At 52.4% G+C, this 115,343-nt stretch carries 114 protein-coding genes, 1 tRNA gene and 2 pseudogenes (2 of these 117 running past the window's edge); 81 read left to right on the top strand and 36 right to left on the bottom strand.

Going from position 1 to position 115,343, the window contains the following annotated elements; all coding sequences use genetic code 11:
- On the bottom strand, positions 1 to 380 hold the beginning of the coding sequence (locus M467_RS26755; protein ID WP_021067266.1) for a DUF7916 family protein. It extends 544 nt beyond the left edge of the window; only the first 380 of its 924 coding nucleotides appear in the window; its start codon is at positions 378 to 380; the stop codon falls past the left edge of the window.
- 90 nt (positions 381 to 470) lie between these two features.
- Between M467_RS26755 and M467_RS26760 the strand changes: the two genes are divergently transcribed.
- Together M467_RS26760 and M467_RS26765 are read left to right on the top strand one after the other, a co-directional pair.
- Complete coding sequence (locus M467_RS26760; RefSeq protein WP_021067267.1) at positions 471 to 1,025, top strand: maltose acetyltransferase domain-containing protein; 555 nt, start codon at positions 471 to 473, stop codon at positions 1,023 to 1,025.
- 182 nt (positions 1,026 to 1,207) lie between these two features.
- On the top strand, positions 1,208 to 2,848 hold the full coding sequence (locus tag M467_RS26765) for an IS1182 family transposase (protein ID WP_021067268.1): 1,641 nt from the start codon (positions 1,208 to 1,210) through the stop codon (positions 2,846 to 2,848).
- 33 nt (positions 2,849 to 2,881) lie between these two features.
- On the opposite strand, the gene M467_RS26770 is transcribed toward M467_RS26765, so the two are convergent.
- From M467_RS26770 to M467_RS26810, 9 genes and pseudogenes are all read right to left on the bottom strand, one after another.
- Complete coding sequence (locus tag M467_RS26770; protein WP_021067269.1) at positions 2,882 to 3,886, bottom strand: pyridoxal phosphate-dependent aminotransferase; 1,005 nt, start codon at positions 3,884 to 3,886, stop codon at positions 2,882 to 2,884.
- Complete coding sequence (locus M467_RS26775; RefSeq protein WP_021067270.1) at positions 3,883 to 4,641, bottom strand: transporter substrate-binding domain-containing protein; 759 nt, start codon at positions 4,639 to 4,641, stop codon at positions 3,883 to 3,885. The genes M467_RS26770 and M467_RS26775 overlap by 4 nt, the downstream gene beginning before the upstream one ends.
- Before the next feature lie 124 nt (positions 4,642 to 4,765).
- Positions 4,766 to 5,293: a P-loop nucleotide/nucleoside kinase family protein gene (locus M467_RS26780; protein WP_021067271.1), complete on the bottom strand. Its 528-nt coding sequence runs from the start codon at positions 5,291 to 5,293 to the stop codon at positions 4,766 to 4,768.
- 9 nt (positions 5,294 to 5,302) lie between these two features.
- Positions 5,303 to 6,013: pseudogene (locus tag M467_RS26785) on the bottom strand (nucleotidyltransferase domain-containing protein).
- A gap of 24 nt (positions 6,014 to 6,037) precedes the next feature.
- Positions 6,038 to 6,778 carry a phosphotransferase family protein gene (locus M467_RS26790; protein ID WP_021067274.1) on the bottom strand — a complete coding sequence of 247 codons (741 nt, stop codon included), beginning with the start codon at positions 6,776 to 6,778 and terminating at the stop codon, positions 6,038 to 6,040.
- A gap of 303 nt (positions 6,779 to 7,081) precedes the next feature.
- Complete coding sequence (locus tag M467_RS26795; protein WP_021067275.1) at positions 7,082 to 7,432, bottom strand: VOC family protein; 351 nt, start codon at positions 7,430 to 7,432, stop codon at positions 7,082 to 7,084.
- A pseudogene (locus M467_RS26800) lies at positions 7,429 to 7,937 on the bottom strand (DNA topology modulation protein). Before M467_RS26800 ends, M467_RS26795 begins: the two are co-directional and overlap by 4 nt.
- Before the next feature lie 13 nt (positions 7,938 to 7,950).
- Entirely contained in the window at positions 7,951 to 8,397 is a 447-nt protein-coding gene (locus M467_RS26805) for a GNAT family N-acetyltransferase (protein WP_021067277.1), read from the bottom strand.
- A 16-nt stretch (positions 8,398 to 8,413) separates the two neighbouring features.
- Positions 8,414 to 8,914 (bottom strand): hypothetical protein, encoded by a 501-nt coding sequence (locus tag M467_RS26810; protein ID WP_021067278.1) that lies wholly within the window; start codon positions 8,912 to 8,914, stop codon positions 8,414 to 8,416.
- A 140-nt stretch (positions 8,915 to 9,054) separates the two neighbouring features.
- Here M467_RS26810 and M467_RS26815 point away from each other — a divergent pair, with 140 nt between their 5' ends.
- From M467_RS26815 to nhaC, 14 genes are all read left to right on the top strand, one after another.
- Positions 9,055 to 10,518, top strand: a complete 1,464-nt coding sequence (locus M467_RS26815; RefSeq protein ID WP_021067279.1) for a phytoene desaturase family protein — start codon at positions 9,055 to 9,057, stop codon at positions 10,516 to 10,518.
- Between the two features lie 15 nt (positions 10,519 to 10,533).
- A complete protein-coding gene (locus tag M467_RS26820; RefSeq protein ID WP_021067280.1) occupies positions 10,534 to 10,962 on the top strand; it encodes a GNAT family N-acetyltransferase in 429 nt (142 codons plus the stop codon).
- Positions 10,963 to 11,063: 101 nt separating this feature from the next.
- Positions 11,064 to 11,495: a YlbF/YmcA family competence regulator gene (locus M467_RS26825; protein WP_021067281.1), complete on the top strand. Its 432-nt coding sequence runs from the start codon at positions 11,064 to 11,066 to the stop codon at positions 11,493 to 11,495.
- A 54-nt stretch (positions 11,496 to 11,549) separates the two neighbouring features.
- Positions 11,550 to 14,075 carry a DNA mismatch repair protein MutS gene (gene mutS / locus M467_RS26830; RefSeq protein ID WP_021067282.1) on the top strand — a complete coding sequence of 842 codons (2,526 nt, stop codon included), beginning with the start codon at positions 11,550 to 11,552 and terminating at the stop codon, positions 14,073 to 14,075.
- A 4-nt stretch (positions 14,076 to 14,079) separates the two neighbouring features.
- A complete protein-coding gene (gene mutL, locus M467_RS26835) occupies positions 14,080 to 15,882 on the top strand; it encodes a DNA mismatch repair endonuclease MutL (protein WP_021067283.1) in 1,803 nt (600 codons plus the stop codon).
- Positions 15,883 to 16,045: 163 nt separating this feature from the next.
- The gene (locus M467_RS26840) at positions 16,046 to 16,714 is read left to right on the top strand and encodes a 50S ribosomal protein L25/general stress protein Ctc (protein WP_021067284.1); all 669 of its coding nucleotides are present in this window, start codon (positions 16,046 to 16,048) and stop codon (positions 16,712 to 16,714) included.
- A 208-nt stretch (positions 16,715 to 16,922) separates the two neighbouring features.
- Entirely contained in the window at positions 16,923 to 17,765 is an 843-nt protein-coding gene (locus M467_RS26845; RefSeq protein WP_029595608.1) for a formate/nitrite transporter family protein, read from the top strand.
- Positions 17,766 to 17,954: 189 nt separating this feature from the next.
- Positions 17,955 to 19,799, top strand: a complete 1,845-nt coding sequence (locus tag M467_RS26850; RefSeq protein ID WP_031200216.1) for an anaerobic ribonucleoside triphosphate reductase — start codon at positions 17,955 to 17,957, stop codon at positions 19,797 to 19,799.
- Positions 19,777 to 20,232, top strand: a complete 456-nt coding sequence (nrdG, locus tag M467_RS26855) for an anaerobic ribonucleoside-triphosphate reductase activating protein (protein ID WP_021067287.1) — start codon at positions 19,777 to 19,779, stop codon at positions 20,230 to 20,232. Before M467_RS26850 ends, nrdG begins: the two co-directional genes overlap by 23 nt.
- 54 nt (positions 20,233 to 20,286) lie before the next feature.
- The gene (locus M467_RS26860) at positions 20,287 to 21,105 is read left to right on the top strand and encodes a fumarylacetoacetate hydrolase family protein (RefSeq protein WP_021067288.1); all 819 of its coding nucleotides are present in this window, start codon (positions 20,287 to 20,289) and stop codon (positions 21,103 to 21,105) included.
- A 122-nt stretch (positions 21,106 to 21,227) separates the two neighbouring features.
- Complete coding sequence (locus M467_RS26865) at positions 21,228 to 22,490, top strand: S1C family serine protease (RefSeq protein ID WP_021067289.1); 1,263 nt, start codon at positions 21,228 to 21,230, stop codon at positions 22,488 to 22,490.
- 56 nt (positions 22,491 to 22,546) lie between these two features.
- Positions 22,547 to 22,891, top strand: coding sequence for a DoxX family protein (locus M467_RS26870; protein ID WP_021067290.1), 345 nt, complete (start codon positions 22,547 to 22,549; stop codon positions 22,889 to 22,891).
- Between the two features lie 20 nt (positions 22,892 to 22,911).
- On the top strand, positions 22,912 to 24,006 hold the full coding sequence (locus tag M467_RS26875; RefSeq protein ID WP_021067291.1) for an amidohydrolase: 1,095 nt from the start codon (positions 22,912 to 22,914) through the stop codon (positions 24,004 to 24,006).
- Between the two features lie 161 nt (positions 24,007 to 24,167).
- Positions 24,168 to 25,568 carry a Na+/H+ antiporter NhaC gene (gene nhaC, locus M467_RS26880; RefSeq protein ID WP_031200219.1) on the top strand — a complete coding sequence of 467 codons (1,401 nt, stop codon included), beginning with the start codon at positions 24,168 to 24,170 and terminating at the stop codon, positions 25,566 to 25,568.
- 14 nt (positions 25,569 to 25,582) lie between these two features.
- On the opposite strand, the gene M467_RS31490 is transcribed toward nhaC, so the two are convergent.
- Positions 25,583 to 26,776: an HTH domain-containing protein gene (locus tag M467_RS31490; RefSeq protein ID WP_021067293.1), complete on the bottom strand. Its 1,194-nt coding sequence runs from the start codon at positions 26,774 to 26,776 to the stop codon at positions 25,583 to 25,585.
- Positions 26,777 to 26,854: 78 nt separating this feature from the next.
- On the opposite strand from M467_RS31490, the gene M467_RS26890 reads away from it, so the two are divergent.
- The gene (locus M467_RS26890; protein ID WP_021067294.1) at positions 26,855 to 27,985 is read left to right on the top strand and encodes a mandelate racemase/muconate lactonizing enzyme family protein; all 1,131 of its coding nucleotides are present in this window, start codon (positions 26,855 to 26,857) and stop codon (positions 27,983 to 27,985) included.
- Positions 27,972 to 28,643 (top strand): hypothetical protein, encoded by a 672-nt coding sequence (locus M467_RS26895; RefSeq protein ID WP_021067295.1) that lies wholly within the window; start codon positions 27,972 to 27,974, stop codon positions 28,641 to 28,643. The genes M467_RS26890 and M467_RS26895 overlap by 14 nt, the downstream gene beginning before the upstream one ends.
- A gap of 35 nt (positions 28,644 to 28,678) precedes the next feature.
- On the opposite strand, the gene M467_RS26900 is transcribed toward M467_RS26895, so the two are convergent.
- Positions 28,679 to 29,428: a GDSL-type esterase/lipase family protein gene (locus M467_RS26900; protein ID WP_021067296.1), complete on the bottom strand. Its 750-nt coding sequence runs from the start codon at positions 29,426 to 29,428 to the stop codon at positions 28,679 to 28,681.
- Positions 29,429 to 29,545: 117 nt separating this feature from the next.
- Between M467_RS26900 and M467_RS26905 the strand changes: the two genes are divergently transcribed.
- The 7 genes from M467_RS26905 to hfq all read left to right on the top strand — a co-directional run bounded on the left by M467_RS26905 (position 29,546) and on the right by hfq (position 36,296).
- Positions 29,546 to 30,466, top strand: a complete 921-nt coding sequence (locus tag M467_RS26905) for an ABC transporter ATP-binding protein (RefSeq protein WP_031200222.1) — start codon at positions 29,546 to 29,548, stop codon at positions 30,464 to 30,466.
- Positions 30,459 to 31,457: an ABC transporter permease gene (locus M467_RS26910; RefSeq protein WP_021067298.1), complete on the top strand. Its 999-nt coding sequence runs from the start codon at positions 30,459 to 30,461 to the stop codon at positions 31,455 to 31,457. Before M467_RS26905 ends, M467_RS26910 begins: the two co-directional genes overlap by 8 nt.
- A 179-nt stretch (positions 31,458 to 31,636) precedes the next feature.
- Positions 31,637 to 33,166: a M4 family metallopeptidase gene (locus M467_RS26915; RefSeq protein WP_021067299.1), complete on the top strand. Its 1,530-nt coding sequence runs from the start codon at positions 31,637 to 31,639 to the stop codon at positions 33,164 to 33,166.
- A 112-nt stretch (positions 33,167 to 33,278) separates the two neighbouring features.
- Positions 33,279 to 34,139, top strand: coding sequence for a PPK2 family polyphosphate kinase (locus tag M467_RS26920; protein WP_021067300.1), 861 nt, complete (start codon positions 33,279 to 33,281; stop codon positions 34,137 to 34,139).
- Positions 34,140 to 34,252: 113 nt separating this feature from the next.
- Positions 34,253 to 34,846, top strand: coding sequence for an AmiS/UreI family transporter (locus tag M467_RS26925; RefSeq protein WP_031200223.1), 594 nt, complete (start codon positions 34,253 to 34,255; stop codon positions 34,844 to 34,846).
- 238 nt (positions 34,847 to 35,084) lie between these two features.
- Entirely contained in the window at positions 35,085 to 36,035 is a 951-nt protein-coding gene (gene miaA / locus M467_RS26930; protein ID WP_021067303.1) for a tRNA (adenosine(37)-N6)-dimethylallyltransferase MiaA, read from the top strand.
- A 12-nt stretch (positions 36,036 to 36,047) separates the two neighbouring features.
- Positions 36,048 to 36,296, top strand: coding sequence for an RNA chaperone Hfq (gene hfq / locus M467_RS26935; protein ID WP_021067304.1), 249 nt, complete (start codon positions 36,048 to 36,050; stop codon positions 36,294 to 36,296).
- A 42-nt stretch (positions 36,297 to 36,338) separates the two neighbouring features.
- On the opposite strand, the gene M467_RS26940 is transcribed toward hfq, so the two are convergent.
- Positions 36,339 to 36,851, bottom strand: a complete 513-nt coding sequence (locus M467_RS26940) for a hypothetical protein (protein WP_021067305.1) — start codon at positions 36,849 to 36,851, stop codon at positions 36,339 to 36,341.
- A 156-nt stretch (positions 36,852 to 37,007) separates the two neighbouring features.
- Here M467_RS26940 and M467_RS26945 point away from each other — a divergent pair, with 156 nt between their 5' ends.
- The 6 genes from M467_RS26945 to M467_RS26970 all read left to right on the top strand — a co-directional run bounded on the left by M467_RS26945 (position 37,008) and on the right by M467_RS26970 (position 43,447).
- Entirely contained in the window at positions 37,008 to 38,186 is a 1,179-nt protein-coding gene (locus tag M467_RS26945; protein WP_021067306.1) for a hypothetical protein, read from the top strand.
- Positions 38,187 to 38,201: 15 nt separating this feature from the next.
- Positions 38,202 to 39,131, top strand: a complete 930-nt coding sequence (locus M467_RS26950; RefSeq protein WP_021067307.1) for a CobW family GTP-binding protein — start codon at positions 38,202 to 38,204, stop codon at positions 39,129 to 39,131.
- Positions 39,128 to 39,913 carry a 5'-3' exonuclease gene (locus M467_RS26955; RefSeq protein ID WP_035385674.1) on the top strand — a complete coding sequence of 262 codons (786 nt, stop codon included), beginning with the start codon at positions 39,128 to 39,130 and terminating at the stop codon, positions 39,911 to 39,913. The genes M467_RS26950 and M467_RS26955 overlap by 4 nt, the downstream gene beginning before the upstream one ends.
- Entirely contained in the window at positions 39,894 to 40,283 is a 390-nt protein-coding gene (locus M467_RS26960; protein WP_021067309.1) for a reverse transcriptase-like protein, read from the top strand. The genes M467_RS26955 and M467_RS26960 overlap by 20 nt, the downstream gene beginning before the upstream one ends.
- Positions 40,284 to 40,389: 106 nt before the next feature.
- Complete coding sequence (gene fumC / locus M467_RS26965; RefSeq protein WP_021067310.1) at positions 40,390 to 41,790, top strand: class II fumarate hydratase; 1,401 nt, start codon at positions 40,390 to 40,392, stop codon at positions 41,788 to 41,790.
- Positions 41,791 to 41,959: 169 nt separating this feature from the next.
- Positions 41,960 to 43,447, top strand: coding sequence for a GGDEF domain-containing protein (locus M467_RS26970; RefSeq protein ID WP_021067311.1), 1,488 nt, complete (start codon positions 41,960 to 41,962; stop codon positions 43,445 to 43,447).
- 14 nt (positions 43,448 to 43,461) lie between these two features.
- Here the strand turns inward: M467_RS26970 and M467_RS26975 are convergent, their stop codons facing one another.
- Positions 43,462 to 43,941 (bottom strand): dihydrofolate reductase, encoded by a 480-nt coding sequence (locus M467_RS26975; RefSeq protein ID WP_021067312.1) that lies wholly within the window; start codon positions 43,939 to 43,941, stop codon positions 43,462 to 43,464.
- The gene (locus M467_RS26980) at positions 43,938 to 44,732 is read right to left on the bottom strand and encodes a thymidylate synthase (protein ID WP_021067313.1); all 795 of its coding nucleotides are present in this window, start codon (positions 44,730 to 44,732) and stop codon (positions 43,938 to 43,940) included. The genes M467_RS26975 and M467_RS26980 overlap by 4 nt, the downstream gene beginning before the upstream one ends.
- Positions 44,733 to 44,954: 222 nt before the next feature.
- Here M467_RS26980 and M467_RS26985 point away from each other — a divergent pair, with 222 nt between their 5' ends.
- From M467_RS26985 to M467_RS27000, 4 genes are all read left to right on the top strand, one after another.
- The gene (locus tag M467_RS26985; RefSeq protein WP_021067314.1) at positions 44,955 to 45,875 is read left to right on the top strand and encodes an NAD(P)-dependent alcohol dehydrogenase; all 921 of its coding nucleotides are present in this window, start codon (positions 44,955 to 44,957) and stop codon (positions 45,873 to 45,875) included.
- A 99-nt stretch (positions 45,876 to 45,974) separates the two neighbouring features.
- Positions 45,975 to 46,499 (top strand): type 1 glutamine amidotransferase domain-containing protein, encoded by a 525-nt coding sequence (locus M467_RS26990; RefSeq protein ID WP_021067315.1) that lies wholly within the window; start codon positions 45,975 to 45,977, stop codon positions 46,497 to 46,499.
- A gap of 26 nt (positions 46,500 to 46,525) precedes the next feature.
- A complete protein-coding gene (locus M467_RS26995) occupies positions 46,526 to 47,260 on the top strand; it encodes a Bax inhibitor-1/YccA family protein (RefSeq protein WP_031200225.1) in 735 nt (244 codons plus the stop codon).
- Between the two features lie 75 nt (positions 47,261 to 47,335).
- A complete protein-coding gene (locus M467_RS27000; RefSeq protein ID WP_021067317.1) occupies positions 47,336 to 48,454 on the top strand; it encodes an NAD(P)/FAD-dependent oxidoreductase in 1,119 nt (372 codons plus the stop codon).
- 66 nt (positions 48,455 to 48,520) lie between these two features.
- Here the strand turns inward: M467_RS27000 and M467_RS27005 are convergent, their stop codons facing one another.
- A complete protein-coding gene (locus tag M467_RS27005; protein WP_021067318.1) occupies positions 48,521 to 49,084 on the bottom strand; it encodes a TetR/AcrR family transcriptional regulator in 564 nt (187 codons plus the stop codon).
- Between the two features lie 122 nt (positions 49,085 to 49,206).
- On the opposite strand from M467_RS27005, the gene M467_RS27010 reads away from it, so the two are divergent.
- The 6 genes from M467_RS27010 to M467_RS27035 all read left to right on the top strand — a co-directional run bounded on the left by M467_RS27010 (position 49,207) and on the right by M467_RS27035 (position 58,889).
- Positions 49,207 to 50,079, top strand: coding sequence for an ABC transporter ATP-binding protein (locus tag M467_RS27010; RefSeq protein WP_021067319.1), 873 nt, complete (start codon positions 49,207 to 49,209; stop codon positions 50,077 to 50,079).
- Positions 50,080 to 50,877 (top strand): ABC transporter permease subunit, encoded by a 798-nt coding sequence (locus tag M467_RS27015; protein ID WP_021067320.1) that lies wholly within the window; start codon positions 50,080 to 50,082, stop codon positions 50,875 to 50,877. It abuts the gene before it with no gap.
- A 66-nt stretch (positions 50,878 to 50,943) separates the two neighbouring features.
- Positions 50,944 to 51,756: an aldo/keto reductase gene (locus M467_RS27020; protein WP_021067321.1), complete on the top strand. Its 813-nt coding sequence runs from the start codon at positions 50,944 to 50,946 to the stop codon at positions 51,754 to 51,756.
- 216 nt (positions 51,757 to 51,972) lie between these two features.
- The gene (locus tag M467_RS27025) at positions 51,973 to 52,722 is read left to right on the top strand and encodes a TspO/MBR family protein (protein ID WP_021067322.1); all 750 of its coding nucleotides are present in this window, start codon (positions 51,973 to 51,975) and stop codon (positions 52,720 to 52,722) included.
- 279 nt (positions 52,723 to 53,001) lie between these two features.
- Positions 53,002 to 57,441: a glutamate synthase large subunit gene (gene gltB / locus M467_RS27030; protein ID WP_021067323.1), complete on the top strand. Its 4,440-nt coding sequence runs from the start codon at positions 53,002 to 53,004 to the stop codon at positions 57,439 to 57,441.
- On the top strand, positions 57,438 to 58,889 hold the full coding sequence (locus M467_RS27035) for a glutamate synthase subunit beta (RefSeq protein ID WP_021067324.1): 1,452 nt from the start codon (positions 57,438 to 57,440) through the stop codon (positions 58,887 to 58,889). Before gltB ends, M467_RS27035 begins: the two co-directional genes overlap by 4 nt.
- Positions 58,890 to 59,038: 149 nt before the next feature.
- On the opposite strand, the gene M467_RS27040 is transcribed toward M467_RS27035, so the two are convergent.
- The 3 genes from M467_RS27040 to M467_RS27050 all read right to left on the bottom strand — a co-directional run bounded on the left by M467_RS27040 (position 59,039) and on the right by M467_RS27050 (position 61,743).
- Positions 59,039 to 60,358 (bottom strand): Na+/H+ antiporter family protein, encoded by a 1,320-nt coding sequence (locus M467_RS27040; protein ID WP_021067326.1) that lies wholly within the window; start codon positions 60,356 to 60,358, stop codon positions 59,039 to 59,041.
- A gap of 145 nt (positions 60,359 to 60,503) precedes the next feature.
- Positions 60,504 to 61,217 (bottom strand): YebC/PmpR family DNA-binding transcriptional regulator, encoded by a 714-nt coding sequence (locus M467_RS27045; protein WP_021067327.1) that lies wholly within the window; start codon positions 61,215 to 61,217, stop codon positions 60,504 to 60,506.
- A 79-nt stretch (positions 61,218 to 61,296) separates the two neighbouring features.
- Positions 61,297 to 61,743, bottom strand: a complete 447-nt coding sequence (locus M467_RS27050) for a MarR family winged helix-turn-helix transcriptional regulator (RefSeq protein WP_021067328.1) — start codon at positions 61,741 to 61,743, stop codon at positions 61,297 to 61,299.
- A 386-nt stretch (positions 61,744 to 62,129) separates the two neighbouring features.
- On the opposite strand from M467_RS27050, the gene adhE reads away from it, so the two are divergent.
- From adhE to M467_RS27085, 7 genes are all read left to right on the top strand, one after another.
- Positions 62,130 to 64,721: a bifunctional acetaldehyde-CoA/alcohol dehydrogenase gene (gene adhE / locus M467_RS27055; RefSeq protein ID WP_021067329.1), complete on the top strand. Its 2,592-nt coding sequence runs from the start codon at positions 62,130 to 62,132 to the stop codon at positions 64,719 to 64,721.
- 142 nt (positions 64,722 to 64,863) lie between these two features.
- Positions 64,864 to 66,054, top strand: a complete 1,191-nt coding sequence (locus M467_RS27060; RefSeq protein ID WP_021067330.1) for a zinc-binding metallopeptidase family protein — start codon at positions 64,864 to 64,866, stop codon at positions 66,052 to 66,054.
- Positions 66,055 to 66,157: 103 nt separating this feature from the next.
- Complete coding sequence (locus M467_RS27065; protein ID WP_021067331.1) at positions 66,158 to 67,069, top strand: alpha/beta hydrolase; 912 nt, start codon at positions 66,158 to 66,160, stop codon at positions 67,067 to 67,069.
- Between the two features lie 139 nt (positions 67,070 to 67,208).
- The gene (locus M467_RS27070) at positions 67,209 to 67,955 is read left to right on the top strand and encodes a DeoR/GlpR family DNA-binding transcription regulator (protein ID WP_021067332.1); all 747 of its coding nucleotides are present in this window, start codon (positions 67,209 to 67,211) and stop codon (positions 67,953 to 67,955) included.
- Entirely contained in the window at positions 67,952 to 68,881 is a 930-nt protein-coding gene (gene pfkB / locus M467_RS27075) for a 1-phosphofructokinase (protein ID WP_021067333.1), read from the top strand. The genes M467_RS27070 and pfkB overlap by 4 nt, the downstream gene beginning before the upstream one ends.
- Entirely contained in the window at positions 68,878 to 70,785 is a 1,908-nt protein-coding gene (locus M467_RS27080) for a PTS fructose transporter subunit IIABC (RefSeq protein WP_021067334.1), read from the top strand. The genes pfkB and M467_RS27080 overlap by 4 nt, the downstream gene beginning before the upstream one ends.
- Positions 70,786 to 70,926: 141 nt before the next feature.
- On the top strand, positions 70,927 to 71,448 hold the full coding sequence (locus M467_RS27085) for a GNAT family N-acetyltransferase (RefSeq protein WP_021067335.1): 522 nt from the start codon (positions 70,927 to 70,929) through the stop codon (positions 71,446 to 71,448).
- Positions 71,449 to 71,524: 76 nt separating this feature from the next.
- Here M467_RS27085 and M467_RS27090 read toward each other — a convergent pair whose 3' ends face one another.
- On the bottom strand, positions 71,525 to 72,160 hold the full coding sequence (locus M467_RS27090) for a peroxiredoxin-like family protein (protein WP_021067336.1): 636 nt from the start codon (positions 72,158 to 72,160) through the stop codon (positions 71,525 to 71,527).
- A gap of 249 nt (positions 72,161 to 72,409) precedes the next feature.
- Between M467_RS27090 and M467_RS27095 the strand changes: the two genes are divergently transcribed.
- The 4 genes from M467_RS27095 (at position 72,410) to M467_RS27110 (ending at position 77,585) form a co-directional block, all read left to right on the top strand.
- Entirely contained in the window at positions 72,410 to 73,270 is an 861-nt protein-coding gene (locus M467_RS27095; protein ID WP_021067337.1) for an SDR family NAD(P)-dependent oxidoreductase, read from the top strand.
- 61 nt (positions 73,271 to 73,331) lie between these two features.
- The gene (locus M467_RS27100) at positions 73,332 to 74,810 is read left to right on the top strand and encodes an AMP-binding protein (protein WP_235045187.1); all 1,479 of its coding nucleotides are present in this window, start codon (positions 73,332 to 73,334) and stop codon (positions 74,808 to 74,810) included.
- Positions 74,811 to 74,965: 155 nt separating this feature from the next.
- Positions 74,966 to 75,433, top strand: a complete 468-nt coding sequence (locus tag M467_RS27105) for an SRPBCC domain-containing protein (protein ID WP_021067339.1) — start codon at positions 74,966 to 74,968, stop codon at positions 75,431 to 75,433.
- Positions 75,434 to 75,605: 172 nt separating this feature from the next.
- Complete coding sequence (locus tag M467_RS27110; protein ID WP_021067340.1) at positions 75,606 to 77,585, top strand: methyl-accepting chemotaxis protein; 1,980 nt, start codon at positions 75,606 to 75,608, stop codon at positions 77,583 to 77,585.
- A 191-nt stretch (positions 77,586 to 77,776) separates the two neighbouring features.
- Here M467_RS27110 and M467_RS27115 read toward each other — a convergent pair whose 3' ends face one another.
- Positions 77,777 to 78,682 (bottom strand): sensor domain-containing diguanylate cyclase, encoded by a 906-nt coding sequence (locus M467_RS27115; RefSeq protein ID WP_081637945.1) that lies wholly within the window; start codon positions 78,680 to 78,682, stop codon positions 77,777 to 77,779.
- 231 nt (positions 78,683 to 78,913) lie between these two features.
- Entirely contained in the window at positions 78,914 to 80,371 is a 1,458-nt protein-coding gene (gene cls / locus M467_RS27120; RefSeq protein WP_021067342.1) for a cardiolipin synthase, read from the bottom strand.
- Between the two features lie 95 nt (positions 80,372 to 80,466).
- Between cls and M467_RS27125 the strand changes: the two genes are divergently transcribed.
- The 4 genes from M467_RS27125 (at position 80,467) to M467_RS27140 (ending at position 83,796) form a co-directional block, all read left to right on the top strand.
- Positions 80,467 to 80,892 carry an OsmC family protein gene (locus M467_RS27125; protein WP_021067343.1) on the top strand — a complete coding sequence of 142 codons (426 nt, stop codon included), beginning with the start codon at positions 80,467 to 80,469 and terminating at the stop codon, positions 80,890 to 80,892.
- A gap of 80 nt (positions 80,893 to 80,972) precedes the next feature.
- Positions 80,973 to 81,461: a GNAT family N-acetyltransferase gene (locus tag M467_RS27130; protein WP_021067344.1), complete on the top strand. Its 489-nt coding sequence runs from the start codon at positions 80,973 to 80,975 to the stop codon at positions 81,459 to 81,461.
- A gap of 59 nt (positions 81,462 to 81,520) precedes the next feature.
- Positions 81,521 to 82,519, top strand: a complete 999-nt coding sequence (locus M467_RS27135; RefSeq protein ID WP_021067345.1) for a Gfo/Idh/MocA family oxidoreductase — start codon at positions 81,521 to 81,523, stop codon at positions 82,517 to 82,519.
- Positions 82,520 to 82,749: 230 nt separating this feature from the next.
- Complete coding sequence (locus M467_RS27140) at positions 82,750 to 83,796, top strand: lipid II:glycine glycyltransferase FemX (RefSeq protein WP_021067346.1); 1,047 nt, start codon at positions 82,750 to 82,752, stop codon at positions 83,794 to 83,796.
- A gap of 41 nt (positions 83,797 to 83,837) precedes the next feature.
- On the opposite strand, the gene M467_RS27145 is transcribed toward M467_RS27140, so the two are convergent.
- Positions 83,838 to 84,872 (bottom strand): PTS sugar transporter subunit IIC, encoded by a 1,035-nt coding sequence (locus tag M467_RS27145; protein ID WP_021067347.1) that lies wholly within the window; start codon positions 84,870 to 84,872, stop codon positions 83,838 to 83,840.
- 252 nt (positions 84,873 to 85,124) lie between these two features.
- Here M467_RS27145 and M467_RS27150 point away from each other — a divergent pair, with 252 nt between their 5' ends.
- Together M467_RS27150 and M467_RS31855 are read left to right on the top strand one after the other, a co-directional pair.
- Entirely contained in the window at positions 85,125 to 87,788 is a 2,664-nt protein-coding gene (locus tag M467_RS27150; protein WP_021067348.1) for a cation-transporting P-type ATPase, read from the top strand.
- Between the two features lie 56 nt (positions 87,789 to 87,844).
- A complete protein-coding gene (locus tag M467_RS31855; protein ID WP_021067349.1) occupies positions 87,845 to 87,979 on the top strand; it encodes a hypothetical protein in 135 nt (44 codons plus the stop codon).
- 72 nt (positions 87,980 to 88,051) lie between these two features.
- Here the strand turns inward: M467_RS31855 and M467_RS27160 are convergent, their stop codons facing one another.
- The 3 genes from M467_RS27160 to M467_RS27170 form a co-directional block, all read right to left on the bottom strand.
- Positions 88,052 to 88,324, bottom strand: a complete 273-nt coding sequence (locus M467_RS27160) for a hypothetical protein (protein ID WP_021067350.1) — start codon at positions 88,322 to 88,324, stop codon at positions 88,052 to 88,054.
- Between the two features lie 123 nt (positions 88,325 to 88,447).
- Entirely contained in the window at positions 88,448 to 89,080 is a 633-nt protein-coding gene (locus M467_RS27165; protein WP_021067351.1) for a hypothetical protein, read from the bottom strand.
- Positions 89,081 to 89,167: 87 nt separating this feature from the next.
- On the bottom strand, positions 89,168 to 89,524 hold the full coding sequence (locus tag M467_RS27170) for a PilZ domain-containing protein (RefSeq protein ID WP_021067352.1): 357 nt from the start codon (positions 89,522 to 89,524) through the stop codon (positions 89,168 to 89,170).
- Positions 89,525 to 89,669: 145 nt separating this feature from the next.
- Here M467_RS27170 and M467_RS27175 point away from each other — a divergent pair, with 145 nt between their 5' ends.
- On the top strand, positions 89,670 to 89,918 hold the full coding sequence (locus tag M467_RS27175; RefSeq protein ID WP_021067353.1) for a hypothetical protein: 249 nt from the start codon (positions 89,670 to 89,672) through the stop codon (positions 89,916 to 89,918).
- A 31-nt stretch (positions 89,919 to 89,949) separates the two neighbouring features.
- On the opposite strand, the gene M467_RS27180 is transcribed toward M467_RS27175, so the two are convergent.
- From M467_RS27180 to M467_RS27200, 5 genes are all read right to left on the bottom strand, one after another.
- A complete protein-coding gene (locus M467_RS27180; protein ID WP_021067354.1) occupies positions 89,950 to 90,645 on the bottom strand; it encodes a queuosine precursor transporter in 696 nt (231 codons plus the stop codon).
- A gap of 136 nt (positions 90,646 to 90,781) precedes the next feature.
- Positions 90,782 to 90,852 (bottom strand) — tRNA-Thr (locus tag M467_RS27185).
- 110 nt (positions 90,853 to 90,962) lie between these two features.
- Positions 90,963 to 93,335, bottom strand: coding sequence for an immune inhibitor A domain-containing protein (locus M467_RS27190; RefSeq protein ID WP_021067355.1), 2,373 nt, complete (start codon positions 93,333 to 93,335; stop codon positions 90,963 to 90,965).
- Between the two features lie 144 nt (positions 93,336 to 93,479).
- Positions 93,480 to 94,265, bottom strand: coding sequence for a class I SAM-dependent methyltransferase (locus M467_RS27195; RefSeq protein ID WP_021067356.1), 786 nt, complete (start codon positions 94,263 to 94,265; stop codon positions 93,480 to 93,482).
- A gap of 38 nt (positions 94,266 to 94,303) precedes the next feature.
- On the bottom strand, positions 94,304 to 94,615 hold the full coding sequence (locus M467_RS27200; protein WP_021067357.1) for a hypothetical protein: 312 nt from the start codon (positions 94,613 to 94,615) through the stop codon (positions 94,304 to 94,306).
- A 180-nt stretch (positions 94,616 to 94,795) separates the two neighbouring features.
- On the opposite strand from M467_RS27200, the gene M467_RS27205 reads away from it, so the two are divergent.
- The 9 genes from M467_RS27205 (at position 94,796) to M467_RS27245 (ending at position 102,565) form a co-directional block, all read left to right on the top strand.
- Positions 94,796 to 95,659: a cation diffusion facilitator family transporter gene (locus M467_RS27205; RefSeq protein WP_021067358.1), complete on the top strand. Its 864-nt coding sequence runs from the start codon at positions 94,796 to 94,798 to the stop codon at positions 95,657 to 95,659.
- Between the two features lie 86 nt (positions 95,660 to 95,745).
- The gene (locus M467_RS27210) at positions 95,746 to 96,222 is read left to right on the top strand and encodes a GNAT family N-acetyltransferase (RefSeq protein WP_021067359.1); all 477 of its coding nucleotides are present in this window, start codon (positions 95,746 to 95,748) and stop codon (positions 96,220 to 96,222) included.
- A 47-nt stretch (positions 96,223 to 96,269) separates the two neighbouring features.
- On the top strand, positions 96,270 to 97,256 hold the full coding sequence (locus tag M467_RS27215) for a LacI family DNA-binding transcriptional regulator (protein ID WP_021067360.1): 987 nt from the start codon (positions 96,270 to 96,272) through the stop codon (positions 97,254 to 97,256).
- Between the two features lie 109 nt (positions 97,257 to 97,365).
- A complete protein-coding gene (locus M467_RS27220; protein ID WP_021067361.1) occupies positions 97,366 to 98,310 on the top strand; it encodes a carbohydrate kinase family protein in 945 nt (314 codons plus the stop codon).
- Entirely contained in the window at positions 98,307 to 99,737 is a 1,431-nt protein-coding gene (locus M467_RS27225) for a sucrose-specific PTS transporter subunit IIBC (protein WP_021067362.1), read from the top strand. The genes M467_RS27220 and M467_RS27225 overlap by 4 nt, the downstream gene beginning before the upstream one ends.
- Before the next feature lie 18 nt (positions 99,738 to 99,755).
- Complete coding sequence (locus tag M467_RS27230; protein ID WP_021067363.1) at positions 99,756 to 101,174, top strand: glycoside hydrolase family 32 protein; 1,419 nt, start codon at positions 99,756 to 99,758, stop codon at positions 101,172 to 101,174.
- 109 nt (positions 101,175 to 101,283) lie between these two features.
- Positions 101,284 to 101,571, top strand: a complete 288-nt coding sequence (locus M467_RS27235) for a hypothetical protein (protein ID WP_021067364.1) — start codon at positions 101,284 to 101,286, stop codon at positions 101,569 to 101,571.
- 81 nt (positions 101,572 to 101,652) lie between these two features.
- On the top strand, positions 101,653 to 102,069 hold the full coding sequence (locus tag M467_RS27240; protein WP_144060665.1) for a YhfM domain-containing protein: 417 nt from the start codon (positions 101,653 to 101,655) through the stop codon (positions 102,067 to 102,069).
- Between the two features lie 76 nt (positions 102,070 to 102,145).
- Positions 102,146 to 102,565, top strand: a complete 420-nt coding sequence (locus M467_RS27245; RefSeq protein ID WP_021067367.1) for a YhfM domain-containing protein — start codon at positions 102,146 to 102,148, stop codon at positions 102,563 to 102,565.
- A 22-nt stretch (positions 102,566 to 102,587) separates the two neighbouring features.
- Here the strand turns inward: M467_RS27245 and M467_RS27250 are convergent, their stop codons facing one another.
- A complete protein-coding gene (locus M467_RS27250; RefSeq protein WP_021067368.1) occupies positions 102,588 to 103,433 on the bottom strand; it encodes an alpha/beta fold hydrolase in 846 nt (281 codons plus the stop codon).
- 115 nt (positions 103,434 to 103,548) lie between these two features.
- Here M467_RS27250 and M467_RS27255 point away from each other — a divergent pair, with 115 nt between their 5' ends.
- From M467_RS27255 to M467_RS27265, 3 genes are all read left to right on the top strand, one after another.
- Positions 103,549 to 104,544, top strand: coding sequence for a helix-turn-helix transcriptional regulator (locus tag M467_RS27255; protein ID WP_021067369.1), 996 nt, complete (start codon positions 103,549 to 103,551; stop codon positions 104,542 to 104,544).
- Between the two features lie 221 nt (positions 104,545 to 104,765).
- Complete coding sequence (locus M467_RS27260; RefSeq protein ID WP_021067371.1) at positions 104,766 to 105,626, top strand: metal-dependent hydrolase; 861 nt, start codon at positions 104,766 to 104,768, stop codon at positions 105,624 to 105,626.
- Positions 105,627 to 105,634: 8 nt separating this feature from the next.
- Positions 105,635 to 106,393, top strand: a complete 759-nt coding sequence (locus M467_RS27265; protein ID WP_021067372.1) for a DUF817 domain-containing protein — start codon at positions 105,635 to 105,637, stop codon at positions 106,391 to 106,393.
- A gap of 41 nt (positions 106,394 to 106,434) precedes the next feature.
- Here M467_RS27265 and M467_RS27270 read toward each other — a convergent pair whose 3' ends face one another.
- A complete protein-coding gene (locus tag M467_RS27270; protein WP_021067373.1) occupies positions 106,435 to 106,842 on the bottom strand; it encodes a hypothetical protein in 408 nt (135 codons plus the stop codon).
- Between the two features lie 75 nt (positions 106,843 to 106,917).
- Between M467_RS27270 and M467_RS27275 the strand changes: the two genes are divergently transcribed.
- From M467_RS27275 to M467_RS27295, 5 genes are all read left to right on the top strand, one after another.
- Positions 106,918 to 107,334 (top strand): hypothetical protein, encoded by a 417-nt coding sequence (locus M467_RS27275; RefSeq protein WP_144060666.1) that lies wholly within the window; start codon positions 106,918 to 106,920, stop codon positions 107,332 to 107,334.
- Positions 107,335 to 107,716: 382 nt separating this feature from the next.
- The gene (locus tag M467_RS27280; protein ID WP_021067375.1) at positions 107,717 to 108,577 is read left to right on the top strand and encodes an ABC transporter permease subunit; all 861 of its coding nucleotides are present in this window, start codon (positions 107,717 to 107,719) and stop codon (positions 108,575 to 108,577) included.
- Positions 108,577 to 109,623 carry an ABC transporter permease gene (locus M467_RS27285; protein WP_021067376.1) on the top strand — a complete coding sequence of 349 codons (1,047 nt, stop codon included), beginning with the start codon at positions 108,577 to 108,579 and terminating at the stop codon, positions 109,621 to 109,623. Before M467_RS27280 ends, M467_RS27285 begins: the two co-directional genes overlap by 1 nt.
- Before the next feature lie 279 nt (positions 109,624 to 109,902).
- Entirely contained in the window at positions 109,903 to 110,319 is a 417-nt protein-coding gene (locus M467_RS27290; protein WP_021067377.1) for an SRPBCC family protein, read from the top strand.
- 156 nt (positions 110,320 to 110,475) lie between these two features.
- Complete coding sequence (locus tag M467_RS27295) at positions 110,476 to 110,721, top strand: hypothetical protein (protein WP_021067378.1); 246 nt, start codon at positions 110,476 to 110,478, stop codon at positions 110,719 to 110,721.
- 23 nt (positions 110,722 to 110,744) lie between these two features.
- Here M467_RS27295 and M467_RS27300 read toward each other — a convergent pair whose 3' ends face one another.
- The 3 genes from M467_RS27300 to M467_RS27310 form a co-directional block, all read right to left on the bottom strand.
- Positions 110,745 to 111,161 carry a YxeA family protein gene (locus tag M467_RS27300; RefSeq protein ID WP_021067379.1) on the bottom strand — a complete coding sequence of 139 codons (417 nt, stop codon included), beginning with the start codon at positions 111,159 to 111,161 and terminating at the stop codon, positions 110,745 to 110,747.
- Between the two features lie 17 nt (positions 111,162 to 111,178).
- On the bottom strand, positions 111,179 to 111,595 hold the full coding sequence (gene arr / locus M467_RS27305) for an NAD(+)--rifampin ADP-ribosyltransferase (RefSeq protein ID WP_021067380.1): 417 nt from the start codon (positions 111,593 to 111,595) through the stop codon (positions 111,179 to 111,181).
- Between the two features lie 131 nt (positions 111,596 to 111,726).
- Positions 111,727 to 112,095 (bottom strand): GNAT family N-acetyltransferase, encoded by a 369-nt coding sequence (locus M467_RS27310; RefSeq protein WP_021067381.1) that lies wholly within the window; start codon positions 112,093 to 112,095, stop codon positions 111,727 to 111,729.
- 178 nt (positions 112,096 to 112,273) lie between these two features.
- On the opposite strand from M467_RS27310, the gene M467_RS27315 reads away from it, so the two are divergent.
- The 5 genes in view from M467_RS27315 to M467_RS27335 are tightly spaced (at most 47 nt apart) and all read left to right on the top strand, a layout consistent with a single transcriptional unit that may run on beyond the window.
- Complete coding sequence (locus M467_RS27315) at positions 112,274 to 112,789, top strand: SDR family NAD(P)-dependent oxidoreductase (protein WP_031200230.1); 516 nt, start codon at positions 112,274 to 112,276, stop codon at positions 112,787 to 112,789.
- 47 nt (positions 112,790 to 112,836) lie between these two features.
- A complete protein-coding gene (locus M467_RS27320; protein ID WP_031200231.1) occupies positions 112,837 to 113,844 on the top strand; it encodes a phosphotransferase enzyme family protein in 1,008 nt (335 codons plus the stop codon).
- Between the two features lie 34 nt (positions 113,845 to 113,878).
- Positions 113,879 to 114,538 carry a hypothetical protein gene (locus tag M467_RS27325; protein ID WP_021067384.1) on the top strand — a complete coding sequence of 220 codons (660 nt, stop codon included), beginning with the start codon at positions 113,879 to 113,881 and terminating at the stop codon, positions 114,536 to 114,538.
- Positions 114,529 to 115,224, top strand: coding sequence for an HAD family hydrolase (locus M467_RS27330; RefSeq protein WP_021067385.1), 696 nt, complete (start codon positions 114,529 to 114,531; stop codon positions 115,222 to 115,224). The genes M467_RS27325 and M467_RS27330 overlap by 10 nt, the downstream gene beginning before the upstream one ends.
- 28 nt (positions 115,225 to 115,252) lie before the next feature.
- Positions 115,253 to 115,343, top strand: partial view of a serine hydrolase domain-containing protein gene (locus M467_RS27335; RefSeq protein ID WP_021067386.1) — the start only. 932 nt of this gene lie beyond the right edge of the window; the window shows 91 of its 1,023 coding nt (coding positions 1-91); its start codon is at positions 115,253 to 115,255; its stop codon lies beyond the right edge, outside the window.

The raw sequence follows: 115,343 nt of genomic DNA on the forward strand, positions 1-115,343 counted from the left end.
TGTTTTACGTCATACATGTCCTCCGATTTCTCGGAAAAGTCGACCGGCTCGAGGTTGACCCCAATCGGCAAACCGACGAGCCGCTTCAATTCCATAATCGGATTGTCAGACATCGTCTCGCCCGGTACGTTACCAAACAAGGCGTGGCTTTCGAGACCCTTTATGTACGGGTGGAACACGTCGAGCATATTCAATAGAATCATATCGGCTCCGAACGCTCGAGCGAGTTCGGCGTTCGTCACTTCTGGATAGAGCGGCTGCACGGTCGGGATGACCTCGGCGAGTACGGTCCGCCCCTCGGCTTTCCGAATCGATCCAATCAAATCCGAGCGGTTGAACGTCAAGAAATCACTGGCTCTGCAATCAAGAATTCGTTTCATCTGTCTATTCCTCCTCTAGTTCGTCATGTTCCTATTCCCCGTTTGGTCAGAAATTCCTCTATACTAAAAAAAGAAAAGGGGGAGAAGCAGATGACAGAAAAAGAAAAGATGATTCGGGGCGACCTTTACATGGCAGGGGATGAGGAGCTCGTCGCCGACCGGCGTCAGGCCCGGCGTTTGACGGAACGATTCAATCGTTCCGGCATCGACGAAATCGACGACCGAAAAGCTGTGTTAGCGGAGCTATTCGGCTCGACCGGGAGTTCGTTTTATCTGGAGCCGACGTTCAAATGCGACTACGGCTATAACATTCATCTCGGAGAACGGTTCTTCGCTAACTTTGACTGTGTGTTCCTCGACATCTGTCCGATCACATTCGGTGACGATTGCATGCTCGGTCCGGGTGTGCACGTCTATACGGCGACGCATCCGCTCGACCCGACTGAACGGATTTCAGGTCTTGAATACGGGAAGCCGGTCACGGTCGGACATCGGGTATGGATTGGCGGCGGTGCCATCTTGAATCCAGGGGTGACGGTCGGTGACGATGCTGTCATCGCCTCTGGCGCCATTGTGACGAAAGATGTGCCAGCTCGTGCCGTCGTCGGGGGTAATCCGGCAAAAGTCATCAAACTCATCCCATGACAAAAACGAGGCTGGGACATAACTCAGTAGATTTATAAGAAAGAGGCCACCTGGCGCGACTCGTTCGCGCCAGGTGGCCTCTTCTCCTTTTTATGGGTTCGTACGCACATTTCGATATAAACAGATAGGGGCGACCTCTGATAAAGTTAAAGTGACCAAACCATAACTTTGGAGGTGCCCCTATGTACAAAGAGTATACCATGAACCAGTTGGTTTTGCCCCTAGATTTAGAAGTGCGGCTCCCGGAGAACGACATCGCCTTCGCCGTCCACGACCTCGTCGAACAGATCCCGGACGAGGCGTTCGAGACGTTCTGGCGAACGACGGGCTGCCCGGCCTATCACCCGCGGATGATGAGGAAGATCGTCCTCTGCGCGTGCACGCAGTCCGTGTTCTCGGGCCGGAAGATCGAGGGCCTTCTCAAGGACAGCCTGCGCATGATGTGGCTCGCCCAGGGACACGAGCCGAGCTATCGGACGATCAATCGGTTCCGGGTCCATCCGGCCGTCGCCCCGATCCTGAAATCCGCCTTCGTCACGTTCCGTTGCCACCTCGTCGAGGCGGGTGAGATCGACCAGGAGGCGATCTTCATCGATGGCACGAAGCTCGAGGCGAACGCGAACCGATACACCTTCGTCTGGAGGAAGGCCGTCGAGAAATACAGCGCCGCACTCGTCGAGAAGTCGAACCGGCTGTACGAGGAGCTGATGGCCGAGCAGGTCATCCCAGAGATCGAGCGCGAGAGCCCGGAGGCGCTCTCGGTCGAAGAACTCGAGGAGGTCGCGGCGCGACTCGGGGAAAAGGTCGACGCGATCGATGAGGAAATCGCGTCGACAACCGACGTCGAGGAACGCAAACGACTGCGCGCGAGACGCAAGGAACCCCGCCGCCTCCGCAAGCAGGCCTCCGACTTCGCTGCCCGGAAACGCCGATACGAGGAACACATGGCCGCCTTCGGCACGCGGAACAGTTACTCGAAGATCGACAGGGATGCGACGTTCATGCGGATGAAGGATGATCACATGAAGAACGGACAATTGAAGCCCGGCTACAATGTCCAGATCGCGACCTCGGGCCAGTACACGCTGGCGTATGACGTCTTTCCGAACCCGACCGACATGAGGACGTTGGCCCCGTTCCTCGACGAGGTCGAAACGTTCCTCGAGTTACCCGCCTACATCGTCGCCGATGCGGGATATGGGAGCCAGCCGAACTACACGGACATCCTCGAGCGCCGGGGGCGCATTCCCTTGATCCCGTACACGATGTACCGGAAGGAACAGAAGAAGAAGTGGCGCGAGAACCCGTTCAACATCTCGAATTGGGCGTACGACAGGGAATCCGATACGTTCACCTGCCCGGACGGGAGACGGCTCCCGTTCAGCCACGAATCCCGTAAGACCGACAGGGACGGGTTCGTCCGCGAGTCCCGCATGTATCTGAGCGAGGACTGCGGCGGGTGTCCGTTCCGCGACCTGTGCACAAAGGCCGAGGAAGGGAGCCACCGCCAGGTCGGTGTGAACGTGGCCTGGGAAGAACAAAAGCATATGACGAGAACGCTGCTTTCGGATGAGAAAACGGGTGCCCTCTACGCCAGACGCAAGACGGACGTGGAACCAGTTTTTGGATATCTGAAGGCCAATTTGGGTTTCACCCGCTTCTCCGTCAGGGGAAAACAGCGCGTGAGACGCGAGCTCGGCTTCGCGCTCATGGCGGTGAACCTGCGGAAGTTCATCGCCACCGTTGTCGCCCGAAGTACAAAGAAAGGGTCCGGTCACCGAAAATCGGTGACCGGACCCCTCTTTTTGATTGAAATACTTTAGAACTGGCTAGTTATGTCCCAGCCTCGTTGTTGATTAATTCGTCGTTTGGGTTGCGTAAATGCTGAGCGCCTCGTGTGCCAGGGCAAGGGCTTGTTGATTGCCGAGCGTGATGCGAATCCCGTTCGGTTGTTTCGATGTGTGAACACCATGCGCGGCGAGGTGGGCCCAAACGGCCTCCGGCTCATCGAGCGTGACGTAAATGAAGTTTGCCTCGGCGGGATGGACGTGGCCGATGGTGGCGAACAAGTCGGTCCACTGTCCGCGCATGTCGGCGTGCCAAGAGATGGCCTCGTCGAGATACGTAGCATCTTGTAAAAACACATTGGCGATTTTCGCGCTGACCCCGCTAATGTTGAACGGTGGGACGAACTGACGGAAATAAGCGGTGAGTTCAGGCGTCGTGACCATGAAACCGAGGCGGACGTTGGCTAAGCCAAACGCCTTCGATAACGTCCGCAGTACAATCACGTTCGTGAATGAATCAAGGTGGGCCACCATGCTCGAGTTCGGTGAAAAGTCGATATACGCCTCGTCGACGATTAAATATGGGACGAGTCCTGCGAGTTCGGCCAATTCGGCGACGCTCCACAATTTACCGGTCGGATTGTTTGGATTCGACAACAGCAACAGCTTCGGTTCGTGTTGCGTAATCGCCTGGACGAGTGCGTCATAAGAAAGGTCATCGGCTTGCACGTGCCGGCCATGGGCGATTGTCGTGAAAATTGGATAGAGTGCGAAATCCGGACTCGGTGACAAGACGACGTCTTCCGGTGCCAACAGCGCCTGGGTGACGACATGAATCATCTCGTCACTCCCGCAACCGACGAGCAACTGATTCGGGTCAACACCGGCGTAGGCCGCATAACGGGTGAACAACTCGTCAATCTGTTGGACCGGATACTCATGCAAGTCTTGGAACGAGATTGTCGCAAGTTGGTCATACAACCGGGACGGCACCGGGAACTGGCTCTCGTTTTGATTCAAACGGTACCCTTCTGGATAGGTGATTGGATAAATCGGTAGCGAGACTGGTCTCATTCCGTCGGCTCCATCGAGAACCATTTCTTGGCGAGTTTGTCGATTTCACCTGAGTCGATCATCTTGTTCAACTCCTCGTTGAACTGATCGCGAAGGTCATCCTCCAATTTAAAGGCGGCTGCAGAACCTTTCTCGCCATCTTCTTTCAAGGCGAACGTGTACAGTCCGGCATCTTGATCCAAGTATTTTTGGGCGACCGTGTCCTCGATGACCATCGCGTCAATCCGACCCGTATTCAACTCTTGAACGATTTCTGGAATCTTGTTCAATGAGACGAGCTCTGCATCCGGAGCTTGGTCTTTGGCGATGTTCTCTTGAATCGATGCCGTTTGGACGCCGATTTTCTTGCCGGCGAGCGCTTCAATCGACTCGAGTGACTCATCTTTCGTCATGACTAAGTTCGTCGCCGACAAATAGATGTCCGAGAAGGCGGCATTTTCTTTCCGCTCTTCGGTCGGCGTCATACCGGCCATGACGAAGTCGACACGTCCGGCGTTCAACGCGCCGAGCAGGCTGCCGAAGTCCATGTCTTCAATTTTGAGCTCGTAGCCGAGGCGTTCCGTGACCGTCTCTGCGATTTCGATGTCGAATCCGACGATTTCATCACCATTTGCCGTATCGACAAACTCATACGGGAAGTAATCGGCGCTCGTCCCCATGACGAGTGTCTTTTTTTCTTCGCCCGTCGTCTCTTGGCTACATCCTGCTAATAATGCACTTGCCACTAATCCCCCTGTAATGACCCACTTTTTCATGTATGAATTCCTCCTTCAAGATATGAGACTAAGTGTATATGTATGATTATTAATTGTAAAGCATAAAAATACAAAAATGATTAAAAAAATGCATCCGGCAAAAGTTGCGGGATGCATCGAATCGTCAATCAATCGCCTGGAGATAGGCGATTGCGTCCGGTAAATACGTCTCGAGCGGGCGATTTGTATCGATTGTAAGCGTATGCATGTTCGGTGGTTTTTTACTGCTGGCGACGGTCCGGTTGAAATTTTCTGGTGAGACGCTTCCGATTTGACTGAGCTTCCGGTCGCGCTCACACAGCCGCCGATTGATTTCATCGACGTCGTCGACAAGACACTCGACGTAACGATAGATTGCCCCGCTGTTTCTCGTAATCGACAGGCCGCGGTCAATCATCACGTCATACAGACAGGGGCTATCTAAAATCACGTTCCGTCCTAAAGACAGTTGGAACTCGACAATCGCCCAATCGAGATCATAGGCGACTTTTCCGACCAGCGCCGGGTCGAGCGGGTGTTGTGCAGTCGATTCGAGCAATGCCGTCTTCGTGACATCGTGATCGACGATGACCGCATCCAATCGTCGGGCGATTTCCCGAGACAGCGTCGACTTACCTGATCCGGGGGAACCAGACATTTGCAAAAAGAACATGGAGATCCCTCACGTTTCATTTGATTTCCCGCGGCTGAATCCGGCGAACAACCGGCCGCCGAAGGGGGAGAGCGTCTCATCGACGTAACGGATGAGCGCATCAGTTTCGTCCGATTGATAATACGCCTCAAGGGCCACGACGAGTTTTCAGGCCGCTATCGCATCGTAGCGGTCGAGAGCGCGGTACGTCCATTTGGAAGATCCTGTCCATTGTCGATTCGTACGCAGGATGAACTCGCAGACTAACGTGACAAGGGTACTCGCGATGAATAATCCTTCAGCGCGAGTAGTGCATCCGATCAAGTCATCGAGCGTATCGGTCAGAAAGTAACGTTTCATCTCAATCGTCTCGTTTGACCATGCCTCCGGCCCGCTGTCGAGCAAGGCTCTCGCTTCACGTTTAATGTCTTCGACGATATTCGTGTCCTTCAAGACGATGCCTTCGGTGACCATTCTCGGCAACGATGGAATGGCGCGCCGGCAATCTTGTTCGAAGAACGCGCGATATGACGTTAAGTTATGGGCGAACAGCTCGATGTGCCATCCGTCTTCGATGAACGATTCCCGATAAGACGAGACGAGCGTGTCGTCGAAGAGAATGATGTCTAAATCCGACGTCGCGGTCGCTTGACCACGGACGACGCTCCCGGCGAGCAACGCGGCCTGACAGCGGGGGAATTGTGTGGAGATGAAGCGTTGTGCCGCTTCGAGCGGTTCAATTTTAGATGGCATCAGGGACTCCTTTCAAATAGATGTACTTAAGGCGTAGAGGCAATCGGAATAATTTGGACCGACGGATTCACTCAGCCTCGCAGCCGCTAGGATGGGTAGCCATTTCAAGACCTCATCTCGGGATGTTTCGCTTTTCTCACAATAGCGCGATATATAGCTTTCCGCTAACTCGGGATACTTCTCTAGATAAAGCAGATACGTCCGGCAGATATCGGCCTGTGCGTCACCGAGGCTGGCATCCATCCAATCGATGATTGAGATGCCTGTCTCGGTTTGAATCAAATTATGTAGATGAAAATCACCATGACATAGTCTCGATACAAACTGAAACGACTCCATTCGCGTTACGAGTCGGTTTTTCTCATACTCGTTCAATCGGGGAGCCCTTTTGATTTGACTATGCAATCGCTCAACCATCGATTCGATTTCGATGTGTACAATCTGATGGATGGCGAGTTGCAGTTGAATCGAACGGTCAATATATTCGGCCAGACGGCCCGGTTCCCTGAGTGCGAGTTGACCGATCGAGAGGCCGGGCACATATTCCATGACGAGCACAGCATATCCCTCAGCATCGAATACCTCATAGACGTCTGGGACAGGTAGGCCTGCCGCGTGAGCCAGCTGTTGCTTCTTCGCTTCATGTCGTGCCGTGTCTAAAGAAATCGGCGGCTTAAATCGTTTGTATATTTTATTGTCGTCAAGATAGACATGGGCACTGTTTCCTTCAGCGATCCAATCTATATGTTGCATCGGCGACCCTCCAGTGGCAGGCGAGTCTGAACTCGGACTCTCGTCACGTGAATAATCCATATTAAGTCTCGCCAGCAGATTATAGTAGATGACAATCAGGGTGTGTCATCAAGTTTGCGATTTCGACACGATGGATACCGTTCGGTTTCGTACAGAATTGGAGTTACAGGGTCCCGACGACGGTTTCCGCTCATGTGGCAATTAACAAATGAACGTCGGGCGACAAGTCGCTCAATTGAGTGATTGCGCGATCCATGTGATTGACGCGTTGAATTTGAATGCTTGCACCTTCTATAGGCCCCGTCAGCATTGGCACATCATCAGGATGTTTCCGTCTGGGTCTTTGAAATTGAACCAATGGTCGTGTTCAATCGGGGTTACAATGTCAATTTGTCGTTGCACCATATGCGCATATGCTTGGTGGATATCAGGCGTGTTCAAATGGAAAAGCGGGGTCTGAATGACGTTCGCTTCAGAGAAAATCTTACTGTCTAGTACCAGATTTGGTCCGTTTAACGGGACGACATAGAGATGATCGAACAGTATGTCTCCATCTGCTGAGATATCAAATAGCTGACAATACCAATCCCGGGACGTTTCAACGTCTCGGACGGGGATAAAGACGGTCCCAATTTCTGCGAGAATTGGATTCATGTATTCGCCTCCAGTTGATTCACTACGAAACGACGGACCTCGGCCCGTGAACGCAGGAGAATAATGTCTTTTTCGGATTCAAGTTTGTGTAAACGTTGTAAAATGGCTGGTCGCTGCGACTTCGGACCCACTTCAAGAACTTCGGGTCGAATCGTTCCTCACAACCAGGGCCCATGTCAGGGCGTGTTTTGCCGCGGTACTTGAGCATGCGCTTCAAAACGCGATACGTGCAGACGGTACGCGGTAAGTCGAGAAATACAATCGTGTCGGCAGCATCTACTCGCAAATCGAGCGTCCCCCCGTAATTCCCATCGATGATCCACGAATCGCGTTCAATCAACGCTGACTGCGTGGCAATTTGTTCTTGTCGCGTGGCGGGTGTCCAATTCGGCTTCCATAGTAACGCGTCGAGGTGATGAACATCGATTCCGAGTCGGGCGCCCAACTCGCGGGCGAGTGTCGACTTGCCCGAACCGCCTGAACCGATTAATAATATTTTTTGCATGACGTCTCGCCTCTCATATGTCAATTTTCATGAACTTGCTGACGTCGGAGAAGCCAAGTTGTTCATATAGATGCATCGCTGTTTGATTATGCGCATACACGTTCAAGCGCACGTCGGTATAGCCCATTTGTTTGAACGTGGCGAGCGCCTCTTGCATCAATAATTTGGCATAACCGTGCCCGCGAAAAACGGGTTTGATATATAGGTCGTTCACCCAACCGACCTCCGCACCCGTCAAATAATCGAACGCTTTGTCGATTTGCGTCCAGCCGATGAGTGTCTCGTCATCGACGAGACAGAGAAAATAAGCACCGAACTTTGCAGAATGTTCGTACGCTTCAATCATCTTTTCTCGGCTATCAGTCGACACGTGGTTGGTCGCTTCCTCACGATTGACGCCTGCAAGTGCATAAATTTCGGCTTGTTGTGATTCGGTTGCCCGTTGAAATGTGAGATTCATATTAGTTCCGCCTTCATTAAGATTCTGTGGATTCTAGGATACGCCATTTTTCAATGACACCGTCCTCTTCGTATAGGACGCGTACTTCCATCTGGTTCAGTACGAGCCGCTGCTCGCTAGCGAAGAGCACAATCGGATAACCGATCGACAGCGGTTCGTCCGCTTCAAAGACGGGGCTGTGCGCCTGCATGGCATAATAGCCGTCCGAGCGTGTGTTGGCCGCCCCAGCATCGACTTGAATCACCGTATCGAACCCCTGAAGTCGCAACACGTAACTATAAGTCGTGCGCGCCCCGCGTTCGAGCCGCCACTCCTCGATAATCGCCTCGCGGCCATCGTTCGCTTCCTCGAGTAACACTTTTTGTGCCGTGTACTCGCGTTCATACGGAATCATCTCTTGAATGTTGACAGCCGTCATGGTGGCGACTTTTTGTGATTCTTCTGATGGAGGTGTAATCAAAATACCGATAAAAATCAAGATTGGAATGAGCAGATAAATGATGACCCGACTTCGCATATGGTTTCACCTGTCCTTTATCGATTTTTTCGCCATCTACCGGCAGAACCCTGCCTGACCGGTGAAATATGTCTACGGAACACGTTGAAATGTCTCGGATTTCGGGAAGCCATGTATGATGAAGGCAGGAGGGGATTAACATGCGAATCGGGATTATCGGTGGAGGAGTTGCCGGATTGACGACGGGTGCGTTAGCGAGCCGAATCGGCCATGACGTGACCGTATACGAGTCGTCACGAGAATGGGGTGGTTGTGCCGGGAAATTCGAACGGGGGGACTATCGGTTCCCGGCCGGGGCGACGCTCGGGATGGGATTTGAACCGGGCGGCCTGCATGAGCGAGTCTTGTCCTACTTAGGTGAAACGATTGACGTTCGCCCGTTAACCGAGGTGATGCAGATTCATCTCGACGGACAGACTGTCCATTATCTTCAAGACCGGGATCTGTTTTTAGCAGAACTTGAGTCGATATTTCCAGAGCTCGCTCCGCGAATTCGTGCTTTTTTGAATGAAGTGTGGACCGATTTCGAGACGATCCGTCCTTTGTTTGAGACGCTACCGGCGTTGCCGTTTCGAACGATTCGTGACGCATCGGTTGCGATACGAGCGTTTCGACCGGCACAGCTCCGGTCGTTCCGGAAGCTGTATCGACCGCTCGGTACAACGTTAAAACGGCATCGATTGAACGGGACTGCGTTCGAGCGGGTTATCGACGGGATTTTGCTCGATAGCTTGCAGACTGGTGCCCGCGAGGCGAGCCATTTGCTCGCGGCCGTCGCTTTATCCATTTACCATGAGGGAGCATATTACGTCGATGGGGGATTGTACACACTCGCCCACGCGTTGGAGCGGTCGATTCGAAGAGACGATGGAAAAACGATTCTCGGACGACAAATTGTTAAAATCGAGCGGATTGCTGACGGTTGGTTGTTGACCGATCGCCGGGGCCGGCTCGACCTCGTCGATGTCGTCGTGTCGGCCATCCCGCTCGAGGCGACCGCTCAGTTGGTCACGGGACAAGCGGCTCGACAGTTCCATAGACAGTACGGCCGTCAACTAGAACGGTCGCAATGGGGGACGTTCAGTCTTTACGTCACGTTACCGGAAGCGGCGTGCACGGGACGTCCGCTCTTCCAACAAGTATATAGTGATGATTTGCCGTCAGGTCACGCCTTCATTTCGATGTCAGATGCGGACGATACGCGCCGAACCGAACGGCCGGAACGAACGTTGACCGTCTCGACCCATATCGATTTGTCGGAGTGGCAGGCTTGGAAAGACAAGGAGACGTATGAGAAACTAGAGACAGAATGGACCGAGCGCCTCGTCAAGGCAGTGCGACGGGCGTTCCCGAGTTGGACCGGCACATCGTCGGTGTTTCTTCCGGGCGGACCTGGGGCATGGGTGAAATATACGAAACGTCCGCACGGTGCGGTCGGTGGATATGCCCAAACACCGCAACAAGCGTTATTCCATGCGGCGAGCTATCGGACGAACCTTCCGAATTTTTACGTTTGCGGCGACACGGTGTTTCCAGGTGCCGGGACGATTGGGGCGATGACGAGCGGGCTCCACGTCGCCCGAGCGCTCGGTTCGAAGTTATGAGGGGGACAAGTTGAGATGCAGAAAAAACGGTTTGATGAATTGACGACGAGAGAGCTCTATGAGTTATTGGCGCTCCGTACCGAAATCTTTGTCGTGGAACAAGATTGCCCGTACCAAGAAGTCGATGGGAAAGATGTGACGGCGGTCCATTACTGGATTGAGGCAGACGGTCGCCCGATTGCGGCGTTACGTGTCCTCGAGGATGAATCGCCAATTGCCATCGGTCGTGTCGTCACAAAATCGACGCATCGGGGACAAGGCCATTCGCGGCGCTTGATGCAAGAAGCCGTGGCAGACTTTGGGGATCGCGATTTGTATTTGCAAGCGCAAACGTACGTGGAGCCGTTCTATGCAAGCTTTGGGTTCACACGAACGAGCGAGGAGTACTTAGAGGATGGGATTCCTCACGTCGATATGGTTCGGACGGCGACCATCTCGAAGTGAATCGATGCGGTACCGTTTGCCATAAGTTCGTGGTAGAATGATGAGGAATACTTGCGTGCGTCAAGACGTGCGTTCAATCATAGAGAGCAAAGGGGTTTACGATGGTGACTGATCAAACTGTGATTCAAAAAGCGAGAGAATTAGCCGACTTATTGGCGAGCACGCCGGAAGTGGCCCGCTTCAAAGAAGCGGAAACGAAAGTGAACGAAAGTGAGCGCGTTCAAACGTTGATTAAGCGTATCAAATACTTACAAAAAGAAGCCGTCAACTGCAAGCACTACGGGAAGACGGAAGCACTCGCCAAAGTCGAGCTAAAAATCGACAAGGCGATGGACGAACTCGATTCGATTCCGGTCGTCCAGGCGTTCCAAGAGACGCAAGTCGAAGTGAACGATTTGCTTCAATACGTGACGGTCACACTCGCCAACTCGGTGACAGATCGCATTATCGAGTCGACGGACGGTGACGTTCTCGCCGGTAAAACAGGAAGCGGCATGGCAGCGGAGAAATCACGCGGCGGCTGCGGATACTAACAAACAGACAGCTGGCCTTTGGTCAGCTGTTCTAATTTCTAGAGGTGAACACGAATGGAAACGATACATCAAACCCCGATGATGAAACAATACTTTTCAATCAAGGCCGATTATCCAGACGCCTTTCTCTTCTACCGGCTCGGTGACTTTTACGAGCTGTTTTTTGAAGATGCTCAAATCGTCGCCAAAGAACTCGAATTGACATTGACTGCGAAAAACGGAAAAAACGCCGAGCACCCGATTCCGATGTGCGGGGTCCCGCATCATTCCGCTGCGATTTATATCGAGCAACTCATTGAAAAAGGTTTCAACGTGGCGATTTGTGAGCAGATGGAAGATCCAAAAGCGACGAAAGGACTCGTCAAACGTGAAGTCATTCAAGTCATCACGCCGGGTACATATATGGCCGCGCTCGGTGAGAAAGAGAACCGGTATTTACTTTCGGTCGTGAACGTCGCAGGCCGGTTTGGGATTGCACGCGGCGATGTGACGACAGGTGAATCTTGGTTGACGACCTTACCGTCGCGCGAGGCCGTCCTACGCGAAGTCGAAGGGTTGGTCCCGAGTGAAATCATCGTTGATGACGCCGAGTTGGCAGACCATCTCTCATCACTCGGCATTCCGCTGTCGGTGCAGACAGAGCGATTGGCGAGCTCGTTGTCGAGCGGTGCCCGCGACGAGGCGCAAGTAAGTGCGTTCGAACTCCTTTTCGCCTACTTGACGCGCACGCAAAAACGCGCCCTCGATCACCTGCAGCCCGCTGTCGCCTATGAGGTTGAGGCCCATATGCAACTCGATGCGAATACGGCCCGCAACTTGGAGCTGTTCCGTTCGGCCCGGTCCGGGGAACGGAAAGGATCACTTCTCGCCCTGCTCGATGAGACGACGACAGCGATGGGGGGACGACTATTGAAACGTTGGCTCGAACAGCCGCTCTATACGGAACAGGCGATTCGTGAACGCCAAGATGCCGTCGAAAATTTAGTCGATGATTTCATGCTCCGCGATCAATTACGGGAGCAATTACGTCACGTCTACGATATCGAACGGCTCGTCGCGAAAGTCGGTTACGGGACGGCCAACGCACGTGACCTTGTCCAGTTGCGGAACACGCTTGAACGCATTCCAGCGGTACGAGAGTTGCTCGCGAATGTCACGGCAACGCGATTGCATCACATCGATGCGACGCTCGACACCTTCGACGCGCTATCGGAACGACTTCAGGCAGCGCTCGTCGAGACACCACCCATCTCAATTAAAGAAGGTGGCATGATTCGTTCAGGCTATTCGACAGAACTTGATGAACTGCTCGAGGCGAAAGCGAACGGGAAGACGTGGATTGCCAATCTCGAGCAACAAGAGCGGCTCGCGACCGGCATCAAGTCGCTGAAAATCGGCTATAACCGTGTCTTTGGCTATTATTTGGAAGTGACGAAAGCGAATGCGCGCTTGCTCGAAGAGGGGCGGTATGAACGGAAACAGACGCTTACGAACGCCGAACGCTATGTCACGCCTGAGTTAAAAGAAAAAGAAGCGCTCATCCTCGGTGCCGAGGAGAAGAGCTGTACGCTTGAATATGACTTGTTCGTCACGTTACGTGAAGAAGTCAAACAAGAGACGAAACCACTTCAACAACTGGCCCGCTCGTTAAGTGAACTCGACGTCCTGCTCGCGCTCGCCATTGTCGCCGAAAAACGGGACTATGTCCGGCCGACGACGTCAAATAATGTTCAAATCGATTGTGGGCGCCATCCGGTCATCGAAACGGTATTACCTCGTGGTGAATATGTGGCCAACGACTTGACGCTCGATGACACGCGGCGCATGCTCTTGATCACCGGACCGAACATGTCCGGTAAATCGACGTATATGCGTCAGTTCGCACTGATTGCCATCCTGCATCAAATCGGTTCATTCGTGCCGGCCGAAGCGGCCGAACTTCCTTTGTTCGATCGCATCTTTACCCGCATCGGGGCAGCCGACGATTTGGTGAGCGGACAGTCGACGTTCATGGTCGAAATGACGGAGACACGTCAGGCGGTGACGGAAGCAACAGCACATAGTCTCATCCTCCTCGATGAGATTGGACGAGGAACCTCGACGTATGACGGTATGGCGCTCGCACAGGCCATCGTCGAATATATCGCGGCCACCATCGGCGCGAAAACATTGTTCTCGACCCATTATCACGAATTGACCGTGCTCGAAGACACAATTCCAGCCCTTGAGAACGTGCACGTCCGTGCCATTGAACGGGACGGACGCGTCGTCTTCCTGCATGAAGTTCATCCGGGACGGGCCGACAAATCGTACGGGATTCATGTCGCTGAACTCGCTGATTTGCCGCCTGATTTGATTGAACGGGCGCGAACGATTTTGTCTGAGCTTGAGACAGAACCGAAACCGACACGGGCAGCTGTAGAACAGCCGGCTCCGGCTGAACCTGTGGCCCAACTGTCACTTTTTGAGACGGAAGATGACATCAAACGACAACTGCTCGACCTCGATTTGCTGGCGATGAACCCGATCGAGGCGATGCAGGCGCTCTATGCGCTCCAACAATCCGCGAAGAAGGAGTGAGTCGATGGGAATCATTCAAGAGTTACCGGAACAACTGGCCAACCGAATCGCTGCCGGGGAAGTCGTCGAACGCCCAGCCTCGGTCGTGAAAGAGCTCGTCGAGAATGCGATTGACGCCGGTGCCACGAAAATCGAAGTCGATTTGGAGGAAGCCGGGATACGTCTCATTAAAGTCCGGGATAACGGGCATGGGTTTTATGAAGAGGATGCTCCGCGAGCTTTTTTACGTCATGCGACGAGCAAAATCCGGGACGAGCACGATTTGTTCCGGATTCGCACACTCGGCTTCCGTGGGGAGGCCTTAGCGTCTATCGCCTCAGTGAGTCATGTGACATTGAAGTCACGCCGAACTGAGGAGGACGGATTTGAGATGACGCTCCAAGGGGGTGTCGTTACGGCGCAAACACCGGCCGCCGCAAACGTCGGAACAGAGATAGCGGTCAGTCAATTGTTCTACAATACACCGGCCCGCCTCAAATACTTGAAGACGTCGGCGACCGAACTCGCGAGCATCACCGATACGTTGAACCGGATCGCCTTGTCCCACCCGGAAGTTCGCCTCACGGCGTTCCATGAAGACAAGGAACTCCTGCGGACGAGTGGGAATGGCGACATCAAGCAAGTCATGCTCGCCATTTATGGGCGTCAAGTTGCAGCGCAAATCGTCACCGCGTCGAGCAAGACGAACGACTATAGTTTGAGCGCCCATCTCGTCCGGCCTGAAGTGACGCGTTCGAACAAGCAGTACGTGACGCTCATCTTGAACGGTCGGAGCATCAAGAACTTTGCGTTGACCCAAAGTGTACTCGAGGGCTACCATACGTTACTCCCGATTGGTCGTTATCCGATTGCCGTCCTCGAAGTGAACATGGACCCGATGTTGATTGACGTCAACGTCCATCCGACAAAACGGGAGGTCCGACTCTCGAAAGAGAAAGAGCTGTGCCAGTTGATTCGCGAGACGGTCCAACTGACACTCCGGGAACAGCGTTTAATCCCGTCGGTCAAACCGAAAGAGCGACCGGTCAATCGGACCGAACAAGAGCGACTTGATTTCACGGTCGAACGGACACCTGTCACGGATGAACCGCCGACGTGGAACTATCCGATTCCACGTGAGCCTGTCACGTCACCGAGTCGATGGTCACCGACCCCGCTCGTCAATGAAGCGCCTGCACCGACCGACCCGATTGTCGAATCAGACGCAATTGAGACGAAAGGAATGCGGTTGCCGCCGCTCGACGTCATCGGCCAATTGCATGCGAGCTATATCGTCTGCGGCGCCGAGGACGGCATGTATGTCATCGACCAACACGCGGCTCAGGAACGGATCAAATACGAATTGTTTTATGAGCAACTCGGGAATCCAGACAAAGAGTATCAATTGTTGCTGCTCCCGCTCACACTCGAGTTCACGCAAGAAGAGACGCTCGCGATTGAAGAAGTCGCTCCGCTCTTGAAAGAAGCGGGGCTCGATTTGGAGCCGTTCGGTGGCAACACGTTCCTCATCCGAGAGATTCCGACGTGGTACCCGCAGCATGATTTGGAAGGGACGGTCCGCGATTTGATTGAGATGGCGATTCGGGACCGCTCTGTCAATCTCGCCAAATATCGGGAAGACGCGTCAATCTTGATGGCGTGCAAGCGGTCGATTAAAGCGAACCATCCATTGAACCACGAAATGATGCGGCAATTGCTGCATGACCTCAATCAGACGACGTCCCCGTATACGTGTCCGCACGGGCGACCGATCTTGGTGAAATGGAGTACGTACGAACTTGAGAAGTTGTTCAAACGGGTTATGTGACACGCTTGTAATCTTTTTTTAACCGGCTGTAACGTTTATGTCCGGGTGCCTATGGGAACAATATACACATGTCACTCAACGCATCGAGGTTGAGAGGTGGCTTTTTCACTGCCTCACCCTCAAGATGTAGACATGATCGATAAACCAGTAGGGGGAAAAGATTATGGCAGACACGCTTAAAGTAACGAAACGAGAATTACGACCACGTTCGGTCCGCGCAAACTTGCGTAAAGAAGGTAAAGTACTAGGTGTCGTCTACGGCTATAAAGTCGAGAGCACACCAGTAGCATTCGAGGAGATGGCACTTCGCAAAATTCTCCGCGATCACGGTGACAACGCGCTAATCGAGTTGAACATCGACGGCAAGAAAGTAAACACGCTCGTTCACGGGACTGAAGTTGACCCGTTCACGAACGAATACAAGCACGTCGAGTTCATGGCCGTGAAGATGGACGAAGCGACGGAAGTCGAAGCGGACGTCACACTCGTCGGTGACGCGAAAGGTGTCAAAGAAGGCGGCTTCTTGGCGCAAACGCTCTATAAAGTTACAGTATCGGCGACACCGGCTAACATTCCGGAACGCATTGAACTCGATGTTTCTGAACTCGGTATCGGTGACTCGGTCACGGTAGCTGACATTCCAGAGAACAAAGACTATGACATCGTCTCGGATGGCGAGCTTCAAATCGCATCTGTGAACGAGCCGGTCTCTCTTGAAGAGCTCGAGGCAGACACAGACACAACGACAGAAAGTGAAGCCGAAGCAACTGAAGAAGAGTCGGCTGAGGCATCATCTGAAGAGTCTGAAGAGAAGTCTGCAGACAAAGAATAAGCTGTATCGAACGACCCTTTGCGAAGGGTCGTTTTTTTCGTCACAAATCCGACAAATGTAAACGATTACGATGTGAAAAATATGTCAACACGGTCCAAGGTCGATTGCAATTTATTGGATTCGGGCTTATATTGTTAATGATTTCACATGTTCGTTCTTATTATATGGGTTCATTCAAACAGAAAGAAGGGTTTGTGACATGGCATCAATGGAAATCCATGCACTCGAATCATTACGAAAAAAAGCTCAGGCATCTTCGCAAATGATTCATTATCGGCCAATGGAATACTTTTTACGGGCAATGCTCGCGGGGATCTTTATCGGATTCGCTTCAATCTTCACACTTAAAGTTGTCAACGGGATGTACTTGATCGATTCGCCGTTCACGACACTCATCGGTGGGTTCTCATTCGGGATCGCGCTTGTCATGATCATCTACGGCGGAGCCGAACTGTTCACGGGGAACACAATGTATTTCACGACCTCGACGTTACGCGGCTATACGACGCTCAGTGACACAATGCTCGTCTGGTTACTTTGTTTCGTCGGGAACGCGCTCGGTGGCGTCTTGTTCGCCTTGTTGCTCGCCCCGACCGGCGTCATCCAAGAACTCGGGATGGACAACTGGCTGTTCGCGGTCGTCGAGAGCAAGATGCATCATACGACGGTCGAGATTTTCTTCCGTGCCATCTTCTGTAACTGGATGGTCTGTCTCGCGATTTTCTTACCAAAACAGATGAAAAATGAGTTCGCCCAAATCTTCTCGATGATTTTCCTCGTCGCCGTCTTCTTCGCGTCAGGATTTGATCACGTCATCGCCAACTTCGTCTTGTTTGCGCTCACGCTCGTCGTCCCACACCCTGAGGCGATTAGCTTTGCCGGCGCCATCCACAACTTGATTCCGGCCACGTTCGGTAACATCATCGGCGGCGCCTTGTTCATGGGTGCGATCTATACGTGGTTGAACGCGAAAGGCTTGCGCGAAGCCCAAGAATCAGAGGAAAAAGAAGAAGTTGAATTAAAAATCGTGAAACCGGCTAAAGAATTATAAGTTGGATCACTTGAAAGAACGGTCGAGTCCATATGCGGGCTCGGCTGTTTTTGCGTTTATATCACAACCAACGCTCACAATTTAGACTCCACATCTCCATACTCAAACATGACATAATCTATATATGGAATTGAATCGAGTTACGAACTCGATTCATATCAATATATAGTGAGGTGATGCGGAGTGAACATGCTCCAGCTTTATGAAGATGTCTGTGTTCTCCCAGATCAAGATCTCGTACAAGAGAACGCCAACGTCGACGGGAAATCACCACTTGGCAAACTGGCACGATTATCCTCGGAAGTGTCGAAACAGCTGTCGACAACGTATTTGTTGTCAGAGCGGACACGTCAGGCCGTCGCAGACAACTTTTTGTACATCCATGACGCCGACTATTACGTGACGGGATCGACGACGTGTTGTCAAATCCCGCTCGGCGAGTTGCTGACGAACGGATTCCATACCGGACACGGGACGATTCGACCGCCCCAGGATATCCGTTCGGCGATGTCACTCGCTTCGATTATTCTTCAAGCGAATCAGAATATGCAACACGGGGGTCAAGCGTTCCCGATGTTCGATGTCGATTTAGCGCCATACGTCGAAAAGACGTATGAACGTCAACTGGAGCGTCTCAAGAAGCTTCCGGTCGAATGGTCGACCGAGCAACTTCTCGAAGTCGCTGAGACCGAGACAATCACAGCGACGTATCAAGCGTGTGAAGCGTTCATCCATAACGCCAATTCGATGCATTCGCGAGGAGGCGGCCAAGTGCCATTCGTCTCCATCAACTATGGGACTGACACGAGCCGTTGGGGCCGGATTTTCATCCGCGAGTTGTTGCGTGCGACCGAGCGAGGGCTCGGCAACGGGGAGACGCCGATTTTCCCGATTCAAATCTTTAAAGTAAAAGAGGGTGTCAATTTTCATGAAACCGACCCGAACATTGACTTGTTCCGACTCGCCTGTCGCGTGACGGGCAAGCGTCTATTCCCGAACTTCTCCTTCGTCGATGCCCCGTTCAACTTGCAATATTATGATGGGAGCCATGACTCAGAAGTCGCTTATATGGGGTGTCGGACACGAGTGATGGGGAATCGTCATGGCGCCGAGACGTCGATCGGACGAGGCAATTTATCGTTCTCGACCTTGAACTTGGTCAAGATGGCGCTCGTCGCTTCGGACATCCATACATTTTATGAGACGCTCGACGCCTACGTCGACGTCGCCATCGATCAATTGCTCGAACGGTACGACTATCAAGCGAAGCGTCATGCCGACGAATTCCGCTTCCTTTACGCTCAACACGTCTGGAGGGGCAGCGAGAGACTTCAGGCGGAAGAAGAGCTACGGGATGTACTGAAGCAAGGGACGTTGTCCGTCGGTTTCATCGGTCTCGCCGAAGCGCTACGCGTGCTCACAGGCGGCACGCATGCCGATTCACGGGAAGCGGAACGTCTCGGACTCGATATCGTCACTCATTTACGTGATCGGATGAGACAGGCGGCAGAGCAGCACGATTTAAACTTTTCGCTCTTGGCCACGCCGGCCGAAGGATTGTCTGGGAAGTTCGTATTGAAGGATCAGCAGGCGTTCGGGATGATTGAGGGTGTTACCGACCGCGCCTTTTATACGAACTCGTTTCATGTGCCGGTGTACCAGTCAGTGTCGATTCGTGACAAGATTCGGTTGGAGGCACCGTACCATGCGCTCTGTGACGCGGGTCATATCACTTATGTCGAAGTCGACGGGTCGCTCGCCCATAACCCGGAAGCGGTCGAAGCGATCGTCCGGCTCATGCGAACCGAAAACGTCGGCTACGGATCGATTAATCATCCCGTCGACCGGTGCGGTAACTGCGGCCTCGAGGGAACGATCGATGCCGCGTGCCCGACGTGTGGCGAGGAAGAGCAGATTGAACGGATTCGTCGCATCACCGGCTATCTGGTCGGCACGATGGACCGATGGAATTCGGCGAAACGAGAAGAAGAAAGAGCGAGGGTGAAGCATCATGCGCGTCCTATCCGTACTTGACGAATCGGTTGTCGACGGTCCAGGCATTCGCACGGTCATCTTTACGGCGGGATGCCCTCATCGCTGTCTTGGATGTCACAATCCGGAATCATGGAACCCGCGAGGTGGGGAAGACGTACCAGTCGAGGACCTGCTCACCCGAATCGAACAATCCGGGTGGGACGGTGTCACCGTTTCGGGCGGAGAGCCGTTCCTGCAACCGGAAGCACTGGCCCGGCTCGTCGACGGGTGCAAGGCGCTTCAGAAAAACGTGTGGGTGTATACAGGCTATACGTTCGAACAGTTACAAGGTATGGACGATGAGTACGTCACAAGTGTGCTCGATCGTGCCGATGTCCTTGTCGACGGTCGTTTCGAACAGCCGCTCATGGACCGGTCGCTCCGATTTCGGGGGTCGAGCAATCAGCGAATTATTTTCTTGAACAAAGCGTAATCGGGACCGTCGCGTCCCGATTTTTTGTATACTAGCAAAAAAGGGGGAATTTTGATGAAATGGTGTAGTTTTCAAGTTGAAGGAGAACAAAGGGTCGGTGTCGTGGCAGGGGAGTTTGTCTATGACGTCAGTGACCAATTACATACGACTTCATTGTTAGAGGTCATCGCGCGAGAGTTTGAACCGGATATCGATTTGGACGTCGCACCTCGGATCCCATTGACCGACGTCACGCTCGTCGCGCCATACCGACCACTCAAAAACGTGATCTGTATCGGCAAGAACTATGAAGAGCATGTGAAAGAGATGGATACGGCGGGAGCCGGCAAACTCGTCATCTTCACGAAAGCTCCGACTTCGGTCGTTGGACCAGGGGCTGTCGTCGAACGTCATCCTGAACTGACCGACCAACTCGATTACGAAGGCGAGCTCGCCGTCATTATTGGGAAATCAGGCCGGGACATCGACGACGTCGACGCCCATATTTTCGGCTATACGATTTTGAACGATATCACGGCCCGGGACGTTCAAAAACAGCACGTCCAATTTTTCCGCGGTAAATCGTTCGACACGTTTTGTCCGCTCGGACCTTATATCGTCACACCGGATGAGCTCTCGTTTCCACTTGCGATTCAAACGGTCGTGAACGGTGAGACACGCCAAAACGGGTCGACAGCGGACATGATTCGTCCAATTGAAGAGTTGATTCGGACGTTGTCGAAAGGGATGACGCTAGAAGCTGGTGATATCATCGCCACCGGTACGCCGGCTGGGGTCGGCCATGGGATGAAACCGCCCGTCTATCTCCAATCTGGGGACACAATCGAAGTGAGCATCACGGGACTCGGGACGTTAAAAAACGTTATCGTCTGACCCAATTGACGCAAATTGTGAAGAATCTTGTAATCGATGTCTCATTTCCGCACAACGATGACTATGCCTCTTATACTAAGGGTAGAACAAAAGAGGAAACATCATATAGGAGATGATTACACATGGAACGCAACGATCGTCCAACAGAATCAAATGAACCAAATCGCCGCGAGGATTGGCTCGACACCGAGCTTGGCTCGTCCGAACAACGACAAGAGCCGTCGCGCGCAACACAACCGGCCCGACCTTCATTCGTCGGTCGGATGTTCCCTGGGTTTGTCGGTGGGGTAATCGGTGCTGTCTTGACTGGGGCCATCGCCTTCCCGTTCATCGATCAAGTCCCAACGAACGTGTCTGATACGAACGTGACGTCGGAAGGGTCACCGGTCCAGACGACATCGACGACGGCGGACAGCTCGGTCACCGATGCGGTCGCGACCGCACAACCTGCCGTCGTGACGGTAAACAATTTTGCTTCGAACGGATTATCGAATGAATCGGTCGAAGCTGGTGTCGGCTCGGGTGTCATCTATAAGAAAGACGGTGACTCGGCTTACATCGTCACGAACCATCACGTCGTCAACGGTGCTGACCGTTTGACCGTGACATTCAATGACGGATCGACAGCGGACGCCAAGTTGATGGGTAGTGACGCCACATACGACTTGGCGGTGCTCGAAGTCGATGCGGACAAAGTCTCATCCGTCATCACGATCGGGAAGTCGAGTGAACTGAAGCCTGGACAGACTGTCATCGCCATCGGCAATCCGCTCGGCCAGTTTGAGAACTCGGTCACGCGCGGCGTCGTCTCGTCGACGTCCCGTCTCGTTCCGGTCGATACGGATGAGAACGGACAAGCCGATTTCAATGCCGAGGTCATCCAGACGGATGCTGCCATCAACCCGGGTAACTCCGGTGGTGCCTTGATTAACGAATCGGGCCAATTGATCGGAATCAACTCGATGAAAATTGCGACCGATTCGGTGGAAGGGGTCGGCTTCTCGATTCCAGTCGATATCGCTTTGCCGCTCATCAATCAAATCGAGCAGACGGGCGAAGTGAACCATCCATCGCTCGGCGTGTCGCTCCGTGACGTGTCCGAGTTCCCACCCGGGTACTTGACCGAGCAAATCAATCTGCCGGAGTCGGTGACGGCCGGTACGATTATCGTCGAAGTGCAGGCGAATAGCTCGGCCGCACGGGCCGGACTCGAAGCACGCGACGTCATCGTGAAAATTAACGATCAAGCCGTCTCGTCGTTCATCGACCTTCGGAGTGAACTGATCCGGGATACGGACGGAACGGTCACAATCGAATACGTTCGTGACGGCAAGACCGATACGGTCGATGTCGAGATTCAAAATGCGAATGGGGATGCATTGTAAAGATGGGCACATAGCCCATCTTTTTTGTTATGCTTAGAAAAAAGGAGGGGATTCCATTGATTCGCACACTGTATGGGGTTTTATTTTTAGGGGCCGGCATCATGCACTTCGTCCAAGAACGGGCATTCATGTCGATTATCCCGAAATCATGGCCGTTCAAACGGTTCATGGTCCAAGCGAGCGGTGTCATCGAAGTCGTCTATGGCGCGCTGTTGCTCACGAACAAAGGGACGCGATTTGTGAAGAGCACCTTACCCGCATTTTTGATCGCCGTCTTCCCGGCCAATATCAATATGGCGCTCAAACCGTCGAAACTGGGCAAAATGCCGCTCCCGAAATGGGTGACGTGGGCCCGATTGCCGTTGCAATGGGTATTGATTAAAGGGGTCAAAAAAATATAAGTACATATGGGGGATCGATCATGACGAACGTATTGAACTGGTTTGAGCATTTTCATGCCCATCCCGAAGTGAGCTGGAAAGAATTCGAGACGACGAAGACGATTGCCGACATCTTGACGTCATGGCAAGTCCGTCACGAAACGTTTGCCGACGTCACCGGCACCATCGCCGAGATTGGTGAGGGACACGATGTCATCGCTGTCCGAGCCGACATCGACGCGTTATGGCAACAAGTTGACGGGACGTTCCAAGCCAACCATTCATGTGGCCACGATGCCAATATCAGCATGGTGCTCGGTGCACTTGATGAGTTGCGACACGAACACTTGCCGAAACGGGTCCGGTTTATTTTCCAACCGGCCGAAGAACAAGGGAACGGGTCGCTCGCGATGATTCGACACGGGGCGTTAAAAGACGTCAGTCAGCTGTACGGCATTCATTTGCGTCCGCTCGAGGAACTGCAACGCGGTCAATATGCGGCTGCGATTCAACACGGGGCCGCATTCTTCTTGAAAGGCAGGATCAACGGGGACGATGCTCATGGCGCGCGGCCGCATCAAGGTCAGAACGCGTTAGACGTCATCTTCACGATTCAACAGATGCTCAAGAGCATCTATTTGTCGCCGTTTGAGCCGCATTCGGTCAAACTGACGGGTGTCCAAGCTGGGAGTGAGAATTTGAACATCATTCCGGGCAATGCGACATTCTCGATTGACGTCCGGGCCCAACAGAACAAGGAACTGCTCGAGCTGCGCGACCGGGTCGAGACGATGTTGCACCAGATTGCAGTCCTGCATGGAGTGACGATCGACTGGGAATGGCAAGATTTCACCCCAGGCGCCTTGATTGGCGAACGTTCGAGCCGTCATGCGGCCGAAGCGATTAGTCAGCGGTTCGGGGCCGATGCACTCGTCGACCGAATCATCACGTCAGGTAGCGACGATTTTCATTTCTACACGGTCGAACAGCCAGGACTCGATGCGACGATGATTGGCATCGGCGCCAACTTGACACCAGGGCTCCATCATCCACAGATGACGTTCGATCGCGACGTCCTTCCTGAAGCGGCCGCGCTACTAGCCGATACGTTGCGACGGGCCGTCCACGCGACATGAACGACAAAATGAACGAGGCGAATTCGCTTCCGTTCATTTTTTTATTGCCTTCCTCGAATGTAAGCGTTATCATCATCTTATTAGCGACAATATAACGACAATTCAGAATCTTTCGCTATCGGGGAGGAAGACACATGGAACAACAGGGGAACAAGGTAGACATGAAGCTTCGCTGGGCGGTATTGCCGCTACTTGTCATGATCGGGGTCATGCTCGTAGCCATTGTCCAATTAAAACAAGGCCCACACATCCCGCTCATCATCGGGACGGCGGTGGCGGCACTCGTCGCCTGGCGACACGGCTATAAGTGGAAAGAGATTGAAGAGATGATGTACAAAGGGATTCGACTCGCTTTGCCGGCGGTCGTCATCATCATCTTGGTCGGCTTGACGATTGGGGCGTGGATTGGGGGAGGCGTCGTCGCGACGATGATTTATTATGGGTTGACGATTATCTCACCGGCCTATTTCCTCGTGACGATTTGTATCATCTGTGCGGTCGTCGCGCTCTCCATCGGCAGTTCATGGTCGACGATGGGGACGATCGGCGTCGCCGGGATGGGCATCGGGCTAAGTATGGGGATACCAGCACCGATGGTCGCCGGAGCCGTCATTTCTGGCGCTTATTTTGGGGACAAGATGTCGCCGCTGTCGGATACGACGAATTTGGCGGCCGGTTTGACGCATACGGACCTATTCGTCCATATCCGTCACATGCTGTATACGACGATTCCGGGCTTGATCATCGCCCTAAGCGCGTATTGGTGGCTCGGTCGCCGCTTCAGTGAGACGACGACGGATTCGTCAGAGATCGTGCAGACGCTCGCCATTTTAAAAGAGAGCTTTGTCATCTCACCGTGGTTGCTCATGATTCCACTCGCGGTCATCGCGCTCGTCGCGAAAAAAGTGCCGGCCATACCAGCTCTCGTCGTCGGCATCGCCCTTGGATTTTTGGCGCAAGTCGTCGTGCAAGGTGGCTCGCTCTCAGATAGTGTCGGGGCGCTCCAGAGCGGTTATGTGATCGAGACCGGCAATGAGTTGGTCGATAACTTGTTCAGCCGAGGTGGACTCGACGCGATGATGTATACCGTCTCGATGACGATCGTCGCGATGACATTCGGAGGGATACTAGAGTACTCGGGTATGCTCCAGTCCATCATGAACCAAATCGTCAAGCTGGCGAAAACGGCCGGATCGATGGTCGCTTCAACGATTCTTGCCGCGTTCGCGACGAATGCATCATGTTCCGAACAATACATTTCGATTGTCGTGCCGTCGCGCATGTTCGCCAGTGCCTATGAAAAGATGGGGCTTCATTCGAAGAACTTGTCGCGGGCGCTTGAAGACGGCGGCACGCTCACGTCGGTCTTCATCCCATGGAATACGTGTGGCGTGTTCATTCTCGGGACGCTAGGCGTCGGGGCGTTCGAGTACGCGCCATACGCCATTCTAAACTTTGTCGTTCCGGTCATTTCAATCATCTATGCGTTCACAGGTTTCACGATTGAACGGATTGCTGTGTTAAGGGCAGAACCATCGATCGACCAACAAGCGGCGCAATGAAAAATTTCCCGGCCTCATGAGGTCGGGAAATTGAATTTATAGACGGCGCGGGGCCGGCCTTGGCTATAACTCATCTCTTCGCCGATCACATCGACGATGCCGGCGCCATGAAGTTTTTTGATGAGCCGTTCCGTCGTTCGTCGGGTCACGTCGAGGTAGTCGGTCAACTCTTTTGCCGTGAACTCGTGCTTGCGTTTGGCGAATTGTAAAATCTTCCCGATATTGACGGGGCTGACTCCGGCTTGTTTGATGAAGTCGAAGGCAAGTTGTTCCGTCACGCGATACGGGATGTGCGCGTCACGGGTCGGGAACGATAATCGTTTGGAATCATCGACGATGCGGATGCGCTCTTTACTTGCGGCAGACAAGGCGATTTGAGCATGCTCGTCCGCCTGTTGATAGTCCGTTCCATACCCGATTCCAATGCGGTACGTCCCGTTCGGTGCGAGCGTATCTTCTTCGAACGCGTTCATCACCTCACCTTTGGTCGTCAATACCGTGATGTGATGGTCCTCCGCGGACTCAAGATGTCCACCCAGATAGCGGACCGAGGCGAGGTGGTCACGCAACGTCGTATCGATCGTGTCGTAGCGGATGATGGCGAACTGGGCGGCATCGGCCAACTGTTGCCGAACTTGTTGAATCAACTGATCGAGATGGTGCCTGACGGTCACTGTCGGCTCAATCATCAGTTGACTGTTCAATCCGGCACGAACGAGCTCATGATGCACCCGCTCGATGCTCGTGATGGCCAGATTCGTTTGTTTGCCTTGGTGACTGGTATGAAAGGCGATGACGTCCTCGAATGCGAGATCAGGACTGATGCGCATGACGGTGGGGGCGACCCGTTCGTTCGGGAACGAGTCGAGAATCGACGTCAGTCGTCTCGGTTCGACCAAATCGATTGATACTTGATTGAGCGACACCGAGTGGGTGAGCGTCGCATAGAGAAGCGTCGTCAAGAGGACAGTCTCGTCTTGGACGACGTGATGTGCCGCCACGTTGGTAAGATAAGGGGTCGCATAGGCGAACGGGAACGAGCCGGAAAAAAAGACGCCGTCGAACGAGCCGAGCGTTTGAGCGATGGTCGCCGCTTCGTGCGGATGCTCATACGGATGATAGGCGAACCGGACGTCCTCTGGTGAACCGAGCGAACGAATCGTCTCCACGAATTCGTGTGATCCGACGATGGCGATATGGATGGACATCAAAACTCCTCCTTGCAATTTAACGACTATTTAACGACAATATAGCTAATGACACGTAAGAAGTAAAGGAGAATGGATATGAGAATAGAGAAAATCGAACTGTTTGCGATTCGTTTACCGTTAAAAGTGCCGTTCATCGTCAGTTACCATCGTTATGACGACATGCCGTCAGTGATTGTAAAATTGACGACCGAATGTGGTCACGTCGGCTATGGAGAGGCCGTCGCCGATGAACACGTCACGGGCGAATCGCTCGATAGTACAATCAGTGTGATTCGACATGTGCTCGGACCGCTTTTAATCGGCGAAAACCCGATGCAGATGGAACGGATTCACGACGTGATGGACCGGGCCATCCGTGACGTGCCGGCGGCGAAGGCGGCGCTCGATATCGCCTGTCATGACGTCGTCGGGAAAAAGCTCGGGCTTCCGGTGTATGATCTGCTCGGTGGCCGTTATCACGACGCCTTTCCGGTCACGCACGTCCTCAGTATCGGCGAGCCGGAGGCGATGGCGGCCGAGGCTCGCGAACAGATCGAACAAGGGTACACGGCCGTCAAGATGAAAGTTGGCGTCGACGTCGCCTCGGACGTACGCCGTGTCGAGGCGGTCCGGCGTGCCGTCGGTCCAAACGTGCCGATTCGGGTCGACGTCAATCAGGGCTGGGTGAATGCCGCTAAGACACTCCAAGCGATGCAGCAGCTTGAGCCATTCCACATCGATTGGGTCGAACAGCCGGTCAAGGCTGACGACTTTGAAGGAATGGTCGAAGTGAAAGGGAAAATCTCGGTGCCACTCATGATTGATGAAGGCGTGCGCGGCATGACGGAGATGCGTCGGTTGACGATGATGCAGGCCGCCCACAAAGTGAACATCAAACTGATGAAGTGTGGCGGCATCTACCCGGCGAAAAAACTCGTGCATATGGCCGAAATGTCGGGCATCGAGTGTCAAATCGGGTCGATGGTCGAGTCGTCGGTCGCCTCGAGTGCAGGCTTTCATGTCGCCTTCTCGAGCAAAATCGTCCAATCGGTCGAGTTGACAGGTCCCCTTCGTTTCGCCGAAGACATCGGCAACTTGATGTACGACTTGCCGTTCATCCGCCTGTCCGATGAGCCAGGTCTCGGTGTCGACGTCGATGAGGCCGTCTTGTCACGGCTGACGACGGCGACGTATGTCATCGGAGGGGTCGACCATGTGGCGCAGTGAGTGTAACGGCCTCGACATCGAGGTCAACTATTTGACGATGACAGAGCTCGCACAAGTCGAGGCGGTGCAACAGGCCGTCATGGCCACATTGACGGAAGGAAGCCAGTACCAGTCCCTCACGACTGAGGAGTTCGTAAAGCTGTTGACCGACCGCACATTGATTGGGGCGTACCACGAGGGCACGTTGATCGCATTCCGCGCGCTCCTGATCCCGCCGCTCGACGAAGAGCATCTAGGATACGACATCGGTTATCCGTCTGATGCGCTCGACCGCATCTTGTATCAAGAAGTGACGAACGTCCATCCTGACTACCGCGGCTACGGTCTGCAACAACATCTCGGTAGGCTCCTCATGAAAGAGCTTGAACATGGCAGTCGGTTCGACCTCGTCTGTGCGACCGTGGCGCCTTTCAATATCCCGAGCCTGAAGGACAAGTTCGCCCTCGGCCTTCGCATCGGTGCCCTCAAACCGAAATATGGCGGAAAGCTGCGCTACATTTTTATGAAGGAACTGCACAACGACTGGCGCCCGACTGGTGACACGACGTGGCTCGATATGGGCGAGACGGAGCAACAAGTCGCCTTATTGAAGGCAGGCTGGTTCGGGACGATGATGACACGCGACGGGGAGAGCTGGCTCGTCAAATATGAACGATGAAAAATGGCCTGATCGCGACGATCAGGCCATGTTGCTTATTCGAGGATGAACAATACGTCCTCGGCTAACTTCTCATATGTCCGGTCGCTCGGATGGAACTGGTCGGTCGCAAGGTCACGGCCGACGTCCGAGACGTAAGCGAACGGATCGATCACATCGATGCGTTGCGCGTTGCCGAACGTGGCCGCGGAGGCGTTCCAGTCGAGAATCAATTGATTGAACGCCTCACCGTTCTCGTTCTCTTGGAACGGGTTATAGAGCGCGATATAGACGATTTGCGCCGTATCGTTCAATCCGCGAACTTGTTCGAAGATATCATTCAAGTTCGTCTTCGCATCGGTCACGACTTGCTCGATATCGACCGATTCGAAATTGTCGACGTTCTCGCCGCGGTTGAACAAGTCGTTGCCGCCGATCGTGAGCGTGATATAGCGGGCGTTCTCAATCGTGCGTCTTACTTCAGGTTGTTCGAGCTGCGCCAATAAGTCTTCCGTCCGGGCGCCGGAGACGGCCAGATTCTGCGTACGGATATCATTCTCTTCGAGCGCTTCACCGACCGGTTGGACGTAGCCCGCACCTGATGTAGAGCCGACCCCGCGTGTCAATGAATCTCCGAGTGCGACGTAAACATCACCGACCGGTTCGGGTCTCGTATCTTCGCTGACCGAGAGTGTCCGTTCCGGCGGATTGACGATATCTTGGTAACCGATCCATAAACCGTATAGGGCGATGCCCGTCAAGAAGACAGAACCGATTAAAAACGTATACCATTTCCCATTTTTCATGTGATGACCTCACTTTCTATAGAACTATCATATCAAATAAGTGTGAACCTGCCCTATGTGAATGTTCGAATAGGACAGATGCGATCGAGTCCGATAGAATGTAGGAGAGGTGAGATGATGCAACCAACATTGAAGATAGACCATTTGACAAAAGTAATCGGTAAAAAAACAATCATCGATGACATCTCGTTCGATGTGTTCCCCGGTGAAGTGTTCGGCTTCTTAGGACCGAACGGGGCAGGTAAAACGACGACGATTCGGATGATTGTCGGATTGATTAAGCCGACGAACGGGACCGTCTCGATTTGTGGGTTCAGCGTCGAACGTCAATTCGTTCAGGCGATGAATCAAATCGGCGCCATCGTTGAGAATCCGGAACTGTACAAGTTCATGAGCGGGCGTGAGAACTTGAACGCCTTCGCGCGGATGTTGCCCGGTGTCGATGAGGCCCGGATTCAAGAAGTGATCGATCTCGTCGATTTGACGGCACGAATCGATGATAAAGTGAAGACCTACTCGCTCGGGATGCGGCAACGGCTCGGCATCGCTCAGGCCATGTTGAACAATCCCCGTGTCTTGATTCTCGATGAGCCGACGAACGGGCTCGACCCGATGGGGATTCGTGACCTTCGACTCTTCATCCGCCGTCTCGTTGAAGAGACAGGATTGAGCGTCCTCGTCTCGAGCCACATCTTGGCCGAGATTGAACTGCTCGCGGACCGCGTCGCCATCATGTCGCGCGGGAAAATCGTGAAAGTCGGAACGGTCGAGGAGCTGATTCATGAGTTGGCGTCGACGGTCGATGTCCACGTGGCCGACAGTTTTGAAGTCTTGCCGATCATCCGCGGATTCGAATCGATTGATCACGCCGACGTTGTCGATGAACGGACGATTCGGGTCTCGATGAATCTGGAAGATACGGCTCGCTTGAATCGCTACTTGCTCGATCGTGGCGTCGACGTGTTCGGTCTCGAACGACGCGTCCAGACGCTAGAAGAATTGTTTATCTCATTGACCGGGGGTGACCATATTGTCTAATCCGTCAATCCTTGGCCTTATTCGGAACGAAGTCTTAAAGATTCATAAGAAACGTCGGCTTCTCGTCGTGTCGACCATTCTCATCGTGCTCGTCTCGATGTTCACGTATGCCAACTACCGGCAAATCGAGAAACAACGGGAAGAACAAGGAACGATCGACTGGCGTGTCGATTTACAGCAAGAGATCGTTGATACGCAAAACAGGCTCGCCTCGGCGAACGTTCAGGATGAGTTCCGTCAAATTTTGGAATTCCAGGTCCAACAGAATCAATATTACTTAGATAATGATATTAACCCGAACTATCCTGGGGCGCCGACGTTCATGCGTGTCTTCTTCTCGCAAGGGACGACGCTCGTGCTCCCACTCTTCATCATCGTCCTGATGGCCGATATCGTCAGCGGTGAGCATAATGATGGCACAATCAAGACGCTGTTGTCCCGTCCGGTCCGGCGCTTTAAGATTTTGCTTGCCAAATGGATGACGACGCTGCTGTATACGTCGATTCTTATCTTCATCACGGCACTCGTCAGTTATGTCATCTCTGGCATCGTGCTCGGTTGGGACGGATGGACCGCGCCGATTTTGACTGGGTTCCAAGCCTCGGCGACCGGGACGTTCTCGACCGACTTCGTCCATACGCTGCCGATGTGGCAATATTTGCTCATGTCAGTCGGCCTATCCTGGTTCGTCGTCGCGGCCGTCGGGACAATCGCACTCATGATCTCAGTCATCGTCAAAAATACGGCGACTGGGATTGGGATCATGATGGCCGTCCTGATTTCAGGACCGCTCCTCACGTCGCTCGGGTCGAATTGGGACAGCTCGAAATATTTGGTGAACGTCAACTTCGGTCTTCATACCTATCTCGAGGGGCAAGCCCCACCGATCGAGGGGATGACATTACCGTTCTCGCTCATCGTCATATTCGTCTGGTCGCTAGCGGCTCTCGCGTATGCGTTCTACCATTTCACACAAAAAGATGTCTATTGATGACTGGCGTCACCTTCAACGGTGACGCTTTTTTTGTTACGGCTGATACGACTAGAGAAAATGATGGGTTAGTCCAAATGTCTTAATAATTTGAATTGTCAAAATAATTAAAAAGTTGGATACATTAAATGTGGGAAACTATGTAAAGTAGGAGACACCACATAAGGAGGGAAACACACATGAAAAAAGTTTTATCTACATCACTCATCGCAGGCGTCTTGCTCGTGCCGCAACTTGTCGGCGCGGCGGAGCTCAAGTCGGGCACGTTGACGAAACCATCGAACGAGGCTCCGACGACAATCGTCAAAGAGTATGCGAAAGCGAAAGGCGAATTCAAAACGCTCGAATCGAAGCGTGACAAAGTCGGACAAGTGGTCAAATTACAACAGACGGTTGACGGAGTGCCGGTCTTCGGTGGAATCGTCGTCGGTGTCGTCGATAACGATGGCCAATTGAAAACGGTCGTCGATGACACGAAACAACTCAAAGGATTACATAAATCGATCAAACTGAACGAACAAAAAGCGGTCGCTCGTTATAAAGAGCTTGTCGGCCACAAAGGCGCATACGAGCTTGAGCCGGCAGCGGAACTCGTCGTCTATCCGAACGGGGAAGAGGCGGTCTATGCGTATGAAGTGACCGGGACGATTCTTGATGCGGATGAGCCGTCACGTTGGACGTACTTCATCGATGCGGCAAGCGGGAAAGTATTGAACAAGTACAACCAATTGGCACACGCCAAACCGACGAACGGTGTCACGGGTACGACGTATACGGGCACGGGAATCGACGTCCTTGGCCAGAGCCAAACGTTCAAGACGACGAAGAGCGGTTCATATTACTATCTACAAGACTCGACACGCGGCAAAGGCATCTATACGTATGACGCGAAAAACCGGACGACGCTTCCAGGATCACTTTGGGCCGATGTCGATAACGTCTTGAACACGACGTATGACCGGGCAGCGGTCAGCGCCCATGTCAACGCGACGAAGACATATGACTTCTTCAAGAATACTTATGGACGCAACAGTTACGATAACAACGGCGCGGCCCTCAACTCAACGGTCCACTATAGCCGCAGTTACAACAACGCGTTCTGGGATGGCAGCAAGATGGTGTACGGTGACGGTGACGGGCAAACGTTCACGTACCTCTCTGGCGCACTTGACGTCGTCGCTCACGAATTATCACACGCGGTCACAGAATACACGGCCGGTTTGATCTATCAGAACGAATCGGGCGCCATCAACGAGGCGGTATCCGATATCTTCGGTACGGTCGCGGAGTATAGCGTCGGCTCGAACTTCGACTGGTTGGTCGGGGAAGACATCTATACGCCTGGCATCGCCGGTGACGGTCTTCGGTCAATGTCCAATCCAGCTGCCAACGGTGATCCAGATCACTACTCGGTCCGTTACACAGGGACACAAGATAACGGCGGCGTCCACATCAACTCGGGAATCGTCAACAAAGCAGCTTACCTCTTGGCGAGCGGCGGTTCACACTACGGCGTATCGGTCCAAGGTATCGGCGTCATGGAGATGGGGGACATCTACTACCGTGCCCTCACCGTCTACTTGACACCGACTTCGAACTTCTCAAGCCTACGTCAAGCGGTCGTTCAATCGGCCAAAGACTTGCACGGTGCGACGAGCACGCAAGCAGTTGCAGCGGCGAAATCGTTCGATGCGGTCGGCATCAACTAAACGTGATTCAATCCTTTTCGCTTCGGCGGAAAGGATTTTTTTGTCGCTATTTTTTGAAAGAATAGGGTAAATACGGATTGTACGTAAAATTTGTCGCAATCAAGGAGGATATATGGACATTCAATCATTTCGCATTGACCATAAAAACGGGATTCGTCTGGACGATTACCCAACCACGATCAAGGACCGCCCATCGGACGAGACGTTGCAAAACGAGCTGATTCCGGAGAGCGTCGAAAGATTGAAAGAGTTGCATTGGAAACTATATGCCGAAGCCAAAAAAGGTGTCGTCGTCGTCTTACAGGCGCTCGATGCGGGCGGTAAAGATGAGGCAATCAGTTATATCTTTTCCAATCTGAACGCGCAAGGGTTGAAGACGAACGCGTTCCAAAAACCATCGGATACGGAAAAGAAACATGACTATCTATGGCGGATGCATGACCTCATGCCGGAGCGAGGCCAAGTCGGTATTTTGAACCGCTCCCATTATGAGGAAGTGATCGCCCCGCGCGTCCATGATTTGCTCGGAGAAGAGGTCATTCCGGATGAGGAGGATAAAGAATCGGTATGGAAAGTCCGCTATCGCCAAATCAATGACTTTGAACAATATTTAGATGAGAACGGGTTTAAGGTCATCAAATTTTTCTTTAACGTCTCAAAAGAAGTCCAGCGCGATCGTTTGCTCGAACGACTGAAAGACCCAAGCAAGAATTGGGAGTTCTCGTTCAATGATGTCGAAGAACGAAAGCATTGGGACGATTACCAAGATATCTTTGAGGATATGTTATCGAACACGGCGTCAAAACATGCACCTTGGTTTGTGCTCCCGGCAGATGATGACTGGTACGCCCGTTATATCGTCTCGATGATTATGATAGACGTTCTAGAGGACATCGATCCCCAGTTTCCGACATTCTCGGAAGACGAACAGGAACGAATCGATGAAGCGATTCAAACGCTCGAAAACGAGTGACGTTTGTCGAGTCCGTGAACGTCCATTTCTCCACTTGCACTGAAAGCGAATTCAAGTTACAGTGGACGTAGATAAAATTAGACGTCAGACATCTGTATGAAGGAGCAATGAGTGTGGGGAATATAAGTTTATTATTTGGAGGCGTGGCACTGTTCATCAACAGCCTCGTTTTGTTTGGAAAAGTGGACGTTAAGAGTGCGGGTGTGTTTAGTCTGTTCACAGGCCTGTTGCAGACGTTCATCGCGACGTGGCTCGTCATCGGGGCGAGTTCGGCGGAGATGTTTGGATATGCGAGCATCTACTTGTTCGCGTTCACGTATTTGTACGTAGGTGTGACGTTCCTGTTCGATTTGGACGGTCGGGGCGTCGGATGGTTCTCGCTCTTCGTATCGATTTCGGCCGTCTTCTATGCGGTGATCGCATTCACGACGGGCGATGTGATGGGAGCAGTCACGTGGTTGTTCTGGTCGCTCTTGTGGGGACTGTTCTTCATGGGGATGGGCCTAGGGCGGCAGATTGACGGATTGACGGCCCGGGTCGCATTCGTGCTCGCCTGGTTGACCTTGATTATTCCGGCACTGTTCGGTCTCGCAAATTTGATGACGCCGCTCTATGGCGTTATGTGGTGGGCCGCGAGCGGCACCGCGATCCTTTATTTTGGATTGACGATGTGGCGCCAGCGCCGTTTAGTAGAAGTGACACAATGAACGATGCTCCTTTGGGAGCGTCGTTTTTTTGCGCATTTATTTGTGTCTAAAATGTGAAAAGTGGGAATGAGATACGTAAAGGAGGCGACCTCGGATGAGTGACGGCTTAATTTTACTGATGGGACTATTATTATGCGGATGGATGCTGTTTGCGGTCGTGTTTGATGATACAATTAAAAGAAGAATTTAACGGGCCGTTTCCTTTAAGGGACGGTCTTTCGTTTGAGGAGTGACAAGGATGGAAAAGACACCAGTCATCGTCCTCGTCGGACCGACGGCTGTCGGGAAGACGAAGACAGGGATTGAGCTCGCCAAAGCGTTTAACGGTGAGATCGTATCGGGCGACTCGGTCCAAGTGTACCGCGGGATGGATATCGGTTCGGCAAAAGTGACGGTCGAGGAGGCGGAAGGGGTTCCGCATCATTTGATTGATATATGCGACCCGGACGAGGCGATGAGCGTCGCCACTTTCCAAAAGTTGGCCCGGGCGGCGATCGATGATATTTATGCGCGCGGAAAATTGCCGATTCTGGTCGGCGGGACGGGACTCTACATCCGTGCGATTCTCTATGACTATGAGTTCACAGAACGACCGGTCAATCACGAATTGCGAGAAGCGCTCGAGTTAGAAGCTGAGACGGATGGACCTGAGGCGCTGCATGCGCGTCTGCAATCGCTCGATCCAAAACGGGCCGAGAGCATTCATCCGAATAACGTCCGCCGCGTCATCCGGGCCCTTGAAGTCGCGCTCCAAGGCGACGCCCAGGCGATGGACAGCCTCCCGTCGGAACATTACGCCTATAAACTGTTCATCTTGCATGCGGACCGGGACGTGCTCTACTCGCGCATCAACCATCGTGTCGACTTGATGCTCGAAGCGGGCCTCATCGAGGAAGTCGAGCGCTTGCTCGCGGCTGGTTACCGGGACACGCAAGCGATGCGCGCCATCGGTTACAAGGAAGTCGTTCCGTATCTTGATGGATTGATGACCCGAGAGCATATGAGCGAGACGCTCAAACAGCACACGCGCAAGTTCGCAAAACGTCAATTGACATGGTTCCGTCATCAATTTAATGGGATTTGGGTCGATATGGGACGAAAATCATTTGAACTATCGTATCAAAATATTTATGATGAAGTTGAGGAGTTTTTTCGAAAATTCCGATTATTTCAAAGAGACATAGACTAGGGGGAATGCAACATGAAGGCTAGCTATAACATTCAAGACCATTTTTTGAATCAATTACGTAAAGAAATGGTGCCGACGACCGTGTTTTTAGTCAGCGGGTTTCAAATTCGGGGAGTCATCAAATCGTTTGACAACTTCACGGTCATCGTCGAATCGGAAGGGCGCCAACAGTTGATTTATAAGCATGCGATTTCAACGTTCTCACCAGCACGGAACGTCACGTTGTTCGAACCGGAAGCGGTCGAAGTGACAGAAGGCTAATGAACGGCATAAAAAAGAAGCGGCCCGGGGACCGCTCTTTTTTTATGCCGTTTTTACGTTCGGGTCGAAATCGATCGCTTCGAGTACACGATGGACGGCACAACCGCCAAGGAGTGAGTCGAGTTGGTCACAGAGCTGACTCGGTGCCGAGCGATACAAGTGTGTATAGGTTCGTTTCCATGACCGTTCGGCCGACTGGATGCGCACGAGTAGGTCGGCATGGCCGAGTTCTTTCAGCTTCTCGATATTCATCCGGTTCGTCCGGGCGAACGCCGATAAGACGACGGCTTTAGCGAGCGGTGTTTGAATCGGATAGCCGGCGACGACGAGGACGGCCATCGCGCCTTTCATCTCATGTTCGATGACCGAGTCGACGAGCTGGTCCGGCGTATATGGATTGCCGGCATGTCCTGAGACCGCCGCGACGAGTTCGTTATGTGAGACCGGGCAAGTCGATGCCTGTAAAATACTGGCGATAGTTGAGTGTGTAGTGGCGTAACGTGTCGCTTCCCCTGTTGCGATCAACCGTTCATACGTATCTACCAATGAAATCATATGAGTTCCCCCTTTATCTAGCTGCCTTTATCGTATCAATTCTCGTAAGCGCTTTCAATATAATTTAGAGAACTTCATGACCTATAACGAAAGTATGTTCGCCTCGAAGTGGAAAACGCGATACAATGGGCAAAGAGAAGAAGGAGGGGATTGTTCATGAATTATTACCAACAGATTGATCCGATAACGGGAGGCGGTTTCGACCGGACGCGTTTCCAACTTCCGACCGTCGAAAAAGCGTCGACGCGATTGACTGACCTTACGGACGGGACACCGGTCCAGACGAAAGCGCTCGTCAGTACAGTCGAATTGAGAGAAGGCAAATCGGGTGCCAAATGGCTGCAATTGAATTTGACGACATCGAGCGGACTCATCCGTGCCAAGCAATGGTTGCGTGGCAACGAAGAGCAGTTGTTACCGATTTACGAGTCTGGTGTGATCGAGCTTGAAGGGAAAATCGACGTCTATCCGAAACCGGACGGCGCCAAGTCGATCACAATCGACCGGGCCAAACCGATTGCCCGGGACGAGGCCGTCTCATTGTTGCCAGGTCTTCCTGAAGACGAGACGATGGAACAATACGCCGACGAGCTGTTCGCGATTCTGTCGACGCTCTCGCCTGACTATCAAGCGATTGCGATGTCACTGCTCGACCGCTATTGGGACGATTTCGTCCTGGCGCCGGCTGCACTGTATCATCATCATAACTATGTCGGCGGCCTCTTGAAGCACACGGTTTGTATGCTTCGACTCGGTTATCGCATCCAAGAACAGGACGACCATTTGGCGATGGCGTTCCGGGTCATCAAAGAAGCCGAGCAGTTGCACAAAGTAGACGTATGGAATACGATGAACGGTGTAAAAGTTGAACAGGCGTTCCGGGGCACGTTCGAGTCGCTCTATGCGGCCTGTGAGGCCATCGCGGAATTGAAGGAGCCGCTCCGTTGGGACGAACTCGCGCTCGGGATTTTATTCCATGATATCGGCAAGTTGTTCGAGTACAGTCACTTGCTGTCGTCCCCGAAGCGGTTCGAGCAACTGTTCTCGGTCAACGGCACGAGTGAGACGACCGGCATCTCGATCAATCCGATGGGAAGCTTGATCGGACATATGCCATACGGCGGACTGTTGTTCGAGAAGAGTCAACAGGCCGCAAGCGTCACGTTGCCTCTCGACGCCCATCACCGGATTTGGCATATGATTTTATCCCACCATGGCAAGCGCGAGTGGGGCTCGAGCGTGTTACCGGTCACGACAGAAGCGTGGATGCTTCATTTGATTGACTTGCTGGATGCGCGCTATGAGAAATGGGCGCGAGTTCACGAAAATTTATAAGGTGAGGTGCAGTACATGATTCCCGTGCAATTGGTGACCGGTTTTTTAGGCGCCGGAAAAACGACCTATATGAATCGCTTGCTAGAAGCGACGGACGAGCGGTTGCTCGTCATCGTCAACGAGCTCGGGTCGGTGAATATCGACGAACAGTTGATCGTCAAGATGGACCAAGAGCAGATCGAGTTGTCGAACGGTTGCATCTGTTGCTCGATTCAAAGCGATTTAAGCAAGACGTTCTATCAACTCGCATCAAAGGATACGTTCGACCGCATCGTCATCGAGACGACCGGTGTGGCCGACCCGGCACCGATCATTCAGACGATTTATTATGACGACTACTTACGCACGCGTTTCAAGTTGACGGCGATTTTGACGGTCGTCGATGCCAGTCAACTTGACCGTGAGCTATTTATTGAAGGAATTCATCAAATCGCCTATGCGGACGTAATTTTATTGAATAAAGTCGACCTCGTCGATGAGGATGCGCTCGAACAGGCGCATGAGCGGATTAATGCGCTGAATCCGACCGTTCGAGTCATCGAGACGGTTCAGACGGTCGGCGACTATGACTTGACGGAGAATACGTTCCAGCTCTCACGAGTCGACGAACGGCTCCTCGGTCAACTGACGGCCGGGCACTCGTCGGTCTCATCACTTCGGGCCATCACGCTCACGACGGACGTGCCGCTCAAACGGGAACGTGTCACGCAATACGTCCGAGAAGTGCTCATGCACTATGAAGATGATGTCTATCGCTTGAAGGCGATTGTCCGTTTAGACGGAGAAACATCAAAATTCGTCGTCCAAGCGACGAATCAACTGATGGGGGCGACGTTCGCGAACGAACCGAGCGACGACTCGCGTTCCGTCTTCGTCTGGATTGGAAAGAATCTCGACCGGGACGCGCTCACGCGCGGATTACAAGCTTGTGAGGTGAATTCATGATGAAATTGATGTTGGTCGACGGGTTTAACCTCCTGTCACGTTATTATTTTGCCACAGAGCGTCGTCGGGCTCTCGACCCCGATGTGACGTTGAAGGGGTTACTTCGAAAAGTTGACGGGTGGACGAACGACTTCACGCATATCGCCTTCTTTTGGGACGGACCACGCGAAACGACGCATCGTTACGCCCTCTTTCCGGACTATAAAGCGACTCGCACCGGCTTACCGGAACCGTTGTTCCACGATTACGTCAAGTTGCGGGCAGCGTTGACCGAGCGCGGGATTTTTCAGTCTGAGCTCGCCGGGTACGAGGCCGATGACTTGATTGGGGCCGTCGCGACCGCGTTCCCGGGCGAATCGTATATGTATTCGTCAGACCGCGATTTGCATCAGTTGCTTTCCCCGAACGTGTTTCAAATCGTTCCGAAAAAAGGGGAAGAGATGATTATGAATCGGGAAGTGTTCGTTGCGACGTACGGCGTCCGACCAGAGCAGTTCGTTGATGTGAAGGCGCTCCAAGGCGACGCCTCAGATAATATTCCCGGTGTCCGCGGCATCGGACCGAAGACAGCGACTATTCTTGTCCAGTCATATGACACGGTCGAAACGCTATACGACATCGTAAGACAAGAAGCGCTTCAAGAGGCGCATCAGAAGTTTGCGAAGAAACTCGACGGGCAAGAAGAAGTGGCGCTCTTGTCGAAACGTCTCTCGCTCATCGATATTCATGCACCGATTGAGACCGATTGGGAGGCGTATCGCTTTGGTTCACATTTATTTTGATGCGGCGACGAACCAGGAGGCGGGTGAGAACGGTCTTGGCGTCTGGGTCAAGACGACCGACGGCACGGTGTCCACGTACATCGCCAAACGCGTCGGGTTGACGAGCGTTCAGGCGGAGCTCGCCGCGCTCGCGTTCGCCCTCGAACAAGCACACGAACTGACGGGCGAATCGACGTTCATGTTCTATTCAGACGCCGAGACGGTCGTACGGGCGCTTGAACAGCGCTTCCTCAAAGACCAATCGATGCGTCCGTTGTTCGTCAAGACGCTAACGCTGTATGACGAATTGCCGAATAAGTTCATCAAATGGATTCCGCGAGCAGAGAACCGGGCTCACGACGTGGCGAAACGGGCATTGATGACGGGCTAAAAGTCGGGCGTAGGCCCGACTTTTTGTCAATTGCAGGGGAATGATTTCTTTTTTGCAAAAGTTTCGCTAAAATGAAAGCGTAGTCAAAAAAAGAGGGGGAATTTTCATGGAATATCGGATCGAACGGGACACGATGGGGGAAATCAACGTTCCGGCTTCAGCCAAATGGGGAGCCCAAACACAGCGCAGTCTAGAGAACTTTAAAATCGGGACGGAAAAAATGCCGCTTGAGGTCGTGCATGCCTTCGCGATTTTGAAAAAAGGTGCCGCACTCGCCAACGCCGAGCTCGGTGTGTTGGAGCAAGCGAAAGCCGACGTCATCGCCGAAGTCGCAGATGAGATCGTCGCTGGGCAACATGACGCCGAGTTTCCACTCGTCGTCTGGCAGACGGGTTCAGGGACACAGTCGAACATGAACGTCAACGAAGTCATCGCCCACTTGGCTAACGATAAGTTGAAGGAGCGTGGTCAGACGCTTACGATCCATCCGAATGACGACGTCAACAAGTCGCAAAGCTCGAACGACACGTATCCGACGGCGATGCACATTGCGGCCATCCTAGCAGTCGAGGATCATGTGTTGCCGTCAATCGAGGCGCTCCACGCGACGCTCGCGAAGAAAGCCGAGTCATTCATGGACATCGTCAAGATCGGTCGGACGCACTTGCAAGACGCGACGCCGGTCACGCTCGGTCAAGAGATTAGCGGTTGGGTCCGTATGCTCGAGCTGTCGAAACAGATGATTGAGCGTACGCTCGAACCGTTGACAGAGCTCGCCCTCGGCGGGACGGCAGTCGGGACGGGCATCAACGCCCATCCACAGTTCGGCGAAGTCGTGGCCGAGAAAATCTCGCAAGAGACCGGCAAACAGTTCATCACGGCCGTCAACAAGTTCCATGCGCTCACGAGCCACGATCAGCTCGTATTCACACATGGTGCCTTGAAAGCACTCGCCATGGACGCGATGAAGATCGCCAACGACGTCCGTTGGCTCGCTTCTGGTCCGCGTGCCGGTATCGGCGAGATTTTGATTCCGGAAAACGAACCGGGTAGCTCGATCATGCCAGGTAAAGTCAACCCGACGCAGAGCGAGGCGTTGACGATGGTCGCGGCTCAAGTGCTCGGTAATGATGCGACAATCGGATTCGGGGCGAGCCAAGGAAACTTTGAGTTGAACGTGTTCAAGCCTGTCATCATGTACAACTTCCTCCAGACGTGCCGCCTGTTGACGGACAGTCTACATTCGTTCGACGTGCATTGCGCCGTCGGCATCGAACCGGATTTGGACGTCATCGCACACAACGTGGAACGGTCGCTCATGCTCGTGACGGCACTCAACCCGCATATCGGTTACGAGAACGCAGCCAAAATCGCGAAACTCGCCCATAAAAATGGGACGTCGTTGAAGGAAGCGGCGCTCGAGACTGGACTATTGACGGAAGAGCAGTTCGATCAATGGATTCGTCCGGAAGAGATGACATCTCCTAACCTAAAAGTTGGTAAATAAGGGAAGGGCGGTCCATGACCGCTCTTTAATTATTGTCTATTAGGTCGTAAGCACTAACTTTCTGTAAAACAATAGGGAAAAAATAAGTAAATAGTTGTATTTTCGTGGATGAAGTCGCATAATCATAGTCAGAAGCGAATATCGGGAGAACGAAACTGGGGGGTCGGGAATGAAGCAGCAACTCACAGATCGTATACATAAGATTTTGGCGCAAATCACGAGCGCGAGACAGATTCAAACAACAGACATCGAGTTTTTATTGGATTGGATGAAACAAGAAGTGAAACAGCGACGGTTCATGCACTTGCTTGAAATCTTCAGTCGTGTCGAATCTGACGTGCGTGAGTTGCCGGCCGTCCTGACGCAAGCAGAAGCGATGGCATTGATTGCCCCGGTGAAACGATACATCCATACGATCCTCGGCATCGAGCAAGAAGACGAGGACCTCGTCTTGATTTTGTCGAACAACTTTGCGACGTTCAGTCGTTATAAGCCGCGGGTGGAAAAGCTCGGGGCGCGTCCTGTCTTTTTACAGACGTTAGAAGAAGCCGTCGAATACGATTATGAAGATGTGCCGAAGGCGATCATCATGGACGTCGAATTGTGGGCACGCTTCCCGGAGCGGGCAATCCAATCGTTCGTCAGCAAGATGAAGAAGCTGTACGTCCCGCTTATCGTGATTGGAACGAATGAACATTATCGACTCGCCGCCTACTCGTATGGGTTTGATGACTATTGGGAAGAATGGGTCCCGATGGAAGAGCGGCTCGTGCGGCTCGGACATCATATCGAGAAGGCACGGCTCGTCTCGAACGCGCTGCTCGTCGACGAATTGACAGGCGCCTTCAACCGTAAATACTTGAAAGCGACGTTCAGTCGCTTCATGTCCCGTCTAGAGCGGTCCGGTGAAAGCTTCACTCTCGCGCTGCTCGACATCGACCATTTCAAGCAGTTGAACGATACGTTTGGTCATGCGTATGGGGACGAGGTGCTGCATCGCGTCGCCGAGGAGGTTCGTTTGGCGATTCGCTCGAGTGACGAGTTGATTCGTTACGGCGGGGAAGAGTTCCTCATCATCTTGAACGTGTCCGAGCGCCACGTCGTCGATGCGGTGCTCGAACGGGTCCGCAGCCGAATCGAAGAGATGACGTTTACATACGAGCATCACGTGACGGTGTCCATCGGCTATACGCGCGTCTGTCAGACCGGGATGACACTCGGGGAGTGGTGCGCTTACGCCGACGAGGCGCTCTACAAGGCGAAGCGTGACGGTCGCAATCGAATCATCCGTTATTCGACGGCGGTCCGGGAAGAAAAACGGCTCGCTTACGTGACGATGAGCCCGGAGAAGTACACCATGCTCGCCGAACAGTTGCCGAAACAGCATCGACGATACGAGGTCATCTATCGTCCTTACGACCGTTACGCCTGTAACGATCATATGGAGATGTTCATTTTAGACGAATCGAGTACGACGGAGACGAGAGGGACGCTCTCGGCCGTCAAAGAGCAGCGTGGCAAGTACAGTCATGTGTTAGCGTTGTCGAAACGGACGGCACTCGAGCTCGGTACGCTATACGACGACTTGGCCGAACAGGACCATCATGATGTCATCACTGAAAAAATCGAGCAGTGGCTCGAAAAATTGCCTGATTAAAAAGGGACGTCGACTCAGTCGATGTCCCTTTTGTCATATTGACGGAAAGTGAAGCTATGGGCATGCCGCTCGTCGACCGGATGGAACTGTTCGTCCGTCACGGTGAGCCCGTCCGGCAGCGGTGGATAATACGTGTCCGCCTCGAACGTGCCGTCGACCTCGGTAACATAGAACCGGTCCGTCATCGAGAACGTTTGCTCATAAAGCGTTGCGCCGCCGATGATGTAAAGGTCTGTCGTCTCGGTGTTGAGCGACTCGAGGTCGTGCCAGACATCGACACCTTCAGCTGAAAACGATCGGTCTGACGTGACGACGATATTGCGGCGGTTCGGTAACGGACGACCGATCGATTCGAACGTTTTACGACCCATGACGACCGTTTGGCCCGTCGTGATAGCTTTGAACTGCTTCAAGTCATCGGGCAGGCGCCACAACAAGGCGTTATCTTTCCCGATTTCTCGATTGCTTCCGATGGCGACGACGTGGACGATCATACGCTGACCGCTCCTTTGATATGCAGATGCGGGTCATAGCCGACGATTTCGAAGTCCTCGAAACGGAAGTCCTCGATCGACGTCACGTCTCGCAAGATATTCAATGTCGGGAGCGGGCGTGGCTCACGTGTCAATTGAAGGTTCACTTGTTCGAGGTGGTTATGGTAAATGTGGGCGTCACCGAGCGTATGGACAAAGTCGCCGACCTCAAGGCCGGTCACATGGGCGACCATGTGCGTGAGCAAAGCGTATGACGCGATGTTGAATGGTACGCCGAGGAACGTGTCAGCGCTACGTTGATAGAGTTGGCATGATAGTTTGCCGTCCGCGACATAAAATTGGAACAACAGGTGGCACGGCGGGAGCGCCATGTCCTCGAGTTGCCCAGGGTTCCATGCCGAAACGATGAGGCGGCGCGAATCAGGGTTCGTCTTAATCTGCTCGATCACTTGCGCGAGCTGGTCGACACTCGTGCCGTCTGGTTTCGGGAACGAGCGCCACTGCGCACCGTAGACAGGGCCAAGATTTCCGTCCTCGTCTGCCCATTCGTTCCAAATGCGGACACCGTTGTCTTGAAGGTACTTGACGTTCGTATCACCGGTGATGAACCAGAGTAGTTCATGGATGATTGAGCGGGTATGTAGTTTTTTCGTCGTGACCAGGGGGAACCCCTCCTGAAGATTGAACCGCATCTGGTAGCCGAACACGCTCGTCGTCCCGGTCCCGGTCCGGTCCTCTTTGACGACACCGTGCTCAAGAATATGGGTGCATAAATCATGATATTGCTTCATGTGGGAAGTCCCCTTTCTCGTTCAAATTTACAAAAAGTCGCATTCATTATAACACAATATATTGATAAAATGATGGTCGTTCAGCAGAGTTTTCTTCTAAATATCGATTTGAGAACACTGATGTTTCACAATTTGAAGATGTGACAATAGTAGATTAAACCGTGCAAAAATCCTTTGTCGTGACAGCTCATTGTTTTGTTCAGTCTTGTGAGGAGGAACATGATGAAAGCAGTGATTTGTACCGCATATGGACCACCGGACGTGTTGCAGCTTCAAGAAGTCGAAAAACCGGTGCCAAAATCGGATGAGTTATTGATTCAAGTCCACACCACAGCCGTCCATTCAGGTGACCGGCGGTTGCGGTCACTCGATGTACCGGCCCTAGGCAAGCTGCCGATGCGAATCGTCGTCGGTTTCAAGGCACCCCGCCAACCGATTCTCGGTGTCGTCTTGGCAGGCGAGGTCGTCGAGACGGGTAGTCGTGTCGAGCAGTTCAAGGTCGGCGACCGCGTCTATGCACTGAACGGGATGCGTTTCGGCGGCTACGCTGAATATGCGTGTGTCAAAGCGAGTAAATGTGTTGAACGCATGCCGAACAACGCTAGTTTTGTCGAAGCAGCCAGCTTGCCGTTCGGCGGGACGACGACTCTTCACTTTTTGCGTAAAGCGAAAATCGAACAAGCGAAGACCGTATTAATTTACGGGGCGTCCGGGGCAGTCGGTTCGATGGCCGTTCAAATCGCGAAATATTACGGGGCTCACGTAACGGCAGTCTGTCGGGAGCGAAACTTCGAACTTGTCAGAAGTCTCGGCGCGGACGTGGTGATTGACTACACCATAGACGGCTACGACGAGAAACTGACCACATACGACGCTGTGTTCGATGCGGCTGGTAAAATCGATAAGCGAATGGCCCGGAAACATGTCGCCGAACACGGGAAATTCAGTTCTGTCGCTGGACAAGGACCTGCCAGTGAACGGAAAGAGGATTTGGTTTTCTTGAACGAGCTGTTTGAAGCCGGCCGGTTAAAAGCTGTCATCGATTCGATTTATCCGCTCGAGGACATCGTCGCGGCGCACCGTTACGTTGATGCCGGAGGAAAGGCTGGAAATGTGATCGTGACCGTGACACAAACAAATTGATTCAATCGAGAGCGAGACGCGCACTTGGTGGACAGTCCCTGTTTTCGCCACGTGGCTTATGGGGTATACTTGTGAAAGACAAATAAAGGGAGGGATTCGATGCAATTACAAGGTAAGAACGTGCTGCAAATCGTCAGCGACGACTTTGAAGATTTAGAATTATGGTATCCGGTCCATCGGTTGCGCGAGGAAGGCGCAAACGTCATCCTGGCCGGCGAGAAGGCGGATCACGCCTATATCGGCAAGTACGGCGTCCCGGCAAAATCGGACATCGCGTTCGATGATGTCGACATCTCATCATACGACGCTATCCTCGTCCCAGGTGGCTGGTCCCCAGACTTGTTGCGCCGATTTGATTCGGTGAAAGGGTTCGTCCGTTATATGCATGACGAGAAGCGGCCGATCGGTCAAATCTGTCACGCGGGCTGGGTGTTGATTTCAGCCAAAATTCTCGACGGTGTCAACGTCACGAGCACACCGGGCATTAAAGATGATATGGAAAACGCAGGTGCGATTTGGCATGATGAGCCGGTCGTCGTTGATGGCCATATCGTCTCGAGCCGCCGTCCACCTGACCTACCTGACTATATGCGGGAATTCATCAAAGTCATGGCCAAACACTGAAAATAGAATAAAGGGGTTAACGACAGTTGAGACTTAAATCGAATCCAGTTCTCCGTAAATCGATGGAGACAACAGCTTATAGCACCACGCCGATGACGAAAGCCGGAACGTGGTCGAAAGTGTTCACACTACTCTTGCTCGTCACGGCAGCCGCCGGGACGACGTGGATGCTCGTACCGACGATCGGGGAGGCGCTCTTGTTCCCGCTCATGATCGGTTCGCTCATTCTCGGTTTGATTTTGGCGCTCGTCATCACGTTCAAACCGAGAACAGCACCCGTTGTCGCACCATTGTATGGCATCGTTGAAGGTGTGTTCGTCGGATTGATTTCCTATTTCTTTGAAGCGATGCTCCCGGGCATCGTCGGCCGTGCCGTCTTGACGACGTTCATCGTCGCGTTCGCGATGTGGTTCGTCTACTCGACGGGTCTCGTCAAAGTGACGCAAAAGTTCCGTGCCGGAGTCACAGCCGCGATCTTTACGGTCATGTTGCTCTATCTCGTCCAAATCGGGATGAGTTTCTTCGGTTCAGGACTCCCGTTCATGACGGGCTCGTCACCGCTCGCCATCGGCGTGCAATTTGTGATCGTCATCATCGCCTCACTCGCGCTCGTCCTCGATTTCGACTATATTGCTCGTCAAGTCGAGAGCCGGGCTCCGAAAGAGCTCGAATGGGTCGCAGCGTTCGGTTTGATTGTGACGCTCATCTGGCTCTATATTGAAATTCTTGATTTACTGTATCGCCTCGCCATGCGCGACTGATCATCGGCCTTCGGGCCGGTGATTTTTTATGAAAGGATGTGAAGCCGACATCGAACCGATGAAGGCGCAGCTGTTATGAAAAAAGTGATTGTAATTGGATCAGGAGTCGTCGGCATCTCGACCGCTTACCATTTAGCCGGGAAAGCCGACGTCACCGTCATCGACCGGAAAGAGAAGGGCCGTGCCACCGACGCCGCGGCAGGCATCGTCTGCCCATGGATTGCCCAGCGTCGCAATAAGGCATGGTACGCGCTCGCCAAAGGCGGCGCTCACTACTATGCGACGGTCGTCGAGGACTTGAAACAAGAAGGCGAGACGGAGACCGGCTACAAACGTGTCGGGACGCTCGCCTTGCATGAAGACAAGAAATTGAACGAGATGCAAGAACGGACGGCGCTACGCCGGGAAGAAGCACCAGAAATCGGGGAGTTGACCCGGATGACAGCGGAAGAAGCGAGAGCGCTATTTCCACCGCTCTCGGACGAATATGACGCCCTCCTTGTCGAAGGCGGGGCTCGTGTGGATGGAGAGAAATTGCGAGCGGCCCTCGAACGGGTCGCCGTGAAGCGTGGCGTGACCTTGGTCGACGGTTCGGCCGTCCTCGTCGAAGCGGACGGCTATCATGTCGAGTGCGACGGTGTCCGCTTTGAGGCGGATGAGATTGTGCTCGCCTGTGGGGCGTGGTTGCCCGATTTGATGGAGCCGATCGGCTATACGGCCCGTGTCGCCGGGGAGAAAGCGCAAATCGTGCACGTGCAGCTGCCGGACACGGATGCGTCTGATTGGCCGGTCGTCATGCCACCACGGCGTCGTTATTTGCTCGGGTTTGAAGAAGGGCGAATCGTCATCGGTTCGACGCATGAGCGTGACAAGGCGTTCGACGCACGGCCGACGGCAATCGGAATTCATGAAGTGCTCTCGAAAGGGCTGGAATCGGCCCCTGGACTCGCTGAGGCCGAACTGATTGAGACGCGGGTCGGCTTTCGCCCGGTCACCCCGAACTCGATTCCGATTCTCGGACGCGTTCCGGGAGCGGAGCAGTTGCTCGTCGCGAACGGTCTCGGCTCGTCCGGTTTGACGGTCGGTCCGTTCATCGGGAAAGTGCTCGCCGACCTCGTTCTGACCGGGGACTGCGAGCTTGACCTGTCACTCTATCCAATCGAGGAATCCGTGTTCCGAACGAACGATAAATAACAATGAAATATAAAAAGTCGCCTACCCCCTTACTATATACATAAGAAGGGGGAGGCGACTTTTTTGTTATTTCCGGATGATGCCGTGAAGGAAAAATCGGAAATAATCTTGCATCGATTCGGTCATCGGTGACGTCGACAGGCTCGGGTCGGACAAAATCGCCTGCTGCACGAGTTGGACGTACCGTAAATACGAATCGGTCGACAGCTCCGGGTCAATGGCTCCGCTCGTCTTCCCATATTCAATCAATTGCCGGAATGCGGCGTAGCCCCGACCGGCCAACTGTTGCCACGATGCGTCCGCTTGAATCATCGTCGTAATCGTCTCGTCGAACAGCCCAGCCGTCTCGATTTTACGAGACAAAATCTCAATCAGCAATTGATCGAACGGGACATGGTCAGCGATTTGTGACTCAATCCATCCCATCTGTTCTTCCGTCATCTCGGTCAAGACGGCGATGATCACTTGTTCTTTCGAACCAAAATAATTATAAATCGATACCGGTGAGACCGAGGCGGCGCGGGCCAGCTCGCTCACTGTGAAACGGGACTGTTTCACGGCCATCAGTCGAATGGCCGCGTCTAAAATCGCGCGTCGCTTCGTCTCGGTCCGTTTTGTGAATCCATCCATGGGCATCCTCGCTTCTTTTGTAGTTTTGTAACCAATATACCATTTCCATTTCAAAAAATAACGTGATATACTAGTTTTGTAATCATATAAACTATATATTTCAAAACTAAGGAGTGAGATCAGTGATTCAATTGAAAGGATTGACGAAACGGTTCGATTCATCCCACGGCATCTTCGACGTGTCGTTCACCGTCGAACCTGGTACCGTCTTCGGTTTCATCGGGCCGAACGGGGCAGGGAAATCAACGACGATTCGTCACTTGATGGGATTGCTCCACGCCGATTCCGGTAGTGCCACCGTTATGGGTCACGACTGTTGGAACGAGAGCGAGACGGTGAAGGCGCTCGTCGGTTATTTACCGGGCGAAATCAATTACCCTCAGGATATGACCGGTGAGGATGTCATCCGTCTTACCCGAAAGCTTCATGCGACAAGTGCTGAGCGCGAACGGACGTTGCGTGACGTGTTCGCTTTTGACACATCGCTCAAAGTGCGTAAGATGTCGAAAGGGATGAAACAAAAGCTCGCCATCGTCACGTGTTTCATGAAAGATGTGCCCGTGTATATTCTCGATGAACCGACGAGCGGACTCGATCCGCTCATGCAGGAACGACTCGTCGATTGGGTGATCTCGGAGAAGGCGGCGGGCAAGGCAGTGTTGATGAGTTCGCACCACTTTCCCGAGATGGAGAAGACATGCGACCGGGCCGCGCTCATCCGCGACGGTCGGATGATTATCGAAGCGGAGATGACAGAGTTGAAACGGCATAGTCAGAAGACGTATCGAATCGAATTGAAGGACGAGGTGGCAGCTCAGCGCTTGAGCGAAGAAATTGGTGTGCGGGACGGAGTGGTCGTCACTGTCAACTTGTCGACGGTCGAGGAGTTGAACGACTTGATTCATCGGCTCACTCGTCATGAGGTCCAATCGTTGTCGAGCGGCACCGACGAGCTTGAGGATCTATTCATGCAATATTACGGGGAGGCGAACTAAATGGTTCTCATTTCGGCACTGTTCAAACAAAACGGGAGCTGGATTTTTGGCTACTCGCTCGGGACGAGTCTCTACTTGTTCTTTTTGGCGGCGGTGTTCCCGTCTATCCAAGAGACGGGGCTGATTGAAGGCAAATTGGATTCGTTGCCACCTGAGCTGCTCGATGTGTTCAAAATCGATCCGAATATGGCGATGGACAACGTCATGAATTTATTGGCCGGCAATTACTATGGGCTCATCTTTTACGTGTTGGCGATTCTGTTCGCGCTCACATTCGCCTCACGGCTCATGGCCAAACCAGTCGACTCAGGCGAGGTCATGCTCTATTTGGCCGCACCGATTTCGCGCAGCGGTTACGTGACGGCCAGTCTGATCGTGCTCTTGATGGCGTCAACCTTGCTCGTCGGACTGAATGGGCTTAGTCTCATGCTCGCCAACGTGTTGTTTGATTTACAGATTGACCTCGGCTTATTGTGGACACTTCAGTTGAACGCGGGTCTGATGCTGCTCGTGCTCGGAACGCTCGCTTATGTGCTCGCGAGCCTGTTCGACGACAGTTCGCGGTCCTACATGGTCACGGGAGGGATATTCGCCCTCTTCTTAATGGCGAACGTGTTCTCGGGATTTAGTGACCAGCTCGACTGGTTGAATGCGCTGTCGATTTTCTCGTTGTTTGACGCCAACGCACAAATCCAAGGGGATTCCACGCTTCGTTCTTTCTTCTTGTTGGCGGGGATTCTCGTCGTCGCAATGCTCCTATCTTATGGACGCTTCACGCGAAAAGATTTGACGATTTAGTTTTTCGAAATAGAATGACGGGTATGATACAATCAGCTCGAACAGATTGGAAAGGGGAATGATTGTATGCAACTCGCAACGTTACGCAATGGTGTCAAAATTCCAATGATCGGCTTTGGGGTATGGCAAGTCGACAACGAGACGGAGGCGCCACAGGCCGTCGCCGAGGCACTCAAAGTCGGATATCGCCATATCGATACGGCAGCCGTCTATAAGAATGAAGAGGGTGTCGCCAAAGGGATTCAAGAATCAGGCGTCGCTCGTGAAGATATCTTTTTGACGTCGAAGATTTGGAACGAAGACATTCGCCAGCGTCGGACGAAAGAGGCGTTTGACGAATCACTCGCTCGACTCGAGACTGACTATTTAGATCTTTGTCTGCTCCACTGGCCAGTCGACGGGTTCGTCGAGGCATGGAAAGATTTGATTGACCTCTATGAGGCTGGTAAAATCAAGGCGATCGGCGTGTCGAACTTCAAAGAGCATCATCTCGAGACGTTGAAACAGGAAGGTCTCATGACGCCGCTCATCAACCAAATCGAGCTCCATCCGCAACTCCCGCAACCGGATCTCGTCGAATATTGCCAAGACGAGGGCATCCAAGTCGAGGCATGGAGCCCGCTCATGCAAGGGAAGTTTCTCGATGTCCCGGCCTTTGCCGAGATCGCTGAGAAACATGGGAAGACACCGGCGCAAGTCGTGCTTCGCTGGCATTTAGACACGGGGAACGTCGCGCTTCCGAAATCGGTCACACCGCACCGGATTCAAGAGAACTTCGATGTGTTCGACTTCGCGCTCGATGCAGACGATTTGGCGAAAATCGATGCCGTGGCGACACATGACCGTCTCGGTCCAGACCCGGACGAGATCGACTTTTAAACAAGTGATGCTATTGTCCATGACTCAGGTGGACGATCCCAAATGCGGTGACACTGCCGCTTCTTCGAAACGACTCCGGTTAAGGCCGGGGTCGTTTTGTTATGTCTTTAACAATTTATTCAGGAGCAAGTCGAGAAGTGTATGAGCGTTGGCACATGGGTATAGAAAACTATGCTAATAAAGGAGGTGTCAGGTCTTCTTCGGAGGATCGTACTTATGGACTTATCAAAATGGCCATTAATCAACTGGCTGGCATTTTTGGCGACGGTCGTCATCAACTACTTCGCGAGCGGTGAAAACGCTGCTGTGTCGGACCGCATCGACATTTACTTCAAACCGGCCGGCTATGCGTTCTCGATTTGGGGCGTGATTTATATCGCGCTCGCCGTCTGGCTCGTCTTGCAATTGAAGAAAGGGTCGGTCGCGAACCGGCAGGCGAATCGGATGAAAGCGGGCTTTCTCGTCTCGTGCATCTTGAACGGCCTTTGGTTGCTCACGTTCACGAACGAGTGGTTCATCGCCTCGCTCGTCGTCATGGTCGCTTTCTTGGCGACGCTCGCCAGGCTCTATTACATCGCCTTCCGGACGTCGACAAGTTGGCTCGATCGGTTCCCGTTCTCGATTTATATCGGTTGGGTTTCCGTCGCAACAATCGTCAACGTATTCGTCGTCATGAATCGGGAGCGGGTAACGACCGTGCTCGGGCTCGACGAACTTGCTTGGACATCGCTCATGCTCATGGTCGGGGTCGTCCTGGCGCTCGTCTTCATGTGGTGGCATCGTGACTTCATCTATCCGCTCGTCTTCGTCTGGGCGTACATCGCCATCTTTGCACGAATCGAGGAAGCGACGCTTTACGTCGTCCTCGTCAGTGCCTTGATTTTGCTCACGCTCGGTTATGTCGGCTTAATCATTTGGAAGAAGCCCCGGGCATTTTTACACCATTCCCGCAAGACGGTCGAATAAGCGAATGTAAAGAGAAGTGATAGTCTATGAGGCTATCGCTTTTTTGTGCGAATATTTAAGTTCTTTTGAACCTATATACTAATATATTTGATGGATAATTATTCTTTATAGATTATAAGTGATTTTCATAAATAGCTTGATAAAGCTAATGAATACGCTTTCAATTATGACTTAGACGATTTGTGTTATGCAGAATAGTATACAACCCACTTGATTTATCAGAATATTTAGAACAAAATAAAATTTACGAAACAAGTTCGAGAGAGAGGGGTTGATTCGATGAAGCGAACAGGCTTGTACGATTCACGATTCGAAAAAGACGCATGTGGCATTGGGCTATATGTCAACCTAAATGGAGAGAAAAAACATGACATCGTCAGTAAATCGCTGTCGATGCTCTGTAAGCTAGAACACCGAGGCGGGCAAGGCGTCATCGATGCCGGTGACGGCGCGGGAATCATGACCGAGCTGCCGCACGAACTGTTCCTTGAGACGATGAATTTGCCGACACCAGGTCGCTATGCCGTCGGAATGGTCTTTTTCCAACCGGATGAGTCGAGACTGCAGGATAAGCAACGTCAGATGGAAGCGATTGCCGACGAATTTGATTTCGCGACCATCGCCTGGCGCGAAGTCCCGGTCAATCCAAATGCGATCGGTGAGCATGCCCGCGTGACACAGCCGACCATCTATCAATGGTTCGTCTCGTGCCCGTTCGCGGACTATGACTCAAACGAGCGGACACTCTATCAGCTCCGGCGGACGATTGAAAAGACCGAAGCGTTGAACCTGTACATGCCGAGCTTGTCGACGAAGACGATCGTCTATAAAGGGATGCTCACGCCGGAACAAATCGAGCGCTTTTATCTCGATTTACAGGCGCCCTCCTTCAAGAGCACGTTCGGAATCGTCCATTCCCGCTTCTCGACGAACACGTTCCCATCATGGGAGCGGGCGCATCCTAACCGCATGATCGTCCATAACGGGGAAATCAATACGCTCCGCGGCAACATCGATGCGATGCGGGCCCGCGAAGGCGTGACCTCGACCGATTTGTTCGAGGACGTCAATCAGCTGTTCCCGGTCCTCCAAGAGACGGGGAGTGACTCGTCGATGCTCGACAACGCCTTCGAATTCTTCACCCGGACCGGGCGTTCGATCGCCCATACGGCGATGATGCTCATCCCTGAGCCGTTCGCGGAAGTGAAAATCGACCCGTTCAAAAAAGACTTCTATCAATATCATTCGTCGATCATGGAGCCGTGGGATGGACCGACCGGTGTCGTCTTCACGGACGGCCGTCAAATCGGTGCCATCTTGGATCGAAACGGATTACGACCGATGCGTTATATCGAGACGCTCGATGGTGAGCTCATTTTGTCGTCAGAGAGCGGCGTCATCCCGGTGCAAGCCGAGAATGTGAAGTCGAAGCAACGACTCCGTCCCGGGCAGCTGTTATTAATCGATTTGGAGTCGAAACGACTCATCCCGGACGCGGAAATCAAACAGACGATCGCACGGGCCGAGCCTTACGGTAAATGGTTGAAGCAGATGACCGAACTCAGCGATGGACCGGTCGACGAGCCGTTCGTCGCCGACCTGCATCGGAAGCAACGTGCGTTCGGATACACGAAAGAGGACATTGAACAATATCTCGTCCCGCTCATCCTCGAGAAAAAAGATCCAATCGGGTCGATGGGACATGACCAACCGGTCGCGGTGTTGTCTGAGCGGCCACGCTCTTTGTTCCATTACTTCAAACAGCACTTCGCCCAAGTCACGAACCCGCCGATCGATGCATTGCGTGAGAAAATCGTCACGGCGACATTCACATGGCTCGGGCCACAAGCGAACCCGGTCCATACCGGCCGTGGTCACGCCCGTCGCGTCTGGCTCAAGCACCCGTTCCTCGATGCGGCCGCACTCGAAAAAGTGAACGAGACGTTGCGCGTCGAACGGGTCGATACGTCATATACACACGATTTGGAGGCTTCGTTAGAGGCGTTGTTCGGGCGAGTCGAGACGCTCATCCGCGACGGTGCCGACGTCATCGTCTTGTCGGACCGAAACATGAATGAAGATATGCTCGGGATGCCAGCGCTCCTCGTATTGAGCGCCGTCCACCAGCACTTGATTCGCGTCGATCTACGGGCATCATGCAGTCTCGTCTCTGAGAGCGGTGAAGTTCGCGAGGTCCATCAAGCGGCCGCCTTAATCGGTTACGGCGCCGACGCCGTCTATCCGTATCTCGCCTATGCGACAATCGCCGAGGCGGTCGAAGCCGGTCAACTTTCGTACTCGTTCGATGAGGCGGTCCGCCGCTATCAGACGGCCTCGGTCGATGGCATCGTGAAAATCATGTCGAAGATGGGCATCTCGACAGTACAAAGTTACCGCGGTGCCCAAATCTTCGAGGCGGTCGGCATCGACCGCGCCTTGATTGAACGCCATTTCCGTGGGACGACGTCACAGTTGTCCGGTGTCGGTTTCACCGAACTTGAAGACGAGTCGCGCCGGCAGCACGAATCCGCCTATAAGCGCGAGAGACCACTCGAGGCCGGGACCGACTTCCAGTGGCGCGCCGATGGGGAAGAGCACGCCTTCAATCCGAAGACGATTCACCTATTACAACGAGCCTGCCGCGAGAACGAGCGCCGGTATTATGACGCCTACGTCAAGCTCCATGAGTCATCAGGTCAATTCTTGCGCCAATTGTTCGCATTTAAACAACAGGATGCAATTCCGCTCGACGAGGTCGAGTCGGTCGCATCGATCGTCAGTCGCTTCAAGACGGGAGCGATGTCGTTCGGATCTTTGTCAAAAGAGGCCCATGAAACACTCGCCATCGCCATGAACCGAATCGGCGGCAAGAGTAACTCAGGGGAAGGCGGGGAAGACCGGAAGCGGTTTACCCCTGACGAGGACGGCAGTGAACGCGTTAGTCGCATCAAACAAGTCGCGAGTGGACGTTTCGGCGTGACAGCCGAATACTTGTATCACGCCGATGAGATTCAAATCAAGATGGCGCAAGGGGCAAAACCGGGTGAGGGCGGACAATTGCCTGGGAACAAAGTATATCCATGGGTCGCCGAAGTCCGCGGCTCCGTCCCAGGTGTCGGTCTCATCTCGCCGCCACCACACCACGACATCTATTCGATTGAAGATTTAGCGCAACTCATCTTCGACTTGAAGCATGTCAATCCGAACGCGAAAATCAGCGTCAAGCTCGTCTCGAAGTCAGGCGTCGGGACGATCGCAGCCGGTGTCGCCAAGGCGAACGCCGATACGATTGTCATCAGCGGTTATGACGGTGGGACCGGGGCGTCGCCGCGGACGTCAATCAAGCACACGGGACTCCCGTGGGAGCTCGGTCTGCTCGAGACGCACCAGACGCTCGCGTTGAACGGTCTCAGGGGCCGCGTCACGCTCGAAACCGACGGCAAACTCATGACCGGACGCGATATCGTCCTCGCTGCCATCTTCGGTGCCGAGGAATATGCGTTCGCGACTGCACCGCTCGTCGTGCTCGGCTGCATCATGATGCGGGCGTGTCACCTCGATACGTGTCCTGTCGGTGTCGCGACCCAAGACCCGGCGTTGCGTGCGAAGTTCATGGGGAAACCCGAACATGTCGTCAACTTGATGACGTTCCTCGCCGAGGAAGTACGGGAGATTTTAGCCTCGCTCGGAGCGACCTCGCTTCGAGACGTCATCGGTCGGACCGATTTGTTGGAGGAGAGTGCCTGGAAACAAGCTCATCCGAAAGCGAAGACGCTCGATTTGACGCCGATGTTGTCGATTCCGACGGCTTTGCCGGAGAAAGAGGAGTTGGCCCATCCGGCTTATCAGTCGTATGATCACCGCAAATTGATTCCAGCTGTCTCGCGTTCCATCAAATCGCTCCAACCGACGTTCTTCGTCGGACGTGTCCGCAATACGGACCGCGCCGTCGGAACGATGCTCGGTCATGAAGTGACGAAAGTGCATGGCAACGTCGGACTCGCCGAGGACACGATTTCACTCCGACTCAGCGGTTCGGCCGGACAAAGCCTTGGTGCCTTCTTGCCGAACGGGATCACCATCTCGGTTATCGGCGACGCCAACGACTATGTCGGGAAAGGCTTGAGCGGCGGAAAGCTCGCCGTCATCGCCGAGAAACATGCTCCGTTCGAAGAGAGTGAACAAGTCATCGCCGGTAACGTCTGTCTCTACGGGGCGACGTCGGGGATGGCGTTCTTCAACGGTCACGTCGGAGAACGGTTTGCCGTCCGTAACTCAGGTGCCGTCGCCGTGACCGAAGGGGTAGGCGACCATGGCTGTGAATATATGACCGGCGGCACTGTCGTCGTCCTCGGAGATGTCGGGCGTAACTTTGGGGCAGGGATGTCGGGCGGGGTCGCCTATCTGTACGGGGACCAAGCGTACGAACAGCTCGTCAACCAAGAGCTCGTCTCGGTCGACCGTGAATTGACCGACGAGGATGCCGAACAGATTTATGCACTGCTCGAGATGCACCAGTTCCATACGGACAGTGTCAAAGCGAGAGCCGTGCTCGAGGCGTTCGAGCAAGAACGCAAACGTTTCGTCAAAATCGTGCCGCGTGACTATGCGAACGTGCTTGACGTCATGCGTCACATCGAGGCGACGCGTCCGGAATTGAGTGACGCCGACCGCGCCCTCGAACTATTCCGTGTCGTGACTGAAGGAGGGGGAGTATGAGACATAAATTTATCGATATCCCACGACAGACATTGCCGGAGCGTTCTGTCGTCGAACGGGTTCATGATTATAAAGAATACGCTTCCCGCATGGAAGACGGACCAATCGTCAAACAAGCCGAGCGCTGCATGGATTGCGGCACCCCGTTCTGTCACGTCGGGGACATGATCGGACAAGAGACGATCGGTTGTCCGATACACAACTTGATTCCGGAGTGGAACAAGCTTGTCTCGGATCAAGATTGGTATCGGGCCTTCGAGCGATTGATGGAGACGAATAACTTCCCGGAGTTCACGGGTCGTGTCTGTCCGGCGCCGTGTGAAGGCTCGTGTACGCTCGGCATCAGTGAGGACCCGGTCGCCATCAAATCGATTGAACGGACAATTATCGACCGGGCGTTCGAGGAAGGCTGGGTCAAACCTCGTCACGTCCAGAAACGGACCGGACGCCGTGTCGCCATCATCGGCAGCGGGCCGGCCGGGCTCGCGGCGGCCGATCAGTTGAATCAGCTCGGTCATGCGGTCACGATTTATGAGAAAGCGGATGAGGCGGGCGGCCTGTTGTTCTATGGCATCCCGAACATGAAGCTCGAGAAAGATGTCGTCCGGCGTCGTGTACGTCTACTCGAGGCGGAGGGGATCCGCTTCAAGACGGGCGTCAACGTCGGGACCGATGTGACGATCGAGTCACTCCGTCACACGTACGATGCCGTCATTCTCGCGACGGGGGCTCAAAAGCAACGTACGCTCGGCATCGATGGGGATGATGCCACAGGCGTTGAGCCGGCGATGGATTATTTGACCGAGTCGACGCGTACGCTCGGCGGAAAATCGCTCGACGCCCGATACGACGCGAACGGGAAAGACGTCATCGTCATCGGTGGCGGAGACACGGGCGCGGACTGTGTGGCGACGGCGATCCGTCAAGGCGCCAAGTCGGTGACACAGTTCGGGAAGCACCCGGAGAAAGGCATGTTCCGGGCGCCGGAACGGCCATGGCCGCTCCAGCCGGACACGTTGTCGACCGATTACGCTTATGCGGAAGCAATCGAATACTTCGACCGTGACCCGCGTACGTATTTAATTCGTTCGAACCGGGTCATCAAACAAGGGGATCAGGTCGTCGGGATTGAGACGGAACGGATGGAGAAAATCGTCAAACCGGACGGACAGGCGACATTCTTCGTCGTCGACGGTTCGGTCGAGACGTATCCAGCCGATCTCGTGCTTGTCGCCATCGGATTCGAACGACCGGAACGTGAACTCCGGAAGGTCGGCATCGAGGCGAACCATGACTATACGTCGAACGTCGAAGGTGTGTTTGTCGCAGGGGATGCGAGACGGGGACAAAGTTTGATCGTTTGGGCGATCCGGGAAGGCCGCGAAGTCGCGGATACCGTCGACGGATACTTGAACACTTGTCAACAACAGCTAAAAACTTCATCATAAAAAGGAGCGACGCGATGTCGCTCCTTTTTTACATGGATATTTAGGAGGAGTTAGCAATGATTATCGAAATCCTCATGTATACCGGGATTTGGTTCTTACTCGTGCTCGTCTTGCTCGGCACGATTTATGCGCGGCGCAATCGGAAGTGATTACAATACCATGGCGGCAATCAAACCGAAGATGATGAGCGGGATATTGTAGTGAAGGAACGTCGGCCACACCGTCTCACGCAAGTGGTCGTGTTGACCGTCGGCGTTCAAGCCACTCGTCGGGCCGAGTGTCGAGTCACTCGCTGGGCTACCGGCGTCACCGAGCGCACCGGCCGTCCCGATGATGGCGATTGTCGCCTCGACCGAGAAACCGTACTGGATGCAAAGCGGGACGAAGATGGCCGCGATGATTGGAACCGTCGAGAAACTCGAACCGATGCCGAGCGTGATGACGAGTCCGACGAGGAGCATGACGAGTGCGGCGACAAATTGTGAGTCACCCATAATGCCGCTCGCACCACTGACGAGTGGTTCGATGGCACCGGTCGCGCGGATGACGGCGGCGAAACCGCTTGCTGCAATCATGACGAAGCCGATAAATGCCATCATGCGCATGCCGCTCGTGAAGATGTCATCGGCCTCTGACCAAGGGATGAGGCGAAGTAACGTCAACAAGATGAGTCCTGTGACGGCCGAGGCGATCATCGACTCGGTTTGAAGCTGTACGACGAGCACGACGAGGATGACAGCGGCCGTGAGCCAAATCTTGAGCGGGCTCAACGTCCGGACCTCATAGTCGCTTGGTCCGAGTTGAATCGTCTCATACGAACGCGGCTTCCGATAGTGGAAGAAGGCGGTGATGAGACCGACGAGCATACCGAGGGCCGGGATGGCCATGATGCTGACGATGTTGACATCACCGACGGTCATGCCGTTCGTTTCCACGTTCGGCAGCAAAATCTCATTCAAGTAAATGCCACCGAATCCGACCGGGAGTAACATGTACGGGGTGACGAGACCGAATGTGAGAATCGTCGCCACGAGACGGCGGTCGAGCTTCAACTCGTTAAATAGCACGAGGAGCGGCGGGATGACGATTGGGATGAACGCGATGTGAATCGGTAGCGCGTTCTGCGAACTGATTGCTAGTAATAAGAGGAACGATAGCAACAATGCCTTGACCCGGGTCACACTTTTGCCTGTGACGTCACGGCCTGACATGCTGATCAACTTTTCAGCCAGGACATCTGGGAGCCCTGTTTTTGATAGACCGACGGCAAATGCGCCGAGCAACGCGTAACTGAGGGCGATCGTCGCGCCTCCGCCGAGACCGTCACTGAAGGCGGTCAACGTCTCATTAAACCCGAGACCTCCGACCAGACCACCGACGACCGCGGCAAGGATGAGCGATAAGACGATGTGAACTCGACTGATCGCAAGAGCGAATAATACGATAACAGCTAATAAGACAGCATTCATCATTTCCAACACCTTTCATTCAAAACTCTTTCTCTTGTTATCACTTTAATATGATAAAGACTTTTGAAATTTAACATACGTGTTTCGGGTTGTCAAATTGATTGTTCAAAAAAAGCGATAACTCCGAAAAGTTATCGCTCGTTCGTCATCCTTCAACGTTATGGTATACCTGGCGCACGTCTTCGAGGTCTTCGAGGACGTCGAGTAGTTTTTCGAACTGTTCTTTCGACTCGTCGTCGAGGGCAATCTCGTTTTGTGGCAGCATCGTCAACTCGGCGACTTCAAACGTCTCGATGCCTGCTGCTTTGAAGGCAGTCTGGACGGCATGGAACGCTTCTGGTTCTGCATAGACGATCACCGTCTCATCTTCTTCGATGACATCACGGACGTCGAGGTCGTGCTCCATCATGAGTTCGAGTACGTCGTCAGCAGACATGCCGTTGACACCGATGACAGCCGTCGCGTCGAACATGTAAGCGACCGACCCGCTGACACCCATGTTGCCGCCGTTTTTACCGAAAGCGGCGCGGACTTCAGACGCCGTCCGGTTGACGTTGTTCGTGAGCGTGTCGACGATGAGCATCGAGCCGTTCGGTCCGAATCCTTCATAGCGGAGCTCATCGAAGTTCTCTTCGTCGCCGCCCTTCGCTTTGTCGATGGCGCGGTCGATGATTGCGCGCGGGACGTTGTACGTCTTCGCTCGTTCGACGACGAACTTGAGTGCTTGGTTTGATTCTGGATCTGGTTCCCCTTGACGGGCGACTACGTAGATTTCACGGCCGAACTTCGCATAGATGCGACTCGTATTGGCGTCTTTTGACGCCTTTTTCTCTTTAATGTTGTTCCATTTACGACCCATTACATGTCATCTCTCTTTCCATTGTTCGATTGATTCATCCTCGATTATATAAGAAGACGTGGATGTTGACGAGCAAAAATCATCCCTCGCTCTTATCCATCTTCTCGACGATCTCCGTCAACGTCTTCAAACTGTCGATCAGACGGTCCGTCTCTTCCTCGTTCAGAAACGCGAGACGGTCCTCGAACAGGCGACGGAACGAATCGCGACGCTCGCGGAGGACGAGTTCGCCCTTTTCGGTCAGTTGATTCCAGATGACACGACGATCGCGTTCGTCCGGGACGCGGGTGATGTAGCCCTCATCGACGAGCTTCGTGATGAGCGGCGTCACGTTCGGCGGGGCAATCGATAACGTCTCACTGATGTGTCCGTTCGTGACCGCGCCTTCATCTTCAATCAACATGAGGAGATGAAAGTGGGAAAAGTTTAAGTTTGGGATTTGCGGAAGGTCGGAACGACGTAATAACTTCCGGCGAATTAATGGGATCAGTTTCACGAACTGATCGGCTGCGTCTTGTCTCGGCATAATCATGTCACTTCCTAATTAGGTTCTTTCTTCATTATACACGACCGAGCGCAGGGTGGACGACCAATCCTCATCCCGTGACATTTTGCACAGCGCATTCGCCTCATCATGGACACAATGTATGTAAGCGTTTACATATCGCGTATGCTTTATTTTCATGAAAACGCATTCGATTTTACTGAGCGTCATATGAAAAAGCAAGCCCTATCCTCATTCTCCTAAAAAATATTGTGAAAGAGTTCACATTGTTGTCACGCACAAAATGCAAGAAACGTTGTATTCTATGAATGTGAAGGAAAGCACAAACTCTTCTCAAACCAACTGATTGCTCCGTGCTCTCCATCAAGTCAACAGTATAAGCTCTCATTCATGAGGAGGAAACCAACATGGCAGTTAAAGAGAAAGCAGTAGTAGAAACATCAGCAGAACAGATGGTCGACACGCTCGTCACTAGAGCCCACACGGCGCTCGAGACATTGATGACGTTCGATCAAGAGAAAATCGATACAATCGTTCAAGCGATGGCGTTAGCCGGTCTCGAACAACACGTCGCCCTCGCGAAACATGCATATGAAGAAACAGGTCGCGGTGTGTTTGAAGATAAAATGATCAAAAACATCTTTGCGACAGAATATATTTATAACTCACTCCGTGGCGAGAAGACGGTCGGCGTCATCGAGGACGATGAGCAAAACGGCATCACGTACATCGCTGAACCAGTCGGTGTCGTCGCCGGGGTCACACCGGTCACGAACCCGACATCAACGACGATGTTCAAAGCAATCATCGCCATCAAAACACGTAACCCGATCATCTTCGGTTTCCACCCGTCGGCACAACAGTGTTCAAGTGAAGCGGCACGCATCCTTCGTGACGCAGCCATCGAAGCGGGAGCTCCGGAACACTTGATCCAATGGGTTGAAAAACCGTCACTCGACGCGACGAAAGCGCTCATGAACCACCCAGGAGTCGCCATGGTCCTCGCAACTGGTGGAGCGGCGATGGTCAAATCAGCCTACTCGACTGGTAAACCAGCCCTTGGCGTCGGTCCTGGTAACGTTCCGGCCTACATCGACAAAACAGCAAAAGTAAAACGTGCCATCTCGGACGTCATCTTGTCGAAAACGTTCGATAACGGGATGATCTGTGCATCTGAACAAGCGATTATCGTCGACCAAGAAGTGTACGAAGAAGTGAAAGCCGAAATGACGGCGCTCGGTTGCTACTTCTGCTCACCAGAAGAGAAAGCAAAACTCGAGACACTCGTCATTAAAACAGACTCTTGTGCGGTCAACCCGGAAATCGTCGGGAAGCCTGCAGCCTGGATCGCCGAACGAGCTGGACTTACAGTCCCGGCCGATACAAAAATCTTGATCGCCGAACTCGAGACGGTCGGTGCGACAGAGTTGCTCTCACATGAGAAACTCAGCCCAGTGCTCGGTGCTTATAAAGTCCAATCGCGTGAAGAAGGTTTCGCCATCGCAGAGAAGATGCTCGAAATCGGTGGTCTCGGTCATACGGCAGCCATCCACTCGACTGACGATGACGCCATCCTCGCATTCGGACTCCGAATGAAAGCTTGCCGCATCATCGTCAACTCGCCAACGGCACACGGCGGGATCGGTGACCTCTATAATGAAATGACACCATCACTCACACTCGGTTGTGGGTCGTACGGTAAAAACTCCGTCTCTGAGAACGTGACGGCGAAACATCTACTCAACGTGAAAAAGGTGGCGAGACGTCGCGTGAACATGCAATGGTTTAAAGTCCCTGAAAAGATTTACTTTGAGAAAAACTCGGTCCAATACCTTCAATCGCTCACATCGAAAAAACGGGCGATGATCGTCACGGATGAAATGATGGTCAAACTCGGATTTGCCGATAAAGTCGTCAAAAACTTGCCGGCTGGCGTCGAGTACCGCATCTTCGACCAAGTTGAACCAGACCCGTCAGTTGAAACAGTCATGCGCGGTGCCGAAGCGATGCGTCACTTCCAACCAGATATGATTATCGCACTCGGTGGTGGATCACCGATGGATGCCGCGAAAGGCATGTGGCTCTTCTACGAACGCCCAGAAGAGAAGTTCTCGAACCTTCGCCAAAAATTCATGGATATCCGCAAGCGGACGTACAAATTCCCGACGCTCGGTAACAAGTCGATGTTCGTCGCCATCCCGACAACATCAGGTACGGGTTCTGAAGTGACACCGTTCACGGTCATCACGGATAAGAAACGCAACGTCAAATACCCGATCGCTGACTATGCGATCACACCGGACGTCGCCATCGTCGACCCTGAGTTCGTCATGACGGTCCCAGCTTCAATCACGGCTGATACAGGAATGGACGTGTTGACACACGCCATCGAAGCGTACGTTTCGGTCATGGCAAACGACTATACGGATGGACTCGCGCTTCGTTCGATGAAGATGATCTTCGATTACCTCCCGAAAGCGTATGAGAACGGCAGTGACGCCGAAGCACGTCAGAAAGTCCACAACGCATCGACAATGGCTGGTATGGCGTTCGCGAACGCGTTCCTCGGTATCAACCACTCGATCGCACACAAAATCGGTGGCGAGTTCCATGTCCCACACGGACGGACGAACGCGATCCTCATGCCGCACGTCATCCGCTATAACGCGACACGCCCATCGAAACTCGCGGCGTTCCCGAAATATGAGTCATTCATCGCCGACGAGCGTTACGCTGAAATCGCGCGCTACCTCGGACTTCCAGCCAGCACGACGGAAGAAGGCGTCGAATCGCTCATCCAAGCGATCATCGAGCTCGGTCAGCGCTTGAACATCAAGCTCTCGTTCAAAGCCCAAGGCATCAAGAAAGCGGACCTCGACGCGAAAGTCGACAAGATGGCAGTCGACGCGTTTGAAGACCAATGTACGACGGCTAACCCGAAAATGCCGCTCGTTGAAGAATTGAAAGAGATCATGTACGCTGCTTACGAAGGCGTATAAGTCTTGCACCAATCAATCGGTTTCCCTCGTTCAGAGGGAGGCCGTTTTTTTTGTGAAAAAGAAATATACAATTGTCAGATCACTTAATATAATAGGATAATACAACCATTTATTGGTGAGTTTTTTTGATGGAGATACGCAGATGACAATTATGTACAGCTTACTGTCGGCACTATTTACCGTTTTTCTTTATTTCAATCCGCTTTCATCAACAAGTCCTTATGAAACGGCTGAATATTTTGCGTCACAAGATCGGGATGCAGATAGTTACGATAGTTTTGAGTTTTTTGACACATTTGGTACAGAGCTAGAAGTGAGTGCGAAGCGTGTCGTCCATTACGTGGAGCGCTCTACTTATTGGACGGACATTTATCTAGGCGACGAATATTTTGAAGGATATTCGAGCATGGCGCTCGAACAGGAGATCAAAGGTGAACTTTTACATATGAACTGGGATGACCCCATCGAACAAGTGGAAGGCAAAGTGATTGTGTTGCCGATGACAGACACTTCTCTCGAAAAGTCGCATACAGCCTATACGTCAGATTATTACGGGGTCATCGATAATGATGAAGCGGCCAACCGTTACTTAGGTAAACTCGCTGAAGCAGGGGCAGCCGGTTACGTCATTACACCGCATCCGAATGAACCGGATGAGAGCGGCTTCGTGATTGTTTCCTATACATTACCGATTGGGGGTACCGGAGTCGATGGAGAGGCGGCCAAAGCTTTTCGTGATGGCGAAATGATTGTCATCGAACCGTACCGCGAAGAAATACCGTATATAGAGTATGTTCAACAAGGGGAAGGGGATGAAGAAATTGTCATCATGTCTCGCCTTGACGCTTCGTGGAAAGGGGATCATGTCCTCTCAAGCGTTAGTGGGTCTTCCGTCCTTTATCATTTATTAGAAAAGATGGACGGTGTGAAAACCGATGCCACAATCCGATACGTTTTTTTAAATGGTAGTGGGTTTGGAGAAGAGGCAAGTGATGACTATCTCGCTCAATTGAAAGAGCGTCAACCATCGGTAAAGACGATTCTGCAGTTAGATGCCATGGGAACGGGCGACGACCCACTTTACATTCGAACGATTGGAATGAAACGCCACTCCTTTTTAGAGACAGAACCGTTCGACGCACTTGATTTGACGATATTAGGCAGTTCAAGTCTGGACAGCTACGGAGAAGCTGACTTACCTCTAGCCGTCCTGAGCGATTCGCGGTTGGCGGTTTATGACTTGCATACTGAATACGATAATCTAGATCGTCTATCCAATGAAGTGATGGAAGAGCAAGTTGAATGGCTGAAGCAGTGGCTGATCACTCAATGAAACGATTTTCCCCGAGACGTTCCTAATAAGAACGTCTTTTCTTTACGGATAAACACTCGTCCTCTCTTAAATACTTCGGTATGATGAAAGGGGAGGCGATACGATGGAACGACAACTGAACGTGACAACGAATTATGGACAACTGGCCGGTACGTGGATGACCCACGGCGAACCCCGTAAGACGGTCGTCCTGCTCAGCGGGAGTGGGCCGAGCGACCGGGACGGCAATTTGGGACCATCCCAATTCGGCACGTATAAAAAACTGGCCGAGGCGCTCTTTAAGATGGGTGTCAACGTCTATCGGTATGATAAACAAGGCATCGGTGAATCGGACGGTGATTTCAATAAAGTCGGGTTGCATGACCTGGTGACAGATGCGATCACCGTCGTCAATGCCATCAAACAGGAGCCAGACGCAGGGGACATGTATGTGCTCGGCCATAGCGAAGGGGCGGTCATCGCCCCGGCGGTGCAGCTCGAGACGAACGCGGCCGGACTGATTCTTCTCGCCGGATTCAACGATTCCTCGAAGAAGATGTTCTTGCTGCAAGCCGATGCGCTTGCTAGTGAAGTCGGTTCGGTGAAAGGGTTGAAAGGCATGTTTTATCGATTGACCGGCGTCCCGAAAAAGATCCGGCAACGACAAGACGACTTGCTCGAACGGTCACTGCGGACGAACGTCGCTGCGTTCAAATATCGAGGGCAGGTCGTGAACGCCAAATGGATCCGTGAGCATGCGTCGTACGACGTGCGTGAGCGGCTCGAACACATACGGGTCCCGGTGCTCGCCCTGACCGGTGACCGCGATGTCCAAGTCCCGCCGGAGCACGTCCATTCGATTCGGACGAAAGGGGACGTCGACAGCCACATCATCCATGACATGAACCACTTGCTCGTCGAACGGACGAGTCCGCACGCGCTCCTCACGTTGCATAAGGAATATCGGGACGCCATTGAGGCGCCGCTTCACCCCGAACTCATCCGTCGCTTGAACGATTGGTTGTTGAAACGATAATGAACTGTCAAAAACGGTCACTAAGTGACCGTTTTTTATGTTATAATTGTGAAAACGTTAAAAAAGATGAATGTTTTTGAATGTTTATGATTGTTTTTTAAATGAAAACGCTTTATATTAGAGCTACGGAGGGAATATGATGTTAACGAAGCAACGACATCAACTGATTTTGCAACGTCTGTCGGAGCAAAAGATTGTCAAATTGAAAGAATTGGTCGAGTTGACGGCATCGTCGGAGTCGACGATTCGCCGAGATTTGACCGACCTCGAAGCAGAAGGATATCTCGAACGGGTACATGGCGGCGCAACGCTCGTTGCCCGCTACGAAGAAGAGCCGACGTTCGAGGAGAAACGAGATCAACACGTCGATGAAAAAGTCGCGATCGCACGGAAGGCCGCGACGTTCATCGAAGACGGGATGTCCGTCTATCTCGATGCCGGTACGACGACGCAAGCGATGGTTCCTTTCTTAGATGGAAAAGATGTGATCGTCGTGACGAACAGCTTACCGATCGCCAACGACTTGTTCGACCTCGATATCAAAACGTTCGTGATCGGCGGTGAGTTGAAACGGTCGACACAGGCACTCGTCGGCTATAACGCTCGAGAGAGCATGATGAACTATCGGGTCGACCTCGCCTTTCTCGGCATCAATGGCGTCGACTTAGAAGCCGGGTACACGACCCCTGACCCGGAAGAGGCACTCGTCAAAAAAACAGCAATCGAATTGGCGCGCGAGGCATACATTTTGGCGGACGATTCAAAATTCGGGAAACGTTCGTTCAGCCGAGTGGCACCGCTCGAAGCGGCCACGCTCGTCACATGGAGCGACTCGTCAAGCGTCAGTTCGATTCAATCAATCACAAAGGTGGTGAACGCCCAATGATTTACACGTTAACCCTGAACCCCTCAATCGATTATTACGTGACACTCCCTGAAGTCGTCCTCGGTGAAGTCAATCGAATTCAAGAAACGACGCAGCGGGCCGGAGGCAAAGGCATCAACGTATCGTTCGTCTTACGTGAATACGACGTCGACACGGTAGCCCTCGGATTCGTCGGCGGCACAACAGGAGACTTCATCAAGAAGGCACTGACAGACAAAGGCGTCCAAACCGATTTCGTCGAAGTCGATGGAGAAACGCGCATCAACGTTAAGATTCGGGCGAAAGAAGAGACGGAATTGAACGCGAGCGGACCGGTCATCTCGGACACGGAACTTGATCGGTTGACGCGTCAATTCGATCATGTCCAATCAGGCGACATTGTCGTCCTCGCCGGCAGTATCCCGGGCAATCTACCGGATACGCTCTACCGAACGCTTGCCGAGACGGTCCGGGCGAACGGTGCCGAGTTCGTCGTCGATACGACGAAGGAAGCGATGCTCGAAGTGCTCGCGCTCCAACCGCTCATGATCAAACCGAACCATCATGAACTCGGTGAACTGTTCGACACAGACATCGAGACGTTCGAGCAGGCGCTCCCTTATGCGGAGCAGTTGGTCGAACGAGGTGCCCAAAACGTCATCGTCTCGTTTGCCGGTGACGGAGCTATGCTCGTCAATGCAACAGGCGCCTATACGGCGAACACACCGAGCGGCAAACTTGTCAACTCGGTCGGTGCAGGCGATTCACTCGTCGCCGGGTTCGTTGCCAACATTCTAGACCACGACGCAACTGAGGCGTTCCGCTACGCGGTCACGACCGGAAGCGCGTCTGCTTATACGTTCGGGCTGTGCACAAAAGAAGACGTGGACCGCTTGGTCGGCGAAGTCAGCGTCACCCCACTATCTCGATTGGAGGAAACAACATGAACATCACGGACCTTCTTAAAAAGGACACGATTCAACTGAATCTCCGCAGCCGTTCGAAAGCTGAAGTCATCGAAGAACTCGTCGACGTGCTCGACCGTGCCGGCAAACTCTCGGACCGAAACGGTTACCGCGACGCCATCCTCGCACGTGAAGCACAAAGCACGACGGGTCTCGGTGAAGGGATTGCCATCCCACACGCGAAGACGAAGGCCGTCAAACAACCGGCCATCGCTTTCGGCCGTTCCGAAGGTATCGATTACGAGGCGCTCGACGGCCAAGACAGCCGCTTGTTCTTCATGATCGCTGCTGGCGAGCACGCCAATAATGAACATTTGGAAACACTTTCGAAATTATCGGTCTTCCTTATGGATCCAGCGTTCCAAGAACGTCTCTATGCGGCCACGTCAGAAGATGACGTCATCCGCGCCATTGAAGAAAAAGAAGCAGCCGAGGCGGCTCCTGTCGCTTCGAAACCGGTGCAAGCAGACGCACCTTATATCCTTGCCGTCACGGCATGTCCGACGGGAATCGCGCACACGTACATGGCCGCCGATAGCTTGAAGCAAAAAGCGGAAGCGATGGGCGTCGATATCAAAGTCGAGACGAACGGTTCGACCGGCGTCAAAAACGAATTGACAGCGGCCGACATCGCGAAAGCGACTGCCATTATCGTCGCAGCCGATAAAGCCGTCGAGATGGACCGGTTCGCCGGTAAACACGTCATTGAAGTCCCGGTCGCCCAAGGGATCCGGAAGCCAGAAGAGTTGATTAATCGTGCTGTGAAACAAGATGGACCGGTCTATCAAGCGACTGGGAAGTCAGGTCAGCAAAAAGAACAGCGCACCGGTATCTACAAGCACTTGATGAGCGGGGTATCTGCGATGCTTCCTCTCGTCGTCGCTGGTGGTCTCTTGATCGCCCTCAGCTTCTTCTGGGGTATCAACTCGGCTAACCCGGATGACCCATCGTACAACGAATTCGCCGCTCAACTCATGACGATTGGTGGCGCAGCGTTCGGCTTCCTCGTTCCGATTCTTGCTGGTTTCATCGCGATGTCGATTGCCGACCGTCCAGGTCTCGCACCAGGTCTCGTCGCCGGGGCACTCGCCAGCCAAGGGAACGCCGGATTCCTCGGTGGACTCATCGCCGGTTTCCTTGCCGGTTATGTCGTCCTCTTCTTGAAGAAAGCGCTCGCGAAATTGCCGGCCACACTTGAAGGAATCAAGCCGGTCCTGTTGTATCCGCTTCTCGGTTCATTCATCTCTGGGATGATTATGTTGCTCGTCGTCAATGAACCGATTGCAGCACTCATGTCTTGGTTGATGGAGACACTTAACGGCATGAGCGGCGCAAACGCCATCTTGCTCGGTGTCATCGTCGGTGGTATGATGGCCGTCGATATGGGCGGTCCGATCAACAAGACAGCCTACGTCTTCGGTACAGCGGCACTTACTGCCGGTAACCAAGAAGTCATGGCGGCCGTCATGGCTGGTGGGATGGTACCACCGCTTCTCGTCGCACTCGCATCGACTGTGTTCGCCCGTCAAAAGTTCTCGAAACAAGAACGTGAAGCAGGCAAGACAGCGTATATCATGGGTGCCTCGTTCATCACGGAAGCCGCGATTCCGTTCGCAGCGGCCGACCCGATTCGGGTATTGCCGTCAGCGATTCTCGGATCAGCCATCGCTGGTGGATTGTCAGCCTTCTTCGCCATCCAATTGCCAGCGCCGCACGGTGGAATCTTCGTCTTCCCACTCCTTGAAGGAGCTGGAAACGTCGCTATGAGCATGGGTCTTTACGCCCTTGCGATTCTTGCCGGAGCCTTGATTGGAGCATTGCTCTTGTCATTCTTGAAAAAACCTCTAACATCGTCTACACAGGTTCAATCAAAAGACGTTGCATAAGTAATGAGAGACGTTGCCTCAGTGAAGGTAGCGTCTCTTTTTTTGTGGTGGAAGAACGATCGAAATTCACATAATCTTGGATTGTGAGTTGGGGATTTGTGGTAAACTATTTGTAAAGCTTCGGGTTAGGAGGGGGTCACATTGGACATTCGGGTCGCCAAACCAGATGATGTGTATGGGATTGCGAGAGTGCGTGTGAACGGATGGCGTACGACCTATCGGGGGATCGTACCAACTGAGTATTTATTAAAAGTTTCTTCCGGTTCCATCGAATGGGCAGAACGGTTGCGGACAGCGCTTCATCGGCAAGAAATAGCCGGTTTTGTGGCGATTGTGAATGATGAGATTGTGGGTTTCGTCCTTTACGGCGAAGAGCGAACAGGGGAGTATCCGAACCATACGAACGAAGTATATGCCATCTATATTTTGGAGAATCATCAAGGGAACGGAATCGGGTCCGCTCTTCTTGAACATGCCGTCCAATCCATGTGTGAGGCGGGACTCTTGATTTGGGCGCTTGAGATGAATCCGTTCCGTACATTTTATGAGCGGAAACAAGGACAGGTCATCGACCAAAAAGATCGGGAGTTTGGCGAATTGTTGCTCCGCGAAGTGGCATATGGTTGGGAAACGACCCGTCATGATTCAATTATGGGAGCCTAAGCTTAGTGACCGTAGAACTCTCTACGGTCTTTTTTAAAAACAGATGAGGAGATGACACGTGTCATCTCCTCACTTTTTACAATTTTCCGATGACTGTTTTCGGGTCGACACGTTCCGTATAATCAGAGGGTACATCACTGAATGAAATCGTGCCATCTGGTTGAATGATGAATGTCGCTGGCTTCGGAAGCTGCCAGTCCTCATTCCCGTTATGTGAATCAACGTGAAGTCCAGATGCTTCGTAAATCTCAATTAAGTAATCTGGCATATCAAAGACGAGATCGAATTGTCGTGCGACTTGGTTGTCCACGTCACTCAATACGTAAAAGTCGAGCTCGTTCTTTTCTTTCGTCGATAGCGAATAATCTGGCGTTTCCGGGCTGATGGCCACGAGTGTCGCACCTTTTTCCTCGATTTGTGCCAATTCTCGCTGATACGCTCGGAGTTCGAGGTTACAGTAGGGGCACCATCCACCGCGATAAAACGTGACGATAACAGGTCCTTTTTGAAGAAGTACCTTCAAATCGATTTGAGTTCCGTCCGCATGAGACAATTCAAACATCGGTGCTTGATCGCCTATTACTAGACCGGACGCCATCCCCGAATCTTTCAATTCTTGCGTCGCCTGTGCCATCAATCGTTGCTTTTCGGCTGGTGCCTTTTGTTTAAATTGTTCTTTATACGCTTTGATTTCTTCCAATAATGTATTCAAATCTTTACCCCCTTTTCCGATATGGTAACTTAACAAATTTGGGATTACAATTATGAGGATTTCCTTATAACATTACGTACAACACTTGAACGTGGAAATTAAAATCCCGTATTGACGCCTTTATGTGGAATGTATTCACGATATCCTTACCTATTTCATGAATCGGATAATAATGGTAAAATTTATGAAATGAATTAGTGAGAAGCTAACTAATCAAATCACGATATTTTATAAAAAGGTGCTGGCGACATGCATAACTACACTCTATTGGAGAGAGCCCTGTTTTTATCGCCTTCCTTCAATTTTGAGAAGATGAAAAAAGAAATGGATGGGAAGACTGTCCTGATTACTGGAGCGAGTTCAGGGATTGGCAAAGAGTTTGCCTATCTATTAGCGGAAACGACTGCGCATCTGATTCTAGTGGCCCGCAGCGAAGCAAACATGAACATCATGAAAGTCGACATTGAACAGGCTACAGCCCGTGTAACAGTATTCCCGGCAGATTTGCGAAATGAAGAGGAACGAAAAGGCTTGCTGGCATTTCTGCATCAATTGACGAACGGATTAGATGTTGTCGTCAGCAATGCCGGCATCTCCATAAACCGTCCAATCGCCCATTCGCTGGATCGTTACCATGACTTCACACGTACAATGGCACTTAATTATTTTGCCCCGGTCCAGTTATTGCTATCGCTCATTCCGATGCTTGCCAAGAATAATGGGCAAATCATCAATGTTTCCTCTATCAACGTCTTGTTATTCCCCATACCTTATTGGGCTGCCTACCAGGCGTCGAAAACCGCGTTTGATACGTGGTTGCGCTCGGCGGAGCCGGAACTGAAAGTTAAAAACATATACACTACTTCTATTTACCTGCCGCTCGTGAGAACACCCATGATTAAACCGACCATTGCTTATCAAAGTTCTCCTGCCATGTCACCGGTTCACGTGGCGGAAATGATTGGACACGCCTTGTATACGAAACGAAACGTTTATAAACCGTGGTGGCTGATTCTAGGTCAATGGGCTTCAGTTGTGTTCAGATCACCGTTATCCTTTATCGTTCTCAAGTTAGTAAAGAAAAAGGAGCGTGACAGAGACCATGTTTAATTTATTGAACATATTGTCGCAGCTCAATTTTCTTTCCCCATCGAACTTAGGACGTCTTTGCTTGGCAATCCGTCAAAACGGTGTAAACCTGATGCTTCTTTTTTCATTGACGGAAAAGACAGGAGGCCAAAAGACTGCTTTGGTGGATAGTCGGGGAACACTCAATTATGAGGAGTTGCAGAAGCGCTCTGAACATCTCGCTTCTCTTTTAGCAGAGAGGTATGGAATTGTTAAAGGACATAAAGTAGCGTTCTTCTGTAAAAACCATGCGGCGTTCGTGCAAGGCATTTTTGCTGCCTCACGGCTCGGCGCAGATATATACTTGCTCAATTGTTCGATGAGTCAACTACAGTTCGATCGCCTCGTGCAAGAACATCGTTTCGACTTCCTGATTTACGATGAAGAATTTAGTGGATTGATTGAAAAATCTTCATATCAACATGCGAAACTCGTCAGTTATCATGAAACACATGAATCCATCAACAGGTTGTCAACGTCGGTTCCACATCGAAAAGACAAACTGACGGCCTCTTCCAGCGGAAAGGTTGTCTTGTTGACCGGTGGTACAACTGGAAAGCCCAAACAAGTAGTTCACCGCCCATCCTTGTTTAATTTTCTAAATCCGTTTGCGGCTTTACTGAACCGATTGCAGCTGCCAACATACAACACGGCCTATATTGCAACGCCGATTTATCATGGCTACGGGATCGCTGTCCTGCTATCATTTCTGGCTTTAGGAAAGAAAGTTATCATTCAAGAGAGCTTTGATGCGAAAAACGCATGCGCCCTCATTCGGCAGCATCAAGTGGAAGTGGTCACGGTCGTTCCTTTGATGGTCCATAAAATGTTGAAGCACGATCAAGAAGCGCTCGGATCCCTGGTTTGCATTGCGTCTGGAGGTGCAAAACTAAATCCGGTTTTAGTGAGTGAAGTAACTCATCATCTGGGGAACGTCTTATACAACCTATATGGAACGTCGGAAGCCGGCTTGAATATCATTGCTACACCCAAAGATTTATATGATCATCCAGACACGCTTGGAAAAGCAATTTCGGGAAGCCACTTGCAGGTAGTCGTGGATGGAAAAGAAGTTGAACCCGGCAGGATTGGGCAATTTTGTATTCGGAATAAGTGGTCCATGAAAAACAGCCCAAACCTTTGGATTCAAACTGGCGATATGGGTTACCGGGACGAGAACGGTTATTATTTTCTATGTGGACGAACAGACGACTTAATCATTTCAGCCGGCAACAATATCTATCCCTCGGAAATCGAAGCTGCTTTGTGCAATCATCCGAGTGTCGAAGACGTCGTTGTCATCGGTGTGGACGATGTCTACGCTGGCCAAATTTTGAAGGCATTCGTACAGCTATATGCTGATAATAAAATGACGGAGGAAGCACTTTTGAGCTGGTTACGCACGCGAGTGGCTGCATACCAAATCCCCCGAGAAATCACTTTTGTTGAGAAGTTGCCGTATACACCTGTAGGCAAGTTGGATAGGAGACGAGTTCAAACAATGACTCGTGTTGAGGACTAAGTAATTAAAGACTCGAGTGATAAAAATTGAGTGCCACATCAAGATACGTTTAGAACACTCACCGTTCGAAAAGAAGTGATGGAACGCTTTATCGAGTACTAGAGATCAGAGCACAGCCGGACGTCCTCAGCATTGTAGCAAGGAGTGATGAAGACATGAATCGACGTATCGATACAGCCACGACATGGATTGAGGCAACACCTTTACGGGTCTATCAAGCATTTCTCAACCCTGATGAGCTCGTCGAGTGGTTACCGCCGGAAGGCATGTCGGCTCGCGCCACCGTGTTCGAGCCTTGGATTGGAGGCACGTACCAGCTCGTTCTTACGTATGAAGAAACTGATTTCGCCTCCGGCAAAACGACGGATCGGACCGACGTGTCGAACGGCCGTTTTTTGGACCTCGTTCCCGGCCTCAAAATCGTTCAAATCGGAACGTTCGAGTCATCCGACCCGGCCTTTGCTGGTGAGATGATTCAGACGTGGTATTTGGAGGCGCTCGATGGAGGGACGCGCATCACGATCGTCTGTGAGAACGTGCCGCCGGGTATTCAGAAACAAGACCATGATGCCGGACTTCGCTCCACACTCGACAATCTGGCCCGCTATTTGACCAACGACTGAGTCCGTTTGTTCGCTTCATGCGAACAGACGGTTTTTTTGTGTATGAAAAGGGTTTCAATGATGAAAAATAGAAAAAGGTGATGTTTTTTTGTCTAGGGTGTCAACATCCTCCTCCATCTGTCCGATACAAAGGTTAACATAACGAGTTTTTCTCGAGAATGGGAGATGTTTTATGAGACGAAAGCACGACCGTACGATTACCATTAAACAAAAACTGATTACGATGTCGTTGGTGTTATTATTGATTCCTTCTTTATTGATTGGCTTTGTCGCCTACAATCAGGCGAAACAGAAAATCACCGAACAAATCATGCAATCGGCCCACGCGGGAGTGGAGCGGATGAATGATGAGATCACCAACCTGATTGAACCGATTCAACGCGATGTCGCTTTCTTTGCCGGACGGATTGATTCGTCCCTCTACGAGTCGGGGACGGAGAACCTTGACTTGGAAGAGAAGTTTCTAGAGTATTTGGAGACGCATCCGAACGTGACGAATATTTACTACGCCTCGACTGAAGGCGAGATGACGATTTATCCGGCGCAAGAGTTACCGGATGATTACGACCCACGGACACGACCGTGGTATGAGGCGGCTGATGCGGCCGGTGGGAACGTCGTCGTGACGGACCCATATGTCGATGCAGCCTCGAACAAGATGATGATCACGCTGTCGCAGACAGGGACAGATGGTCGCGGGGTGATTGCGGTGGACGTCGACGTCGACGATATCGCAGCCGTCGCGGCGAGCATTCAAATCGGGAAAGAAGGCTACGTGACGATTCTTGATGCGTTGCAACAGTTCGTCACCCATCCGACGATGGCGGCCGGGGAAAAAGGGGAAGGCGAATGGATTGAACCGCTCTATGCGGAAGACGCGGGCCGATTTGCCTATGAGTTCGAAAATAAAGGCAAACAGATGGACTTCATGACGAACGAATTGACGGGATGGAAGATTGCCGGGACGCTTTATGATGAGGAAATCACGGATGAGACGTCTGGAATCTTATGGACGACCGTTGGAGTAATCGGATTGATGCTCGTCTTGGCAGCGGGATTGCTCTATGTCATCTTACGCTCGATTTTGCGTCCGTTGAACCGTTTGACGGTCGGGGCTGAACGAATTCAAGCCGGTGATTTGACCGAAGACATCGTCGTCGAGTCGAATGACGAGGTCGGTCGTGTCGCTGCGAGCTTCAACGAGATGACGCGTTCCTTGCGCGCCATCATCCAAAATCTCGATCAATCAATCGGACAAGTCGCCGCCTCGTCACAGGAACTGATGGCGAACTCGGCGCAGAACACAGCTGCCTCGGAACAAATCGCCGGAGCGGTCCAACAGATGGCCGCCGGAGCGGATGACTCGAAACGTCAACTCGACGATAACGCCGTATCGCTCCAAGCCATCACTGGCGGCATCATGCGCATCGCGGAAAGCTCGACCGACGTGTCAGAGCTTTCACGGGAGACGGCGCTCGAGGCTGAGAACGGGACGACTGCTGTCACAGAAAACGTTGCCCAGATGCAAGCAATCGACTCATCGGTCGAGACGTTCGGGAAAGTCATCCACTCGCTCGCGGAACGGTCGAACGAGATCGGCAATATCGTCGACGTCATCAACGGGATCGCGACCCAGACGAACTTGCTCGCTTTGAACGCTGCGATTGAAGCGGCGCGGGCCGGTGAGAACGGGAAAGGCTTCGCCGTCGTCGCGAGCGAAGTACGGAAGCTCGCCGAACAATCGCAACAGTCGACGAAACAGATTTCCGAGTTGATTGACAATATCAAACAAGAGACAGAACGTTCGGTCCAGTTGATGAAAGAAGTGTCGGCCCATACGAAAGCCGGGCTCGAGACGACGGAAAACACGGCCAAGCGTTTCCGAACGATTATGACTCAGACGCAGGCGATGACGCCGCGCATCGAGGACGTGACGGCGACGGTCGAAGAGATTGCCGCCAACGTCGAGGAAGTCTCGGCCGCAGCGACGCAAATCGCCCATATCGCCGACGAGAACTCGGTCGCCTCGAAGCAAGTGGCGGCGACGACCGAGGACCAACTCGGTTCGATGGAAGAGATTGCACAATCCGCGAAGTCACTTGCGGATATGGCGGAAGAGTTGCAGGAGCTCGTGTCACGCTTCAACGTATAAAAAAGTAAAAGGGATGACGATCTGTTCGAGGCAGATGATCATCCCTTTTTTGTTTATTACAAGTATGCTTCACTGACTGATGACCGAATGAATGCCCTGGCATCATCTACCTCAAGTTTGTAAAGGCAAGCCAACTTGACGGAATCGTCTGTCCACAAAAAAAGGATGCATGGACGCATCCTTTTTCAACACTATCGTTTGCTCGATACTTGGTTCCGGCCGCGGTTCTTGGCGACATAAAGCGCCTCGTCCGCGTCTTGAAGCGCCTGTTCGACCGTCTTTCCGCCTTCGAGCGAACTGACGCCGAACGAGCACGTGACGCGCGGGACGGGACCGAACGGCTCGGCGTTAATCTTCTGCCGGAGCTTATCCGCGAGCTGGACGCCATCGGCGAGTGTCGACTGGGGGGCGACGATTAAAAACTCCTCTCCGCCCCAGCGTCCAATCGAGTCCGACTTGCGGATGTTGCGCCTGAGCAGTTGAGCGATCGATCGCAAGACGAGGTCACCGGTCGGGTGGCCGAACGTGTCGTTGACGAGTTTGAAATAGTCGATATCGAGCATGATGACAGCGGCGGGTGCCCGCTTATCGACGGTCTCCTGAGCCGTCGTCGAAAGAACATCCCCGACTTTCTTCCGGTTGTATAGTTCAGTTAGCGGATCGAGCGACGACAAGTGTTCCATCCGCTCTTCATAGCGACGTTGTTCCGTCGCGTCTTCTAAAATACCGACACCGCCGTCGAGTTTTCCATCTGCTGAAAAACTCGGGGACATCGTCGTCCGGATGAAGCGAGCCTGCTTCTCTGGAGCTTTATACCAGCCAGCCATGCGAATTGTCTCCCCGTTTAAGACGTTCCGGATGGCGCCCAAGAAGTCGAACGAGGAAGAGCTACATCGCTCGAATATTAGATTCGAGGTTGGAAGTATCCCAAGTAAATGGACAAATGATTCATTGTAGCTCACGATTTGGCCGTGCCGATCGAAGGCGAACAGGCCGATTGGAAGCTGGTCCCATGAGGAAGGATCGGGTTTCGTGGTGTGCGTGTCATGATGAGTCCGTTCTTGATCAGCCATTGTATGACATATGCGTGAACGCATACTTCCTCCTTTCCTAACCGTAGCGGTAGTGTAGGACGTTCGTACTGATACTTTATACCCTAAATTGGGAAAGAACTAGCGATTATTCTTTTAAAAGCTAACAAAATTTAGAATATGACGAGAAACCGTCACAGCTTGTTGTGAGGTAATCTTTCCCCATCGCCACATCAAAATCGCCCCATCATGTCGATGGCTAATCCGACATAACAGGGCGACTACAATAAATGGAGGTTATAAGATCGGACTGAGCAATCGTGACACGCCTTCGCGCATTCGGACGGTCCATTTCCGGGCTGAATAATCGTCAATCGTGTACTTCCGGCTGACGGCGACGTCTGACTCGAACAACGAGGCGAGTTCGAGCGCGACTCGCTCGTCATAGATGACGGCGTTCACTTCAAAGTTCAACCGGAAGCTGCGGGCATCTAAGTTCGTCGTCCCGACGGTTGAAATCTCATCATCGACGACGAGCGTCTTGGCGTGCAGGAAACCTTCCCCGTACATATAGACGTTCGCCCCATAGTCGAGCAGTTCGCCGAGAAACGAGAGTGACGCCCACATGACGAACGGATGGTCGGGCTTGCCGGGAATCATGATGTCCATCTTGACACCGGACAGGAGCGCCATCTTACAGGCGTCCATGAAACTCGTATCCGGGATGAAGTAAGGCGTCTGAATGATGACGCGCTCCTTCGCCGACATAATCATTTTAATCATCATGTTTTTCAAATGTTCCGTGTCTGAGTTCGGACCGCTCGTCACGATCTGCATCGGCGACATATCCTTGATGTCATGGCGGGCGAAACAGAACGAGTTCTCCGGGTCATGATGTTTGCTGCCGGAATAGTTCCAATCGAGAATGAACCGGTGTTGCAAATGGTAGACGACGTCTCCCTCGACTCGAAGGTGCGTATCACGCCAGTAGCCAAACTTCTCGACGAGACCGAGGTATTCGGTCCCGACGTTGAAGCCGCCGACGTAGCCGATTTTGCCGTCGATGATGACGACTTTCCGGTGGTTCCGGTTGTTCAATTTAAAGTTGATGAGGCCGAGTGTCGGCGGGAAGAAGACACGGACCTCGCCGTTATTGGCAATCAATTCTTTGAAGTCGGAGTTGCGGAGGCTGCGCGAGCCGACCGCGTCATAGAGGAGACGCACTTTGACACCCGCCTTGGCACGCTCGATCAGTTCGTGGATGAGCGCCTTCCCGAGCGCGTCCCGTTGAATGATATAGTACTGAATGTTGATTTCCGTCTCGGCGCTCCGAATATCGTCCATGAGCGCTTTGAATTTCTGTTCTCCGTCATGCATGATGGCGGATTTGTTGTGGACGCTAATGAGTGACTTTGACGAGCGCAAATTCATCTCGAGCAATTGCTCGTACTTCTCGAACACAGGTTGAGCCAAAGCGGTCTCTTTCCGGCGAATCTGCTCGATTTGACTGTCGACTTGCAGGGCGTGGAACGAGCGCTCTTCGACGCTTAAGTTAAAGAAGTTGTCCTTCTTCAACTGCCGCCCGAGAAACATGTAGACGATGAAACCAAGGATTGGCAAGAAGAACAAGACGAGCAGCCATGCCCACGTCGCCCCGACATCACGGCGCTCCGCGAAAATGACGGCTAAAGCGAACAATAAATTCAACCCGAGGACGATATACAGTCCCCAACTAATAATGACCGACCAATCCAAGCGACCCACTCCCTAAACGACAATTTCAGTGCATAGATTAATAATACCTCATTCAAGGGAATAGTAAGCTATCGAAACATAAGGAGGAGACAAAGATGCATTTACAAGTGAATTGGAAACAAGGGATGGCGTTCCAGACGACGACGCCGTCGGGACATGACGTGACGCTAGACGCCGGGGAGGACGTCGGTGGTCTCAACACCGGTCCACGACCGACCGAGATGCTGTTGCAGGCAACAGCGGCCTGTACAGGCATCGATATCGTTTCGATTCTGCATAAGATGCGCTTGCCGCTCGAGCGGTTCGAGATGAAAATCGACGGCGTCCGGGCGACGGAACATCCGAAGAAGTTCACGGCGATTCATATCTTGTACGTCCTCGACGGGGATATGCCGGAAGAACGGGTCCGTCGTGCCATCGAGTTGTCGGTCGACCGCTATTGTTCCGTGTCGCACAGTCTGAACGCGACGATGACGTACAGTTATCAGTTGAACGGCGGCGAGGTCGTCCCGTTCACGTGACGTGAGCAAGATGGTTGAAAAGAGTCGAAACGGTCCGTTATATTTGTATTTCAAATACTGCAATACAAAGGGAGGACGTTATGATTCGACTCGCGACGAAACGCGATGCCAAGCACATCGCGGACCTAATCGAACAACGAGCCGTAGCGCTAAAACAACAAGGTAGCGATCAATGGACGGAATATTTGGAGCAAGACCTCATGGATCGGGTGCAGACGGACATCTCCTCGGGACACGTCTACGTGTACGAGCAAGACGAATCGGTATTGGCCTCGATTGCCTTACTTCCGGCAGATGACTGGGACCACAATTTATGGGAAGATGGCGAACGCGGTCAATACATCCATCGGATTGTCGTCAGCGAACGATTGAAAGGCAGAGGCATCGGTCAGCAACTGATGGAGCACGTCTTGCGTGAGGCCGACACACATGAACCGATTCGGCTCGACTGTGTGGCTGACAATGCGTTCTTGAATAGTTATTATCCACGGTTTGGCTTCGTCTTCGTGGACTCACGGGACGGATACAACACGTTTGAATACAATATGGATGAGAGTGTCAGTGCGTAAGGGGTCGACCAACCCCTTTTTTTGATATACTGAGAAGCGAATTGATGGGAGGAAACAAGATGATCAACACAATACTTGTCGGTTTCGGTTTTTCCGCGACGACATTCCATTTACCATTTTTACAGGAGCTTGATGACTTCCATATTGCCGGTGTCGTCTCATCACGCCCAGAAGACGTACGAGCCGTCCTCGGCGACGTCACGCTGTATGCGACGCTAGATGAGGCACTTGCGACAGAGGCCTCGTTGTTCGTCATCACGACGCCATCCCATTTACATAAAGACATGGTCGAACGGTGCCTGACAGCGGGGAAAGACGTGCTCGTCGAGAAGCCGGCGTTCGTGACGACAGAGGAAGGGGAGACGTTGATCGCGCTCGAACAGGCAAGTGAGGGAATCGTCAACGTCTTCCATAATCGGCGGACGGACGGAGACTTCTTGACGGTCAAACGATTGCTCGAAGACCAACGCCTCGGCGATTGGAAAGTGCTCGAGTCCCGTTTCGACCGATTCCGTCCGACTGTCCGTGACCGCTGGCGTGAGAATGCGGGACCTGGGGCCGGGATTTTATTTGACCTCGGCAGCCATCTGATTGACCAAGCGCTCGTCCTGTTCGGGGCGCCGGATAAGGTATCGGCCGATGTCATGATTCAACGTGACGGGGGCCAGTCCGATGATGGGTTCCATGTGACGTTGCATTATGGAGAGAAGCGGGTCTATCTTCGCTCGAACCCGTTCATCGCCATCGAGGCACCGCGGTTCGAAGTGCACGGGACGGAAGGCAGCTTCCTCAAATTCGGGCTCGATCCACAGGAGGCGTGTCTCCGGAACGGAGAAGTCAGATGCCCCGACCGTGAGACCGGAGCGGTCGTCACGGATTCGGAAACGACGATTGACATCGAACCGGGCGGCTATGTGACATTCTATCAAGCGCTCGCGGATAGCTATACGACACGACGTCCGCTCGTCCCACTTGAGGACGCGCTTTTGACGACACGTGTCATCGAGACGGCCCGTGAGTCGTCCCGTTCCCAACGTGTCCTCGACTTCAACTCATAATTTTGTAGGACGACCTGCCGTGTTCGGCACGGTCGTCTTTTTCCATAATTCAAAAGAAATCATGATGATTTTATTGTGAATGAACAAACTCGCTTCATGTTTGTTAACAACAAAAAGCTATCCGTCTCTTTCAAATAGTCAGCGGTGAATGGGAACAGGACATAGGAAACGACTTCAGACTGTCCTGTCACGCTTCGAACCAATGACGAATATTAGGAAGAGGGGAACGGATGATGTTCAATCAAATCGTGAAACACCGTTGGGAGTGGGAGAACTGGTTGCGGGAGGTCAACTGTGATTCGTATGACCATTACGACTACGTGTTGGCCAACTGTGAACCCGGCGAGCAGCCTGAGTTGTATATCGCGGCCAAAGATGACGGGATCTTACTCTACCCGTACATCCGTCGTCCGATCGCGCATCGCCACGACGACCTCGTGACGGCGTACGGTTATGGCGGCCCGTTCCGTGAAGGCAACTTCACGAACGAGGACGTCAAGGAGGCACGCCGACTTTTTCTGCAACGCCCTGAAAATCAAGCGACCGTCACCGAGACGATTCGTTATCATCCATGTCGCGTCGATCCGGACTTGATGCAAGTATTCGGGCAAGCCGTCCCGATTCGGCAGACGGTCCACGTCCGACTTGATGATTCGTTCGAACAGCTTGAGCAACGTTTCAGCAAGATGACGAAACGGAACGTGAAGCGAGCTGTACGTGAACAGGTGACGGTCGCTCGTGGGCAGTCGAATGAACTGTGTGAGTTCATTCGACTGTATCGGGCCACGATGGACCGGCGTGCTGCGAACGACATCTATTACTTCCCGGACCGATACTTCGAGGACCTATGGAACAGCGATAAGTGTGAGACGGAATTATTGTTTGCCGTCCATGAAGGCGTCATCGTGGCGGGCGTGTTCATGTTGTTCGGGGACGACGGGGCCCACTATCATCTTGGAGGCTCGGATGCGAACTATTTGGCGCTCCGGCCAAACCACTTCTTGTTCCGTGAAATGATTCGTCGCGCGGTCGAGAAGGAGAAGGCGTACGTTCATCTCGGTGGCGGTGCGACCGGGGAAGATGCGCTCTTTGATTTCAAGCAGAGTTTCTCGGGTGACGAGCCGCTCACGTATTACATCGGTCAAGCTGTGCTCGACGAAGTGGTCTATCATCGGTTGAATCAAGATCATCTGCTCCGCCACGGGCCATCTGATTTCTTTCCGCTCTATCGGACACCGGTCGCAGAGACGGTCGCCGAAGTGCAAGCGGAACGATAACAAAAAGGTTCTCACTCGAGATGGAGTGAGAACCTTTTGTATTAAGCAGCCTCTTCGTCGGAAGCGGCCATTTTTTCGGTTTGGCGTGTGATTGGGAAATTACTGAACAGTTTACTGCCGACAAGTCCGGCCACGATTCCGACGCCGAACAAGATGAGCGCCGTCACGGTCACGGTCTGCCAATCATTGAAGCCGTACATGACGAGCAATCCCGGAATCCCGGCAGCAGAACCTGGGGCATCGTTCACCATGCCGGTCATGGCGACGATAAGTCCGGCAATCGCACCGCCGACAAAGTTGACGCTGTAGATCGGAATCGGGTTCGCCGAGATGAGGTCGGCTTGCGTGAGCGGTTCGATCGCGACCGATAGTTGGTCTTTCTTCGTCCCGATGTTCAACCGCTTGAACAGCAAGAAGTTCATCGAGATGGACGCCGTCAACGCGAGGGCGGCGATGGCCATCGGCACACCCGTCAAACCGAGCATCGCTGTGAGTGCCATCGAGCTGAGTGGCGATGTCGAGACGACCGTGACGATGCCACCAAGGACAAGTCCCATCACGACCGGATTTTGCGTCGCGGCAAGTTCGATGACCGCACCGATTTGTGTCAGCGTGTTCGTGACGAGCGGATCGACGCCAGTCGCCACGAGGCGGGCGAGCGGAGCCATGATGATGACGTAGAAGATCATGTCGACACCGGCCGGCAAGTGCCGGTCCAATTTTCGACCTACGAGCGCGAGGATATAGCCGGCGAAAAAGCCGGGAAGAATTCCGAAGCCCGCGACCGAAAGTCCGAGCATGAGCGCGTAGACCGGATTGATACCGAGGGCAATCGATACGAGCGCGGCTGCGGCCGGACCTGATAATGAACCGGCTGCTTGTCCGACTTCTTCATATAAAGGAAGCGGGAGCAGACCGCCGATGGCGTAGGCGTTGAACGCCTCGACCAAGAAACTGGCGATGGCGGCGCCGGCAAGGGCGCCCATCGCTTTCATCCCAAACGGGGCTTTGTAGCTGAATAATGTGAATAAGGCAAGAATCAACAGTAAAAGTGCGATACCTTGAATAATGACCATATGGTGTACCTCTTTCTCTCTGTTCTATATTTCCTCTATAGTTAACCATTCGAACGGTTCTGTAAAGCCATTTCATCCAACTGACAAGACTTTTTTTTGGTGGTAGCGTTTCCATCTTCGGAATTGGATAATTGTGAACAAGATCTGCTGTGAAATTTGGGAAAAAACAAGCTCATATGTGTCAGTCCGGTCCGGAGTGGGAACAGAAAGGGGAAAGACTTTTGATATAGGAATGACCAAGGAGGAGTAGAGATGCAGATGGAGAACAAAAATTGGCACGCACTCGAACCGGATGTGGTACAGAGTTCGCTCGAGACGGACACGAACAGTGGTCTGTCGAAAGGGGAAGTGTCAAGTCGGCAAGAGCAGTATGGAAAGAACGTATTGCCCGAGAAAGAGAAGACACCTGAAATCATAAAATTTTTGCGTCAGTTCAATGATATTCTTGTCTTCGTCTTACTTGGTGCCGCTGTCGTCACCGGCTTTTTAGGGGAGTACATCGATACGATTGTCATCGTGCTTGTCGTGACGATTATCGCGGTCGTCGGTTATCTCCAAGAGAACAAGGCCGAGCAAGCGTTAGAAGGCATTAAAAAGTTACTCGAGACGAAGGCGAGCGTCATCCGTGACGGCAAGCAGAGCCAAGTCGACTCGAGTGACCTCGTCGTCGGGGACATCTTGGTCCTTGCCGCCGGGGACAAGGTCCCGGCTGACGCCCGTGTCATCCAAGCGGAGAAGTTCAAAGTCGAGGAATCGGCATTGACGGGCGAAGCGACGACGGTCGAAAAGAAAATTCAAGTCGTACCGGAAGACGCCGTCCTCGGTGATCGCAAGAACATGATTTATTCGGGTACGAGCGTGGCGACAGGAAGTGCGAAAGCAATCGTCACGTCCATCGGAGAAGGCACGGAGCTCGGCCAAATCAACGCCTCGATTGCTGAAGTCGAGACGGTGAAGACGCCGCTCATTCGCCAGACGACGAAGTTTGGTCAGACGGTATCGATCGCCATCCTCGTCATCTCGGTCGTCATTTACGCGTTCGGTTACTTCGTCCGCGATTTCGACCCGATTGAGTTGATGCTGACGACAATCGGTCTCGCCGTCGCCGCGATTCCAGAAGGGTTACCGGCCGTTATCTCAATCATCCTCGCGCTCGGTGTCCGGAACATGGCTGAGAAAAAAGCCATCGTCCGCAGCCTACCGTCGGTCGAGACGCTCGGCGCCGTATCGGTCATCTGTACCGATAAGACCGGGACGTTGACGAAAAACGAGATGACCGTCAAACAAGTCGTCACGGCCAAACACGACATCGAAGTGTCAGGGAGCGGTTATGAGCCGGACGGTGATTTGGAATTGAACGGTCAACCGTTCGACTTGGATGATGACGAGTCGATGATCGATTTGCTAACGGTCGGGAAAACGTGTAATGACGCTCAGTTGTACGAAGAAGGCGGCGAATGGGTCGTCAATGGTGATCCGACGGAAGCATGCTTGCTCACGCTCGCCGAAAAGGCGGAGCGGCCGATCGAACGTTTGGACGTCATCTCGAAGATTCCATTCGATTCGGAGTACAAATATATGGCGACGCTCGTCGATTATAAGGGCGAGCGCATGATTTTCATCAAAGGGGCGCCGGACCGCCTGTTCGATATGGCGGAAGACACGGAATTTGACCGCGCCTATTGGGATGAGAAACGAAAAGAGATTGCCGACCGCGGACAACGCGTGCTCGGCGGCGGCTTCAAGCGCGTCGACGCCTCGAAAGAGACGGTCGACCACGAAGACGTCGAGAACGGCATCACGTTCCTCGGCCTATACGGTATCGTCGATCCGCCACGTCAAGAAGCAATCGAAGCGGTCGCGGCTTGTCGTGACGCTGGGATTCGTATCAAGATGATCACCGGGGACCATAAAGACACGGCCGTCGCCATCGCGCGAGAACTCGGCATGGAAGTCGAAGGTGCCCTCGAAGGGAAAGAATTGACGAACATGTCCGACGAAGAAATCAAAGAGGCGTCGGTTCATAATGACGTCTTCGCCCGGACGAGCCCGAACGATAAACTTCGTCTCGTCAAAGGGTTGCAACAGAACGGCTTAATTACGTCGATGACCGGAGACGGCGTCAATGACGCACCAGCCTTGAAACGGGCCGACATCGGTGTCGCGATGGGGATTAAAGGAACGGAAGTCGCGAAAGAGGCCTCGCAGATGGTCCTCGTCGATGACAACTTCAAGACGATTTACAACGCCGTGCGTGAAGGACGCCGTGTCTACGATAACTTGAAGAAGACGATTTTGTTCTTGCTCCCGACAAACGGTGGACAAGCACTTCTCGTCGCCATGAGTATCTTGCTTGGCGCAGCGGCACCACTCAGCCCGGTTCAAATCCTTTGGGTCAACATGGTCGTCGCCATCACGCTCTCGCTCGCCATCGCGTTCGAGCCGCTTGAAGAGAGCACGATGAAACGGCCGCCGCGTCCAGCAAACGTACCGCTATTAAGTCGCTATTACATTTTCCGAATCACGTTCGTCTCGATTTTAATCGGGGGCGGTAGTTTAATTATCAACTATATGCTCGGTGATTTCGACTATTCGACCGATAAGTTGCAGACGATTACGCTCAATACGATCGTCATGGCGCAACTGTTCCACTTGTTCAACTGTCGGACCGAGCTCGCGCCAGCGTTCAACCGTCATTTCTTCGACAATAAAATTGCCTTTGTCGTCTCAGCACTACTGATCGGGCTCCAGTTGTTCATCACCTACGTCCCGTTCATGCATACGCTGTTCGGTACGGCACCGCTCGAGCTGCAAGACTGGATTTATCCGGTCGCGTTCGGTCTCATCGTCTTTGTCATCGTCGAAATCGAGAAAGCCATCTCGCGTCGTGTCATCGGTAACAAAGACATACACTAATGTTTTAGTGAAGACTGAATGTGGAATTAATGCATTATGCAGAGGAGGGATGCTCAATGAAACGTGATGAATCACAACCTGGGGTACACCCAGATCCAGTCCCGGATGAAGAGTCAGATCCGGCCACTAAACCGGCACCGACCCAACATCCAGATCCAGACCCGGAACAGGACAATGACGACTCAAACTAAGGACGCCGATGCTTGATCGGCGATTCATACAAAAAGGGATTTCCGATCAATGTCGGAAATCCCTTTTTACTGTTATTTCTTCGGTGCCGGGCTGCGATACTCGGTCATCTTGTCGAATTCTTTCTCATTGAAATACTCGACGACGACGAAATCGCCGACCGGGCATTCCCAACGGTCTTTGGCGATTTGACACTCTTTCAGTGTCACTTTCTGGTCGTACATATCAAGCTCGAGCGTGTCCTTCAAAAACTGATCGACTTGTTTGTCGTTAATTTTGAAGTATTCGCTCAAGATGATGTCTTCGCCTCTGTCGTTCGTATGCGTCATCACTTTAAAAAATCTCATTGGTGTACCTTCTTTCGTCTGTAAGCTGAATTCTCAGTATAAAGGAGCTGGCCTGATTTGGGAACCGTCATCCCGGTTTCCATGGAGATGCCCCTTCCGTGTTGAATGTGAAAGGGGCTCGTCTCATTTTAATTTGTGGCGGTTCGGTGGTGCCTCGTTGAACGGTTGTTTATGGCGAATGATTAGCCAGAACAACAAACCGAACAAGGGGATATAAGGCAGAGGCCACAAACTCATCTTGTAGCGCTTGGCATCCCGATTCATCAACGTGATTTGGATGAAGGCGAGCAAGAAGAAATCGACCGTCATCGTCCGGACGAACTGGTTCTTTTCGACGTAAGACCAATATTCGGCCACGTTCCCGGTCGTTGAGGCGGCGATGAACAAGCCGATCGTGACGAGCAAGAGCAGCACCCCGAGCAGTCGCGTCGGGAGCGGCTTAATCGGTGTCGGATAAGGCGACTGCCGCGCGAACGCCAAGTACGGGGCGATGATGAAGCCGCCGACGACGAAACCGGTCGCTGCCGGTAAGAGCGGGTTCGGGCGCAACTGGTTCACCTCGGACCAAAGAAGCGGGAACAAGGCGAGCGGATAGACGCCTAGGATGCTGAAAAGGGAAAGCGAATATCCTTCATAGGCGTCCGTGTTATACGTGATGAAATCGAGCAAAAACCGGCTCGAGAACGGTTCGTTCGGGCCGAGGAGCGCGATCGCGATCGCAGCGGCCCACGGAATGAGTAAAAACTTTCTAGTCATGCCCTACACCTCGAGTCTGTCTCTGTTTCCATTAGTATACCCCGGAATCAAGCGAACAAAAAATGAGAAGTGTCAATCGACACGTTCTCATTGGTTTTCACGAGCATACGCTTTAATCATCGTCACGAGTTGCTGGGTCTCGTCTGAGTCTGATTCGAGTCGGATCCCGTAATCATATAGGCTTCCCATTTGTCCGCGGTGGCGGACGTGACCTGTCAGATCGAGCGGTTGAATCAACGGGACGAGGTCGAGTTTGACTTGGACTTTCAATCCTTCAGAAAGTGGGAATAAGTAGTCGCACCGCATCTTCAGACCGTGGGCACTGATATTGAGCAGTTGTGCTTCCCCGTCATGCAGTTCTTTGTCTTCCCAAATGAGGCGATATGGGATGAAGCGGGGATTCGGTAAAATATAGCGAAACGTTTCTTGTCGTCGATAGCGCATCGGTTCACCTCATTTCTCTACCTAGATTATCGGCTATTTGTGGCGATTCGTGAAGGGGGGAGCCACCAAAATTTAGGAAGCGCGGTTTACAGAATTGCAAACGCTTTCTATAATAGAAAGACAGAGTTGGTGAAGGAGGGATCGTATGAACGTCAAGGACTTACTCCGACGCTATTCGATCGACGAACCAATCATCTACGCGAAAAATCTACACGGGCAGTGGGTCAAAATCGAAAAACTGCCGCCCTACACCATACTAGAGGTCGAGGCGACGGACGAGGCCATCGAGGCGCTCGCCATCGACGCGTACGTGGCACTCACCGTTTGTCGGGAGAAATCGTCGCTTGAAGATGCACGCCCTTATGCGGTGCGGCTCCATATCAAAGGAAAGTAAAAACCGCGAGCCGATGGGCTCGCGGTTTTGCTTAGGCTGCTTCTTCTTTTTCGTCGTCCTGTGGGACGGTCCGTTTCGCATAATACATGAACGGCGTCGCCATCCAAGCGATGATGAACTTGGCGACATATGTCGTGATGAAGATGTTCCACCAGATATCCCATTCCATGCCCCAGAAGGCGATCGTACAGAAAGTGAGCGTATCGATGAACTGAGAGACGACGGTCGAACCGGTCGTCCGAAGCCACAGTTTTTTCTCACCCGTCTTGGCGCGAATCTTCGAATAGATGAAGACGTCGAACAGCTGCGAGACGAGGTACGCGGCGAGACTACCGAGCGTGATGAGCGGAAGCATCGAGAACAGCGCTTCGAAGCTCTCATGCATGAACAACGCCTCTTCAAACGGCTCGTAGAGCAATGCGAATTGCATGAGCACGGTCGAGACAATCAAGATGAAGAAGCCGAGCCAGACGCCTTTACGGGCGGTATGACGACCGTATTTTTCATTCAAGATGTCTGTCGCTAAATAAAGGGAACCGTAGACGATATTCCCGAGAGTAAAGATGAAACCACCGATTACAATCTGCTGCGTCACTTGGATGTTGGCGACGACCGAGGCCATCGCAATCCAGGCGAACAGTCCGACGCGTCCGAACAGCTTGTAGCTGAGGACGAGCAGACCGAGCGTGAGCAAGGCAGAAGGAATCCATAACCATTCATTGTGCATGGGGATCGTACTCCTTCCAAATCATTCATTCTGTCAACTTTACAAGTTTATAGAGGAACGGAAACCGTGTCAAGACAGTTTCCATGACCAAAAGAAAAAGCGACCTGTCCTGATAAGGAAAGGTCGCTTCATTTGATGCCTCCGACGAGAATCGAACTCGTGCTGCAGCATTACCATTGCTGAGGTCTGCCACTAACCTACAGAGGCGGTTACATCTAGTATGTTACACAGTCTGTCATGAAATTTCAAGCTTTTTTAGAATAATAAGACCCCCGTCCTCCTCATGGTGAGAAGGGCGGGGGTGCGTTGAATCAAGCTTACTTCGTCCGGACCCAAACAGCTCCAGCCGAGTTGTCTTTCGCTTCGCCGACGACGTCGACGACGAGTCCGTATTGTGGAAGTTTACGGCCCGCATCTGGGATGAGCGAGTTGATGTACGTGTTGGCGTCGTTGAACTGTTTCACGCCTGGTTGAGCTTTGTAGTCATAGATGCCACGGCTCGGTGAATCGATGTACCATGGGAGCGTCTTATCTAAGCTGAACGCCGCATCTGCGATCTGGTAGCGCGTGCTGCCAGCGACTGTTTCTTGACCGTTCAAGTTGCCGATAAGGGCCTCAGGATGCGAGTCGACGACACCGAGGAAACCTTCACCCGGGTGAATCCCGACCCAGTTGTCTGAGAACGAATCATCCGCATACCAGACGACGAGACCTGTGTTGTACTTGACGCCACGGCCGTTCAAGAGACCTGTGTCTGCACCTTCATGGTTGCGCCATTCAAGGTAGTAGTAGTGAGGTTTCGTGTCATAGCCGTCCGACTTGACGAAACCGTCGAGTGTGACTTTCTCTGCGCCTTCCGCATCGTCTGCGAGAAGCGATTGACCGCCTGACGTAATCGACAAGTTGTCGAGTGCGAATCCTTCAAGGGCAAGTCCACCGTCTGTCACGTATTCGAAGACGATTTGCACGTCTTGACCCGCGAATTGAGACAAGTCGTACGATTTGTTCACCCAAGCCCCGTTCGTCGATTCCGCACCGTTTCCAGTGTTGTCATCGCCGTAGACATCAAGGACGACTTCTTTGCCGCCGCTGAGTGCTTTCACGTACAAGTAGTCGTAGTCAAATTCGATATCGAAACGTGTGTCGAAAGCGAGCGTACCGTCCGCGCCGAGTTTGACCGTCGGTGTTGCGAGTTCGGTATGCAAGTTATCGCCTTTTGTCGAGTAGTAGTAATACTCGCCGAATGCTGGCTCTATGCCTTTTACTTTCTTGTCTGGAAGGTTTACTTTCAACAATCCAGGGTTCGTCGATTTCGTCACGGATTGATCGAGTTTCGAGACGAAACCTTGTTGTGTGATGTCTTCAAGATCAACTTCCGTGATGTTCGCCCAGTTGCCGCCCATCAATTTTTGGAAGTACTCTTTGTTTTGTGGCGAGAAGCTCGTCGGCTCCGTACCTGCCACTTTACCAGCCCAGCTGCCGCCACTCATGATCGACCATGATTGGACTGGTTCGCCTTGACCTGTGTACTGTGTGTCGTATTCATCTGGAAGACCGAGGTCGTGACCATATTCGTGAGCGAAGACGCCGACTGCGCCGTCTTCCGGTTGAATCGTGTAATCGAATGCCGCCATTTGACCGCCCCAGTACGGGACGTCTGCTGTCGTTCCAGCTACACGGTAAGGACTGTTCCCGACGACCCAACGGTGTGACCAGACTGCGTCATCACCGAGGACACCGCCACCCGCTTCTTGGCCGGTACCGGCATGGATGATCATCAAGTGGTCGACCAAGCCGTCCGGCTCGTTGAAGTCGCCGTCACCGTCGAGGTCATATAAATCGTATTCATCATATTCGGCGAGGTCCATGCCTGAAGCGACTGCCGCGTTCAACGTGTCTTTAACGAGTTGACGCGGACCTGGTCCGATGTTGTCATTCCCGCCAGCCGGATTGTCACCACCATAGTCTTTCGCCGTGCCTGGGACGGTCAACCAGTCAGAAACCGTGCCGTCGACCGTGTAGCTGCCGCCCGACTGCTCTTCATAATACTGTTTGAACGTTTGGACTTTTTCACCGTTGAACAGTTCGAACGACTCGTCGCCGAACATATACTGCTCGTAGTGTTCTTTACTGAAGTTGTCGCTATAAAGATAACCTTCTTCTTGGACGACGTTGTTATGTTTGAAGTCGCTATATTCGACGAGAAGGACGAGTACTTTGTCTTCACGGACAGCGCCGTTATAGCCAGCTTGCTTGGCCGGGTCGACTTTGACTTGGCCGTTCGGCTTGCCTTTCCGATAGTTCGCTTGTCCTTTTTTCGCTTTATCGAGGAGACGTTTCGATTCTTTCTCGAATTGGTTATGTATCTTCTCTTTTGCTTCAGCGGCTTTATCGTTCAAGCCGTGCTTATGGACGTCTTGCGCATTGCCTTGCTTCTTCTCGATATAGGCATCGACGGCCTTTTGGCGCTCGGTGGCCGAAAGCCCTTTTTTGATGACGCCTCGTTTCTCGAGCGCTTTGGCGAGCCGATCCTCATCGATGATGTTGTGATCGAATGGAGCATTCGTGCTCGGGGTTGGTAGCGGTGAGGCGGCGAGTGGAGCGGCACCGACGGCCGGGATCGCACTGACGCTCATGACCGATGTCAGCGCGACGGCGAGCGTCGTGCGACGGATGGAACGTTTTTTCATTTGTACTAACCTCCTGTGAAAATAATGGGAAATTGTGTGAGCTTGAATCCAACATTAAACTTGTGTCAGATTAATGTCAATATTCAGAAAATAAGAATCGGAAAAAGAGACTTTCGTCCCGACTGGTCCTAAAGACCTAAGGGGTCAAGTCTCTACATCGATGATGCCGTAATGAAATTTGGACGTTTTGCGAACAATCCTTGTAAAACCAAACGTTTCGAACGTCTCACTCTCAAAATGAGCCTTTAGGACAATCCGTCTGGCCGCGACACGACGGGCCTCCGTCATGAGTTCAAGAGACAGTGGATTCGTGTTGGCGAGTGAACGTAATGGGTTCAAGTGAACCGATTCTGAAATCGTCTTTTCGAACATCGGATCGAAGTAGACGACGTCGAACGAATCGTCCGGGCATGACTTCAAATAGGTGAGGGCATCCGTCCAGACGACCTCGAGTCGACGCATCGCCTCATTGACCGCGTCGTGTTTCTCTTCCCAGACGGTCAAGCCTTCTTTGACGAGCATCGCGGTGACGAACTCACTCTCGAGACCGACGGCGCGACCGGTCGGACCGACGGCATGACTGAGGACGATGCTGTCCGAGCCGAGCCCGAGTGTGCAGTCGAGGACACGGTCACCTGGTTTGATTGCGGCAGCATCGACGAGCGGGTCGTTCCCACCACGTGCAAGCTGCTTGACGCGGAACACCGAGCTCGATGGATGGAAAAAGAACGGTTCATCTCCGTCGAGTGGGGTATATTCGACACGGCGCTTATCGAAGACGAGGACGCCTGTCTGGTGGCGTTGCTTTAACGTGTCGATGGAGTGTTTGCGTCGGGGGATAAAACGGGCGCCGTACTTTGCTGCGTGAGCCTCGGCCCGTTCGATGGTTGCCTCGGTCGGGCGTAAACAAGTCGTAACGATATAGGTCATAGCATCTCCTTACTGAAAAAATGAGACGCGGAGGCGTCTCATTTTTTCTTGCTGAGTAAATCCGACAGTTCATCGATGAGCGCCTTATGCGAGGCGAGTTCTTTCTTCTTCTCATCATTCGGGTTGATCGGGCGTTTCGAGCGGCTTTGAAGCGCTTCGAGCGTCTCATCGATTGACGATTTGAGCGTATCACGATCTTCCGGTTTGAGCGTCACTTCATGCGGGTTTTCACCGCTTGCGTCGAGTTCGCGTAGACGAGCCATCAATTGTTTTGCTTCTCGGTTCAAATCGGCGAGTAATCTGTCAATTTGTTCCAAACGAAGCTTGATTCCATCACGTTCTGTAAACATTCGTTTCACCTCTTTTGTTGGGTAACCGTTAGGTATCTTCTCATTTACTTTACCATAATTATCGAAAGACGAAACTACCGGGAATATATTCCATTTTATTTGACTGAGGGAAACACTGTTTCTCTATGCCCACACGACATTCGACTGGTATACTGACTTAGCTAATAAGGAGGTGGTCGGATGCAGTCGACAACTCATCCACCAAAAGCGCTCAAAGGCGCCATTTTATCCATCACGACGTATTTGGTCTTATCTGTCCTAAAAGTCGTATTCGGTTATTTGTATAATTCGGAAGCCGTCCTCGCCGACGGATTCAATAACACGACCGATATCATCGCTTCAATCGCCGTTTATATCGGCATTCGCATCGCCGCGCTGCCCCGAGACGCGGAACATAAATACGGGCACGCCAAGATGGAGACACTCGCCGCTCTCGTCGCATCACTGATCATGGTCGCCGTTGGGGTGTTCGTTCTATTGAACAGTATCGCCACTCTGATCGGGGGCGAATACGTGGAACCGAACCCGCTCGCGGCCGTCGTCGCGTTCGTGAGTGCGCTCGTCATGTTCGGCGTATATGCGTACAATTCGAGATTGGCCAAGCAGACCCGGTCACTCGCATTGAAGGCGGCAGCGAAAGACAATCTCGCCGACGCCATGATTTCAATCGGGGCGACGCTCGGCGTCCTGTTTGCCTACTTTAAATTACCGTGGATGGATACGGTGCTCGCCGTCCTCATCGCCGGGATGATTATCCGGACGGCGATTCAAATCTTTCTCGACGCGACCCATCAGCTCTCGGACGGGTTCCCTCCGGACCTTGTCGATTCGTATGAAGAGACGATCCAACATTTCGATGCCGTCAAGGAAGTCCGTGAAATCAAAGGACGTCACCTCGGCAATCACGTCATGCTCGATGTGACGATTGCCGTCGAAGGAAGCCTCACCGTCGAGGAGGCGCACGATTTATGTGATGACATCGAGCGCGAACTCGACGAACACCATGCCGTCGATACAGTCCACATTCACATCGAACCGGTCTGATTTCGGTTATCTTTTGCGCTTCACGGCGCCGTTCGTATATAATGAGTGTGGAAAGACAATGAGATAACTGTTAAGGAGGGCACGGGATGGAAATCGTGCGTCAACCTATTCGTCAGATTGATGAGATCGAATATGAGCATTTTAAAAAATACGGTCAAAGTTCTTACGGCATGTCAGCCGAAGAGTTAAAAGGCATCTTTGTCGAGATGGGCGAAGAGCAGGTGTACTCAGCCGACGCCCATAGCTATGGGGAGGACTTCTATTACGACCTCCGTGTCGATGGTCAAGTCGTCGGAAAAGTGTTGCTCTTGAAACTGGCTCGCGTCTATCAGCTTGATTTGATGGTGTTCGACCCATTCAAAGACAAGGGTTATGCGACTGAAGGGCTTCGCCTCGCGCTCGAGCAGTCCGATTTGAAAGAAGGGCATACGGTCCGCGCCGGCATCCCGCCGACGAGTCCGCATCAGGAAGCGGTACGCCATGTCCTCGAGAAGAACGGCTTCGAGAAACGGAACGGCCTTTACTATTTAAACTTTAAAAAACGATATGTAATCAACCACTGAACTGACAGCGTCTGACGCGTCAGTTTTTTCGTATGGAGGTTTTTGAGATGAAACAAGTGACAATCAACGACATCGCCAAACTGGCCGGGGTCGCGAAAAGCACCGTCTCCCGTTACTTGAACGGGGGCTCGGTCGGACAGGCGACCCGCGACAAGATTGAGCGCGTCATCCAAGAGACGAACTATGAGCCGAACCAGTTCGCGCAAAGCTTAAAGTCGAAACAGACAAAAATGATTGGTGTCATCGTACCGCGGCTCGATTCCTATGCTGCTTCGCGGACGATGATGGGCATCGATGAACGACTGACCGAACGCGGGTATCAAATGCTTGTCGTCAACACGGCCCAACAGACCGAACGCGAGATCGAGCAGTTGTATAACTTGGCGAAACAGAAAGTGGCCGGCATCATCTGGCTCGGGACGACCGTGACGGAACGGCACTTACAGGCAATACAAGACATTCAAATCCCGGTCCTATTGATCGGTCAGGAACATGGACACGTTCATAGCCTCGTTTATCCCGACTTTGACGCGGCGTACGCCCTCGGAAAGCAGTTCATGGATTGGGGACATCGCGATATCATCTATGTGGGCGTCGAGGAGTACGACATCGCCGTCGGTCAAACGAGACGTGACGGTTTCTTACGCGCCTTCAACGAGGCAGGGGCGGATGTGAAGACGTACACGACGTCATTTAAAATCGATGACGCGATTCCGATTGGGGCTCAGATAGGGCATGAGCTGTCGGCGTCACTCGTCGTCTGTGCGACCGACAACATCGCTCTCGGCGTGTTGAAGGGACTTGCCAACGCCGGCAAAACGGTCCCGGGCGACATCTCGGTGAGTGGATTTGGAGGCTATGATTTCACCGAAGTGCTCCATCCGTCGATCACGACGGTCCACCTTCCATACCGTCGGACCGGGTCCCGAGCGGCTGACATGATTCTCCAGTTGTTAACAGGTGAAACCATCCCGATGAAAACGTTCACAACTTTTGAATTAAAACTGCGCGAAAGCGTTGACATTTTAAATTAAATCGTTTACATTTGTGTTGCGGAACCGGTTCCGCAACATTTTTTATTCGCTTATGGAACCGGTTCGATAGAAGCTACGAAGCAACACATTTGGACATGGAGGTGGACGGATGAACACCGTACATTGCATTGGTGAACTATTGATTGATTGGGTTTGTGGGGACGCGTCGAGCGACCTCGTCAACGGAACGACATTCGTGAAGAAAGCAGGGGGAGCACCGGCAAACGTCGCGGCCGTCGTCAGTAAACACGGGGGAAGCTCAAGTTTCCTTGGTCAAGTCGGGGCTGACCCGTTCGGCCGATTTTTAAAACAGACGCTCGTCGACAACGGTGTCGGTGTCGAAAACTTGGTGGAGGAAGGGGACACGACGTTCGCGTTCGTCTCGATTCAAGAGGACGGAGAGCGAGACTTCACGTTCCGCCGCGGCAGCGATGGCGACTATGCCTTCGAGTCGATTGACTTGTCGGCATTCAAGCCTGGAGACATCGTCCACTTCGGCTCGGCGACGGCACTCCTCGACGGCGAGTTAAAGAACGCCTATTTCAAACTGCTCCAGTTCGCCAAGCGTGACGGCCTGTTCGTCTCGTTCGACCCGAACTATCGGGACGCGCTCGTGACCGACCTCGAGGCGTTCAAACAAGATTCGCTCCACTTCATCGCCGAAGCGGACTTCGTCAAGTTGAGCGAAGAAGAGGCGCACTTGATGACCGGACTTGAAGATTTGAATCAAGCGGTCGCGTCGCTTCTCGAAACGGGAGCAAAACGAATTGCCATCACGCTCGGCTCACGCGGGACGCTGATTGCGACAAAAGAAGGTAATGAAGTGATTGCATCAGTAAAAATCGACAGCATCGATTCAACGGGAGCGGGCGACGCCTTCGTCGGAGCGTATCTGTATCGGTTGTCGACACACGGGATGGATGATGACCGACTCTTGCAGGACATCGAATATGCGAACGTGACCGGTGCATTGACATGCACGGCATACGGCGCGATTCCAGCCATACCAACACAACAACGCGTGCTTGAAGCGCTAGGAGGGAAACCAGCATGAACTACAGACAAGAAGCAGAAGCGATTTTAGAGGCAATCGGCGGAAAAGACAACGTCGCCGCCGCGGCCCACTGTGCGACCCGGCTCCGCCTCGTCTTGAACGACGAATCGAAAGTCGATGAGAAGAAGTTGGACGCCTTAGACGTCGTCAAAGGGACGTTCTCGACGGGTGGCCAATATCAAATCATCATCGGTACAGGTACGGTCAACAAGGTATACGCCGAATTCGCTCAACTGACAGGCCTCGGCGATATGTCGACAAGCGACGTCAAGTCGGCCGGTGCGAAGAAAGGCAACCCACTCCAACAGTTCGTTAAGATGTTGTCTGATATTTTCGTCCCGATCATCCCGGCCATCGTCGCCGGTGGTCTCTTGATGGGGATCAACAACTTGCTCACGGCACCTGATTTGTTCTTCGAAGGCAGCTCATTGATTGACCAGTACCCTGGCATCGCCGACCTCGCCGCGATGATCAACACGTTCGCCAACGCCGCCTTCGTCTTCTTACCTGTCCTGATAGGTTTCTCCGCCGCCAAGCGGTTTGGGGGTAACCCGTACCTTGGCGCCGCGCTCGGGATGATCATGGTTCACCCGGATCTCGTCAACGCCTACGCGCAAGCAACGGTTGGCGATATCCCGGTTTGGAATATTCTCGGCTTTGAGATTGAGAAGCTCGGTTACCAAGGACAAGTGTTACCGGTCCTCGTATCCGCTTATATCTTGTCGAAACTTGAAATCAATATCCGTAAATTCATGCCAGCTTCACTCGATATCTTGCTCACACCGCTCCTCTCGCTCCTCATCACGGCGTTCGTCACGTTCGCTTTCGTCGGACCGATCACGCGTGAAGCGGGTAACTTGATTATCGACGGTCTCGTTTGGACGTACGACTCACTCGGCTTCTTCGGCGGTCTCGTCATGGGTCTCTTGTACGCACCAATCGTCATCACAGGGATGCACCACAGCTTTATCGCCATCGAGACACAACTTCTCGCGGATATCGCCCGCACAGGCGGGTCGTTCATCTTCCCGATCGCAGCGATGTCGAACGTCGCGCAAGGTGCGGCCACACTCGCCGTCTTCTTCTTGACACGTGATCAAAAGATGAAAGGTGTCGCTTCGGCATCTGGGATCTCGGCACTCCTCGGAATCACGGAGCCGGCCATGTTCGGGGTCAACTTGAAACTACGCTATCCGTTCATCGCGGCCATCATCGGCTCAGGAATTGCCTCGGCGTTCATCGTCGGACGTGAAGTCCTCGCCGTCGCCCTCGGTGCGGCAGGTCTTCCAGGGATTATCTCGATTGCACCAGCGTCAATCGTCTCGTATATCATCGGGATGGCCATTGCCTTCGCGGTCGCCTTCGGATTGACGTTCGTGCTCGCAAAACGCCAAGCGAAAAAAGAAGCAGTAAAAGAAGCAGCTTAAGAAAAGGGAAGTGATGTTATGAGTTGGACGAAGGCAGAGCGTTATCGCTCGTTACGTGACGTGAGTGCCCTCGAGATGGAGACGCTCCGCACAAAGACGGCGGCTTCCCCGTGGCGGTTCGGATACCATATCCAACCGCCGACGGGACTCCTGAACGACCCGAACGGATTCACGTATTACAACGGGGAATATCACATGTTTTATCAGTGGTTCCCGCTTGGACCGGTACACGGTCTCAAGCATTGGTATCATGTCACATCACCCGACCTCGTCACGTGGACGGACCGCGGGGTGGCGTTAGTCCCGGAGACGACCGAAGATTCACACGGTGCCTATTCAGGCAGCGGGTTCGTGAAGGACGGAGAACTCCACGTCATGTATACGGGCAATCACCGGACGGATGACTGGACGCGTCACGCCTCGCAAGTGATCGGCGTGTTACGAGATGGAAAGATTGAGCGTCGCAACGTCGCAATTCCGGATGTGCCGGCCGGGTACACGGAACATTTCCGTGACCCGAAAGTGTGGCTCGAGGACGGTGTTTATTACGCCGTCGTCGGGGCACAACGCACGGATGAGACGGGTTGCGTCGTCTTGTACCGCTCGAGCGACTTGGACGAGTGGACGTTCCTCGGTGAGATTGAGACGGGACTCGAACAGTTCGGCTACATGTGGGAATGTCCCGACGTGTTCGAACTGAACGGACAGCACGTCCTCGTCTTCTCGCCGCAAGGTATTGAACCGGATGGGCATCAGTATCACAACATCTATCAATCTGGATTCTTGATTGGCAAGCTCGATGTTGAGACGTTGACATTCACACACGGCGTGTTCGGGGAACTCGACTTCGGTTTCGATTTCTACGCCCCACAGACGACAGAACAGGGCGGACGTCGCGTTCTCGTCGGTTGGATGGGACTCCCGGAAATCGAGTATCCGACGGACCGGTTCGGCTGGGCTCATGCTTTGACACTACCGCGTGTGCTCACAATCGAGGACGGGTCGCTCAAGCAACGTCCGGTGGCGGAGATGACAACGCTTCGCCAAGACAAATTTGTTAACGCGTCCGGCAAGTCAGTCAGCGTCGCGACACCGGAGCGGTACGAGCTGGAGATGAAAACGGATGGGTCGGACTTCAGCCTCGATTTGCTACAAGTCGGCGACGAGTCACTCGTCATCCGTTACGACGCGTCGGCAGGCGAATTGACGATCGATCGGACGAATGCCGGTGAGCCGTTCGCGACCGAGTATGGCACGACACGGACGAAAGCGATTCATGTGACGTCGCTTCACGTGTTCGTCGACTCTTCAAGTGTCGAATGCTTCGTCAATGACGGTGAGGCGGTCGCCACACTCCGCGTCTTCCCTAGTGAGCTTGAGAAACAGTTGCGCTACGAAGGCGCGACTGCGAGCCTGACCGGTTGGACGTACCAATAAGGAAAAGCTGAGCTTCGGCTCGGCTTTTTTTTATTTCTCTATACAATGTGCTCTATATGCTATTCTAGAAATAGGGAATAAATTACATATGGTATAGGGGATGGATTACATGTGGATAGTTTTAGGATTGCTCGCGATTGGCGCGACACTGGTCAATTTGTATACGTTCAGCGTCGGGAAAGACTATAAGCTACCGATGGCGATTGCGTTGTCCTTGACCGCATTGACGGTGTGTGCAGATTACAGCTATTTATCAGTCTGGGTCGAAGCGGAGGATTGGAGTGCGTTGGCAGATGTCATCCCTGGCATGGGACGGGCTTTATGGGTTCTCACCAGCATCTCGATTCTATTGAACCTGTTGCCGATTTTCTTGGAGCGAACGAGGAGACGGGCGTGAATGATCCGATGTCAGAAATTGTGAAACCTTTCGTCCGGATTCTCGTAAATAATGACTATCAACGTGAATGGGGTGAAAGGCATGAAACTAAATCGAGCCATATTGACAGGGGCTTCGGTGATGATTAAGGCATTCATGGAACCAGATCATGATGAATTGAACAACGAAGAAATGATTCAAGCGCGAGTTACTGAATCGTCAGGGATCGGTTCGTTCAATGATACAGATTTCATTATGTTCAATGGAATCGAAAAAGTGAGACCGTTCGCAGACATGTTGCGCAATGCAGATGATGCGCTCGAAGATTCCATTCACAGGGAACCGGACTTTGACCTGGAACTTCATTGGAAGGGCGGAGTGATGGCGCAGTATCATCTTTGGCTCGGTCAGAAGCAGCAACCGAGCTATTTGATGGACGTGACCCATCCGCACCTCATCTACCGCGTGTCGGGAGACATGACGAGTCGGTTGATTCAAGTGCTCGGGGTGGATGAGTGATCGATAGACATGTGATGGGAACTTTACTAGCTTTCATCGCGTATATCAACCATACACAAACAAAGGGAGTCTATTTATGAAACAACGTCATATGTCAGTTCTTGGTTATATAATATTAGCCCTTACTTTGACTGGCTGCGGCTCGAACGATTTTCGGACGGATGGGATTGAAGAAGTCCGCGTCTCGAAATCGGACGGTTTTTCAAGTTTCCAAGAGCGCGATGTCGTCACGTTCGACGAGTCGGAATCGATTCGAGTATTCGAAGACATGCTGCGTAAGGCGGACGAGCTTCCCGGTGTCGCCAATTCGGTCGGTCCTGAATACGATATTGAGGTCCACTTCGAGGACGGGGAGACGGATCGCTATTACCTCTGGCTGAACGATGATCCGAAATCCGTCAGTAGCCTGTACGACGCGGACGACACGAACATCGGGTACCGCCTCCCGGCTGACGTGACGGAGGAATTGATTGATCTGCTCGAGTCAGGCGACTAAAAAAGACGCCTGGAATGGCGTCTTACGAGTTGAAGCGGATAAAGCGCTCGATTTGTTGCTCGCTCTTCCGCGCTTGACGACCAATCCAAATCAGATGGCCGGGGCTGTTCAAGATGGTGAGCTGGGCGTGCGGGATGAGTCGCTTCGCATGATGCGCGTGGCGGACCGGCACGGCCTTGTCATTTTTGGAGTGGACGATATACGTCGGACACGTTACTCCGAGCAGCGTTTCATCGGTCACTTGTTGCCGCAGGTCGAACTGGGCACCGAGACCGAACGCCATTTGGTTCGCGACCCGTTTCAATAAGAAGATATCGTACGGGGTCACTTCGTCACGAATGACATCGAGTGCGAGCAGGCTCGTCGATTGAATCATGCGGGCCGTCGCTTCGAACGGCTGTTTTTGAATCGCCCGGAGGACGAACTTTCTCATGGCGAACTGTAGCGCGATGAACGCAGGTTGGGCGACGTTACGGCTGATGTATTGCCGATAGGGGAAGTCGACAACGCTCGTCACGGCGGCCGCGAGTGTCAGGCTGAGTGCGTGCTCATTCTGCGACGCGAGCTCGATGGCGGTTGGTCCCCCGGCTGAGATGCCGTACACATGATACTGATCGATCGCCATGACTGCCATCAAGCGACGCAAGCTAGCGGCGAACGCTTGAGGGGAAGCCGAAAATGAGTACGGAGTCTCACCGTAACCGGGACGGGATGGGACAATGACCCGAAAACCGGACACGACGAGCCGGTCCACATGGTACGGTTCGAGGCTTGACGACTGGGTCCCATGAATCAGGATGATGACCGGACCGTGACCTCGGTCCATATATTCGATTTTCGTGCCGTTGACGTGCGCGTAATGTTTCAAAACGGAATAGCCTCCTTAAACCGATTGTAATGGAAAATAACTTTATTTCATGGAAATAACATGCTACTGTCTGTTTATACATATTTTACATAGAGAAATGAAAGGGGATTAAACCGTGAACAACCGAGAACGGTTACTCGAGGTGAGACGGTTTTTCGAACGCCACACAGATGACAATCATCCAAAGACGTTAGAGGACTTGCTCGAATATTTATCTACTATCGGAGATACTTCTAAGTTAGCAAAAAAATCAGTGAAAGACGACATCCAAGCATTGACCGATTCGGGATTCGAGGTGCAGGATGAGCTCGAGAAGAACGGTCTCGCCAAAAAATATTGGCATTCGGCCCGCTTGTTTGAAATCCATGAGCTCCGGATGATGGTCGACGCCATCGTCGCGGCGAAGTTCATCTCGGAAGACGTGACAGAGCGGATTGTCGAGAAACTTCAAAAACTGACGAGCATCCCGGAAGCGGAGACGCTCCAGTCGATTATCAAGACACCGAAGAAGAAACACGGACAGATTCCGTACCATATCGATCGCATCCAACGTGCGATTCAAGAACAAAAAGCGATCTCGTTCCAATACACGGACGTCGTCGGCTTTGACACCACGAAGCGGACGTTCCCGCTCCGCCGTGACGGCGAACGTTACGTCGTCAATCCGATTGACCTCCATTGGAACCATGAGCAGTATTATTTAATCGGCATCGATGAGTCGATCGGGGAAATCCGCAACTATCGTGTCGACCGCATCGTCAACTCAGAAATCGTCGAGGACGACACGCCGCGCATGAAACAACATTTGCCGGACGACTACTTCCAAAAGTCGTTCAACATGTACAACGGGCTCGACGAGGAAATCGTCCTCGCCGTCGACGAGCGGGTCCTTCCGGTCATCTTCGATAAGCTCGGTGAAGACGTCTCGATCACGCAAGACGGAGACCGCTTCCTGATTCGATTTGACGCGGCCGTATCTGACGGCTTCGTCTTCTGGCTGTTGTCGCTCGGTACGCAAGTCGAGGTGCTCGAACCGGTGACGCTCCGCGACCACATGCGCGAGACGATCGAGGCGATGGCCGGACGTTATGCGAAGGCGAGCATTCACTGAAACGATTGAAATGAAGGTATGATATACTGCTTGCGACACTTGTAGAAGGGGGACAGGCGGATGTTGAATTGGATGCCTTTAATCATTCCGATTGTCGCTGTCATTTTTGTCGCCGTCGTCGCAAGACGCGCCATGAAAATGGACCAAGAGAAATAAGTTAGGACGGACATCCTTCTCGTCATGAGGGGGATGTCTTTTCCATCATCAAAAGGAGGAGACCGTTGGATACCATTACCCATACGCTATTCGGCTTGACGCTCTACGGGGCGGCCGATAAGCGAGACTTACAAACAAACGAAAAACGGGCCTTGTTCGTCACGACGCTCGTCGGGAGTCAAATCCCAGATAGTGACGTCATCTCGCGACTATGGGACACGGAAGGGATGTATCAGATGTGGCACCGCGGCATCACTCATTCGATTTTCCTCGTCCCGTTGTTCGCACTACTCATTTACATACTCGTGCGTCTCTTGTTCAAGGTGACCGATATCCGCTATTTCTGGTGGGCGCTCTTGTCGGTGTTCATCCATAATACGGCGGACTTGTTCAACGCCTGGGGGACGGGTTACTTTGAACCGTTATCCGATGTCCGGGTCACGTTCGGCGTCATCCCGATTGTCGATTTCGTCTATTGGGGCATCTTCCTCGTCGCCTGGCTCATCGCACGTCGAGTGGACGTCCGTCATACGGTGTATCGCTACGCTTGGGCCGCGATTGTCGTGCACGTCTTGATTCAAAGTGCGCAAGGGGCGTACTTGTATCAGTCGTACGCCGCCGATCACGAAAAAGTGGCGCTGTCAGCCTCGTTCATCCCGACCCAGTTCACCGTGATCACGAAGACCGATGAGTCGGTGTCGATTTACAGCGACTCGGTCTATCAAAATCCTGAAGTCCAATACGAGTTGACGAGTGCCGACGATGCAGATCTTGCACCGCTCTTCGCCGAAAATAAAGAAGCAATCACGCTCAAACAGTGGTCCCCGTTCGTGGTCGTCGTCGAGGATGACGAGCGGCTCGGTTTATACGATCCGCGCTTCTTTGATGGCGAGTCGTCATTCCTTTACGAATACATCGAATTGTAGGTGATTCCGTGCGACGTCTCCGGTATTTATTCATTTTCGGTTACGAACAGGCACTCAGCTGTATCTTCCCCGTCGCCATCTTCGGGGCGCTCGCGTTGACGAAATGGTTCGATTTCCCGATTCCGCGTTACGACATCCTCCTCATCTGGTGTCTGTTCGTCCAAGTCGTGCTCGTCAAGACCGGGCTCGAGACGATGGAAGAAGTGAAGGTCATCAGTTGGTTCCACGTCATCGGGCTCGGCCTCGAGCTGTTCAAAGTCCAGATGGGGTCGTGGAGCTACCCGGACGAGGCGCTGACAAAAATGTTCGGTGTGCCGCTCTATGCAGGCTTCATGTATGCGAGCGTCGGCAGCTACGTCGTCCAATCGTGGCGCCGCCTCGATTTGGAATTTCTCAAGATGCCACCGCCGCTCATCGCGTTCGGCCTGGGCATTGCCATCTACTTCAACTTCTTTTGGCACCACATCTGGCTCGATTTACGCTGGGTGTTGATCGGCCTCGTCTTTCTCGTCTTCGGTCGGTCCATCGTCACGTACCGGCTCGACGACCGACGTTTCACGATGCCCGTCGTCGTCGCCTTCTTTTTGATTGCCTGCTTCATCTGGTTCGCGGAAAATATCGTCACGTTCTACAACGGTTGGGCGTACCCGAATCAGTTGAGCGGTTGGGCGCTCGTCGACCTCGGCAAGCTGTCGTCGTGGTTCCTGCTCGTCATCATCAGTATTTTGTTGGTGGCGTGGCAGAAGCGGAGACAGGAACTATCATGAAAAAACGTGTGCACCCGCTTCGGGTTGCACACGTTTTTAGGTTACGTCGTTGGTTGTTTGGAGCGGGCGACCATATGGACGATGAACACATAGAGCGGGAATATGATCGTGAGCGCGATGATCAATAGCCCGACGACCGGACTTGGCCATGCCGCTTCACCAGGGGCGGGGACGATTTGTGTCCAGACATAGGTGAACAGCGCCAAATAAGGGAGCCATAACACGTACAGGGATAGGTTCCATGGTGAAGGTGCGAGTTGCCTGATACGTTTGATGATGAGCCGCGTGAACAAGATGAGTGAAACAAGACCGAACATAGTGATGGCTAGCATATAAGCATCACCCATCAACAAATAAAGCCGTTCGCTGTTGGCGAGCAGTTGAATGTTTAAGAGTAGGGTGAGCGCGAGCAGGATGGAGAGGTTTTGTAATTTGAGAAAGTGGGCCATATAGGACTCCTTAATCTGATAGGATGATGAAACATTTTTCGACAATATTCGTATAATATGAAAGAGGTGATCAGGTTGGCACAAATATTTATGTTTTGGTTTGTCGGATTCATGTGTGTGCTCTCGACGTTTATGTATGCATTACAGTGGCGGAGCGAGCGCAAACTGATGAAATTGCTAGGAGCTATATTCAGCATATGCATCGCAATCATTTGTTTTATGATCGCCGTACCCGATACATATGACCGCGCGCTTGGCCGTTATGAGACGGAAACTGGGAAGTGCTACGTCGTTGACAATCAGTCGAAACAAGGCGGCGTGACGCTCTGGTTTGAAGAGGAGTCTTACGATTTTTCAGACATACCGGAGGACGTCGCATATGGGCCTGGCACGTTGTTTGATTGTACCGTCACGTTGACGAAAGTGAATTCGACTGGAGTTGACTATGTGCTGAAGTCGAAAGACGGCGATACGCTCTTTTCAACATACTAAAGTATTCTTCTGATTAGAAGGATACTTTTTTAAAATGATGTTCTGCCATTCGTCCTAAAAATTCAATTATTATGTGAAATCTACTTTTCCGATAAAGCAAATGTGTGAGTGGAATAAATATCGTTAAGTTGTAACAACACTGATTTCAATCTGGAAACTGTCGAATCAAAAGACTATTTAAATTTCTGAAATTTTCGGAATATTGTTTTTATTCATAAATGATTATGATAAAATCATAACAGTGTAAATGGAGATTTTTTACTTTGGGATGAGAGATATTCTTTATTTTGGAATCGGATCTATGGAACCTATAGGTTATGGTCTATAAGTAAGCTCGAAACGGTTATCAGAATGTACTTGTATTTTGAAAGGAGAGAACCGGATGAATTGGATTGCTCAAAAATCGGCTCAGTTTTTCATCACCATATTTGTATTGATTGCGATCAGTGCCTTGCCGTCACTCGTCGTGCAACTCGAGTTCGTGCCAGCGAACTACTGGAACGGGATTCAACAACAATTCAGCCAGTTGGCGAAACTCGATGAGATTACATACTTCAACGTCACCGCACAACGCGAGTTACCGTTACTACCTGATCTCGCCCCGCTCATGAAAGAGACGGTCATCATCTTTATGACGTCACTCATCGTCTCGGTCGGGTTCGCCCTTCTGTACGCCTATTTCTTTTATCGGAGCGGGAAGCGCGTTCGCACGGTGCTCCAACAAACGAGCCAGACGCTCGAGATGATTCCGGATTTATTTTGGCTCATCTTCTCGCAATTCCTCGCCATCACGATTTACAAGAAGACGGGGTTTGATCGGATTGAAGTCGCAGGTGGGTTCGCCGAATACATACGCTTTTTGCCGATCGTGACGTTGACGCTCACGATTCTGTTCTTCTTCCTTAAATGGTTGACGAAACATATCCTCGAGGAAGAAGTGTCGTTGTTTCTCGAACTGGCGCGGGCCAAAGGCGTCCGACCGGCCGCCCTGTTCTGGCGACACTTGCTGCCGAATTTGGTGTATCGCTTCTACCTCTTTTTCCGTTCGAACTTAATCACGGTGCTATCGAGTCTGTTGATTATCGAGTATTTGTTTAACGTCCAAGGTATTTTCCGGTTCGCCGTCTATAACCCGGTCATGCCGATTCTGCTCGTCATCTTGTTGGTCGTTTATATCCCGATCTTCCTATTGGATTTAGTAGCGGAATGGCTCATTCCGAATGCCTGGAAAGGAGGGATCTGATGCGTCGTGCACTCCTGCGCGATCCGATATTTATGATCGGATTCGTGATATTTGTCAGCTTGTTGTTACTCAGTATCGGCAATACCGTATTCCGTGATGGCCAAGTCGATCAATTCTTGAACCGTTACTCCGACGAAGGTCGGTTGATTGGCATCCCGCCACTCGAACCTTCGAAAGATCAGTGGTTCGGTACCGACCGGGCCGGGAACGATTTGTTCCAAATGATGATTGAAGGCTTCAAGTGGACGGTTGGTATTTGTGCGATTGTTGCGCTCGGACGAATGGCGTTCGGCCTATTGATTGGGATTCCACTCGCGTTTCGCGGGGCGCGCGTGAACCGAATCTTTAAAATGGTGTTAGACGGGTTTTTGATTCTACCGATTTCCTTGTTGGCCATGATGATGCTGTTCCCGTCCTTTTTCTTCGCGGATTCGACCATGGTGCCGCCGCTGCTGGACCGCGTGACGCTGCAGTTGACGGTGTTCGTGGCGCTCGGCTTGCCTGCGGTCACGCTCTATCTCATTACAGAGGTCCGGCAATTGCTCAAACAAGAGTTTATGATCGTTGCCGAGACGTTGGGAGGCAGTGTCTGGCATAGGACACGGCGGCACCTGTGGCCGCACCTCGTTCCGACGTTGGTCATCGTCTTCATGCAACAGTTCGTGCAAACACTCATGTTGCTCATTCACCTGTCGTTGTTCGGCGTCTTTTTCGGAGGCACCGTCTTCCTGTTTGAAGGAGTCCGACCGACGCTGTTTGAATGGTCGTCGATGTTCGGTTTTTATTTCACGCAGTTCACTGCGACGACATGGATGACGAACCACATGTTCCTCGTTCCGGCTCTCGGCCTGTCACTGCTCGTCTTCCTCAGCAACTTGTTGACGAGCCGCCTCGAGCGTGCGTTCCGGCTACGGCGTCAAGAAGCGGTCGTCACGGAAGAGACGATATCTCAAACGGAGGCGGCAGCCGCGTCCCTCGCGGATCCGTTCACCCTTGTACATGAAGATGGTAAGTTTCAACAGAACAGTAAGCCTTCATCAAATTAGTTGATATGACCGAATTTTCACACGTCTCGAACAATTGATTTAAAAATCAATTCTCTGATTTGACTGAACGCGATTGACTGACGGAATCATTGGTGTCCTCAGTCCACAACGTATCGGGTCTATAAGGGGTTGTCGCCACAACAGGAGCAGGACGGTAGAAAGAGGATTTCATCGAATGTATATCGAATGATAGTGATGCAAATGGTCGTATTTAATTCATGTCCTTTAATGTTGACCATCTGATGTTTCGAAGGAATTCATTTCAAAGGAGATCATGATATGAAACCAAATACAGTGACTGTGACATCTGTTGTGGACGCACCAATCGAAAAAGTATGGCGGATTTGGACGGAACCTGAACACATCAAACAGTGGAATCATGCCTCTGAAGACTGGCATACGACGGAAGCGGAGAATGATTTGACTGTCGGAGGGAAGTTTCGGAGTCGGATGGAGGCGAAAGATAAAAGTATGGGCTTTGATTTTGAAGGGGTGTATGAAGACATTCAAGTCAATCAACTCATTCAATATCGCCTCGAAGACGACCGTAAAGTAAGAATTTCATTTGTTTCAGAAGGTGAGCAGACTAAAATAGTCGAAACGTTTGATGCAGAATCGATGAACTCAATTGAGTTGCAGCAGCAAGGCTGGCAGGCAATCCTTGATCATTTTACAGAGTACGCTGAACGAAACTAACGTCGCATCATCCGAAGATCTTGTGCGAAAGACACGCTGTATCCATTTTGGCATCTTAATGGATACAGCGTGTCTATTTTGCATCCTACGAGATTTCGTTCAGTGTGGATTGCCTTCTGTTTATATATCGGCATACAGAAATGGAGGTAAAAGTCGATGAACATCAAGACGTTTACGCTCATGTTTATCGTGATTTATCTCGTCCTGAGTCTTCCTAGTATGTTAGGAATCGGCTATGTGATTGATTGGATTCCGCAAGCGAGTCTTTCGCAACGAATCAGAGGTTATGTGATGGAAGGATTGGCCAATGGCTTTCAGTTCAAGATTATAATTTCAGCGATTGTCAGTGTCGGTTTGATTTCCTTGCTCTCGGAATATCGAGTCAAGAAGTCGCTCCGCTAATCAGATCGTCAGTCGTCTCCGGCTTATGACTTGACTTGGTCCATCCATGCATCAAGCAACTCATAGTCGATTTTTCCTGATTGCGCCGTGTAAAAGAAGCCGTTGTAGCGGAGCGTGTCTTCGCTATTGATGATGAATTCGTCTAGCTCGTCTCCGTCTTTATCGTACAAGGTGACCCGATATGAGTATCCCATATAGCCGAAACTTGGCTTTCCTTTTTGAAACGTGATGTCATTCAAGTTGTTCATGACGACGTATATGTCGTGGCGATTGCTTATAGAGAGCTCATAGCCGCTCTGCCCGTCAAACACGTGAATCCGGGATACGTTCGACGGTGTCGTCGTGAGGACCCGTTGCGGGATAAAGGTCGTCGCATACAGCAGTCCCACGACGAGACCGATTATCAAGAAATATTTGCATTTGTTGTGCGAAATTTTCAAGGTGCTTCTCCTTCATGTCAGTCGTCGATTTCATCTTCTCCTACTAGCCGCAGTTTCTCGAGCGAATCGATCATATGCGCGATTACTTCGTCAGGATGGCGCTCCCACGTACCGAGCTCGGCCACGACTTTGAGCGGTGCCTTTGACCGGTATGAACGGGTCGGGTTGCCAGGGAAGCGCTTGTCGGTCAGGTTCGGGTCGTTCTCGAAGTCACCCGTCGGTTCGACGAGATAGATGCGCTCTCGGGCATCGGACTTCGCGAGCTCTGCTCCCCATTTGGCGGCGTCGAGCGTCCCTGTAAAGTAGATATAGTTCGACTGTTTATCTTGATAGTTTGAATTACGTCGCGGTTCAAGTAGTTCTCCAAGCTTCAGTTCGGCTTTCGTCCCGTGAAAGAACGGTCCCGGGTCGAGCGGTTTCGCATCGTTCGGCATATGGCAACTCTCCTTTGTTTCGTGTCTTCCCAGTATAGTGGTTGAAATTAGGAGAAGATAGTCTGTTTTTGGTGTCGGAATCACGATATAATAAAGACGGGAAGAGCGACCGGCTCTTCCCTTTTGCATACCTACAATTGTTTTCGGAATGAATAGCTGGTGATGGTATATCCCATCTTGTCTGTATAAAAGCGGTGCGCCTCGGTCCGGGCAAGTCCGGACTCGAGCGCGACACATGTCGCGCCACAATCGCGAGCATACTCATGGACGAAATGAAGCAACATCTCGCCATATCCGTTCGAACGATGCGCGGCACTCGTGACGAGATCATAGATGAACACGTGCTTCCCGAGGTACAGATTGACGCGGAGCTCGATACCGGCCAGCGAGACAATTTCGTCGTCGGCATACAGCGCATACAGCTCATAGCCTTGCGGTCGCATCGAGATGACGAGATCACGATACATATCAAGGGTCAGGTCGATGCGAAGCTCTTTCATGACAGTGAACGATTGGTCGAGTGCGGATGGCGTCTCGATCGGTTGGATGGTGAAGACGGTCGGTTGAATCGGAACCAGGCCTCCTTGGCTGAAATGAGTACTATCGTTCAGTTCGCTTTGCTTGAGTGCAATTCCTGTACGGTCGCGTTAGTTGAAAGAAAGGGCAAGGAGGAGACAGATGAGACATGCATTTGTAATTGGGGGGAGCGGGATGTTGGCGGATACCGTTTTGTGGTTGGCCGACATGGGCTATTCCGTGTCAGTGATTGGGAGAAATGAAGCGAAGATGGAGCGGGTGATTCGTCAAAGCCCAGACCGCTTGAACCCCGTGTTCGTGGACTACCGGGATAACTCGCGTTTCCTGCAGTCCGTGCGACAAGCGATTGCTGAACGAGGAAAGATTGATCTCGTCGTGGCTTGGATTCATTCGGATGCGCCGGACGCCTTGCCGATTGTCATCGCGGAACTCCACGACGCAGCGGTGTACCATGTCCTTGGGAGCCGGGCGAAACGTGATGACGTCAAAGCGGACTTGTTGATCCCCGATACGATTCGCTACCACCAAGTCCAACTCGGGCATGTTGTAGAGCAGGGCAGTCGGCGTTGGTTGACGCATGAAGAGATTTCCGGAGGCGTGATTGAAGCGATTCAAAGTGAAAAGTCATATCACGTTGTCGGCATGAACGGGAACTGAGGGATATGATACATAAATAAATTGATGAGGTGAGGTTCGTGATCGACATGGCAAAACATAAAGAGTTCTTCAAACACTTATGTCGGGCGTCTCGACTTGGGGAGTTGAAAAGTGGGCCGACCGCCGTAACGGGTGGATTCATGCATAATATGTATCAGATCGAGACCGCCAGTGGGAAGTACGCCATCAAGCTGTTGAATCCACAAATTTTGAAGCGGCCTGAAGCGCTTCAGAATTTTCTCAACTCTGAAATCATTGCCAATCTGGCTTCGAAAAAAGTCCCGGCGTTGGCTGCCCACATCATAGATGGTGACTCAGTTCAAACGCTCGATGGTCAGTTCTATCTCGTCTTCGATTGGGTGGAAGGAACGAGGTTATCACCACATGAGATTCAACCGTTTCATTGTCGGCAAATCGGAGACATCTTGGCAACGCTCCATGGTCTGGAGGACACGACCGCTCTCGTCTCTTTTGAAGAAGTCGGTGAAGAACTGGCGATTGATTGGGACTTTTATTTGCATGAAGGAATCGAACAAGGAGCCGAGTGGGTTGAACACTTACAAAAAAACGTGGATGACTTGTATTCGTGGCATCGACAGGCAATTCGATCGTCAAACTCGCTCGCGTCAAAACGTGTCATCAGCCATCGGGACTTGGATTCAAAAAATGTGCTATGGCATGATGAACGTCCCCTTGTCATCGACTGGGAGTCGGCCGGTTCGATTCATCCGATGCAGGATTTGGTGGAGACGGCGCTCTATTGGTCTCAAGATGAGACTGGAATCGTCAATCAAATCAATTTCGTTTCGTGTATCCACGCTTATGAACAGAAACGAGGGCGAAGTGAGGTGGATTGGCAACGTGTACTATGGTATGGCTGTCTCGGAAAGTTGAAATGGCTGGAATACAACGTGAAGCGATCCCTACAAATCGAAAGTGCGGGCCGTACGGACCAAACAAAAGGCACACTTCAAATCGTACCGACAATCGATGACTTACGTACATATACCGCGCAAATTTCCCGGTTACTGACCTGGCTACATCAAAAAAGGTAAACATACAATTCGTACTGAGGAGCTGTCACCAATCATGAGAATTCTAATCGGACAACCAAAGATGGAGCAACACCTAGAACAATTCATTCAAGAGATTGAAGCGAACCCTACGGTCGACTTGATTCTGTATCCAGAGGGCTATTGTCAGGTCACACATCTAGACGAGGTCAAGGAACTAGCGAAGCGATTCCAGACAGCGGTCGTGATGGGCTATCGGAACGAGCAGAACGTGGACCGCGCCCTCATCATCAACAAGCGAGGGGAGACACTGTTAGACCGTGCCAAGACTCCGGAAACGATGCCGCTGTTCATGCCTTCAACCGTTAAGGACGACGGTCACCGATACGGGTATGTGCTCTGCCGAGAAATCTTCATGGGGCTTGACGGACTCCAATCGGAAGAAAACATTCAACTCATCTTTAATCCGATTGGCGTCGGCATGTTCAGCGAAGAACAATATGCGGACTGGTCTGGTGAAGCGAAAAAAATCGCGATGCAACAACGCTCAATCATTCTCGGGACGAGCCACGCCGACGGGTCGTACCGGAACTGTGGATTTTCGATTCCAATCGCCTACTGTTTTGATGAGACGGGCGAGGTCGTATTGCTCTCGAAAAACGATACGCGCACCCGGATTGTCGATACGGAATTGAAGACCGTGGTCGTACTTGAAGACTCGGTCTCATGTCGTTGACTCGACCGATTCAAACGACCGATGGATCTGCGTTGAAAGCCGTGCTCTTCGATTTAGACGGCACGCTGCTAGACCGGGATGAGTCCGTACGACGGTTCATCCATGACCAGTATACGCGGTTGAAAGGACCTCTGTCAGGTATCGAAGAACAAGACTATGTCACGCGCTTCATCGAACTCGACCATCACGGCTATCGATGGAAAGACGCGGTGTATGACCAGTTGATTCAGGAGTTTGAGATTAGCGGAATCACTCAACAAGAACTGCTCGAAGACTATGTGAACCGGTTTCACCATTGCTGTGTCGCGTTCCCGAATCTCGACCCAATGCTGAATGCCTTAAAAGCGCGTGGTCTTCGACTTGGTATCATCACGAACGGATTTGGCGAATTTCAAATGAAGTCTATCCACGGTTTAGGGATCCGTGACTATTTCGATTGTATTCTCGTCTCTGAATGGGAAGGCATGAAGAAACCAGATCCCGACCTGTTTCATCGGGCTCTCGAGGCATTAGACGTTACGCCAGGAACTGCCATGTTTGTCGGGGATCACGCGCTCCATGATATTCAAGCCGCTAAGCGAGTCGGCATACGGACGGTTTGGAAACGGAACGACCGTTGGGAGGAGTCTGAAGCAGACGCCGATGATTCGATTGACGATTTGTCCGAATTGATTGTGATGCGGTGAGATTATCTTTAGGAGAGGAAGTTGCGTGATGCCGTTAGATGTAGCGTATATCGAGGAGCGGATGAAATACCATCGCGTCCCGGGTTGTAGCATCGCCTGGATTGAACACGGGCGACTCA

Origin of the sequence: Exiguobacterium chiriqhucha RW-2 (genome assembly GCF_000416965.1) — a bacterium.
GTDB classification, from domain to species: Bacteria; Bacillota; Bacilli; order Exiguobacteriales; family Exiguobacteriaceae; genus Exiguobacterium; species Exiguobacterium chiriqhucha.

Bases quoted from the DNA above. Each gene is read 5' to 3' on its own strand.
- M467_RS27035 (WP_021067324.1), top strand. From the start codon at position 57,438: ATGAGACATAAATTTATCGATATCCCACGACAGACATTGCCGGAGCGT.
- M467_RS26920 (WP_021067300.1), top strand. From the start codon at position 33,279: ATGGACATTCAATCATTTCGCATTGACCATAAAAACGGGATTCGTCTG.
- M467_RS26890 (WP_021067294.1), top strand. From the start codon at position 26,855: ATGAGAATAGAGAAAATCGAACTGTTTGCGATTCGTTTACCGTTAAAA.
- M467_RS27125 (WP_021067343.1), top strand. From the start codon at position 80,467: ATGCATTTACAAGTGAATTGGAAACAAGGGATGGCGTTCCAGACGACG.
- M467_RS27235 (WP_021067364.1), top strand. From the start codon at position 101,284: ATGTGGATAGTTTTAGGATTGCTCGCGATTGGCGCGACACTGGTCAAT.
- M467_RS27180 (WP_021067354.1), bottom strand. From the start codon at position 90,645: ATGCACAATGAATGGTTATGGATTCCTTCTGCCTTGCTCACGCTCGGT.
- M467_RS27135 (WP_021067345.1), top strand. From the start codon at position 81,521: ATGATCAACACAATACTTGTCGGTTTCGGTTTTTCCGCGACGACATTC.
- M467_RS26765 (WP_021067268.1), top strand. From the start codon at position 1,208: ATGTACAAAGAGTATACCATGAACCAGTTGGTTTTGCCCCTAGATTTA.
- M467_RS27175 (WP_021067353.1), top strand. From the start codon at position 89,670: ATGAACGTCAAGGACTTACTCCGACGCTATTCGATCGACGAACCAATC.
- mutL (WP_021067283.1), top strand. From the start codon at position 14,080: ATGGGAATCATTCAAGAGTTACCGGAACAACTGGCCAACCGAATCGCT.
- M467_RS27320 (WP_031200231.1), top strand. From the start codon at position 112,837: ATGGCAAAACATAAAGAGTTCTTCAAACACTTATGTCGGGCGTCTCGA.
- M467_RS27225 (WP_021067362.1), top strand. From the start codon at position 98,307: ATGAACTACAGACAAGAAGCAGAAGCGATTTTAGAGGCAATCGGCGGA.
- M467_RS27145 (WP_021067347.1), bottom strand. From the start codon at position 84,872: ATGGTCATTATTCAAGGTATCGCACTTTTACTGTTGATTCTTGCCTTA.
- M467_RS26895 (WP_021067295.1), top strand. From the start codon at position 27,972: ATGTGGCGCAGTGAGTGTAACGGCCTCGACATCGAGGTCAACTATTTG.
- M467_RS26975 (WP_021067312.1), bottom strand. From the start codon at position 43,941: ATGATCGTCCACGTCGTCGCCATCGGAAGCAATCGAGAAATCGGGAAA.
- M467_RS27040 (WP_021067326.1), bottom strand. From the start codon at position 60,358: ATGAATGCTGTCTTATTAGCTGTTATCGTATTATTCGCTCTTGCGATC.
- fumC (WP_021067310.1), top strand. From the start codon at position 40,390: ATGGAATATCGGATCGAACGGGACACGATGGGGGAAATCAACGTTCCG.
- M467_RS27240 (WP_144060665.1), top strand. From the start codon at position 101,653: ATGAAACTAAATCGAGCCATATTGACAGGGGCTTCGGTGATGATTAAG.
- M467_RS26945 (WP_021067306.1), top strand. From the start codon at position 37,008: ATGAATTATTACCAACAGATTGATCCGATAACGGGAGGCGGTTTCGAC.
- mutS (WP_021067282.1), top strand. From the start codon at position 11,550: ATGGAAACGATACATCAAACCCCGATGATGAAACAATACTTTTCAATC.
- M467_RS27065 (WP_021067331.1), top strand. From the start codon at position 66,158: ATGGAACGACAACTGAACGTGACAACGAATTATGGACAACTGGCCGGT.
- nrdG (WP_021067287.1), top strand. From the start codon at position 19,777: ATGCGCGTCCTATCCGTACTTGACGAATCGGTTGTCGACGGTCCAGGC.
- M467_RS27160 (WP_021067350.1), bottom strand. From the start codon at position 88,324: ATGAGATTTTTTAAAGTGATGACGCATACGAACGACAGAGGCGAAGAC.
- M467_RS27280 (WP_021067375.1), top strand. From the start codon at position 107,717: ATGAATTGGATTGCTCAAAAATCGGCTCAGTTTTTCATCACCATATTT.
- miaA (WP_021067303.1), top strand. From the start codon at position 35,085: ATGGAAAAGACACCAGTCATCGTCCTCGTCGGACCGACGGCTGTCGGG.
- M467_RS26900 (WP_021067296.1), bottom strand. From the start codon at position 29,428: ATGAAAAATGGGAAATGGTATACGTTTTTAATCGGTTCTGTCTTCTTG.
- M467_RS26845 (WP_029595608.1), top strand. From the start codon at position 16,923: ATGGAAATCCATGCACTCGAATCATTACGAAAAAAAGCTCAGGCATCT.
- M467_RS27140 (WP_021067346.1), top strand. From the start codon at position 82,750: ATGATGTTCAATCAAATCGTGAAACACCGTTGGGAGTGGGAGAACTGG.
- M467_RS27110 (WP_021067340.1), top strand. From the start codon at position 75,606: ATGAGACGAAAGCACGACCGTACGATTACCATTAAACAAAAACTGATT.
- gltB (WP_021067323.1), top strand. From the start codon at position 53,002: ATGAAGCGAACAGGCTTGTACGATTCACGATTCGAAAAAGACGCATGT.
- M467_RS27330 (WP_021067385.1), top strand. From the start codon at position 114,529: ATGTCGTTGACTCGACCGATTCAAACGACCGATGGATCTGCGTTGAAA.
- M467_RS27020 (WP_021067321.1), top strand. From the start codon at position 50,944: ATGCAACTCGCAACGTTACGCAATGGTGTCAAAATTCCAATGATCGGC.
- M467_RS26865 (WP_021067289.1), top strand. From the start codon at position 21,228: ATGGAACGCAACGATCGTCCAACAGAATCAAATGAACCAAATCGCCGC.
- M467_RS26860 (WP_021067288.1), top strand. From the start codon at position 20,287: ATGAAATGGTGTAGTTTTCAAGTTGAAGGAGAACAAAGGGTCGGTGTC.
- M467_RS27230 (WP_021067363.1), top strand. From the start codon at position 99,756: ATGAGTTGGACGAAGGCAGAGCGTTATCGCTCGTTACGTGACGTGAGT.
- M467_RS27290 (WP_021067377.1), top strand. From the start codon at position 109,903: ATGAAACCAAATACAGTGACTGTGACATCTGTTGTGGACGCACCAATC.
- M467_RS26805 (WP_021067277.1), bottom strand. From the start codon at position 8,397: ATGAATCTCACATTTCAACGGGCAACCGAATCACAACAAGCCGAAATT.
- M467_RS27095 (WP_021067337.1), top strand. From the start codon at position 72,410: ATGCATAACTACACTCTATTGGAGAGAGCCCTGTTTTTATCGCCTTCC.
- M467_RS26820 (WP_021067280.1), top strand. From the start codon at position 10,534: ATGCAGAAAAAACGGTTTGATGAATTGACGACGAGAGAGCTCTATGAG.
- M467_RS26905 (WP_031200222.1), top strand. From the start codon at position 29,546: ATGCAACCAACATTGAAGATAGACCATTTGACAAAAGTAATCGGTAAA.
- M467_RS27325 (WP_021067384.1), top strand. From the start codon at position 113,879: ATGAGAATTCTAATCGGACAACCAAAGATGGAGCAACACCTAGAACAA.
- M467_RS27220 (WP_021067361.1), top strand. From the start codon at position 97,366: ATGAACACCGTACATTGCATTGGTGAACTATTGATTGATTGGGTTTGT.
- M467_RS26875 (WP_021067291.1), top strand. From the start codon at position 22,912: ATGACGAACGTATTGAACTGGTTTGAGCATTTTCATGCCCATCCCGAA.
- M467_RS26940 (WP_021067305.1), bottom strand. From the start codon at position 36,851: ATGATTTCATTGGTAGATACGTATGAACGGTTGATCGCAACAGGGGAA.
- M467_RS27050 (WP_021067328.1), bottom strand. From the start codon at position 61,743: ATGCCGAGACAAGACGCAGCCGATCAGTTCGTGAAACTGATCCCATTA.
- pfkB (WP_021067333.1), top strand. From the start codon at position 67,952: ATGATTTACACGTTAACCCTGAACCCCTCAATCGATTATTACGTGACA.
- M467_RS27025 (WP_021067322.1), top strand. From the start codon at position 51,973: ATGGACTTATCAAAATGGCCATTAATCAACTGGCTGGCATTTTTGGCG.
- M467_RS26850 (WP_031200216.1), top strand. From the start codon at position 17,955: ATGCTCCAGCTTTATGAAGATGTCTGTGTTCTCCCAGATCAAGATCTC.
- M467_RS27210 (WP_021067359.1), top strand. From the start codon at position 95,746: ATGGAAATCGTGCGTCAACCTATTCGTCAGATTGATGAGATCGAATAT.
- M467_RS27190 (WP_021067355.1), bottom strand. From the start codon at position 93,335: ATGAAAAAACGTTCCATCCGTCGCACGACGCTCGCCGTCGCGCTGACA.
- M467_RS26780 (WP_021067271.1), bottom strand. From the start codon at position 5,293: ATGTTCTTTTTGCAAATGTCTGGTTCCCCCGGATCAGGTAAGTCGACG.
- M467_RS27080 (WP_021067334.1), top strand. From the start codon at position 68,878: ATGAACATCACGGACCTTCTTAAAAAGGACACGATTCAACTGAATCTC.
- M467_RS26950 (WP_021067307.1), top strand. From the start codon at position 38,202: ATGATTCCCGTGCAATTGGTGACCGGTTTTTTAGGCGCCGGAAAAACG.
- M467_RS27245 (WP_021067367.1), top strand. From the start codon at position 102,146: ATGAAACAACGTCATATGTCAGTTCTTGGTTATATAATATTAGCCCTT.
- M467_RS27105 (WP_021067339.1), top strand. From the start codon at position 74,966: ATGAATCGACGTATCGATACAGCCACGACATGGATTGAGGCAACACCT.
- M467_RS27205 (WP_021067358.1), top strand. From the start codon at position 94,796: ATGCAGTCGACAACTCATCCACCAAAAGCGCTCAAAGGCGCCATTTTA.
- M467_RS27130 (WP_021067344.1), top strand. From the start codon at position 80,973: ATGATTCGACTCGCGACGAAACGCGATGCCAAGCACATCGCGGACCTA.
- M467_RS27000 (WP_021067317.1), top strand. From the start codon at position 47,336: ATGAAAAAAGTGATTGTAATTGGATCAGGAGTCGTCGGCATCTCGACC.
- arr (WP_021067380.1), bottom strand. From the start codon at position 111,595: ATGCCGAACGATGCGAAACCGCTCGACCCGGGACCGTTCTTTCACGGG.
- M467_RS26915 (WP_021067299.1), top strand. From the start codon at position 31,637: ATGAAAAAAGTTTTATCTACATCACTCATCGCAGGCGTCTTGCTCGTG.
- M467_RS26775 (WP_021067270.1), bottom strand. From the start codon at position 4,641: ATGAAAAAGTGGGTCATTACAGGGGGATTAGTGGCAAGTGCATTATTA.
- nhaC (WP_031200219.1), top strand. From the start codon at position 24,168: ATGAAGCTTCGCTGGGCGGTATTGCCGCTACTTGTCATGATCGGGGTC.
- M467_RS26825 (WP_021067281.1), top strand. From the start codon at position 11,064: ATGGTGACTGATCAAACTGTGATTCAAAAAGCGAGAGAATTAGCCGAC.
- M467_RS27060 (WP_021067330.1), top strand. From the start codon at position 64,864: ATGACAATTATGTACAGCTTACTGTCGGCACTATTTACCGTTTTTCTT.
- M467_RS27165 (WP_021067351.1), bottom strand. From the start codon at position 89,080: ATGACTAGAAAGTTTTTACTCATTCCGTGGGCCGCTGCGATCGCGATC.
- M467_RS26810 (WP_021067278.1), bottom strand. From the start codon at position 8,914: ATGCGAAGTCGGGTCATCATTTATCTGCTCATTCCAATCTTGATTTTT.
- M467_RS26770 (WP_021067269.1), bottom strand. From the start codon at position 3,886: ATGAGACCAGTCTCGCTACCGATTTATCCAATCACCTATCCAGAAGGG.
- M467_RS26795 (WP_021067275.1), bottom strand. From the start codon at position 7,432: ATGAATCCAATTCTCGCAGAAATTGGGACCGTCTTTATCCCCGTCCGA.
- M467_RS27150 (WP_021067348.1), top strand. From the start codon at position 85,125: ATGCAGATGGAGAACAAAAATTGGCACGCACTCGAACCGGATGTGGTA.
- M467_RS26980 (WP_021067313.1), bottom strand. From the start codon at position 44,732: ATGAAGCAATATCATGATTTATGCACCCATATTCTTGAGCACGGTGTC.
- M467_RS27310 (WP_021067381.1), bottom strand. From the start codon at position 112,095: ATGAAAGAGCTTCGCATCGACCTGACCCTTGATATGTATCGTGATCTC.
- hfq (WP_021067304.1), top strand. From the start codon at position 36,048: ATGAAGGCTAGCTATAACATTCAAGACCATTTTTTGAATCAATTACGT.
- M467_RS26760 (WP_021067267.1), top strand. From the start codon at position 471: ATGACAGAAAAAGAAAAGATGATTCGGGGCGACCTTTACATGGCAGGG.
- M467_RS26985 (WP_021067314.1), top strand. From the start codon at position 44,955: ATGAAAGCAGTGATTTGTACCGCATATGGACCACCGGACGTGTTGCAG.
- M467_RS26815 (WP_021067279.1), top strand. From the start codon at position 9,055: ATGCGAATCGGGATTATCGGTGGAGGAGTTGCCGGATTGACGACGGGT.
- M467_RS27270 (WP_021067373.1), bottom strand. From the start codon at position 106,842: ATGGCCCACTTTCTCAAATTACAAAACCTCTCCATCCTGCTCGCGCTC.
- M467_RS26970 (WP_021067311.1), top strand. From the start codon at position 41,960: ATGAAGCAGCAACTCACAGATCGTATACATAAGATTTTGGCGCAAATC.
- M467_RS27015 (WP_021067320.1), top strand. From the start codon at position 50,080: ATGGTTCTCATTTCGGCACTGTTCAAACAAAACGGGAGCTGGATTTTT.
- M467_RS27195 (WP_021067356.1), bottom strand. From the start codon at position 94,265: ATGACCTATATCGTTACGACTTGTTTACGCCCGACCGAGGCAACCATC.
- M467_RS26790 (WP_021067274.1), bottom strand. From the start codon at position 6,778: ATGCAACATATAGATTGGATCGCTGAAGGAAACAGTGCCCATGTCTAT.
- M467_RS27115 (WP_081637945.1), bottom strand. From the start codon at position 78,682: ATGCGTTCACGCATATGTCATACAATGGCTGATCAAGAACGGACTCAT.
- M467_RS27200 (WP_021067357.1), bottom strand. From the start codon at position 94,615: ATGTTTACAGAACGTGATGGAATCAAGCTTCGTTTGGAACAAATTGAC.
- M467_RS27295 (WP_021067378.1), top strand. From the start codon at position 110,476: ATGAACATCAAGACGTTTACGCTCATGTTTATCGTGATTTATCTCGTC.
- M467_RS27070 (WP_021067332.1), top strand. From the start codon at position 67,209: ATGTTAACGAAGCAACGACATCAACTGATTTTGCAACGTCTGTCGGAG.
- M467_RS27285 (WP_021067376.1), top strand. From the start codon at position 108,577: ATGCGTCGTGCACTCCTGCGCGATCCGATATTTATGATCGGATTCGTG.
- M467_RS27045 (WP_021067327.1), bottom strand. From the start codon at position 61,217: ATGGGTCGTAAATGGAACAACATTAAAGAGAAAAAGGCGTCAAAAGAC.
- M467_RS27170 (WP_021067352.1), bottom strand. From the start codon at position 89,524: ATGCGCTATCGACGACAAGAAACGTTTCGCTATATTTTACCGAATCCC.
- M467_RS27005 (WP_021067318.1), bottom strand. From the start codon at position 49,084: ATGGATGGATTCACAAAACGGACCGAGACGAAGCGACGCGCGATTTTA.
- M467_RS26840 (WP_021067284.1), top strand. From the start codon at position 16,046: ATGGCAGACACGCTTAAAGTAACGAAACGAGAATTACGACCACGTTCG.
- adhE (WP_021067329.1), top strand. From the start codon at position 62,130: ATGGCAGTTAAAGAGAAAGCAGTAGTAGAAACATCAGCAGAACAGATG.
- M467_RS27215 (WP_021067360.1), top strand. From the start codon at position 96,270: ATGAAACAAGTGACAATCAACGACATCGCCAAACTGGCCGGGGTCGCG.
- M467_RS31855 (WP_021067349.1), top strand. From the start codon at position 87,845: ATGAAACGTGATGAATCACAACCTGGGGTACACCCAGATCCAGTCCCG.
- M467_RS27315 (WP_031200230.1), top strand. From the start codon at position 112,274: ATGAGACATGCATTTGTAATTGGGGGGAGCGGGATGTTGGCGGATACC.
- M467_RS31490 (WP_021067293.1), bottom strand. From the start codon at position 26,776: ATGTCCATCCATATCGCCATCGTCGGATCACACGAATTCGTGGAGACG.
- M467_RS26955 (WP_035385674.1), top strand. From the start codon at position 39,128: ATGATGAAATTGATGTTGGTCGACGGGTTTAACCTCCTGTCACGTTAT.
- M467_RS26990 (WP_021067315.1), top strand. From the start codon at position 45,975: ATGCAATTACAAGGTAAGAACGTGCTGCAAATCGTCAGCGACGACTTT.